This window comes from Pseudomonas sp. DTU_2021_1001937_2_SI_NGA_ILE_001, assembly GCF_032463525.1.
Classification (GTDB): Bacteria; Pseudomonadota; Gammaproteobacteria; order Pseudomonadales; family Pseudomonadaceae; genus Aquipseudomonas.
In genome coordinates, this window is the sequence record NZ_CP135971.1 from 4,989,577 (window position 1) to 5,101,224 (window position 111,648).

The window sequence follows — 111,648 nt, forward strand, 5'->3', positions numbered from 1 at the left end:
GGGCTTTTTCATGCCTGTTCGCCGCCTCGCCCTTATCTTCCGGCAAATGCGCGTGTATCGTATTCGCCCCTCGCATCTGCTCTCAGGTGCCTGCTGTCAGTCGTTTTCAAGGTGTTCGTGCATGCCCTTTACTCGTCGTCAAATCCTCGGTGGTATCGCCGGCCTGGCCGTGGTCGGCCTGGGCGCTGGCGGTGCCTCGCGTTACTGGCTGGCCCAGCGCGGGCCGGGGGAGGGGCATGACTTCGAGCTGATTGCCGCGCCGCTGGATGTCGAGCTGGTGCCTGGCCACAAGACGCCGGCTTGGGCCTTCGGTGGTTCGGCGCCGGGCACTGAACTGCGTGTGCGCCAGGGCGAGTGGCTGCGCCTGCGCTTCATCAACCACTTGCCAGTCGAAACCACCATTCACTGGCACGGCATTCGGGTGCCGCTGGAGATGGACGGCGTGCCCTATGTGTCGCAGTTGCCGGTCAAGCCGGGCGAGTATTTCGACTACAAGTTCCGCGTGCTGGATGCCGGCAGCTTCTGGTACCACCCGCACGTGAGCAGCAGCGAAGAGCTGGGCCGTGGGCTGGTCGGGCCGCTCATCGTCGAAGAGCGCGAGCCCACCGGCTTCGCCCATGAGCGCACCCTGAGCCTGAAGAACTGGCACATCGACGAGAACGGTGCATTCACCGAGTTCAGTGTGCTGCGCGAAGCAGCTCGCGAAGGCACTGCGGGGCGGCTTTCGACTATCAACGGTACGCCGCAGGCCGTCATCGACCTGCCGGCGGGCGAGATTACCCGCGTGCGCCTGCTCAACCTCGACAACACTGTCACCTATCGCATCAACCTGCCGGATGCCGACGCACGCATCTACGCCATCGACGGCAACCCGGTAGAGCCGCGCCCGCTGGGCAAGGAATACTGGCTGGGTCCGGGCATGCGCCTGTGCCTGGCGGTGAAGGCACCGCCGCAAGGTGAGGAACTGTCGTTGCGCAATGGCCCGGTACGTCTGGGCACGCTGCGTTCGGTGGCCAGCACTCAGGCGCCCGGTGACTGGCCACCGGCCTTGCCGGCCAACCCGCTGGCGGAGCCGGATCTGGACAACGCCGAGACCCTGACCTTCAACTTCGAGTGGGCCGGCGCGGTGTCCAGCGGCACCGACAACGGCAAGCCGCCGAGCCTGTGGCAGATCAACGGCCAGGCCTGGGACATCACCGACAAGACTTGCGCCGACCGGCCCATCGCGCGGCTCAAGCTGGGCAAGACCTACATCTTCGAGCTGAAGAACATGGCCCAGTACCAGCATCCGGTTCACCTGCACGGCATGAGCTTCAAGGTGCTGAAGTCCGACCGGCGCAAGATCATCCCGTACTTCACCGACACCTTCCTGCTGGGCCGCAACGAGCGCGCCTGGGTCGCGCTGGTGGCGGATAACCCCGGCACCTGGATGTTCCACTGCCACGTGATCGACCACATGGAAACCGGCCTGATGGCCGCCATCGAGGTGGCCTGATGCGTCAGCCGATGATCATCGACCGCAGTCGCGACCAGGATTTCATGCGCGAAGCCCTGGCGCTGGCGGCCCAGGGGGCGGCCTTGGGTGAGGTGCCGGTGGGCGCGGTGCTGGTCGTGGATGGCCAGGTGGTGGGGCGCGGCTACAACTGCCCGATCAGCGGCAATGACCCCAGCGCGCATGCCGAGATGGTCGCCATCCGCGACGCGGCGCAGGCCCTGAGCAACTACCGGCTGCCAGGCAGCACCCTGTATGTGACCCTGGAGCCGTGCAGCATGTGCGCCGGGCTGATCGTGCATTCACGCATCGGCCGGGTGGTGTACGGCGCCCTGGAGCCCAAGGCCGGTGTGGTACAGAGCCAGGGGCAATTTTTCACCCAGGGTTTTCTCAACCACCGGGTGCTGTACGAGGGCGGGGTGCTGGCCGAGGAGTGCGGCACGATTCTCAGCGAGTTCTTCCGCCTTCGCCGTGCGGCGAGCAAGGCACAGGAGCCCTGAGGTTCAGGGCTTGCGACCCAGGATGACCGCACGCATCGGCGCCGGCAGGCCTTCCACGGTACGGCTGTGGTCTTCGGGGTCGAGGAAGTGTTCCAGTGACTGGTAGCGCATCCATTCGGTGCTGCGCTGCTCCTGGATGCTGGTGGTGCTGACGTCCACGCAGCGTACGTCGCTGAAGCCGGCGCGACGCATCCACAGTTCCAGCGCGGCCACCGAGGGCAGGAACCACACGTTGCGCATTTGCGCGTAGCGGTCTTCCGGCACCAGCACCTGGCGTTCGTCGCCAGGCACCACCAGGGTTTCCAGCACCAGTTCACCGCCGCGCACCAGGCAGTCCTTGAGCGCCAGCAAGTGGTCGATGGGGGATTTGCGATGGTAGAGCACCCCCATGGAAAACACCGTGTCGAAGCCCTCTAGGCGCTCGGGCAGGTCTTCCAGGGCGAATGGCAGGTGCCAGGCCGGCAATTGCGGCAGGTAACGCTGCATGGCCTGGAACTGGCAGAAGAACAGCCAGTTCGGGTCGATGCCGATTACGCTCTCGGCGCCGGCACCGAGCATACGCCACTGGTAATAGCCGTTGCCGCAGCCGACATCCAGTACGCGTTTGCCTTGCAGGTCCAGGTGCGGGGCGACCCTCGACCATTTCCAGTCCGAGCGCCATTCGGTGTCGACGTGCACGCCGAACACATTGAACGGTCCCTTGCGCCACGGCGACAGGCCCATCAGGGCCTGATGCACCTGCGCGCGGGTGGCGTCGTCGCAGTCGGTATCCAGGGTGAAACTGTCCAGCAGGTCAACCCGTTCGGGTTGCAGCGCGGGCAGGGCCTCCAGGGCGCTGCGCCAGCGCGCCAGGTCACCGTGACCCTTGGCCAGCTTGGTATCCAGCTGGGCTTGCAGGCCTTTGGCCCATTCGGCCAGTGGCGAGCCCGCCAGGCGGCGGGCCAGTGGTGCGAGATCAATCATGGCAAGGCAATCAGAGAGGCGAAGTTGATGCACTGGAACCACGGCACGACCTTGGAGAAACCGGCCTCGCGCAGGCGCTGGCGGTGTTCTTCGAGGCTGTCGGGTTTCATCACGTTTTCGATGGCGCTGCGCTTCTGGGCGATTTCCAGGTCGCTGTAGCCGTTGGCGCGCTTGAAGTCCAGGTGCAGTTCGGTGAGCAGTTCGTGCTCTTCGGTGTCGGCGAAGCGCAGCTTTTCCGAGAGGATCAGCGCGCCGCCCGGCACCAGAGTCTGGCGGATGCGGCCGAGCAGTTCCAGGCGCCGTTCGGGAGCGATGAACTGCAAGGTGAAGTTCAAGGCCACCACCGAGGCCGGCTGCCAGGGCAGTTGCAGGATATCGCCCTCGACCACCTCGACCGGCAGCAGCTCCTGGAACATCGAGTCCTGGGCCTTGAGGTACTCGCGGCAACGCTCGACCATGGCGCTGGAGTTGTCCACGGCCACCACCCGGCAGCCGTCCTGGCGCACATGACGACGCAGCGCCTGGGTCACCGCACCGAGCGAGCAACCCAGGTCGTAGAGCAGGGTATCGGGCTTGGCAAAGTGCGCGGCCAGCACGCCGAGGTTTTCGACGATGGCCGGGTAGCCGGGCACCGAGCGTTTGATCATGTCCGGGAAGACCCGCACCACGTCTTCGTTGAAGGCGAAGTCGGGCACTTGGGCCAGGGGCTGGGCGAAGAGGCGATCGGGTTCCTGGGTCACGGCGGTTCCGGCACGAGGGAGGCAAAGGCGCGCATTTTAGCCAGTTTGCTGCGCCGCTGCATGGTCGCGTGCCGGTTAGCGGACGAGGTGGCGCGTTACTGCACGCGAATCTCGCACTCGAAGCGGTCCTGGGGCTCGGCCTGCGGCTCCCAGGGCTGCTGATAGGTCATGACCAGGCGCCCGCTGCCGGCACTGCTGGCCTTGTAGCGCCATACCGACTGGCCGCCGCTGCCGACCATATCCTTGCTCTGGTCGGCGTTGTACACCTCCGGGCCAAGGCTGCGCAGCACGCCGGGGGCCGCATCGCGCACCTGCCAGCGAAAACCGGTGGTGGGGTTGCTGGGCAGCGAGAGGATCAGCGTCTGGCCGCTGTTCAGGGTCAAGGGACAATCGCTCGGGTCGTCCAGCGAGACGATGGGGTCGGGCTTCTGGGCGCAGGCGGCGAGCAGGGCGAAGCTGAATGGCGCCAGCAGGCGGACTCGGGGCATGAGGAGATCCTTTCGGCAAGACAGGGCCGCAGGATACCGCAAACGCGGTAGATGATCCTGCGGCCGTGAGCTTGCGCCTAGAGGCTGCTTGGCGTGTGAAGGCGGCAGCCTATTCGCGACCAGGGTCGCTCCCACGACATGAACCGCCGAAGGCTTAGAACAACACCTTGGCCACGTCGGCGAAGCGCTTGGCGAAATGCACCGTCAGGCCTTCCTTGAGGTAGGCCGGCAGTTCCTCGAAGTTGCCACGGTTCGGCTCGGGCAGAATCAGTTCATTGATCTTCTGCCGGCGCGCCGCGATGACCTTCTCGCGCACCCCGCCGATGGGCAGCACGTGGCCGGTGAGGGTCAGCTCGCCGGTCATTGCAACGCCCTTCTTCGGCGGCTGGTTGCGGGCCAGGGACAGCAGGGCGCTGGCCATGGTGATGCCGGCGCTGGGGCCGTCCTTCGGTGTGGCCCCTTCAGGTACGTGCAGGTGCACGAAGGCTTCGTCGAAGAACTTGGCGTCCCCGCCAAACTTGTTCAGGTTGGAGCTGACGTAGCTGTAGGCGATTTCGGCGGACTCTTTCATCACATCACCCAGTTGTCCGGTGAGCTTGAAGCCGCGGTTGTGGGTGTGGATGCGCGTCGCCTCGATGGGCAGGGTCGCGCCGCCCATGCTGGTCCAGGCCAGGCCGGTGATCACGCCAGTACCGGACAACACCTGCTCGCTGCGGAACACCGGCATGCCGAGCAGGCCTTCCAGGTCCTTCGGGCCGATCTTGATGGTCAGGTTCGGTTCGTCGAGCAGCTTGACCACCGACTTGCGGATCAGTTTGCCGAGCAGCTTTTCCAGTTGGCGTACGCCAGATTCCCGAGCATAGCCCTCAATGACCGCACGCAGCGCCGCGTCGCTGATCGACAATTTGCTTTTGTCCACGCCAGCCTTGTCGAGCTGTTTGGGCCACAGGTGACGCTTGGCGATGGCCAGCTTTTCTTCGGTGATGTAGCCGGCCAGGCGAATCACTTCCATACGGTCGAGCAGCGGGCCGGGAATCGAATCCAGGGTGTTGGCGGTGCACACGAACAGCACCTTGGACAGGTCCAGGCGCAGGTCCAGGTAGTGGTCGAGGAATTCGACGTTCTGTTCCGGGTCGAGGGTTTCCAGCAGCGCCGAGGCCGGGTCGCCCTGGTAGCTCTGGCCCATCTTGTCGATCTCGTCGAGCATGATCACCGGGTTCATCACCTCGACATCCTTGAGCGCCTGCACCAGCTTGCCGGGCTGGGCGCCGATGTAGGTGCGGCGGTGACCCTTGATTTCGGCTTCATCGCGCATGCCGCCGACACTCAGGCGGTAGAACGGCCGCCCCAGGGATTCGGCGATGGAGCGGCCGATGCTGGTCTTGCCCACGCCTGGCGGGCCGACCAGCAAAACGATGGAGCCATTGATCTCGCCCTTGTAGGCGCCGATGGCGAGGAATTCGAGGATGCGCGCCTTGATGTCGTCCAGGCCGGCATGATGACGGTCCAAAACCTTGCGCGCGTGCTTGAGATCGAGCTTGTCGACCCCGGTGACGCCCCAGGGAATGGAGCTGGCCCAGTCCAGGTAGTTGCGCGTCACGGCGTATTCCGGCGAGCCGGTTTCCAGCACCTTGAGCTTGTTGATTTCCTCGTCGATCTTCTTGCGCGCCTGGGCCGGCAGGGTCTTGCCTTCCAGGCGCTGTTCGAACTGCTCGATGTCAGCGCTACGGTCGTCCTTGCTCAGGCCCAGCTCCTGCTGGATGACCTTGAGCTGTTCCTTGAGGAAGAACTGCCGCTGGTGCTCACCGATCTTGCGGTTCACCTCGGCGGAGATCTCTTTCTGCAGGCGCGCGACTTCCACTTCCTTGCGCAGCATGGGCAGGACTTTCTCCATGCGCTTGAGCACCGGCACGCAGTCCAGTACCTGCTGCAGCTCCACGCCGTTGGCCGAGGTCAGGGCGGCGGCGAAGTCGGTCAGCGGCGAAGGGTCGTTGGGGCTGAAGCGATTGAGATAGTTCTTCAGTTCCTCGGTGTAAAGCGGGTTGAGCGGCAGTAGTTCCTTGATGGCGTTGATCAGCGCCATGCCGTATGCCTTGACCTCGTCGGTCGGCTCGTTGGGCACCTGCGGGTATTCCACTTCCACCATGTAGGGCGGGCGGTGGTGCTTGAGCCAGGTCTTGATGCGCACCCGCGACAGACCTTGGGCCACGAACTGCAGGCGGCCATTTTCCCGGCTGGCGTGGTGGACTTTTACCAGCGTGCCATACTCGGGCAGGGCCTTGGTGTTGAAGTGGCGCGGGTCCTCCTGGGGCGTGTCCATGAAGAACAGCGCCAGGGAGTGATGATCCGACTTGCTGACCAATTCCAGGGTTTCCGCCCACGGCTCTTCGTTGACGATCACCGGCAGTACCTGGGCCGGGAAGAACGGGCGGTTGTGGATCGGGATGATGTACACCTTGTCAGGCAGGTTCTGGCCGGGCAGGACCAGCGAAGTACTGCCCGAACCGAGCGTCACTTCATGCTCGGGGGCTGGTGCGGACGAATCGTTTGGGTCGGTCTGCTGGTCGCTCATGGGGCACCTGCGAAATTGAACATGCCTGTTTAGATGGGGCGAGTGGTCTCAGGTTTCAATAGCAGCGGTCGATAGTGTGGCATGGGCGTAACACTGCGTCCGAGAGGGGGCCACAGAGCGCCACTCGTCGGTCGCTGGAGCGCAATATCAAAATGCCTTTATTGGTGCGTATCTCTGGTCTCCAAGGGCAGCTATGCTGCAAGCCAGATCGCGTGGCCAGGGTGGGCGTAACTTTTCGGCATTGCCGTCGTGAAAGGGTTCAGCCTATGACCAAAGTCTTCTCCACGCTGCTGCTTGCGGGACTCTGCGCGTTGTCGATGGCCACGGCCCAGGCGGCCGGTCTCAATGCCCAGGTCTTCGATCGGCAAGGCAAGCCGCTGGCCAATGCGGTCATCACCCTCAAGGGCGGTACAGGGCCGGCGCCGGTGCTCAAGGCCAGCATGGACCAGCGTGATCAGGAGTTCGTGCCCAGGGTCCTCGCCGTGCACACCGGCACCCAGGTCAGCTTCCCCAACAGTGATGACATTCGTCACCAGGTGTATTCGTTCTCACCCACCAAGCGCTTCGAACTGCGGCTCTACGAGAAAACCCCGTCGGAGCCGGTGCTGTTCGACAAGCCCGGCCTGGTGGTGCTTGGCTGCAACATCCACGACTGGATGCTCGGCTACATCTACGTCACCGACGACCCCTGGTACGGGGTGACCGATGAAAACGGCACGCTCAAGCTCGATGCCCTGCCGCCGGGCCGTTATACCGCCACGCTGTGGCATTTCAAGAGCGAAGACATGCAGCCGATACCGGGTGGTGACCTGGAGATCCCGGCTGCCGGCCTGAGCAAACGCTTCGATCTGGATGTCGAGGTCAAACCCGAAGATCTGCCTGCACGGCCTGCACCCGGCGCTTTCGGTGACGCATTTCATAAGGCTGCGCATTGATGAAACTTCGTCTGAGCTTCCAGGCGCGTATCGCCGGCGTGCTCATCGTGCTGTTGCTGGTAGTGGTCAGCGCGGTATACGCGTCGGTGAAGTTCGCCACCGGTGACGCCGTGCGCAGCCAGGCACAGACGCAACTGGAAGTCGGTAGCCGGGTCTTCGAACGGCTGATCGACCTGCGCGGCCGCCGCCTGCGCGACGCCGTGCAATTGCTGGCCGCCGACTTCGGCTTCCGCGATGCGGTGGCCAGTTCCGATGCCTCGACCATCCGTTCGGTACTGCTCAACCACGGCGGGCGCATCAACGCCAGCGACATGTTCCTGCTGGGCATGAACGGCATGGTGGTGGCCAGCACCGAGGACAAGGTCCCGGAGGGTTCGCGCTTCGTCTACGACCAGGCCCTGCGCACTGCCAAGCGCAACAATCAGTCGATGCTTATCGTGCCCGGCGGCGGAACCCCGCACTTGCTGGTCGAAAGTACCGTACTGGCGCCTCTGCCGCTGGGGCGGGTGGTGATGGGGTTCGCCATCGACAGCGACATCGCCCAGGAGCTGCGCTCGCTCAGTGGCCTGGAGGTGTCGTTCCTGACCATCGAGAACGGCCAGCCTGGCAAGCTCATCAGTACCCAGCCCGAGAGCATGCATCCCGAATTGGTGGCGTATATGCGCAGCGCAGCCGGCGGGCAGATGCACCTGACCGAGAATGACAACCAGAAATTCCTCAGCCAGACCCTGACCCTGGCCAGCAGTCCCGACAGCCAGGTCATCGCCTTGCTGCAAAGCCCGCTGGACAAGGCCCTGCAAGCCTTCGTGCCGCTCGACGAGAAGATCTTCTGGATTTCCCTGGCCGCCTTGGCCGCCTCCCTGATCGGCACGCTGGCTCTGGCTCGCAGCGTATCGCTGCCGGTGCGGGCGCTGGCCCTGGCCGCCAAGCGCATCGGTGACGGGGACTACCGCACGCCGGTGACCATGGCCCGGGAAGATGAACTGGGCATGCTCGCCGGTGCGATCAACACCATGCAACGCGGCATCGCCGTACGCGAGGATCAACTGGCCCACAATGCCCTGCACGACGCGGTCACCGGCCTGCCCAACCGCACGCTGGTGATGGAGCGCCTGGGCAGCGCGATCGCGACTCACCGCAAGATGGCGCTCATGCACCTGGGTATCGAGAACTTCCGCGCCGTTCACGACAGCCTCGGGGTCGAGGCCTTTGACCAACTGTTGCGTACCCTGGGCCAGCGTTTGCAGTCCAGCCTGCAGGCGGGTGACACTGCGGCCCGGCTGACCGCCCACGAGTTTCTGGTGCTGCTCGATCATGCCAGCACCGACGGCGCGGTGGCGCGTGCCGACCAGTTGCAGCAGATGCTCGGGGAGGTGCTGCGCATCGACGGGCACGACGTGACCCTGGACTGCGGCATCGGCATTGCCGTCTACCCCGAGCACGGTGACGCCGCCCAAGAGCTGCTCAATCGCGCGCTGATCGCCTGCAAGGATGCCGCGAAGATGCCTGGGCGTCTGCACATCTACGAAGATGGTCGAGACCTGGCGCATCAGCGGCAGATCGCGCTGATCCGCGACTTGCGCAGCGCCGCACGCAACGGTGAGCTGCATCTGCACTATCAGCCCAAGCTGGACATCCGCCTGGGCCAGGTACGCCAGGCCGAAGCCCTGCTGCGCTGGAATCACCCGCAGTTCGGCAATGTCTCGCCGGGCGAATTCATCGTTCTGGCCGAGCGCACCGGCAGTATCCAGTTGCTGACCAACTGGGTCATCGAAGAAGCGATTCGCCAGCTGGACGAGTGGCGTCAGCGCGGCCTGCTGATTCAGCTGTCGGTCAACGTCTCGGCCGATGACCTGCTGGGCGGCGATCTGGTCGGGCACGTGACCCAGATACTGTCGCAGCATCAGGTCGCCGCCGAGCAACTGATCTTCGAAATTACCGAAAGCGCCGTGATGAGCGAGCCCGAGCAGGCCCTGGTGGTGCTCAACCGCCTGCGTGAGTGCGGCATCAGCCTGTCGGTGGACGATTTCGGTACGGGCTATTCCTCACTCGCCCATCTGAAACGCCTGCCGGTGCAGGAGCTGAAGATCGACCAGTCCTTCGTGCGTAACCTCGACGAAACCAGCGAAGACGCGGTGATCGTGCGCTCCACCATCGAAATGAGCCACAACCTCGGGCTCAAGGTGGTCGCCGAAGGTGTCGAGTACCAGCACAGCCTCGACCTGCTCGAGCGCTGGCATTGCGATACGGCTCAAGGCTACCTGATCAGCCGCCCGCTTACGGCGGCGGCGTTCGAGGCATGGATCGCCAAGAGTCATGAACCCACCAGCCTGATGGTCCACTGATATGCACTACAAGAATGCGTTGTTACTGGGGTGCTTGCTGGGCGTCATGGCGCCCATTGCCGAAGCCGACGGACGCCTGGTGGCCACGGGCGGTGCCAACAGTATCGAGGGTGCGGCTGGTGGTGGTATCACGCCCTGGGCCGTTCTTACCGGCTATGGCGAGGAGGGGGAGTGGGGCGCCAGTGCCTTCGCCACCCATGTCGACCTGCCGGACTACGCCCTGGATGTGGCGGGCATGGCGGTGGCCTACGGTAACCGTGTGGAGTTCTCCTACGCGCACCAGCGTTTCGACCTTGGCACCCTGCAGCACAAACTGAGCCTGCCGGATGACAACTTCACCCAGGACATTTTCGGCGTGAAGGTGCGCCTGTTCGGCGACCTGATCTTCGACGACCTGCCGCAGGTTTCCCTGGGCGTGCAGTACAAGCACCAGAACGACTTCCTGATTCCCAGCCTGGTGGGCGCCAAGCGTGATGCCGATGTCGAGGGTTACCTGACCGCCAGCCGCCTGTTCATTGGCGGGGCCTTTGGCTACAACCTGCTGGTCAACGGTGGTGTGCGCTACAGCCGCGCCAACGAAACCGGCCTGCTGGGCTTCGGCGGCGACCGGCGTGACAGCCGCAGCCTGCTCAAGGAAGGTTCGCTGGCCGTGCTGTTCAACCCGCATTGGGCGGTGGGCGTGGAGTACCGCGAAAAGCCAGACAACCTGTCGTTCGCCGGGGAAAGCGACTGGGCTGACGTGTTCGTCGGCTGGTTCCCCAGCAAGCATTTCTCCGTCGTGCTGGCCTACGCGCGGTTGGGCGAGATCGCCACGCTGGATAACCAGAACGGCACCTATCTGTCCTTGCAGGGGAGTTTCTGATGAAGCCGGTCTTGACTCTGTTGCTGGCCTTGCTGCTGGCAGCCTGTGCGCAACAGCCACCCAAGGATGACAGCCTGTACCAGGCGCTGGGCCAGCGCGCCGGGATCCAGCGTATCGTCGAAGGCATGTTGCTCAACGTGGCCAAGGACGAGCGCATCGTCGAGCGGTTTCGCAAGATCGACATTGTACGTTTGCGTGACAAGCTGGTTGAGCAGTTCTGCGCCGAGGCTGGGGGGCCCTGCACCTATACCGGCGCCAGCATGGCCGAGTCGCACAAGGGCCAGAACCTGAGCCCGAGCGATTTCAACGCGCTGGTGGAAGACCTGATCGACGCGATGGACGCCGAGAACATTCCCGTCCCGGTGCAGAACCGCCTGATCGGTCGCCTGGCGCCGATGCGTGGCGAGGTGATTCGCAAGTGAATTGCCAAGCCCAGTGAACGCGGGCCGCCTCAACGGCCCACGAGATTCTGCCTGGCCCACTGCTCGGCGGTGGTGACCGCAATCGCTTGCCGCTCGTTGAAGGTCTCAGCCTTGGACCAGGCCACGCCTCGACCTTGGGCGAACACGGCGCGGTACTTCTTGATGTGGTGAGTGGGGTCTTTGCGCAGCTCATCGAGCAGGTACGGAACCGTCCACACGTTACGCTCGAAGGGGCGCCCCAGTACGCGTTCGAGAATGTCGGCCACCTGCCCGTACGACACCGTATCGCCAGACAGGTAGATGATCTGGTTACGAAAGTGCGGTTCGAAGAATACGATCTCGGCAGTCAGAGCCCCGATGTCATCCGGTGTGGTGAGCGTTACACGATTGTCGAGGCTGCCCAGCGCGTTCAGGGTGTGGTTATCGAAGTCGACCACCTCGAATACGGGCTCGAACATGAAGCTGGTGAACATGCCAGTCGAGATGATTACCCATTCGGTCTTGTCCTGGGCACGCAGCGCCTCGCGCACGTCGAGCTGGGCATCGAACAGATCCTGAGGGCTACCGCGCCCGATGACCTCGAAATCGACGCCGAACTGCCAGGGGAAGTAGCGTTTCACCCCCGACTTCAACGCGGCGGTAGCCAGCTTCATGGGGGTTTCCCGACCCGCGACCATGCCGGCGCAGCCAATCACAGTGTCGAAATGGGCGAACACCTCGGCCAACTGGTCGATCGAGTCATTCACCAGGTCGGCGGCAACCATCTGGATGCCCAGACCGCGCAGCTCATCGATCTCCGACTTCTTTCCCGGTTCCTGGGTATTGATGGTCGAGTCCCTGAGCAGCACGCTGATGGTCGAACCCGGCACACGCCTGGCCACCCGCGCAAGGTTGCGCAAAACCGGAAGGCCCAGTTCGCCCGCGCCCAGCACGAGGATCGATTGGGGAGCCGGTTGAGTCACTGCGGTCATGATTTCTCCTGGAATATCGTTGCCTGTAGGATGCGCGAATGCTGGCACGATCAGGCCGCACCGATAAGAAGGCACACGGGTGATACCAGGGGGAGCAATGACCGATCAGGAAACGCTCAGGCAGGCAGAGCTCATCTGCCAGACGCTGAGGGAAGATGATGACGGTGTCAGGCGCGAAGTCCTCACCCATGCCGGCAGCCGCTGGGCGTTGGGTATCCTGCATGCCTTGGGCGTGTACGGAACCATGCGTCATGCCGAGATCAAGCGGCAGATGGCGGGCGTGACGCAGCGCATGCTCACCAAGACCCTGCGTGACATGGAGCGTGACGGCCTGGTGTCACGCCAGGAGTTCGACGAGGTCCCGCCGCGTGTCGAGTACGCCTTGACCCCCTTGGGTCATGGGTTGCTGGTGCGCATGTCGCCGGTGTGGACCTGGGTGGTGGAAAACGTCGAGCAGATCCGCATGGCGAGGCGCCACTTCGACAGCCAGGAGGTGCGTAAACCGGCCTGGCAGACGCCCGTGCCGATGTCAGGGGATGACTAGGCGATCCGGAGCGAGCTGACGGGCAACAGCGCCTGTTCGATCAAGGCCTCATTGCGAATCAGGTCGCTCCGACGGGGCGGCAAGCTTGCCCGCCGCCCCGTTTTCGAGGGCGGCGGGGAATGGGGTGATTACTTCGGCAGCTTGAACGCCAGCACGTAATCACCCTGGCGGGTGCCCAGCGAGCCGTGGCCGCCGGCCATGACCAGCACGTACTGCTGACCATCCTTGCCGGTGTAGGTCATCGGCGTGGTCTGCGCGCCGGCGGGCAGGCGACCTTCCCAGAGCTGCTTGCCGTTGCGCAGGTCGTAGGCGCGCAGGTACTGGTCCAGGGTGCCGCTGAGGAAACCCAGGCCACTGGCGGTGGTGATGGTGCCACCCAGGCTGGGCACGCCCATGGTCAGCGGAATCGGTACCGGCGAGCTGTCACGCACGGTGCCGTTCTTGTGCTTCCACAGCACCTTGTGGGTGGTCAGGTCCACTGCTGCCACATAGCCCCAGGCCGGTGCCTGGCAAGGCAGGCCCATCGGCGACAGCAGCGCTTCGAGAATCACCCCGTAAGGCGCGCCCTTGTTCGGCTGTACGCCCTCGGTCTCGCTCTTGCGTCCCGGCCCGGCAGCCACCTCGGCGGCAGGCACCAGCTTGGAGCGGAAGGCCATGTAGCTGGGGTTGACGAAGGCGATCTGGCGCACCGGGTCGACCGAAATACCTCCCCAGTCGAAGACCCCGAAGTTGCCAGGGTAGACGATGCTGCCCTGCAGCGAAGGCGGGGTGAACGGGCCTTCATAGCGCAGCGACTTGAAGTCGATACGGCACAGCGCCTGGTCGAATGGCGTTACACCCCACATGTCGCGCTCGCGCAGATCCGGTGGCATGAAGTTCAGCTCCGATTTGGGCTGGGTCGGCGAGGTGCGATCGCCCTCGACTGCGCCTTGCGGCACCGGCACTTCGTGGATCGGCACGATGGGCTGGCCGGTCAACCGGTCCAGCACGTAGATGCTGCCCTGCTTGGTCGAGGCCAGCACCGCCGGCTTGAGGCCGTCGGCGGTCTTCAGGTCCATCAGCGTCGGCTGCCCACCGACGTCCATGTCCCACAGGTCGTGGTGAGTGAACTGGTAGTTCCAGCGCACCTTGCCGGTGGCGATGTCCAGGGCCACCAGGCCGGCGCTGTACTTCTCCGACGCTTCGGTGCGGTTGCCGCCCCACTGGTCAGGCATCTGGTTGCCCATGGGCAGGTAGACCAGCCCCAGCTTCTCGTCGACGCTGAACATCGACCACATGTTGGGCGAGTTGCGCGTATAGGTTTCACCCGGTGCGATCGGCTCGGTCTTCTCCGGGTTGCCGCTGTCCCAGTTCCACACCAGTTGGCCGGTGCGCACGTCGTAGGCGCGGATCACGCCAGAGGGCTCGTCGGTGGAGACGTTGTCGGTCACGTGACCGCCGATGATCACCAGGTCGCGGGTCACGGCCGGTGGCGACGTGGAGTAGTAGCCACCCGGTGCGAAGCTGCCAATGTTAGTGGTCAGGTCGACCGCACCCTGGTTGCCGAAGTCGCTGCATGGCTTGCCGGTGTCGGCATCCAAGGCGATCAGGCGGGTGTCGGCGGTGGGCAGGAAAATGCGCTTGCTGCAGGCGGCGGGCGATGCCACCGGCTGTGCACCCGACGCGGATTCGGTCGCATACGCCGCCTGATCATGGTAGGCCACGCCACGGCAGGTCATGTGGGCCCAGCCCTTGAAGTCCTTGGCGCTCTGGGTGCTGATTTTCGGATCGTAGCGCCAGATTTCCTTGCCGCTGTCCGGGTCCAGGGCGATGACCTGGCTGTGTGGCGTGCACACGTAGAGCATGCCGTTGACCTTCAGCGGCGTGTTCTCTGCGGTGGTTTCGCCGGGGTCGCCAGGGCCGGGGATGTCACCGGTGCGGAAGGTCCAGGCCGGTTCCAGCTTGTGCACGTTGTCCGGGGTGATCTGCGTCAGCGGCGAATAACGGTCACCGAAGGCGGTGCGACCGTAGGACTGCCAGTCACCGTCCGGCATGGCCGGGGCGCTGCTGGTCGTGCCGGCGGTTTCGCGGTCCAGCTGGCCCTCGATACGGCCCGGATGGGTGAACTGGCTGGCCAGCGCCACCAGGCCGGCGAGCAGCACGGCGAGGGTCAGGCCGCCGCTGTGCAGCGGCGCAGGCGTACCGGCAAGCAGCGGGCGACGTACCCAGGGCAGCAGCATGACCAGGCCCAGCACGAACCACAGTGCCAGGCGTGGCACCAGTTGCCACCAGTCCAGGCCGACTTCCCAGAGCGACCACAGGGTGCTGGCGAACAGGAACAGCGCATACATCCCCAGGGCGGCACGGTGCCCTTTGAACAGCAGCAGGGCGGTCAGCGCCAGGGCGATCCCCGACACCAGGTAATAGGGCGAACCGCCCAATTGCAGCAGTTTTAGCCCAAGGCCCAGCAGCACCAGGCCCATCAGCAGCAGTAGCGCTGCAAGCAGGGTCGGTAGCAGGGGGCGTCGGCGAACAGCACCTTCAGTGCCCATAGTGCGAATCTCCATGAAGGTTAGTGAATAGCGCCTTGTTCATCGTTATTAGAGCTCAGGCGTCTTCCCTTGCGGCTCCGGGGAACCGGGCTTTCACGCCACGGCCCAGGCAGGCGGGACAAGGGGCGGCAGGCCTTCGGGCGTCCGATGGATGCGGCCTGCACACAGAGCAGACGTCACAGGTAACAAAACGTTTCCTCGACATGGCGAAACAGGACCGATGACCGCCTTGTTGACCACCGGTCGCCGCTTGGAAGGCATCGGCGCCTACACTCGCGTGAAGCGTGGCCGGGGACAGGCTCTTCCCGCTGCGCGCCGGCTCGGCTAAGGTGCGCTCCTTTTCCGGCGCTCATTCAAGGTGCGAGATGACTACCCCCTCCAAAGACCCGCTGCATGGCGTGACCCTGCAACGCATCCTCGAAGTCCTGGTAGAGCACTACCAGTGGACCGGGCTGGCCGAGCGCATCGATATCCGCTGCTTCAAGAGCGATCCGAGCATCAAGTCGAGCCTGACCTTCCTGCGCAAGACACCTTGGGCACGGGAAAAGGTCGAAGCCCTGTATATCCGTTTGCAGCGGGGTGCCTCGCGTTGAGGGCGCTGCCCCAGACGCTGAGGACACGCAATGCACAATGAACAGCGGCCGCTCGGCCTGCTACGCAGACGTTGCCTGTTGCTGGCGGCGGTCATGGGTTGGTCTGGCCTGGCGATTCAGCAGTACCTGATCTTCATCTCCCGTTGGGACGACCAGGCCAGCCTGCTGGGCGGGCTGGTGAAGTTCTTCAGCTTCTTCACGGTATTGAGCAACACTCTGGTGGCGGTGGCGCTGACCTGTGCGCTCAGCGCACACGCGGCAGCGCCGGGCACCGTTTCTTCCGTAACCCGACGGTTTGTGGTGGCATCACGGCGAGCATTGCCCTGGTGAGCATTGCCTACAACCTGTTGTTGCGCCACCTCTGGCAGCCCGAAGGCTGGCAGTGGCTGGCCGACGAACTGCTGCATGACATCATGCCAGCGGTGTTCATCGTCTACTGGTGTGTCTGCGTGCCCAAGGCGTACCTGGGCGCTCGCCATGTGCTGGCGTGGATGCTCTATCCGCTGGTGTACTTCGGCTATGTGCTGATACGCGGCAGCCTGCTGGGCGACTACGTGTATCCCTTCATCGACATCGGCAGCATTGGCGTGGCCCAGGCCTTGGTCAACGCCAGCGGTGTGCTGGCCGGCTTCGTGGGCATCGCCTTGCTGTTGCTGGCAGCCGACCGCCTGCTGAAAAGGCCCTGACCCACAGGCGTACCTGCGCGATCAGGCGGCAGGCTCTTCTTCCTGGCGCCAGTAGCCGGCAGCCTTGACGAATTCGTCGTCCAGGCCTCGCTCGTCGAGCAGTACGCGGCGTGCCTGGCGCGACAGTGTCGCTTCGGTAGCCACCCACGCGTACAGCTTGCCCGCCGGAATCTCGACCTGGCGAATGGCGTCCAGCAGGTCCTGTTCGCCCCGCACCACCCAAGTGATCGCGACCTCGGCCTGGCTGGCCAGCGCCTGGCGTTCGTTCAGATTCGCCACTTCGACAAGCACCTTCGCGGTGCGGCCTGCCGGCAGCTCTTCCAGGCGCCTTGCGATGGCCGGCAGTGCCGTTTCGTCGCCGATCAGCAGGTAGCTGTCGAAGATGTCCGGTACCACCATGGAGCCGCGCGGGCCGGCAATGTACAGGACCTGGCCAGGGGCGGCCTGAGCGGCCCAGGTGGCGGCAGGACCATCGCCGTGCAGGACGAAGTCGATGTCCAGTTCCTGGCTCTGCGGGTCGTAGCGGCGCGGCGTGTAGTCGCGCATGGCCGGGCGTGGCCCTTCGTTGCTGCTGCCCAGTTGCAGCGTGTCCAACGCGGCCTGTTCCTCCGCGTTGCGCGGGAACAGCAGCTTGACGTGGTCGTCGGCGCCCAGACTGATGAACCCGGCCAGCTCCGGGCCGTGCAGGGTGATGCGGCGCATCAGCGGGGTGAGGTCGGTGACGCGCAGCACTTCGAGCTTGCGGCGCTTGATTTCATGCATGACGCGATGGATCGATTCGGCTGAGTTCATGGCGAATTCTCCGCAGAGGAAAGGGGACCGCCGGCAATCGCCTTGGCGGTTTCATTGAGCAGGTCGCGCACGCGGATGATCTCTTCAGGCGTCCAGCGCCCGTGGTGCATCTGCAGCGCATGGCGAACGTTGTGCACGGCCTCGTGAATTTCTGCAGGCCGGTCATGGCCACGCAGGGCACGCTTGCTGACTTCGATGCGCAGCCGCACGTTTTCCATGGCCACACGTTGCTCGGCCAGCCACGCGCGCCCGGTGTCGGTCAGCGTGTAGCAGCGCTTGCCGGCGTCGGTATCTCCGTGGATCAGCTGGCTTTCTTCGAGAAAGGTCAGGGTCGGGTAGATCACCCCGGGGCTGGGACTGTACTGGCCGTCGAAGAGGGTTTCGATCTGGCGGATCAGGTCATAGCCATGGCAGGGCTGGGCGGCGATCAGGTCGAGCAGCAGCAGTTTGAGGTCGCCCGGTGCGAACACCCGTGGGCCGCGGCCGCCCCGCTCGCGGCCACCGCGTTTGTCCGCAGCTGGCCAGGCAGGGGGAAACTCTTCAGCCATCTCGTGTGCTCCGTGTTACGTTTAGATATACCTTAAGATATATCTTTACGAATTCGCAAGCACTTTATCGAGACTCATTCGCATTTTTATTGGGGCCTCAGCGCAGGGCGGCGCTGAGTACGCCATCCTTTACCGGCGGCGCGCTCGGTTTGCCGCACATGGCCTGGCCGTGTTCTTCGAGGTACGGGGTGAGGAAGGGCGCCATGCCCTTGAGCACCTGCACCGGCAGGGCCGAGGTGAATCGGAAGCCTTCGGCGGCGCGGCCCGGCACATAGGCGGTGAGGGTGCCGAAGTGGTTGTCGCCCAGGTAGAACACGAAGGTGGCGGTGCGGTTGAGGGCCCGTGACTGCAACACATGACCGCCCGAGCCAAAGCTCTGGATGCGGTTATCACCGGTACCGGTCTTGCCGCCCATCACCACCGGCGTGCCATCGTGCAGCACGAAGCTGCCCTGGATACGCCTGGCGGTGCCGCCATCAACCACTTCCGAGAGCGCCTCGCGCATGGCCCGCGCCACTTCGGGTTCCATGACGCGCTTGCCCAGTTGCGGGTTGCTGACCAGTTGGGCTTCGTAGGGTGTGCCCTCGGCGAAGTGCAGGTTGTCGATACGCACGGTCGGCAGGCGAATGCCGTCGTTCTGGATGATGCCGATCAGCTCGGCCAGCGCGGCCGGGCGATCGCCGGAACTGCCCAGCGCCGTAGCCAGGGAGGGCACCAGGTGGTCGAAGGGATAGCCCAGGCGCTGCCAGCGCTGTTCGATGTCGAGGAATGCCTCGACTTCCATCATGGTTCGAATGCGGCTGTCGCGGGCGCTCTTGTGCCGGCTCTTGAATAGCCAGCTGTACACCTCCTGGCGTTCGTAGGTACTGTCCGCCACGGCATCGCCGAACTGCGCCTGCGGGTGCTTCAGCAGGTAGCCCACCAGCCACAGGTCCAGGGGATGGACACGCGCGATGTAGCCCTGGTCTGGCAGGTCGTAGGCGCCGGGGCCGTAGCTGCGATACATCTCGACCAGGCGCTTGTCGCTCACCTTGGCGCGTTCGCTGTCCGGCAGGTGGGCGCGGACGAAACTGTCGAAGGTGGCCTGGTCGGCGGCCGGCAGCAGGTAACGGTGCACCGCCGCCAGCCGCGAGGCCATGGGCCTTACCCCGTCGAGGAAGGTGTCCAGACGCTCCTGGCTGTTCTTATCCTTGTAGCGCTTCCAGAAGCGCAGCAGGAACACCCGGCCTTCACGGTCGGCGAACTGGCTCAGGTATTCCTGGCGGCGTGGGTCCTTGTCGTCCTTGAGCAGCTCGGCGCTGTTGCCCGGCGCCTGGTAGGTGCTGTAGCGCACCACGTCGCGCATCAGGCGCACGAATGGCAGGTTGATCGACTCGCGCAGCGATTCACGCAGGGTCGGCAGGCGGCCGTTGTCTTCGCGGCGGAAGTTGTTGAAGCGGTGCAGGCCGCCACCGGTGAAGAAGGCTTCGCCGGGGCTGGCCGAGTAGCGACGGTCCAGCGCCGCAGAGAGCATCTGCGACAGGTCGCGGTCTGGTGTGCGTACCAGGTAGTCCAGCGCCCAGCGGGTCAGCAGGTCGGGTTCCTCCACCGGCACCTTGCGCAGCTGCGCCACGCTCATGCCGGCGTAGCGCTGATGCAGCTCGGCGATGATTTCCAGGTAAGTGGTCAGTACGCGCAGCTTGGCGGTGGAGCCCAGTTCCAGCTTGCTGCCCTCGTTGATGTCGAACGGCTGGTCGGTGCTGTCGGTCTGGATCCTGACCCGAAAGCCATCCGCGCTGCGTTCGAACAGGGTGAAGCTGTAGCGCACCTCGCCGGTGCTCGCCGGGGTCAGCAGGCGGTCGCCGATCAGCCCCAGGCTGGCGGCGAATTTCGGGTTGGCCAGGTCGCGCAGGTACTGGGTGACCTTGTCCTGAAGCTCGCCATGCAGGGTGGTGCTGGCGGAAAGATCCAGGCGGTCGAGGTCGTACAGCGGCCGGTCGAGCATGTTCGACAGGCGTGTGCGCACCACGTTGATGCCCTTGTTGCCTTCCATGGGCTGCCAGGTCGGTTGCTGGTCCCAGTCGCGGTAAGTCACCTGGGCGGCCAGGGCGGCATCGGCCAGGCGGCGGTCGATGACACCGGCATCGGCCAGTACGCGAATATGGCTGTCGGTGAGTTCGGCCAGTTCAGCGCGTCCCTTGGCCAGATAGTACGAAGGGCGGCGTTGGGCGATCACCAGCGACAGCACTTCGCGCAGCGCCACGGCTTTGGAGGCCAGCGCCTTGGTGGTATCGGCCGGGTCGCGCAGGCGCTGGTTGGTGGTCTCGAAGTCGGCGCCGAACCATACCCTCAGGCCTTCGGCCAGGCCGTGTACCTCGCCATGACCGGGCACGGCGGAAAGCGGCACGCTGTTGAGGTAATCGCGCACCACGTGCTGGCGGGCATCGAGGGTCTGTTCGCCCTGCTGATAGGCACGCACGCTGGCCGAGAACATCTGCCGCAGCTTTTCGCCGCCATTCAAGGTCAGGCCGTCGGGGGAGTGGCGATACTTCTCCAGCTGCGTGGCCAGCGTGCTGCCGCCGGCCGACTGGCCGGGCAGGGCCAGCAGCTTGGCGACCTGCGACCAGGCTGCCTTGACGAAGCGCGGCCAGTCCACGGCCGGGTTGGCCAAAGGTTGCTGCGGATCGAGCAGGTTGCGGTTCTCGATGAACAGCAGGCTGTGCACCACCAGCGGTGGGATGTCGTTGAAGCTCTGGTACAGCTGTTGCGGATAATCGAAGCGGTACAAGGGCTGTGCACGGCAGTCGGTGATGGTCAGGCCGGCCTGGATCTTCTCCTCGTAAGGCACGAAGAAACCGTGCTCGGTGTAGCGCATCAGCTCGGGAGAGAAGCGTGCCTGTGCGCTGATGAGGTAGTCGCGCTTGAGCAGGCGCTCCAGGAATCGGTCCATTGCCGAATAACCCAGGCGCCTGTCGAAGGGACCGTCGCCGGGGTAGATTTTCTGGTCGGTGGGGCCTGGCTGCAGCGACCAGGTGAGCGTCGAAGCAAAGCGACTGATTTCTCGGGCCTGCAGACGCGAGCTGCGGGTTTCCTGCACGATGGCGACGCCCAGCGCCACGCCCCCCATGATCGCCAGTACCCAGAATACTCGCCAGCCGTAACGCTTGCGGCGCGGGGCAGGTTGCACGCGAGTCTCTTGTTCAGGTGCGGTGTCGGTCTCTTTCGGACCGGTATCGGAATGCCGTAATACGCCCATGATCGACTGGCCCCGGCCTTTTCAAACGCACTTGTCACAAGCTTAGACGCTGGTTCAGAGCGGTGGAGGAAATTGTCTTCAGCGCCACACCGCGCTCAGGTTGTAGGCCAGGCCGACCATCGCAATCAGCAGCAGGGCCGTGGCCGAGCCCAGCCTGACCAGGCGCCCGGCGCCGCGCCGGGTCAGTTGGACGGCAAGCAGGATCCAGGCGCTGAGCACCGCCAGGTCGAGGACCACCCAGATCAGCACCAGCAGCAACAGGCTGCTTTCCAGGCGGCTGGTGACCTGCAGGAATTGCGGAAAAAAGGCGAGGAAAAACACGATGTCCTTGGGGTTGGCGATGCCGGTCAGAAAGCCTTGCAGCCAGCCTCCCTGGCTATTGATCGAAGCAGGCTCGGCGTGGTCGCTACCCCTCGCCCCGCGCAGGGTTCCCAGCCCCAGCCAGGCCATGAACAGGCAGCCCAGCACGCTCAGCCCATTGAGCAGGCGCGCGTCCAGCGCGGCGCTGCTGACGATGATCCAGGCGGCGGCGCCGATCAGCACCAGTGAAGCGAGGTTGGTACCCAGCAAGGTGGTCATGGCGCGCCGGGTGCCGCTCTGGCTGGCGGTGTGGGTTACCAGAGCCACCACCGGGCCGGGCGTGGCGATCAGCAATAGCACAGTCAGTGTGTAGCTCAGGATCAAGGCAGTATTCACGGCGCGTCATTCATTCAACGGGAAGAGGTGAGGTGCGAATTTTCGAGGCCCGGCGCCGCGTTGTAAAACGCGTTGGCTTCTGACCTACTATGAGTTCAACTCATGATGGATGCCTTTATGACCGAACGGATTCCAGCGCTTTATGCCCTGCGCGCTTTCGAAATCGCCGCCCGCCACGGGTCGTTCAGCAAGGCGGCACAGGAACTGTCGGTGACCCAGAGTGCGGTGAGTCACCATGTGCGCAACCTGGAGTCGCTGTTCGATTGCGAGCTGTTCGAGCGTCACGGCCCGCGCCTGCGTCTGACCGAGCAGGGGCGCATGCTGGCCGAGCCTCTAAAGACCGGTTTCAAACTCATCGACGATGCCTGCACGCTGCTGCGCAGTGACCGTCAGCGCCTGCGCCTCAAGGCGCCCTCGACCCTGACCATGCGCTGGCTGCTCAGGGCCCTGGATCGCTTTCGGCAGGCCGGGCAGAGCTGCGAAGTGCAGCTGTCCAGCGTGTGGATGGATGTCGACACCGTGGACTTCTATACCGAGCCCTACGACTGCGCGATCCTCCTGAGTGATGGGCATTACCCGGCGGACGTCGAGCGCTGCCGGCTGTTCGAGGAATGGCTGGTGCCGGTGTGTCATCCCGATTACCTGCCAGACCCGGAGCCTGAGCTTGCCGTGCTCGGGCGCCTGGAGCTGCTGCACGCGACCCGCGACCGTCGTGACTGGCAGCGCTGGCTGGCCCGCGTGGGCAGCGGCAGGCACGTCGACCTGCGCCGCGGGCAACTGTTCGATACCCTCGACCAAGGCATCAGCGCCGCCGCCCAGGGGCTGGGTATTTCAGTGGTCGACCTGTTTCTGGCCGGTAGCGAGATCAGCAATGGGCAATTGCGCCTGCCGTTCAGGCAGGCCGTGGCCACAGGACAGGGCTATGACCTGGTGTGGCTCAAGTCCAGCCCGAAGGCCCGGCAGATGCGCGTACTGCGCGATTATCTGCTGGCGCAACTGCCGGCGTGTCCGGATGGGGTGCTGGAGTGGTTGCCGCTTCGAGCGTGACCGGCGCTCAGGCCTGAAGGTCGATTTGGGTGCCGCGCGGTTCCTGTGGGTCCTCCCGTGGTTCGGCATGGCGCATGACCTGCCAGGCCCAGGTGTCCATGAAGTTGCCAATCGTGTTGCGCGTGAAGATCTGCCCGTAGTCGATGATCCGGTGGTAGTTGCTCAGGTCTATCTGGTAACCGCCAGCGAATTTCTCGGTCAGGTGATCGACCAGTTCCAGCACCGTACGCGCGTGCTCGCGAACCGCCTGCTGCAGCGACTCCAGGGCGTTCAGTTTTTCGCTCAGGTAGCTCATTTCGGCGGGTGTCAGCACGCCGTCCGGGTCGGTGACCTGGATACGCTGATCAGGGCCAAGGGTGAAGCCAAAGTGCTTGTTGGCAAGCTCTGGGTTGAGAAAGGGCAACTGCTGGCGAAACTCGTAAGAAACTTCGTAAGCCCGATGCACGGCTTGGTTGGAGCGTTCGATGACCTTGTTCAGATAGGACGCCCGGCTCGTCTCATCGGCACTGCCAAACCACCGCTGGTCCTGCGCAACGACACTGGAGGCATCACGCCAAGGGGCCTCCTGGCGTTGGTAGAAGGTGTGCGAAGTCCGAGCGGGTTGTTGGTGTGCGCTCAAGGTCGGCGGCAGCACACGGGGAAAGGAGCTGCCCGGCCAGGCATCGATCAACGATAGCGCCGGTGGCTGTGGCGCCTCATCGAATGACGCTTCTGCCTGCGGCACTCGTTGAGGGCCGGGCTGAGGCGCTGGAATGATGGACTGTAAGGTGTTCGGGGCAGTGATCTGCATGGCGTTGTTCTCGTTGCTATTTGCCATGTTGACGGCAAATGCCCGGGGAACTTGGCCTGAACACTCTGTAGGCGTTTTCCTGGAAATGGCGGAGTGTGAACCGGTCGTGGTCGATGCGCGCTGGCGAGGTCGGCCCGGACTGGCCAGCGCACATGAATCAATCCGACACGGTGCGCAACTTCTCGGCCTTTTGCGCCACCTTGCCGCTGTCCAGGCGTTTATTGAATTCCAGCCCGTTGGCCAGCAGCACCATCAGGGCCAGGCCAATCAGCGCGGTGCAGACCTGCATCGGCCAGGTGTCGCCAGCCAGGGCGTTGGCGGCATCGGCCATGGGCGCCAGCAGCACGCCAAGGCAGAAGACTTCCAGAGAGTGGCGGCCCAACAGGCAGGTCTGCCGGGCCAGCCCGTTGTTCAGCCAGGCTGCCTCGCGTGGCAGCAGCCGGGCGACCACATAGACCAGCGCGAGGAAGTGCAACAGGCGCACGGGCGCCAGGTCGGTCTTGCTGATCGGGTAGAGGTGTTCCAGCTGCAGGCTGGCGACGACGGCGCTATGTACGGCCGGCCATTTCTCGCTGAAGGTCAGCACCCCTGCGATCACCAGGTAAACCGAGGCCAGGGCGAACAGTGGCTGCTGGCTCAGCGGGCGCGGGTCGGGCTGGCGCGGGCGCTGGTTGTACAGCGCCAGGGCGCCGCCCAGCACGAACACCAGTTGCCAGGCCACCGGGTTGAAGTACCACACGCCGCCGCCTTCGTAGGCGCGCAGGTTCCAGCCGTACAGCGGCACCATCATGTACAGCGCCACCGACAGCAGCACCGCCAGCTCGATGCGCCGCAACATCAGCGGCAGGTACAGCGGCAGCGCCAGCAACAGCAGAATGTACAGCGGTAGCGGGTCGGTGAGGTTGGGCTTGAAGCGCAGCAGCAACTCATCGGCCAGGGCCTGCTGCGGGTTGCCGACGAAGTGCTGCAGGCCCATCTGCTGGATCATGTCACGGGTGTCGACATGTTCGTTGGCGATGAACACCATGCCCATCAGCAGGGTCAGCAGGAAGATGTGCACCACATACAGCACCCAGGTACGGCGCAGGATGCGCAGACTCGACACCAGCCAGCCGTCGCGAGCGTGGATGCGCCCGTAGGCGAGGATCGAGGCGTAGCCGGCGAGGAACACGAAGATCTCGGCAGCATCGCTGAAGCCGAAGTTGCGCACGGTCAGTTGCGCCAGCGGGTTGTCCGGCACGTGATCCCAGAAAATGAAGATCAGCGCCAGGCCGCGAAAGAAGTCGATACGGTGATCGCGTCCGTTAGTCATAACGGTGGGCTCTTGCAAAAGTCGGTGATTAAGAAGACAGGCGAGCGAGGGCCTTGGTTGCCTACCGTCAGTCAGGGTTGTTGGGGGCACGGGAGGGTCGCCGGATTCTACGCAAAAAGCAAAAGCGCGCTATTGCAGAATGTCTCAGAAACAGGCGTACCAGAGCCTCGGCTCAGCGCTCCATCACCCAGGGCTTGATGTGACGGATGCGTTCGGCCATGGCGTAGACATCCTCACGGCCTTGCAGGCTGGTCCAGCGCAGGTGTTCGATCAGTGCCTGCTCCTTGGGGTTCAATGCAACGAAGCCCAGTTCGTCTGCCTTGCGCATGAACGGCTCGTCGGGGGCCGTCGGCCTGCTGGCGGCGATCACCTCCTGCAGCGCGCTTTGCAACATCGAGACATAACCCACCAGCATCGACGGGTTGCACAGCACATCGGTCTTGTTCACGTAGCTGTCCAGCAACCGCAAGGAGTCGCGGGCTTCGATCAGGCGGACATAGGCGTGCTGGGGGAGTTCATAGCGGGTACTGGTATCGGACATGGGGAATCCTGCAGGGGAGGAGTATCGTGTACCGCAGGCACTGGCACGGACACCCCTGAGGCGGGTCAGGATCAGCCGGGCGGCGGTCTCACTCGATGCCTCTCGCGCGCCGTTCCGTCGGTCGTGGAGCTGTTTGGCAAAGTGGGCCAAACCTTAGCGACAACCGGGTTTTCTATCAACACCGTTCGGTCTGGGCGCGCTTGATGGCACGCAGCGCTTTCAATGCTCCGGTGGTCTGCCAGCCTTCGGCGACCGACCGTCCGGCATCTTTTTCAAGGCTTTTGCCGACTGCGACGGTCGGACCTCTGGACTCCCCCCGGCATTGCTTTTATCTTCGCGGCCTGAAAAATCAGGAGTACCGCGCTTTGAAAACATCAGTCGCCATCATGTTCGGCGGGCAGTCCAGCGAGCATGAAGTGTCCTTGCAGTCGGCACGCAATGTCATCAAGGCCATCGACCGTACCCGCTACGACCTGACACTGATCGGCATCGACAAGCAGGGCCACTGGCTGCGCTTCGAAGAGAGCGATTACCTGGTCAATGCGCAGGACCCGGCAAAGATTGCGCTGAGCCAGGCGGGGCGCCAGCTGGCCTTGCTGCCAGGCAGCGATGCGGCGCAGTTCTTCGAAGTGGAGTCGGGCCAGCGCCTGCCGCGCATCGATGTGGTATTTCCCTTGATCCACGGTGCCTTTGGTGAAGACGGCGCCCTGCAGGGCCTGCTGCGCATGCTGGCGATTCCCTGCGTCGGTCCTGACGTGCTGGCCTCTGCGGCGTGCATGGACAAGGACGTGACCAAGCGCCTGCTGCGTGATGCTGGCATCAATGTGGCGCCATTCCTGGTGGTGGAGCGCGGTGAGTCTCTGGACTTCGCCACCGCCTCGGCGCAACTGGGCGTACCGATGTTCGTCAAGCCGGCCAGTCAGGGCTCTTCGGTGGGCGTCAGCAAGGTGGTCGACTCGGCGGGTTTCCAGGCGGCGCTGGCGCTGGCCTTCGAATACGACCACAAGGTGCTGGTCGAGCAGGGCATGGTCGGGCGCGAGGTGGAGTGCGCGGTGCTCGGCAATCGCCAGCCGGAAGTCAGCGTATGCGGCGAAGTGGTCGCCAATGACGAGTTCTACGCCTACGACACCAAGTACCTCAACGACGGCCAGGCGCGGACCGACATCCCTGCGCAGTTGCCTGAGCAACTGGCGGGCCAGGTGCGTGAGGTGGCCTTGCAGGCCTATCGCGTGCTCGGTTGCGCGGGCTTGTCGCGGGTCGACTTCTTCGTCACCGATGAAGGCGGCATCGCCATCAACGAGGTCAACACCATTCCCGGTTTCACGTCCATCAGCATGTACCCCAAGCTGTGGCAGGCCAGCGGCCTGACCTACGCCGGGCTGATCGACCGCCTGATCGACCTGGCCCAGGAGCGCGGTGAAGAAGCGCGCCTGCTGAAACGGGAGATCAGCCTGTGAAGATCATCGATATCGCCGCTGCGCTGCTGGTGGGTGAAGACGGCAAGACCCTGCTGGTGCGCAAGCGCGGCACTCGGGCCTTCATGCAGCCCGGCGGCAAGATCGAGCCGGGCGAGCCGGCGGTGCAGGCGTTGGTCCGCGAACTGGAAGAAGAACTGGCGTTGCGCGTCGACCCCGCGCAGGCAGCTTTCATCGGCGAATTCTCGGCCCCGGCGGCCAATGAGCCGGGGTTCAGCGTGCGTTGCCAGCTGTTTCGTGTCGAGTGTCGGGCGCCGGTAACGCCCGCCGCCGAGATCGAGGAAGCGCTCTGGGTCGATGCCCAGGCTTGTGCGGCCCTGGACCTGGCCCCGCTGACCCGCGACCTGATTCTCCCGGCTTACTGGCCAACGCTGCAGCCGGCCTGATCAGCGCACCGCGCTGACGCCGTCGAGGGTCGAGAACGAAGTGTCCTTGGCGGTCAGCAGGAAGTCGCGCATGTAGGGCGCATCGAGCATGTCGGTGCGCACTGCCGCATACAGGGTGGCGAACAGGCCCTTCTCGCCCAGCCGCTTGGCGCGCACATAGCCCCGCGAGCTGTATTCGTGCAGCGCCCAGTGCGGCAGACCGCACACACCACGGCCGCTGGCGACCAACTGCATCATCATCACTGTCAGTTCCGAGGTGCGCACTTGGGCCGGCTCGACGTCGGCGGGCTCCAGGAAGCGGGTGAAGATGTCCAGGCGGTCGCGTTCCACGGGGTAGGTGATCAGCGTTTCGTTGAGCAGGTCTTCCGGCACGATGTACGGCCGGTTGGCCAGCGCATGCTGGTTGGCCACCGCCAGCATGGCTTCATAGGTGAACAACGGCACGTAGGTGAGGCCAGCCAGTTCCAGCGGGTCGGAGGTTACCACCAGGTCGAGGTCGCCACGTGCCAGGGCGGGCAGGGGAGCGAAGGAGAACCCCGACGACAGGTCCAGTTCCACCTCTGGCCAGGCATCGCGGAACTGGTCGATGGTCGGCATCAGCCACTGGAAGCAGCTGTGGCATTCGATGGCCATGTGCAGCCGGCCGGCCGTGCCACCGGCCAGGCGCGCCAGGTCACGTTCGGCGCTGCGCAGTTGCGGCAATACCGAGTCGGCCAGTTGCAGCAGGCGCAGCCCCGCGCTGGTGAACCGCACCGGCTTGGTCTTGCGCACGAACAGCGCCATGCCCAGGCGCTCTTCCAGCTCCTTGAACTGGTGCGACAGCGCCGACTGGGTCAGGTGCAGGCGCTCGGCGGCCTCTACCAGGCTGTCAGCCTCGCGCAGCGCATGCAGGGTCTTGAGGTGGCGGATTTCCAGCACGGTGACGCTCCGTGAAATAAATTCGTATGAAAAGGTAAAGTTCGTGAGTTTCTCTCATGTTCCTGCGTCTGTCGAGTGCCTGCCGACCCGCCCTTGGGCAATCACGTGAATGCCATTCGTCCTGGGTCATCAAACTGTCACCTGAATGTGGCAGCGCGACCGGGAAAACATCATCAGACTGGCGGCCAACTGGGGATCTGTTTTTCGGTGTTTCTTCCAATGCGCGTGTTCTTTTTTCTGGCCGCCCTGCTTTGCGGCCTGCCCTCTTTTGCTGCCGCGAAATGCAATGTCGATGTGCCTGTGCAGACGGCCACACTCAAGGACGTGCGTATCGCCTACCAGAGCATCGGCGAGCCGAGCGACCCGGCGCTGCTGCTGGTCATGGGCCTGGGTGGGCAGTTGATCCACTGGCCTGACGAAGTGGTGGTGGCGCTTTGCGAACAAGGTTTTCGGGTGATCCGCTACGACAACCGCGATGTCGGCCTGTCCACCTGGGTAAGGCCGGTCTCCGAAGTGAACCTGGGCTTCGAGGTGCTGCGCTTCAAGCTGGGTCTGCCGGTGTCGGCGCCTTACTCGCTGAGCGACATGGCCGATGACGCGCTGGGGCTGATGGACCATCTGCAGGTGCGCCGTTTTCATGTGCTGGGTGCCAGCATGGGCGGCATGATCGCCCAGCACCTGGCCGACCAGGCCCCGCAGCGGGTCGAGAGCCTGACCCTGGTGATGAGCAGCTCCGGTGCCGAAGGGCTGCCGATGCCCAAGGCTGCCTTGCTGCAACTGCTGGCCCGGCGCAGCGCGCCGAATCGCGAGGCCGCGCTGGAGCAGCAGGCCGACCTGCTCGCTGCCTTGGGCAGCCCACAGGTGAAGGACGATCGCAGCAAGCTCCTGCAGCAGGCGGCCATCGCCTACGACCGCGCGTTCAATCCGGAAGGCGTCAAGCGTCAGATCGCCGCGATTCTCGCCGAGCCCAGCCGCGTGGCCTTGCTCGACCGCCTGCGCGTGCCGACCCTGGTGGTGCATGGCACCGCCGACCCCTTGTTGCCGGTGATGCATGGCGTGCACCTGGCCGCGCACATTCGTGGCAGCCAGCTGCGGTTGATCCCCGGTTTCGCGCACCGCTTCCAGGAGGCGTTCAAGGCGCCATTGCTGGCCGCCGTGCTGCCTTACCTGCGCGCTCAGCATGATGATGTACGCAACATGGCGCAGCTTTGACGGCGTACCGGGTGTATGGTGGTCGTCTCGTTCCTGCCACGCGGTGCTTTGCGATGAGCCAAACCCTGAAGATCGACTTCGTTTCCGACGTTTCCTGCCCCTGGTGCGTGATCGGCCTGCGCGCGCTTGAACAGGCCTTGGCAGAACTGGGCAGCGAGGTGCATGCACAGCTGCATTTCCAGCCCTTCGAACTCAACCCGCGCATGGCTGCCGAAGGGCAGGACATCAAGGAGCACATCGCCGAGAAATACGGCTCTACCCCGGCGCAGATCGAGGCCATTCACCAGACCATTCGCAGCCGCGGCGCCGAGCTGGGCTTCGATTTCGCCCAGGGCGAGCGGCGCATCTACAACACCTTCGATGCGCATCGCCTGCTGCACTGGGCCGAGCTGGAAGGCCGCCAGCATGCCTTGAAGAACCTGCTGTTCCAGGCTTACTTCAGCGATCTGAGAAACCCATCGGATATCGACACCCTAGCGGAACTGGCCGAGCGTGCCGGCCTGGATCGCCATCGTGCCGAGCAAATCCTGGCGTCTGACGAGTTCGCCGCTGAGGTGCGCGAGGCTGAACAGCTCTGGGTTGGCCGTGGGGTCAGTTCGGTGCCGACCATCGTGTTCAATGACCAGTACGGCATCAGCGGCGGGCAACCGGTAGAGGTGTTCGTCGACGCGATACGCCAGATTCTCGCCAAGAGCCCGGGCTGAGTGAGCCACCGGCAGTTGCCGGTTTTCTCATCGGAGGCAGCGGCTTCAACCGCGAACAGGCCGGCACACAGCACGCGAGCCACGGTGAGCGGGAGTCAGCCTCACGGCTGACGCCGCTAGCCGACCTGCCAGACCCTCAGCAGGGTCAAAGGCCGTATTTCTTGACCTTGTCGAACAGCGTGGTCTTGGCCATGCCCAGTTCCTGGCTGGCCTGGCTGAGGTTGCCGCCACTGTGCTGCAGGGCTTCGCTGAGCAGGTTCTTCTCGAACGCTTCCACCGCCTCGGAGAAGCTCAGGCGCGGGCTTTCCGCTCCACCCGCAGCGCTGTGCTTGAAGGCCGGCAGGCCCAGGGCATAACGCTCGGCGACGTTGCGCAGCTCGCGCACGTTGCCCGGCCAGTCATGGCCCATCAGGCTCGACAGGGTCTGGCGGTCGATCTCCCGCGGCTCGCGGTCGAAGCGCAGGGCCGAGAGCTGCAGGAAATGCTCGAACAGTTGCAGGATGTCTTCGCGGCGTTCGCGCAGCGGCGGCAGTTCCAGGGTCACCACGTTGAGGCGGTAGTACAGGTCGCTGCGAAACTGCCCGGCCTTGCTCGATTCGTTGAGGTCGAACTTGGTAGCGGCGATCACCCGGCAATCCACCTCGACGTTCTGGTTCGAACCCAGGCGCTCCAGGGTGCGTTCCTGCAGGACGCGCAGCAGCTTGATCTGCAGCGGAATCGGCATGCTTTCCACTTCATCGAGAAACAGCGTGCCCTTGTGCGCGTGTTCGATCTTGCCGATGCGCCGTTTGCCGGCACCGGTGAAGGCATTGGCTTCGTGGCCGAAGATTTCCGACTCGAACAGGCTTTCTGCCAGGCCACCGCAGTTCAGCGCCACGAACTGCTGCTCGCGGCGCCGGCTGAAGTCGTGCAGGCAGCGGGCGACCAGTTCCTTGCCGGTGCCGGTTTCGCCTTCGATCAGCACGTTGGCTGAGGTGTCGGCAACGTTGGCGATCAGCTCGCGCAGATTCTGCATGGCCGGCGAACGACCGATGATCTTGCCCTCCAGGCTGTCGCGCTCGGCCAATTGCCGACGCAGTGCCCAGACTTCCCGGGCCAGGCCGCGCTGTTCCAGGGCGCGGCGGGTGACATCGACCAGGCGTTCCGGGGAAAAGGGCTTCTCCATGAAGTCGTAGGCGCCATTGCGCATGGCGTTGACCGCCATGGAGATATCGCCGTGCCCGGTGATCAGCACCACCGGCAGGCTGGGGTCGATGGCTTTGAGACGGCCCAGCAGTTCCAGGCCGTCGATGCCCGGCAGGCGGATATCGCTGATGACGATGCCGGCGAACTGCTCACCGACCCGCGCCAGCGCTTCTTCGGCGCTGCCGACGCCTTCGCTGGCGATATCTTCCAGCGCCAGCGCCTGTTGGCAGCCGAGCAACACATGAGGGTCGTCCTCGACGATCAGTACTGTCAGGTCATGGTTGATGTTCATGGCAGCTCTCATGTGGGGGCTTCGGTGCGAGGTTCGGGGGCGGTGCCGGCGATCACCGGCAGGCTGAGGATGAACACCGTGCCGTTGTCCGGGTGCTCGGCGCTCAAGCTGCCGCCAGCGGCGGCGGCCAGGCTGGCCGACAGGGTCAGGCCCAGCCCCAGGCCCTGTTCGCCCGGCTTGGTGGTGAAGAAGGGTTCGAACAGATGCTTGCGCGCTTCGCTGTCGATGCCGTGGCCGTTGTCGCGCACGCACAGGCGGTAGCGCTCGTCGAGCACCTGGCCTTCCAGCCACAGTTCGGGCAGTGGCTGCGCCTGGGTCGCGTCCAGGGCGTTGCCGATCAGGTTGACGAGAATCTGCTCCAGGCGGGTCTGGTCGATGCCCAGGGTCGCGTCGACGAAGTTGCTGTGCAGGGCCAGGGAATGATTTTCCAGGCGCCCGGCCAGCAGTTGCAGGGCGGCCTCCACGGCCTTGCTCAACTGCGCCTGGCCCTTGTCTTCGCCACGCCGGGCAAAGGCGCGCAGGCTGGCGGTGATGCGCCCCATGCGGTCGACCAGGTCGTTGATGGTGCGCAGGTTGGTGCTGGCGGTGTCCAGCGCGCCGCGTTCCAGGAAACGCACGGTATTGCCCGACAGGGTGCGCAGGGCCGCCAGGGGCTGGTTGAGTTCGTGGGCGATGCTGGTGGACATCTGCCCGATGGCCGCCAGCTTGCCAGCCTGCACCAGTTCGTCCTGGGCCTTGCGCAGGGTTTCCTCGGCCTGACGGCGCTCGCGGATCTGCGCCTTGAGACGCTCGTTGCTGGCGCGCAGGTGGTCGGTACGCTCGGCGATCTTGCGCTCCAGCTCATCGTTGGCGGCCTGCAACGCCTCACGGGCGGCGAGGCGGGTGGCGATCACCTTGCGCCGCTCGTTCCAGGCGATCAGCAGGAAGGTCACCAGAGCGCAGGCCACCGCCACCAGCATGCCCTGGTTGGCCGCCTCGCGGCGCAGGTCTTCCAGCGGCGTGAGCAGGGTCAGGTGCCAGGGCGTGTCGGCCAGTTGGCGGTTCTGTGCCAGGTAGCTGACCTGGGTGTGTTCCTGGTCGACACTGGCATTGGCCGGGAAAGTCAGCTCCTCGACGCCTTCGGTCAGGGTGTGACGCTCCAGCGGCACCAGCTCGTTGAGCGGCCACCAGTAGTACTGCAGGCTGCGCGCCAGGCGCTCCTTGAGCCCCTCGTTGAGCGGGCGTACCGATTTGAGCCGGCGGGTCGGGTCGCTGGACAGGATGATGATGCCGTTCTCATCGCTGACGAAGGCCTCCAGGCGTGCCCGCTGCCAGCGTTCTTCGAGGGTTTCCAGGCGTACCTTGACCACTGCCACGCCGATGATGCGGCCCTTGTCTTCCAGACCGTGGGCCAGGTAATAGCCAGACTCGCCGGTGGTGGTGCCGATGCCGTAGAAGCGCCCTGGCTGGCCACGGATGGCGTCCTGGAAGTAGGCGCGGAACGACAGGTCTTCGCCCTGGTAGCTGTCGCTGTCGCGCCAGTTGCTGGTGGCCAGCACCCGGCCGGTGGTGTCCAGCACGTAGATGGCCCGGCTGCGGCTGCGGCGGTTCAGGCCTTCCAGGTAGCCGTTGACCTGGTTCTGCAGTTCAGGGGACGGCTCCCTGAGTAACTCGCTAACGCTGTCCTCCAGTTCGAGGATGCTCGGCAGGTAGGTGTACTTGCTGATTTCGCTTTCGACGGTGCGCGCATGCAGTTCCAGCTGGCGGGCACCGCTTTCGCTGAGGGTCTGGATGCCGTAGTGCTCACTGACCCGGTAGGCGGCATAGCCCAAAACGATGACCAGGATGAGGATCAGCGGCGGCAGGAACAGTTGACGGATCAGACGGGGCTTCACGATGAGTGATGGTGGTGCGGCGCGAGGAAGAGGGGAGTCGCATTTCATCACAGTCGTCCCGGAGCGGCCAGCGGCCCGTGGGGCGGGCCGTGGGTTCAGCGTTTTGCAGGTGCAGGCAGGTTGGCCCGGCAGCGCCGATCAGCGGTGCTGCCGGGCCACCTGTCAGTGTTGAAGGATCTTGGCCAGGAACTGCTGAGCGCGGTCGGAGCGGGCCGACACGTCACCGAAGAACTCTTCCTTGGCGCAGTCCTCGATGATCTGCCCCTTGTCCATGAAGATCACCCGGTTGGCGACCTTGCGGGCGAAGCCCATCTCGTGGGTCACGCACATCATGGTCATGCCTTCGTGGGCCAGCTGCACCATCACGTCGAGCACTTCGTTGACCATTTCCGGGTCCAGCGCCGAGGTCGGTTCGTCGAACAGCATGACGATCGGGTCCATGGCCAGCGCACGGGCGATCGCCACACGCTGCTGCTGGCCGCCGGAAAGCTGGCCTGGGTACTTGTGTGCATGCGCCGACAGGCCGACGCGATCGAGCAGTTTAAGGCCCTTCTCGGTGGCTTCTTCCTTGCTGCGGCCCAGTACCTTGATCTGGGCGATGGTCAGGTTCTCGACGATCGACAGATGCGGGAACAGCTCGAAGTGCTGGAACACCATGCCGACCCGCGAGCGCAGCTTGGGCAGGTTGGTCTTGGGGTCGGCGATGGAAGTGCCGTCGACGATGATGTCGCCTTTCTGGAACGGCTCCAGGGCATTGACGCACTTGATCAGCGTCGATTTGCCGGAACCGGACGGGCCGCATACCACCACCACTTCACCCTTGCTGACCTCGGTGCTGCAATCGGTCAGTACCTGGAAGTCCCCATACCACTTGTTGACATTCTTGATGGTGATCATACGGCGAACCTTTTCTGCAGGAGCTTGACCAGGCGCGAGGCGGCGAAGCTGATGATGAAGTACACGACACCGGCGAAGACCAGGAACTCGTTGGCACGGCCGATGATGTCGCCGCTGGCGCGGGCGGAGTTGAGGAAATCGACCAGGCCCACGGTGTAGACCAGCGAGGTGTCCTGGAACAGGATGATGCTCTGCTGCAGCAGCAGCGGGGTCATCTTGCGGAAGGCCTGGGGCAGGATGATCAGGCGCATCATCTGGCCGTAGGTCATGCCCAGCGCTTTGGCAGCGCCCATCTGGCCTTTGGAGATCGACTGCACGCCGGCACGCACGATCTCGCAGAAGTACGCCGCCTCGAACATCATGAAGGCCACGACGCAGGAGGTGAACGCGCCCACCGGGGTGTCTTCGCCGGTGATCCAGCGCAGCACGAAGGGCACCGCCAGGTAGAACCAGGTGATGACCAGCAGCAGCGGGATGGAGCGGAAGTAGTTGACGTAGGCGCCAGCGAGATTCGACAGCAGCTTGCTGGACGACAGGCGCATCAGCGCCAGCACGGTGCCCAGGGCGATACCGCCGATCACGCCCATGACCATCAGCTGAAGGGTCATGAGCATGCCGTTCCACAACGCGGGAAGGGCAGGGATGATTCCGGTGAAGTCCATCATTTACCCCCTACGGAAATCAGGCCGGGCACGGCGACTTTCTTCTCGATCAGGCGCATGAGCAGCATCAGGCTCATGTTCAAGGTGAAGTAGATCAGCGTCGCCAGGGTGAAGGCTTCGAACAGGTTGGCCGAGAATTCGGCGGTCTGTTTGGTCTGGGCCAGCAGCTCCATAAGGCCGATCAGCGAGGCCACCGAGGAGTTCTTGAACACGTTCAGGAATTCGGAGGTCAGCGGCGGAATGATGATGCGGTAGGCTTGTGGCAGCAGCACGTTCCAGTAGATTTGCGGCAGGCTGAAACCCATGGCCCGGGCTGCCGATTCCTGACCGCGCGGCAAGGCTTCGATACCGGTGCGTACCTGTTCGCAGACCCGCGCGGCGGTGAACAGGCCGAGGCAGATCACCACGCTGATGAACGCCGAAGTCGTCGGGTTGAGATCTTGCTTGTACCACTCCTGCAGGCCCTCGGGCAGCAGGTCCGGTACCAGGAAGTACCAGATGAACAGTTGCACCAGCAGCGGCACGTTGCGGAACAGTTCCACATAGGCCGTGGCGATGCCCGATACCAGGCGGTTCGGTACGGTGCGCATGATGCCGAGGATCGAACCCAGCACCAGTGCGATGATCCAGGCGGCGAGGGCAATGGCGATGGTCCAGCCCAGGCCGGAGACGTACCAGTCGATGTAGGTCTCGTCACCGACGCCAGTGGACTTGAAGAACACGCCCCAGTCCCAGTTGTAATTCATCAGGGTCTCCCCCTCTTGTTCTATATCGACCGAAATGCACGCATGCGCATCGCTCGAATCCGTTCAGGCTCGTGTGTACGTCAAAGCCACCATTGGCTCCGCCAGGGGCTTGCTGCTGCGTGTGTTTGGAGATCCCGGGCAGCACGGCCACCCGGGTAACAGCGGCCGATCAGCCCTTGGCTTTCTCAGGGGCTGGCTTGTCGTTAGGCTCGGCGATCAGCTTCTTCAGTTCGTCGCTCATCGGGAATTGCAGGTTCAGGCCCTTCGGCGGGATGGGTTGCTGGAACCACTTGTCGTAGATCTTGTTGATCTCGCCCGACTTGTACACCGCGACGATGGCGTCATCGACGGCCTTCTTGAAGGCCGGGTCGTCCTTGCGAACCATGCAGCCGTAGATCTCGTAGGACTGTGGCGTACCGGTCACCACCCAGTCGGTAGGCTTCTTGGCCTTGGCCATTTCGCCAGCGAGCAGGGCGTCGTCCATCATGAAGGCGACCGCACGACCCGACTCCAGCATCTGGAAGGATTCGCCGTGGTCCTTGGCCGAAATGATGTTCATGCCCATCTGCTTCTCGGCGTTCATGGCCTTGAGGATGCGCTCGGAGGTGGTACCGGCGGTGGTCACCACGTTCTTGCCTTTCAGGTCTTCGAAGTCCTTGTAGGCCGGTTGACCGTCCTTGACCTTGGTCAGCAGGCGGGTGCCGATTTCGAAGATGCCGACCGAGAAGTCGACCTGCTGGGCGCGCTCGGCGTTGTTGGTGGTCGAACCGCACTCCAGGTCGACCGTGCCGTTCTGTACCAGCGGGATACGGGTCTGCGAAGTCACCAGGTTGTAGCGAACGTTGAGGTTCGGAACGTCCAGCTGCTTCTTCAGCGCTTCGACGACGGCAATCTGCAGGTCGTGAGAGTAGCCCACTGGCTTGCCGGAAGCGTCTGCGATGTAGGAGAACGGAATGGACGCGTCGCGGTGACCGAGGGTGATGGTGCCTGAATCCTTGATCTTCTTCAGTGTGCCGGTCAGTTCGGCGGCGGAGACTGGAGTGCTGAGCAGAGCGGCAGCAGCAACGGCTGCGCCCAACAACTGGGGAACGATACGCATCGATGAATCCTCGACTTCATTTTTTATTCGGATGGCCGAGCTGTGGTCTGGCCACATCTCAACGAATGCTCCAACGGCGCTAGCTAGACACATGCCTTGATGTTGAAGCGGTCGACGATGAGTGTAGAGCATGACTCGTGCCAGACTGGGTTCATTGATTATCTTATTGATTTATAAGGTTTTATTTTTTTCTGTTCGGCTTTCTGGCGGCATTTCTCGTCCGGGAAACCGAATCGGTGGGGCAGCTGCGTTCGGAAATCCGAATGGTGGGGAGTGCTGGAAGGGAGGGGATGCAGGTGGAGTCGGCGCTAGCCGCAATACTGTTCGCTTAAGCGGGATGTGGCCCGGTGGGGGCGGCTTTAGCCGCGAAAGCGCCAGGAAGCTCACCGCATCTGTCGTGAACGGGCGGTCGCTTCGCGGCTGAAGCCGCTACTCGGTCTAATAGGCCAGTATTGCGTTCAAGCCCAATGACCTGATTGGCCGAGGAAGGGGCAGGCGTACTTGAGTGGCAGGACCGCGATGCGCTCGCGGCTGAAGCCGCTTTCACCGCTTCGGTGGAAGGATCTGGTTTTTGGCAGGCGAAAATTCTGCCCGACCGCAGGCCGGGCAGGATGCGTACGATTACGCTCAGGCCGCGACGGTTTCAGTTGTGCGGCTGTGTTCGGCCAACCAGGTCTGCAATGCGTTGCACTGCTCGGCGCTGAGGAACAGACCCAGCTTGGTGCGCCGCCAGGCAATGTCATCGGCCTCAACGGCCCACTCCTGATCGCGCAGGTAACGCACTTCACGGGCGTACAGTCCCGCGCCGAATTCCTCGCCCAGGTCGTCCAGGCTGGTGGCACCTTCCAGCAATTGCCAGCTACGGGTGCCATAGGTGCGTGCCCAGCGTTGCGCCAGGCTGGCAGGCAGCCATGGGTGGCGCTGGGTCAGTTCGCTGGCCTGCAATGGCTGTTCACCGCCTGGCAGCGGGGCACTGGCGGTCCAGGCCGGTTTCATCTGCGGGAACCAGCGCGCCAGTTGCGACATCGCCGACTCGGCCAGTTTGCGGTAGGTGGTGAGCTTGCCGCCAAACACGGAAAGGATTGGTGCCTGGCCACCGCTGTCGCTGAGTGACAGGGTGTAGTCCCGGGTGATGGCCGACGGGTTGTCGGACTCGTCGTTGCACAGCGGGCGCACACCGGAATAGGTATTGAGCACGTCGTCGCGGGTGAGCTGGCGCTTGAAGTGGTCGTTGGCGACCTGAAGGATGTAATCCATCTCCTGGTCGGTGATCTTCACCTTCGACGGATCGCCCTGGTACTCGCGGTCGGTGGTGCCGACGATGGTGAACTGATCCAGGTACGGGATGGTGAAAACGATACGTTTGTCTTCATTCTGCAGAATGAACGCGTGCTCGCCTTCATACAGGCGCGGCACGATCAGGTGGCTGCCCTGGATCAGGCGAATGCCATACGGCGAATCCAGCTTCAGATCTTCACGGATGACCCGTGCGACCCAAGGCCCCGCCGCGTTGACCAGGGCGCGGGCGCGAATCGAAAAGACTTCGCCATTGCGGCGCTGCAGGTCGACGTGCCAGACACCGTCACTGCGTCGTGCGCTGGTGCAGCGGGTACGGGTATGGATTTGCGCGCCATGCTCACGGGCCGACATGGCGTTGAGGACCACCAGGCGCGCGTCATCCACCCAGCAGTCGGAATATTCGAAACCGCGGGTGATGGCCGGTTTGAGCGGGCTGTCGGCACCGAAGTTGATCGTGCGCGAGGCCGGTAGCTTTTCGCGTTTGCCCAGGTTGTCATACAGAAACATGCCTGCGCGGATCATCCACGCCGGGCGCAGGTGCGGGCGATGCGGCAGTACGAAACGCATGGGCTTGACGATATGCGGCGCCTTGGCCAGCAGCACTTCGCGTTCGGCGAGTGCTTCGCGAACCAGTCGAAACTCGTAGTGTTCCAGATAGCGCAGGCCACCATGAATCAGCTTGCTGCTGGCCGAAGAGGTATGGCTGGCCAGGTCGTCCTGCTCACAGAGAAACACCGACAGGCCTCGGCCGGCGGCATCGGCAGCGATGCCTACACCGTTGATACCGCCGCCGATCACGGCGATGTCATAGATCTGGTCAGGCGATGGAGCATGCGCGGTCATGTCGGTCATCGGTGGCCTCCGGGAGCATAATCGAGCGCTAAGGACGAAATCGAACATCAATGTTCATTTCCGAAAATCATAACGCAACAAAAAGCCTGCATCTAGTCGGTGTTCATCAAAAACCTTAATCGGGTCGATAGAAAAGAAAAAAATCGAACATTTCTGACCGGTGCAGAGGCTGCACCGGGGGCGTGGATCAGGCGACTTCCAGGCGGATCTTGTGCTGCACCAGCAGCTGTTGCAGGGCTGGCATGGGCGGTGCGTCGGTGACCAGGTAGTCGATGAGGCTGATCGGGCCCAGCCGCACCATGGCGTTGCGCCCGAACTTGCTGGAGTCGGCGGCGAGGATCACCTGCCGGGCGTTGGCGATGATGGTCTGGGATACCCGCACTTCCTGGTAGTCGAAGTCCAGCAGGCTGCCGTCTTCATCGATACCGCTGATGCCCACCAGGGCAAAATCGACCTTGAACTGGCCAATGAAGTCGACGCTGGCCTGGCCGACCACGCCGCCGTCGCGGCGCACGTTGCCACCGGCGACCAGCACTTCGAAGTCGTCCTTGGCACTCAACGTGGCGGCCACGTGCAGGTTGTTGGTGATGATTTTCAGATTGCTGTGGTTGAGCAGGGCGCGGGCGACGCTTTCGGTGGTGGTGCCGATGTTGATGAACAGCGAGGCGTTGTCCGGGATCAACGCGGCAACGGCTTCGGCAATGCGTTGCTTTTCATCGCGCATCTGGTCGGCACGCATGGCGTAGGCGGTGTTTTCGATGCTCGAATCGTAGGCGGCGCCGCCATGGTAGCGACGCAGCAGGTTCATTTCCGCAAGCTGGTTGATATCACGGCGGATAGTCTGGGGCGTGACGACGAACAGGGTGGCCAGTTCCTCGATACTGACATAGCCGCGTTCGCGGACCAGCTCGAGGATCTGTTTCTGGCGGGGAGGCAGGTTCATGGTGGTCCTTCAGGCACCTTGTGCAAATGGCGCAATCATGACCCACCGATACCCTGCCTGTCATGTCGAGTGTCGCGAGTGCGCCCGTGCATGACGCACGCAATCGTTTGGTGTGGCGACCCTGTGGTTGGATAGATTCAGGGCGCGAGTCGCCTCGCGCCCTGAGTCTTGTCCGCTGACGATACTCAGCCCTGGTTATCGTGAGGCGCCCAGTCGCGGGTGCGCTCTACCGCCTTCTGCCAGCCGGAGTAGCGCTCTTCGCGTTCGGCTTCAGCCATGTCCGGTTCGAAGACCCGCTCGATGCCCGTGCGGTCGCGCAGTTCGTCCAGGCTGCTCCAGAAACCGGTGGCCAGGCCCGCCAGGAACGCCGCGCCCAACGCCGTGCTTTCACGCATGTGTGGCCGCTCGACCTGAGTGCCAAGAATGTCGGCCTGGAACTGCATGAGGAAGTTGTTGGCCACTGCGCCACCGTCTACGCGCAGGCCCTTGAGGCGCTCGCCAGCATCGCTCTGCATGGCATCGAGCACGTCGCGGGTCTGGAAGGCAATCGATTCCAGGGTGGCGCGGATGATGTGGTCCATCTTCACGCCGCGAGTCAGGCCGAACAGTGCGCCACGGGCATAGGGGTCCCAGTACGGGGCGCCCAGACCGGTAAAGGCGGGTACCAGATAGACGCCGTTGCTGTCCTTGACCTTGCTGGCGAAGTACTCGGTGTCCAACGCCTCGTTGACCACCTTCAGTTCGTCACGCAGCCATTGCACGGTGGAGCCGCCGTTGAACACGGCGCCTTCGAGGGCGTAGGCCACTTCGCCGCGCGGGCCGCAACCGATGGTGGTGAGCAAGCCGTGAGTGGATTTGACGGCGGTGCTGCCGGTGTTCATCAGCAGGAAGCAACCAGTGCCGTAGGTGTTCTTGGCCTGGCCGGGTTCCACGCACATCTGGCCGAACAGGGCCGCCTGCTGGTCACCGGCGATGCCGGCAATCGGAATGCCGCTGCGGGTGTGGCCGTAGACTTCCGACGACCCCTTGACGGTCGGCAGCATCTCGCGGGGGATATCCAGCACGTCGAGCATGCGGTCGTCCCAACGCAGGTTATGGATGTCGAACAGCATGGTGCGCGAGGCGTTGGTGTAGTCGGTGACATGCACCTGGCCGCCGGTAAGTTTCCAGATCAGCCAGCTGTCGATGGTGCCGAACAGCAACTCGCCACGGCGTGCCCGTTCACGGCTGCCTTCCACGTGGTCGAGGATCCACTTGAGCTTGGTGCCCGAGAAGTAGGGATCGATCACCAGGCCCGTGGTATCGCGCACGTAGTCTTCCAGGCCGTCACGCTTGAGCTGCTGGCAGATCTCGGTACTGCGGCGGCATTGCCAGACGATGGCGTTATAGATGGGGCGGCCGCTGTCCTTTTCCCAGACCAGGGTGGTTTCCCGCTGGTTGGTGATGCCGATGGCGGCGATCTGGCCCGGCTGCAGGTCGGCCTGGGCCATGGCCTTGGTCATGCAGGCGCTCTGTGTGGCGAAGATTTCCATGGGGTCGTGCTCCACCCAGCCACCCTGTGGGTAGTGCTGGGTGAATTCGCTTTGTGCGGTGCTCACCACGTTGGCGTTGCGGTCAAGAACGATAGCCCGGGAGCTGGTCGTACCTTGGTCGAGGGCAATGATGTAGTTCTTGTTCTTTGCGTCAGTCATGTCGATTGCCTTTTGTGGTTGAACGGAGTCAGGAAGAAGCCTGCGCCTTGGCGCCGACCTGTTCGCTGGCGGGCTGTGGTTCCTCGGCACCAGGCAGGTGGCGAGCGATCAGCAGGCGGTAGCAGCCCGCGCCGAGGCTGGCGCCGATGATCGGGGCGAAGATTGGAATCAGGAAGTAGGGGATGTCGCGTCCGCCGGTAAAGGCGATGTCACCCCAACCAGCCAGGAAGGTCATGATCTTCGGACCCAGGTCGCGGGCCGGGTTCATGGCGAAGCCGGTCAGCGGGCCCATGGCGCTACCGATGACGGCCACCAGCAGGCCGATCAGCAGGGGCGCCAGAGCACCCCGTGGCAGGCCGTTCTTGTCGTCGGCCAGGGCCATGATCACGGCCATCAGCACGGCGGTGATGACCACCTCGACGAGGAATGCCTGGCCGACGGAAATGGCCGGGTTGGGATAGGTCGAGAAGACCGATGCCAGCTCCAGGCTCTTCGCCGTGCCACGAACCATCTGGTGTGCCTGTTCGAAGTCGAAAAACAGGTTGACGTACAGCAGGTACACCAGGCCGGCGCCGCAGAACGCGCCGGCGATCTGCGAGGCGATGTAGAACGGCAGCTTTTTCTTTTCGAAACCGGCGAACAGGCTCAGGGCGATGCTCACCGCCGGATTGAGATGGGCGCCGGAGACACCGGCACTGAGGTAGATGGACATGCTGACCGCCATCCCCCAGATGATGGAGATTTCCCAGAGGCCGAAGCTGGCACCGGCGACCTTGAGCGCTGCCACGCAACCGGTACCGAAAAAGAGCATCAGGGCGGTGCCGAGGAACTCGGCGGTGCATTGGCCAGCCAGGCTGGGCTGTTTGATATGGATTGTCATGCAAACCTCGTTATTGTTGTTGCCCGGCTCGCGTCAGGCGTTTATCGGATCGGCTCGTGCAGCAGGACATCGGGATGAAGCGAAAACACTGACGGGTGTCGAATCGAATGTTCGACTATCTTCGCAAACGAAAATATAACCGTTGAATTGAACTGTCAAAGGTCGAATATGAACCGTAGACAAGCTTTCATGATTGCGCGTTGCGAAACGTCGGCAAACCGAGTGGTAAAGGGCTGGGAGGGAAGCGGGAAATTTTGACGAAAGCCCGCAGCCTATCGCGGTTTTGGCTTACAGTGAGCCCCGCCACGAACGTTCTGGAACGACCATGACCCCCGCACTGGATCTGCTGAAAAAAAATCGCGTCGAGCATCGAGTACACAGCTACGAGCATGACCCCAAGGCTGCTTCATATGGATTGGAAGCCGCCGAGAAACTGGGGCTGGAAACGGCCCGGGTGTTCAAGACCCTGCTGGCCTGTAGTGAGAGGGGCGAACTGCTGGTCGCGGTAGTGCCGGTCGCTGGCACCCTTGACCTCAAGGCCCTGGCCCTGGCGGCTGGAGTGAAGAAGGCCGAGATGGCTGATCCGGCGGCGGCGCAACGCGCGACGGGTTACCTGCTGGGAGGTATCAGCCCGCTGGGGCAGAAGAAGCGCCTGCGCACCTTCATTGACCAGAGCGCACAACCTTTCGACACCATTTTCGTCAGTGCCGGGCGGCGGGGGCTGGAGGTCGAGTTGGCGGCGGCGGCCCTGGCCGCGCAGACTGCGGCCAGCTTTGCTGCCATCGGTCGTGCCTGAGCAACCCTAGGTTTTGTACGAAAAGTGCCTGCGCTCGGCCATGCTGCGTTAAAAACAGGCTGGATCGCCAGCCCGGTCGGAATGCTCATTTACTCCAGTAAAGTCGCCCGCGACTCCGACCGTTCCTCGCCTGTTTTGACTCGCTGGCGCTCGCCCTTCGGGTCAGCCTACGGCTGTTACTCGCTTCGCTCGTTGCGCCTTGCCTGACCTTCGCTCGCCGGCTTTTCGTACAAAACCTAAAGCGCGGTGGCACGGGACGCCTGCACACTGCCCGAGGCCGGAAAGGCGACCAGATGCTCGGCAGCGACCTGAATGCCGACCTCATCGCCCGGCATGCAATCGACATGGCTGGGAAACAGGGCTTCAAGCTGACTGCCGGTGGCGAGCCGCAGGTTGTACAGGGTCGATGCGCCCTGGAAGGTGCGCCCGGTCACCTGGGCTTTCAAGGCACTGTGCGGGGCGTGGACGATGTCGTCCGGGCGCAGCAGTACGTCGACTGCACTGCCGCTGGGGCCTGGGTAGGCGCGATTGCCACGCAGCACGCCCAGTTCGGTCTGGATGGCATCGTGGTCGAGAAGCTGTCCACGAATGAAATATCCTTGGCCAATGAAGCTTGCCACGTAGGGCGTCAGAGGCTCGTGATAGAGGTTGTAGGGCGTGTCCCATTGCTCTAGGCGGCCTTCCTTGAAGACCCCGATATGATCGCTGACTGCGAAGGCTTCCTCCTGATCGTGGGTGACCAGAATCGCGCTGGTGCCGCGTGCCTTGAGAATTTCCCGGACCTCGGCACTGAGCCGTTTGCGCAGTTCCACGTCGAGGTTGGAGAAGGGCTCGTCGAGCAGCAGCAACTGCGGCTCCGGAGCCAGTGCCCGGGCGAGCGCCACGCGCTGTTGCTGGCCACCGGACAATTCATGCGGGTAGCGCTTGCCCAGGTTCTTCAGGTTGACCCGCTCCAGCAGTTCGTCGACCACCTCGCGCAAGCGCGGATGGCGGCGAATACCGAAGCCGATGTTGTCTGCCACGTTCAGGTGAGGGAACAGGGCATAGTCCTGAAAGACCATGCCGATACGGCGCTTTTCCGGTGCCAGGGTAAAGCCGGGACGTGAGATCACTGCACCTGCCAGGCTGATTTCGCCGGCCTGAACGGGCTCGAAACCGGCGATGGCGCGCAGGGTGGTGGTCTTGCCGCAGCCTGACGAACCCAGCAGGCAGCCGATGTCGCCGGCGTTGAGGTGCAGGTTCAGGTCCTGTACCACGCGGCTGTCCTGATAACCGCAGGCAAGCCCGCGCAGGTTGAGCAGCAGTGAATGGCTCATGGCGCGTAGGAAGGGGCGACCAGGAACTCCAGAAGCGCCTTTTGCGCGTGCAGGCGGTTTTCGGCCTGGTCCCAAGCGACGGCGCGCGGGTCGTCGAGCACGTCTTCGCTGATCTCCTCGCCGCGGTGTGCCGGCAGGCAGTGCATGAACAGCACCTCCGGCGCAGCCAGGTCGAGCAGTTGGCGGGTGACCTGGTAAGGCGCGAACAACGCCATGCGCCGTGCGGCTTCGTCTTCCTGGCCCATGGAGGTCCACACATCGGTGCTGACCAGGTGCGCGCCAGCGACAGCCTCGCGCGGGTCGCGGACGATCGTGACCCGCTCACCGGCCAGTGCCATGAAGTCCGGATTCGGCTCGTAGCCGGAAGGGCAGGCCACGCGCAGCTGGAAGTCGAACTGGATGGCCGCTTCTATATAACTGTTGCACATGTTGTTGCCGTCGCCGATCCACGCCACGGTCTTGCCCTTGATCGAGCCGCGATGCTCGAGGAAGGTCTGCATGTCAGCCAGCAACTGGCAGGGATGCAGATCGTCCGACAGCCCGTTGATAACCGGCACGCGGGAATTGGCCGCGAACTCGATCAGGTTGCTGTGCGCGTAAGTGCGGATCATCACCGCGTCGAGCATACGCGACATCACCTTGGCACTGTCGGAAATGGGTTCGCCACGACCCAGTTGGGTGTCGCGATGAGACAGGAAGATGGCCTGGCCGCCCATTTGGATCATGCCGGCTTCGAAGGAAAGACGGGTGCGTGTCGAGGATTTCTCGAAGATCATGCCCAGAACCCGATTCTTCAGGGGTTCGAAAAGCACGCCACGGTTTCGCAGGTCTTTGAGCTCTACGCCACGACGGATCAGGCCCAGCAGTTCGTCTGGGGTGTAATCCATCATCGAGAGAAAGTGCCTGGCGCTCATTATTGACTACCTTTTTTGCAACAGACCGCAGGTGCCCAAAACGGTTATTTATCCGGAAAACGGGCAATCTCTGCGGCGAAGGCCGCATTTAGCGACGAATAGGGGAAGGCGCGATGTTATAAAAAAATGTCGCAACAACACAACGGCGCCGTTGATTTATAAGAAGTTGGGAGTATTTTGGCTCGATCGGTGACCCTTCATGACCATGACAAGGCGTCGGCCAGGGGTGGAATCAGCTCCGTCGGTGTTCGTGAGGGAAGAGAGCATTTGTACACCGCCCCTCGCTCGCTTTGCAATATTGGTAATAAAGCAGTCCGGGTAATCCATGCCTTGCGAAGGGAGAATCGTGAGAATGGCGATATGGCATCATTGTGAATGCGACGCGCATCACGCAGTGGTAAAGTCGTTTGTATCTTTAGTGTCTACCCTGGGTTATAAAGCAGACAGATCCACAGGAGGGTTTTCGGATGAACGCAAAGGAACGTCAATTGACGGAGCTGCTCGGGCTGACAGCCCGGACCCTCACGCACCTGACTGCTTCGATAACATCCATGTCTTTCGAATTGCTGCGTAGCGAAGACGAGGTCACTCGGGCGGCAGGGCGTCGCATGATCGATCGCATGGCTACCATCAGTTCGGGTCTGGACGAACACTGGCGGTTGATTGGCGATCTGACCGGTGTGCATGTGGCTCAGGAGCAGATCGAGACCGTGAGCGAACTGCAGATGCAGCGCAAGGTCACGCCAATCACCAGCGGCTGAATCCCTTCCCGCAAGACGGTCACGTTCAAGACCGAGCGTTGGCCTCGGCTTTACGTTACAATGCGCCATCGTGCCGACAACCGGGTCGGAAAGTTCAGCCGAGGTGCTTGATGGATATCATCGAAACGATCAAAGAGCAGATTGCCAACAACACGATCCTGCTTTACATGAAAGGCGCACCCAACGCGCCACAATGCGGTTTTTCGGCCCGCGCTTCCCAGGCGCTGATGGCTTGCGGCGAAAAGTTCGCCTACGTCGACATCCTGCAAAACCCCGAGATTCGCGCCAACCTGCCCAAATACGCCAACTGGCCGACTTTCCCGCAACTGTGGGTGGACGGCGAGCTGGTCGGCGGCAGTGACATCATTCTGGAAATGTTCGAGAAGGGTGAACTGCAATCGCTGATCAAACAGGCGGCTGAAAAAGCCAAGGCCTGATTCGCGCTGCATGTAAAAGCCCCGCCTGGTGATCCAGGCGGGGCTTTTTTTCGATCCCTGCAATGAGGGGGCATCTGCAGGCAAGCGGTCTGCGCTAGGCTCGCCTGGCGCAGTCATGACTGCCTGCTCAGTCTTCGTCGCCCATCTGCGATTGCAGGTAGTTCTCGATGCCGATCTTGTCGATCAGGCCCAGCTGGGTTTCCAGCCAGTCGATGTGTTCTTCTTCGGACTCCAGGATGTCTTCGAGCAGCTCACGGCTGCCGAAATCGCCGACGGTCTCGAAGTGAGCGATGGCTGCCTTGAGGTCGGCAAGACCTTTTTGCTCGATCTTCAGGTCGCACTCGAGCATTTCCTTGGTGTGTTCGCCGATCAGGATCTTGCCGAGGTCCTGCAGGTTGGGGATGCCTTCCAGGAACAGGATGCGCTTGATGATCTTGTCCGCGTGTTTCATCTCGTCGATGGATTCACGGTACTCGTGTTTGCCGAGCTTGTTCAGGCCCCAGTCGTCGTACATACGCGCGTGCAGGAAGTACTGGTTGATAGCGACCAGCTCGTTCCCAAGGATCTTGTTGAGATGTTGAATGACTGTAATGTCGCCTTTCATGTCGAGTTCCTGCCGCAGGCTAATGTCTATAGGCCGCGAGTTTGATCCCGACTTAATCTAGTGTCAAACCTAAGTTATTGAATAATAAGTGAAATTAAATCTGAATAAGAATGTTTGAGTTCTGCATCTTGAGCCTAAGTAATTGAATTACAGGCATAAAAAAACCGGACATTGTCCGGTTTCGTGATTCAGGCGTGATTTACGCGGCAGAAAATTCTGCGGGGTAGGCCAGTGCGGCCTGAGTGGTCTGCAGCTCGGTCAGCGTTTCGCGCACCACTTCCTTGGCCAGGCAAGCGCACTTGCCGCATTGAGTGCCTACACCCAGGGTCTGGCGGATATCGCGGTAACTGCAGCAGCCTTCGAAGATCGCTTCGCGAATCTGACCGTCAGTGACACCTTGGCAAAGGCAAACATACATAAACTTGGGACCGTCTCTGTGTGATGCGTGTTGCCGAGGAGACTAATCGTAATGAGAATGCTTGTCAAAATTGTTTTTGATCGGCATGCGAGGATTCGATGAGCGGTTCAACCTCGCGACAGGATGGGCTTCAAAAGGCTGCGCCGCCACTCGGCGGCGCAGGCGCAGCGACACGGTCAGTCGTCGTAGTCGTGCCAGCCGCCCATCTCTTTCCAGCGGTTGACGATTCCGCAGAACAGCTCGGCGGTCTTCTCGGTGTCGTAGCGCGCCGAGTGTGCTTCGCGGCCATCAAAGTCGATGCCGGCCGCCTGGCACGCCTTGGCCAGCACGGTCTGACCATAGGCCAGACCAGCCAGGGTCGCGGTGTCGAAGCTGGAGAAGGGGTGGAAAGGGTTGCGCTTCATGTCCATGCGCGCCACGGCGGCGTTCAGGAAGCCCAGGTCGAAGCTGGCGTTGTGGCCGACCAGCACCGCACGTTTGCAGCCATTGGCTTTCAGGGCCTTGCGTACGCCACGGAAAATGTCGGTGAGTGCAGTTTCCTCGCTCACCGCCATGCGCAACGGATGGTCCAGCTTGATGCCGGTGAACTCCAGAGCCGCCGGCTCGATATTGGCGCCCTCGAAAGGCTCGACGCGGAAAAAATACGAGTGCTCCGGAAATACGAAGCCCTTTTCGTCCATGCCAATGGTCACGGCGGCGATTTCCAGCAATGCGTCGGTCGCGGCGTTGAACCCGCCGGTTTCGACATCGACCACCACTGGCAGATAGCCGCGAAAGCGCGCTGCCATGGGGTGGCGGGCGCCGCCGCCACCTTGCAGGTCCAGGTCTTCGTCGTACTGATCTTCACTCACGCCTGATTCTCCAGCAGGCGCCAGCGCAGTTTTTCACCAGCGCGCAGCGGAATGACAGTCTGTTCGCCGAAAGGCAGGCTGGCCGGAGCCGTCCACTCTTCGCGCACCAGGGTGATAGTGTCCTGGTTTGCCGGTAGGCCGTAGAACGCCGGACCATGCAGGCTGGCGAAACCTTCCAGTTTGTCCAGCGCATTGCGCTGTTCGAAGGCTTCGGCATACAGCTCGATCGCCGCATAGGCGGTATAGCAGCCGGCACAGCCGCAGGCGGCTTCCTTGGCGTGCTGGGCATGCGGTGCCGAATCTGTACCCAGGAAGAATTTGCCGCTGTCGCCGGTGGCGGCGTCGAGCAGTGCAACCTGATGCGTGTTGCGCTTGAGGATCGGCAGGCAATAGAAATGCGGACGAATACCACCCACCAGCATGTGATTGCGGTTATACAGCAAGTGGTGCGCGGTGATGGTCGCCGCGACGTTACTGCTGGCCTGGTTGACGAACTGCACCGCATCGCCTGTCGTGATGTGTTCGAACACCACCTTCAATTGCGGGAAACGCTCCACGACGCGGCTCAGTTGTTCATCGATGAACAGCTTCTCGCGATCGAAGACGTCAATCTCGCTACGGGTGACTTCACCATGTACCAGCAGCAGCATGCCCACTTCGGCCATGGCTTCCAGCGCCGGGAAAATCTTCTCCAGGCTGGTTACGCCGGAGTCGGAGTTGGTCGTCGCACCGGCAGGGTAGAGCTTGGCGGCGTGGACGAAACCGCTGGCCTTGGCAGCGCGGATATCCTCGGGGCTGGTGTGGTCAGTGAGGTAGAGCACCATCAGCGGCTCGAAACGGCTGCCTGCCGGGCGCGCGGCCAGGATGCGCTGGCGATAGGCATCGGCCTGCTGGGCGTTACGTACCGGAGGCACCAGGTTAGGCATGATGATGGCGCGGGCGAAGGTGCGGGCGACGTCGGCGACGGTGTGGGGCAGTACGGCTCCATCACGGAGATGGATGTGCCAGTCGTCGGGACGCAAAAGGGTCAGGCGGTCGGACATGGGGGATTCCAGGCGGTTCGAACTCGCCGGAATGCTACCGGAAAAGACCGTCTCAGGCACTCGCTATCAAGTTTTGTAGGAAGTTACCGATAGATTGGCTGTAGGTGGGTATTTTTTGTTTTGCGGTCATTTTTTTACGTGGAGCCTCCCGTGCGCCAGCGATATCTAGCCCTGATCAGCCTGTTCGCCAGCCTCCCAGCGATGGCCGTGAACTTCCAGACCCGTCTGGAAAAAGTCGAATGGAAAGTCGAGGGCGATCAGTTCGAGTGTCGTCTGAGCCAGCCGATCACCGATTTCGGTGCCGGTGAATTCGTGCGTCGTGCCGGCGAGCAGGCGACCTTCCGTCTGAAGGCCGCCTACAACGTGATGGGCAGTGGCTCGGCGACCCTGCTGGCGGCGGCCGCCCCCTGGCAGCCCGGACGTGGTGACCTGAATCTGGGGTCGGTACGGGTAAGCAATGGCGAGATTCCGTTCAACACCTCCCAGGCCCAGGCCGGACGCCTGATCAACGGCTTGCTCGAAGGGCGCAGCCCGGTGATTCGTCACTATGTGCGCGACGGTGGCGGCAACATGGAAGTCCGCCTGCTGCCGGCGCGCTTTCGCGAAGCCTTCGGCGAGTACCAGAGCTGCACGGCCAAGCTGCTGCCGATGAACTTCGATCAGATCAAACAAGCGGAAGTCGGGTTCCCAGGGGGCGGTATCGATCTGGACGCCCAGGCCAAGGCGCGCCTGGACAACATCCTGGCGTATATGAAAGCCGATCCGACGGTCAATCACGTCGAACTCGATGGCCATTCGGATAACAGTGGCAACCGCCTGACCAACCGCGACCTGTCCCGTCGTCGTGCGCTGGCGGTCATGGATTACCTCAAGGCCAATGGCGTGCCGGAAGAGCAGATCACTCTACGTTTTCATGGCGAGCGCTATCCACTGGTCCCCAACACCAACAACGCCAACCGGGCACGTAACCGGCGGGTGAACGTGCATCTGGAGCGCGTGGCGCCGACCGAGCGGCCGGCCCCTGCGACCCCCGCCGAGGCTGCGCCTGCCGCAGCACCCGTTTCGGCCCCCGCGCCTGCGCCGACTGCCAGCGGCGCGGCGGCGGCGGCCAAGACTTCCTGACCTCCCGGCGGTACACGGCTGTCGCCTGGAGGTCACAAGCTGTCGCGCTACTGTAAATCTCCGGCTTTGAGGGGTAGAATCAGCGGTTTTCCGTACAACCCCGTGGAGTGATGGCATGGCGGACGTAAACAAGGTCGTACTGGCGTATTCCGGTGGTCTGGATACCTCGGTGATCCTGAAGTGGCTGCAAGATACCTACAACTGCGAAGTGGTGACCTTCACCGCTGACCTGGGACAGGGCGAAGAGGTCGAACCGGCTCGCGCCAAGGCCCAGGCCATGGGTGTCAAAGAGATCTACATCGACGATCTGCGCGAAGAGTTCGTGCGCGACTTCGTCTACCCGATGTTCCGTGCCAATACCGTCTACGAAGGTGAGTACCTGCTGGGTACTTCGATCGCCCGTCCGCTGATCGCCAAGCGCCTGATCGAAATCGCCAACGAGACCGGTGCTGACGCCATTTCCCATGGCGCGACCGGCAAAGGTAACGACCAGGTGCGTTTCGAACTGGGTGCCTACGCACTCAAGCCTGGCGTCAAGGTCATTGCACCATGGCGTGAATGGGACCTGCTGTCGCGCGAGAAGCTGATGGACTACGCCGAGAAGCACGCGATCCCGATCGAGCGCCATGGCAAGAAGAAGTCGCCTTACTCCATGGATGCCAACCTGCTGCACATCTCTTATGAGGGCGGCGTGCTGGAAGACACCTGGACCGAGCACGAAGAAGACATGTGGCGCTGGACCAAGTCGCCAGAAGCCGCGCCGAACACGCCGACCTACATCGAACTGACCTACCGCGCCGGTGACATCGTGGCCATCGACGGCAAGGACATGACGCCTGCCCAGGTGCTGACCGAACTCAACCGCATCGGTGGCGAAAACGGCATCGGCCGTCTGGATATCGTCGAGAACCGTTACGTGGGCATGAAGTCCCGTGGCTGCTACGAGACCCCTGGCGGCACCATAATGCTCAAGGCTCACCGTGCCATCGAGTCCATCACCCTGGACCGCGAAGTCGCTCACCTGAAAGACGAGCTGATGCCCAAGTACGCCAGCCTGATCTACACCGGCTACTGGTGGAGCCCAGAGCGTCTGATGCTGCAACAGATGATCGACGCTTCCCAGGCCCACGTGAACGGCGTGGTACGCCTGAAACTGTACAAGGGCAACGTGATCGTGGTGGGGCGCAAGTCCGACGACTCGCTGTTCGATGCCAACATCGCGACCTTCGAGGAAGATGGCGGCGCCTACGACCAGGCCGATGCGGCTGGCTTCATCAAGCTCAACGCCCTGCGCATGCGTATCGCGGCGAACAAGAACCGCAAGTTCTTCTGATTGCCGCTGCCGATGCAGCCCCGAGCGGGGCTGCATTTGCGGGGGGCATCCAGCCGTCGCTATCTCTCCTGGCCGCCGCTTTTCGTCCCATTCATGCGTTTTCTTGAGGCCCTGGGTGTCTTGTGCCCTGTGGCGCCATAGCGTGCGCTGTCCTCTTGGGTGCAGAGCGGGTTGGCTTGTGCCACGTCCTTCAAGTCGCGCAAGGTCAGCTTGTACCGCTTGAGCAGCGCCAGCAATTTTTCTTCGAATTCAAGCAGCCTGGAAAGTTGCTCGTTATGGGCAAGTCGTTCGAGCTTTTCCTGCTGCCGTTTCAGGGCATGTTCCAAATCACGGAACTCTTTTAACTTCGACATGGTAGTTCCATTCAGTTGAGCGTTGGATGCGTGTGGTTGTACCGAGATGTAAGGGGGTCACCATGCTCTTCGAGCATTTTGAAACCGGACACAGGGCAACTTTAGACTTGCCTGCACGCGTTGCGTATCTATCAGGAATCAACAGAGCGGGCCGGTGAGTGTCTAACTGATTATCGACTATCAGGTTTTGCAAGTTCCTAATAGCTCGATAGTTTAAGTACCGTGTTTGCGTTTACTTTTCCCACATTAACCTGTGCCATTTCGGTTTTTCTCGGGGGCTTTTGCGGCGGCGCTGCCAGGGCGAGGGGCATACAGCACCCTGGGATTGAAATTGAGCGTGAGGAAGAACAGCGTCACCAGCGCTGACGGAAAACCGATCAGGAACCAGATGTAGACCTCTCGGCTGCCGGCATCCAGATGCGGCAGCACAGTGGCTGCCGAGGCCTCCGAGAGCGCGGCAAACAGGGCGATGACAGTGATGGGTTGGGTGATGCAAGTGAGGTTGGTCATGAGCCTTCTCGCAGAACGATCGTGTGGTGAGGCCGCCGCAGGGCGCCTTGGGCGCGTGTCTTCAGAAGCCTTCGGCTGCGACATGCCCGGCCGGAGTTTGTCAGAGGCATGCGCCGGCTCAGGCCTTGTCGCCCGGGGGCGGCGCTCTGAATTCGAAGCGGTAGGCTTTGCCCAGGTCGAGAACCTGACGAACGCTCAGGCCGAGGAACTGGGCGATTTCCGGCACGCTGTAGCCAAGGCTGGAATAGTGCATGGCATGCCCGGCGACGATATCGTCGATATCCCGGTCCGGAGGCATATTGGCCGGGCGTTTTACTCTTACAGGGCGACTGAAGTTGATCTTGATGCCATGTTGCTGGGCCAGCTGGCGGATGTCCCTGCGATTCATCCGCAGTGAGTACTGGAGGGACGAAACGCCCGCCCCCTTGGCAACCAGGGCCCTGAGCTGTTCCAGCTTGGCGAGTGTTTCGGCTTCGGTGGTCGCGGGATCGTCGACAGGGGTAGGCGGGGCATCGGTCGTTTCAGTGTCGGGAATAACGTCAATCACGCCGCCTTGGGCGACAAAGGCCTCGACTGCAGCGCTCAGGTCCAGCGGCGCTGGTGAGTGTGAGGGTGAAAGGGAGTGCTTGTTCTTCATGATCCATTCCTTTTTGAACATGGTTATACACATGGCCTTTTCAAGAAGAATCATCGGGACCTGAACTTCAGGTCGACATGTCGATAAATTGAATGGCCATGTTTATGTTGTTCGAGTCCTTTCGTTTCTACTGGCAGGCAGCATCCTTGTGAAACACTCGTGAACAAGAGCGATGTATGTGCCCTGTTACTGAAAGTGCTCATCTAATTTGTTGTTTGTGGATATCAAGTAATGAGTTGGTTGCCGAAAAAGTAACGATTGGAAATAGGAAAATCAAGAAAAAAATGGCCTGTTGCAGCGATCAAATTAAGCCTGTGGTAAGTGTCTTACGCGCTCTTTAAAGCCGTCTGTTAGTGTTGTAGTACATTTCCTGTTTCAATCCGTTGCTATGGAAAAATAGTTGGAGATGGTATTAGCTCGCCGCCATTGGCGGCGTGCGAATGCAATTCGTGAGGGGGGTAGTGGCGGAAAATATTCGAACAATATTTTGTAAGGTATTTCCTAATGTGTTGTGGTCTATCTCCTGAAATAGCTATGTGTACGAAAAAGCCATTCCATTGCGTGTAGTTTTTAAACCTGCTGCTGGCAGATGGCTCTTCGCATTGCCTTGATCTCGAACTTCCGCGCCGGGAAAGACAGCTCGCCAAGGGAGGCTGGCAATGTGCGCGGCCTGTATCGTTGAGTAGCTCCCAGCTATTACCGAACAGAACCGTTCGGCGGATTCAGGTAATGGCAAGTTGCCTGGTCTATCCGTGTCCACGCCTCGGGCGTGCGAGGATTTCAGCATGGTGCTACTTCTGGGGCGTTGCTGACCGCTCTGTCTCGCGGTTTTTCCGTCTACGGCATGCCTGTAGCAAAGGGGGGCGGGGCAAGTTGCCGGTCTGTCAGCCAGTTAAGTTGCTGCACTGGAATTTAGAGGGGGAAGCGTATGATAAGGATTGATAACCAGTGGCTTGCGGCAAGTTTTGTAGGAAAGTTCTGTTCTAAGAGTGGGAATGGTCTTTGGCTGTTAGTCTCCAGGGGGGGGCGCCATGCAAACCACTAAACGACTAGGCTATTGTGCTGGTTCCGAAAATTCGAAAAGCAAAATTGGACTGCCCCATGAATAAAGTGCTGATCGTGGATGATCATCCTGTCATTCGCCTTGCTGTACGGATGCTGATGGAACGCCATGGTTATGAGGTTATCGCCGAAACGGACAACGGTGTGGATGCCCTGCAACTGGCCCGCGAGCATCTGCCGGATATCGTGATCCTCGACATCGGTATCCCCAAGCTCGATGGCCTGGAAGTGATCGCGCGGCTCTCGGCCATGGCGCTGCCATTCAAGGTGCTGATCCTCACCTCCCAGGCGCCTGGGCACTTTTCCATGCGCTGCATGCAGGCTGGCGCGGCAGGCTACGTCTGCAAGCAGCAGGACCTCACCGAGCTGCTGAGCGCCATCAAGGCCGTGCTTTCCGGCTACAGCTACTTCCCCAACCAGGCCCTGCATACCGTGCGTTCCAGCATGGGCAATGCCAGCGAGGCCGACATGGTCGATCGCTTGTCGGGGCGTGAGATGATGGTGCTGCAGCAGTTGGCACGGGGCAAGACCAACAAGGAAATCGCTGACAGCATGTTCCTCAGCAACAAGACGGTGAGTACCTACAAGACACGTCTGTTGCTCAAGCTCAATGCCCACTCACTGGTGGATCTCATCGAACTGGCGCAGAGAAACGGACTGGTATAGCGCCGGGGGAGGGCGCCGGAGCTGTCTGTGCAAGCCTCTCTTCTGGAGAGGCTTGGCATGAACGGAGGAGGCTCTAGGTTTTGTACGAAAAGTCGGCGAGCGAAGGTCAGGCAAGGCAAAAACAGGCGAGGAAGCGGAGTTTACTGGAGTAAATGAGCATTCCGAGCCTGTTTTTAACGCAGCATGGCCGAGCGCAGGCACTTTTCGTACAAAACCTAGATGTCGAAGTCGTAGTCGGCTAATTCTTTTTGCAGGCGTCGCTCTTCAAGGAGATTGTCGATGGTGCGGCGCTTGCTCAGATTGGTCTTTGCCGGTTCCGCTGCTGGAGCTTCGGCATCGTCCGCTTCGCTCGCGAACTCATCTTCTACGTCTACATCCAGTTGCTCTTTGCCAGTGCTCATGCAAGGTGACTCCAGGCTTAGGCTGTGTTGGCGCTCCTTATAACGTCAAACCCAAAACGGGTAAAAAAGATTTTTTCAATCGTTCGGCACGAATTGACGCTATCGCTCAATCGTCGGAGGTCTTGTGCTTGTAATCGCACAGGTCTTCGATCCGGCAGCTGCCGCAGCGGGGCTTGCGCGCCACACAAACATAGCGCCCGTGCAGGATCAGCCAGTGGTGGGCGTCGAGCAGATAGTTCTTTGGCACGAACTTCAGCAACTGTTTCTCCACCTCTACGACATTCTTGCCGGGGGCGATGCCGGTCCTGTTGCTGACCCGGAAAATATGCGTGTCTACTGCCATGGCGATCTGCCGGAAGGCAGTGTTGAGCACTACGTTGGCGGTCTTGCGCCCCACGCCGGGCAAGGCCTCCAGCGCCTCGCGGGTCTGCGGGACTTCGCTGTTGTGCTGTTCGATCAGCAGGCGGCAGGTCTCGATGACGTTCTTGGCCTTGCTGTTGTACAGGCCGATGGTCTTGATGTACTCCGACAAACCTTCCACGCCGAGGGCGTAGATCGCTTCAGGCGTGTTGGCCACCGGGTAAAGGCGTGCCGTGGCCTTGTTGACGCTGACGTCGGTGGCCTGTGCGGACAGAATCACGGCGATCAGCAGTTCGAAGGGCGTGGTGTAGGCCAGCTCGGTCTTCGGGTCCGGGTTGTCCTCATGGAGCCTACGGAAGATTTCCTGGCGTTTGGCGGCGTTCATGGTCGGTATCCTGGTGGGCTTCTGTGAGCCCTCATGGCTGTTGAGCGGCCTGCACCGCCTGTTCTGCACTGTGCAACTGGGCGTTCAAGCGGGCGAGCTGTTCGGCGTCGGCGCCGGCGGCCTGGGCTTTGTTCAGGCTGGCCCTGGCCATGGCGAGCTGGATCTTGGCACGTTTGAGGTCGACCGGCGATGTCGCTACCGGTACCGCCACGGGCGTGGGGGAGAGCGCTTCGAGACGCGCCAGTGCCTGCTCGGCGGCTTCGACCTGATCCTTCAGCTCGATCAGGCGCATGGCCTGTTCACGGGTGGGCGGGTGGCCGAAAGCCCTGAGCGACTTGTTCAGGCGTGCCCGGCTCATGTTCAGCTCGCTGCGTGCCTGCTTCAGTGCCTGGTCTTCCTGGCTCGTCAACGGCGCAACCGTGACAGCTGGCTGGCTCATGCGGGGCGGCGGGCTCACGTTGCGTTCCAGGCGGCGTGCACGTTCGTGCTGCAGGCGCGCACTGCGCCGTTCGAAACGCTGCCTGGCGTGATCACGTTTGCGTGCCCGGACCTGTCGTTGCTCGGCGGTCAGCGGCCAGTCACCCACCAAGGGGATGGTCGCGGTGAGGGGCAGCAGGTCGATGCAATCCACCGGGCAGGGCGCCACGCACAGATCGCAACCGGTGCATTCCTCGCTCAGAACCGTGTGCATCTGCTTGGCCGCACCCACGATGGCGTCCACCGGGCAGGCCTGGATGCACTTGGTGCAACCGATGCACTCCGCTTCCCGGATGTAGGCCACCTGGGCGGGTGCAACGCCGCGTTGGGCCTCCAGAGGGAGGATTGTCGTGCCCAGCAGTTGGGCAAGCCCGGCGATGGTTTCCTGGCCGCCAGGTGGACATTTGTTGATCGCTTCGCCGGCTGCGATACCCTCGGCATAGGGACGGCAGCCGGCATGGCCGCACTTGCCGCACTGGGTCTGGGGCAGCAGGGCGTCGATGCGCTGAATGAGGTTCATGCTCTGGTTACCCATGAAAACCGTAACGCCACACAGGCGAAAGCCCGGTAACCACCGTACAGGGCGGTTACCGGGCCCCGGCTCGGTATTACTTGATGCGTTGGCCCGGCTTGGCGCCGCTGTCCGGGCTCAGCAGGTAGATTTCCTCGCCGCCAGGGCCGGCGGCCATCACCATGCCTTCCGATACGCCAAAGCGCATTTTGCGCGGCTTGAGGTTGGCGATCATCATGGTCAGTCGACCTTCGAGCTTGCTCGGGTCAGGATAGGCGCTCTTGATGCCGGAAAACACGTTGCGCTGCTGGTCGCCGATGTCCAGGGTCAGGCGCAGCAGTTTGTCGGCACCTTCCACGTGCTCGGCCTTGACGATCAGCGCCACGCGCAGGTCGACGGCGGCAAAGGCATCGAATTCGATCTCCGGCGACAGCGGGTCCTTGGCCAATTCGCCGTTGCCCTGCGGCGCTGCCGGCGCATTGGCTGCCGCCAGGTCTTCCTTCGAAGCAGTCACCATGGCTTCCACCTTGGCAGGGTCGATGCGGGTCATCAGCGCGTTGAAAGGGTTCAGCTTGTGGTTGGCCAGCAGGGTCTTGTGATCGTTCCAGGTCAGCGGTGCCACGTTGAGGAACTGTTCGGCGTCGGCCGCCAGCTTCGGCAGCACCGGCTTGAGGAAGATCACCAGCTGGCGGAACAGGTTGATGCCCAGTGCGCAGATGGCCTGGACTTCATCCTGCTTGCCTTCCTGCTTGGCCAGCGCCCAAGGTGCCTTGTCGGCGATGAAAGCGTTGGCACGGTCGGCCAGGGCCATGGTTTCACGCATGGCGCGGGCGAAGTCGCGAGCTTCGTAGGCTTCGGCAATCGACGGCGCGGCGGCCTGAAAGGCGTCGGTGAGTTCCGGCGCGATGTTGCTGTCGACCATCACCCCGTCGTTGCCCTTGTGGATGAAGCCGGCGCAGCGGCTGGCGATGTTCACCACCTTGCCGATCAGGTCGGAGTTGACCTTCTGCACGAAGTCTTCGAGGTTCAGGTCCAGGTCGTCCACGCCGCGGCCCAGCTTGGCGGCGTAGTAGTAACGCAGGTATTCCGGCGACAGGTGCTCCAGGTAGGTGCGCGCCTTGATGAAGGTGCCGCGAGACTTGGACATCTTCTGGCCGTTCACGGTCAGGTAACCGTGCACGTTGACGGCGGTCGGCTTGCGCAGACCGGCACCTTCGAGCATGGCAGGCCAGAACAGGGCGTGGAAATTGACGATGTCCTTGCCGATGAAGTGGTACAGCTCGGTGCTGGAGTCTTTCTGCCACCAGGCATCGAAGTCCAGTTCCGGGCGGCGTGCGCAGAGGTTCTTGAAGCTGGCGATATAGCCGATAGGCGCGTCCAGCCACACATAGAAGTACTTGCCCGGCTCGTCGGGGATCTCGAAACCGAAGTACGGCGCATCGCGGGAGATGTCCCACTGTTGCAGGCCGCTGTCCAGCCATTCGGCGATCTTGTTCGCCACGGCGTCCTGCAGGGTGCCACTGCGGGTCCACTGCTTGAGCATGGCCTCGAAGGCCGGCAGGTCGAAGAAGAAGTGCTTGGAGTCCTTGAGCACCGGCGTGGCGCCGGAGATCGCCGACTTGGGGTTCTTCAGTTCGGTCGGCGCGTAGGTGGCCCCGCATTTTTCGCAGTTGTCGCCGTACTGGTCTTCTGCCGCGCATTTCGGACAGGTGCCCTTGATGAAGCGGTCGGCCAGGAACATCTTCTTGTCTGGGTCGAAGTACTGGGTGACCGAACGCGTGGCGATGTGCCCGGCGTCGCGCAGGCGGGTGTAGATCAGGCTCGACAGCTCGCGGTTCTCTTCGCTGTGGGTCGAGTGGAAGTTGTCGAAGTCCACCAGGAAGTCGGCGAAGTCGGCACTGTGTTCGGCTTTGACGTTGTCGATCAACTGCTCGGGGGTGATGCCTTCCTTCTCTGCGCGCAGCATGATGGCCGAGCCATGGGCGTCGTCCGCGCACACGTAGATGCACTGGTTGCCGCGGTGCTTCTGGAACCGCACCCACATGTCGGTCTGGATGTACTCGAGCATGTGACCAAGGTGAATGGAACCATTGGCATAGGGCAGGGCGCTGGTAACGAGAATCTGGCGTGGCTCGGACATGGGGCTCGGCTACTTAGTTGAGTCAAACATGGACCGGCCACTATAAAGGCCCGCGCGTTTTTTTTCACCCTGGCAGCCCTTGACCACGCGAAAGCATGGCACCGCTCGTCATAACGGGTAGGATAGCCGCCTGTTTTACTCAAGTTTCTATTGGAGCCAGTCCATGAGCGCAGTGAGCCGCGCAGCGGTGGAGACGATTCTTCGCCAGTACACCGACCCTTACCTCAACCAGGACCCGGTCAGCGCCGGTTGCGTGCGCACCATCGACATCCAGGGCGGCCAGGTCGAGGTCCAGTTGCAGCTGGGCTATGCCGCCGCACTGTTCAGCAATGGCTGGGCGCAGCTGCTGCGCACCGGCATCGAAGGACTGGAAGGCGTGACGGCGGCGAAGGTCGTGGTCATCACCCAGGTCGAGCCGCACAAGGCCCAGGCGCAGGTGCCGGGCCTGGCTAACGTGAAGAACATCATCGCCGTGGCCTCCGGCAAGGGTGGCGTCGGCAAGTCGACCACCGCCGCCAACCTGGCCCTGGCCCTGGCCCGTGAGGGCGCACGGGTCGGTATTCTCGATGCGGATATCTATGGCCCCAGCCAGGGCATCATGTTCGGTATCCCGGAAGGCACGCGGCCGCAGGTCAAGGACCAGAAGTGGTTCGTGCCGATTCAGGCGCATGGCGTCGAGGTCATGTCCATGGCCTTCCTCACCGACGACAACACCCCGGTGGTGTGGCGCGGCCCCATGGTTTCCGGTGCTTTGCTGCAACTGGTGACCCAGACTGCCTGGAACGACCTGGATTACCTGGTCATCGACATGCCGCCGGGTACCGGCGACATTCAGTTGACCCTGGCGCAGAAGGTCCCGGTGGCGGGCGCTGTGATCGTTACCACGCCTCAGGACCTGGCATTGCTGGACGCCAGGAAGGGCGTGGAGATGTTCCGCAAGGTGAACATTCCGGTGCTGGGCGTGGTGGAGAACATGGCTGTGCACATCTGCTCGAACTGCGGGCATGCCGAGCACCTGTTCGGTGAGGGGGGCGGTGCCAGGCTGGCCAGCCATTACGACGTCGAGCTGCTGGCCTCTCTGCCGCTGTCGATGCTGATCCGCGAACAGGCCGACGGCGGCAAGCCCACCGCGATTGCCGAGCCCGAGAGCCAGATCGCCATGATCTACCAGGAGCTGGCCCGCCAGGTCGGGGCGCGCATCGTCCTGCAAGAAGCCGCCAGCCCGGCGATGCCGAGCATTTCGGTAAGCGACGACTGAGCGGGTGGGGGCGAGCATGCTCGCTCCCTATCACCGAGGTCATGCAGCACATCAAAAAGCGGGCATAAAAAAACCCCGCTTTTTCAAGCGGGGTTTTTCGAGCGAATCAGCGCAAGTTAGATAACTTGTACTTCTTCAGCCTGCATGCCTTTCTGGCCGCGGGTAGCGACGAAGGAAACCTGCTGGCCTTCTTTCAGGGTTTTGAAGCCATCAACCTGGATAGCTTTGAAGTGTACGAACAGGTCGTCACCGGATTGTGGGGTGATGAAGCCGAAGCCTTTTTCATCGTTGAACCACTTGACGGTACCGGTTTGGCGATTGGACATGATGCATCTCCTTGGACAAAGTGAACTGCGGCTCAGGAAATACCCTGGCCGAGACTGAGTGCAAAGAGCTGGAAATTCATGGTGATGGTGATCGGTTTCAACATCTTGTAGAGATTCTCAGTGACACAAGCAACACAGTGGCGCCACCTTAACCCTTTTTCCGGGCAGTGCCAATGGGCAGCCGAGGATTATTTGCATTCGCACGCAATGCCCGTCGGGCGTGGCTTGCGTGCCCTTTGATGGCGGCGCGTCGGACCGGTAAGATGCCCGCATATTTTTCACCACGCTATTTCAGGACACCGCCATGAGCATCAAATCGGACAAGTGGATTCGCCGCATGGCGCAAGAGCACGGCATGATCGAGCCTTTCGTCGAGCGCCAGATGCGCGGTGAAGGCCAGGACCGGCTGATCTCCTTCGGCGTATCGAGCTATGGCTACGACGTGCGCTGCGCAGACGAATTCAAGGTGTTCACCAACATCAACTCGGCGACCGTCGATCCGAAGAATTTCGACGAGAAGAGCTTCGTCGACATCAAGAGCGACGTGTGCATCATCCCGCCGAACTCCTTCGCCCTGGCACGCACCGTGGAGTACTTCCGTATCCCGCGCAACGTGCTGACCATCTGCCTGGGCAAGAGCACCTACGCGCGCTGCGGCATCATCGTCAACGTGACGCCGCTGGAGCCTGAATGGGAAGGCCACGTGACCCTGGAGTTCTCCAACACCACCACGCTGCCGGCGAAGATCTATGCCAACGAGGGCGTGGCGCAGATGCTGTTCCTGGAATCCGACGAAGAGTGCGAAGTGTCGTACAAGGACCGTGGCGGCAAGTACCAGGGCCAGCGCGGCGTGACCTTGCCACGTACCTGAGATCCGATTTCATCGCTTCTTCATGGAATTAATGCCCGTTTTGGCACTCTACTGAGCGAACTGTTCTTCCCCCCACGAGCGAGTGGGTGACCAGACGCTCAGGAGTGACTCATGAAGATCGATTCGAAGCCAGCTTCGCCCAACCCGGGTTCCCTCAACGAGATCGGCCTGTTGGCCTGGTCGTTGTTGGCGGACAACCAACTGAACATGGTAGGGGGCGGCATTCCCGGTCAACCAGCGCCTGACACCCCTCAGCCGCCGCAGCCCGCCGAGCCCGGCGAGCCGACGCTGCCGGACGAGCCACCACCTACCCCGGTGGCCTGACGCCTAGCCCAATTCCCATACGCCGCCATCGCCTGTTACAAACAGGCGATGGCGTTCTTGTGCCTGCACGGCGTAGCCACCGGTGAACTCGCCGAAGGCCGGCAGCAGGCTGACGCGCTCCCCCAGCACGAAGCACGGCAGGCGCAGACGCTGGCGCCCGCGGCCTTGCAGGTGAAAGACCGGGTGTACGTGCCCGGCCAGCACGTGATGGGTGGCATGGGCGTCGGGTTCGTGCTGCAACGCGAACGGTCCCATCAGCAGCGGCGCATCCACCACTTCGATGCCCAGGTAGCCGGGCGGGTCGCCGGCGCGGCTGTCATGGTTGCCGCGAATCAGGCACAGCCCAAGCGCCGCATGCCGCTCTCGCCAGGCGGCCAGGGCCTGCAACGTGGCAGGGGCGTGGGATTGTGGCGCATGCAGAAAGTCGCCGAGGAAGATCAACTGCTCACTCGGGTAGCGCTCCAGCAGCCGGTCGATACGTTGCAGGTTGGCCTGTGTGGTGCCATGCGGCACCGGCTGGCCCAGGCGGCGGTAGGCCGCTGCCTTGCCGAAATGCGCGTCGGCGATCAGCAGGCTGCGTCGCTGCGGGTGGTACAGCGCCTTGTCGGCCAGCAGCCAGAGGGTTTCGCCGGCCAACTGGACGGGCAGGTGTTCGTTCATGCGGTGGTTTCCGGGCCGGCGGCTTTTTCCAGGTCGCGGACCATGCGCGCGATGCGGTCGGCGAGTTTCTCGCTGCTCAGGCTCTCGCGCAGGCGTTCGACCATCAACGGAAAAGCCAGCGGCGTGGCGCGTTTGAGCGGGTGCAGGTCCAGAGGCTGGCGGGCCATCCTTTGCAGGGTGGTCTGCAGGCGCTGGTAGTCCAGTTCCAGGCTCAGCACCTCCTCATGGGCCTGCAGCAGCAGGCCGTTGTCGGCATCGTATTGCTTGAAGACCTCGAAGAACAGCCCGCTGGAGGCCTGCAGCTGGCGGGTGCTTTTCGCCGCGCCGGGGTAGCCGGAAAACACCAGCCCGCCGATGCGGGCGATCTCGCGAAAGCGCCGCTGCGCCAGCTCGCTGGCATTCAGGCTGGCGAGGATGTGCTCGGCCAGGTGCTCTTCGCTGAACAGCTCGCCGCTGTCGAGTAACGCGGCCCAGTCCACTTCGCTGGCGCTGAGCAGCTCCAGGCCATAGTCATTGACCGCCATGGAAAAGCTCAGCGGCTGGCGCTGGCCAAGGCGCCAGGCCAGCAGGCTGGCCAGCCCCAGGTGCACATGGCGACCGGCGAAGGGGTAGAGGAACAGGTGCCAGCCCTCGCGGGACTTCAGGGTTTCGGCCAGCAAGCGGTCGCTTTGCGGTAACGCTGACCATTGCCGCTGCACGTCCAGCAGCGGTCGTACCGCCTGCAGGGGTGGGCTGTCGAAATGGCCATGGGCAGCGGCATCGAACTGCGCCACCACGGCTTCGGCCAATTCGCTGGACAGCGGCATGCGCCCGCCATTCCAGCGCGGTACGGCGGCCTTGCGGCCCGTGGCACGTTTGACGTAGGCGGTCATGTCTTCGACCCGTACCAGCTCCAGCAGCCGCCCCCCGAACAGGAAGTTGTCGCCGGGGCGCAGGCGGGCGATGAAGCCTTCCTCGACGCTGCCCAGTGAACTGGCGCCTTTTTTCCAGTACTTCACCTGGATGCTGGCGTCGCTGACGATGGTGCCGATGCTCATGCGGTGCCGCCGCGCCAGGCGTGCGTCGGGTACGCGCCATATCCCGTGCTGGTCGGGTTCCACGCGGCGGTAGTCGGGGTAGGCGGTCAGTGAGTGACCGCCGTTGCGTACGAAGGCCAGTGCCCATTGCCAATGGGCTGGGTCGAGGTCGCGATAGGCCCACGCGCCCTTGACCTCTTCGTACAGTTCGTCGGGGCGAAAGCCGCCACCCAAGGCCATGCTCACCAGATGCTGCACCAGCACATCCAGGGGCTGATGCGGCGATAGGCGCGGTTCGATCATGCGCGCCGCCACGGCGGCTTCGGCAGCAGCAGCTTCCACCAGCTCCAGGCTGTGGGTCGGTACCAGGGTCACCCGCGAGCGGCGCCCCGGTGCATGGCCGGAACGCCCGGCGCGTTGCATCAGGCGCGCGATACCCTTGGCCGAGCCGATCTGCAGCACGCGTTCGACCGGCAGGAAATCCACGCCCAGATCCAGGCTCGAGGTACACACCACAGCCTTGAGCTGGCCGTCTTTCAGCGCGCGCTCCACCCAGTCGCGCACCTCGCGGGCCAGCGAGCCATGGTGCAGGGCGATCAACCCGGCCCAGTCCGGGCGCGCCTGCAGCAGCGCCTGGTACCACAGCTCCGATTGCGAGCGGGTATTGGTGAACAGTAGGCAACTGCTGCTGGCTTCGACCTCGGCGACCACTTGCTTGAGCATCGACAGGCCCATGTGCCCGGCCCAGGGAAAGCGTTCGATGGCCGGCGGCAGCAGGGTGTCGACCAGCAGGTCCTTGACCACCTTGCCCTGCACGCTGACTCCGGTATCGCCCAGCAGCACCTGGCGGGCGTGTTCCTGGTTGCCCAGGGTCGCGGAAATACCCCACACGATCAGCCTGGGGTTCCAGCGGCGCAGCCGCGCCAGCGCCAGTTGCAACTGCACGCCGCGTTTGTTGCCAAGCAACTCGTGCCATTCGTCGACCACGACCATCTGCAGGTTACCCAGGGCGGCCTGGGCATCGGCGCGGGCCAGCAGCAGGGTCAGGCTTTCCGGGGTGGTTACCAGCGCGCTGGGCAGGCGCCTTCCCTGGCGAGCCCGTTCGCTGCTGGAGATGTCACCGGTGCGCAGGCCCACCGACCAGGGAATGTCCAGGGCCTGCAACGGCGCCAGCAGCGAGCGCTGGGTATCGGCGGCCAGCGCGCGCATCGGGGTGATCCACGCTACCGTCAACGGCGCATTCTTGTCCTTGCCCTTGGCGGGGACGGCGGGGCGTGCGGCGAAGCGTTGTAGCGCCGCCAGCCACACGGCGTAGGTCTTGCCCGAGCCGGTGCTGGCATGCAGCAGGCCGGATTCGCCGCGTTCGACCGCAGCCCAGACCTGCTTCTGGAAGGGGAATGGGCTCCAGCCCAAGGACTCGAACCAGGCTCTTGCGATGTCGGGCGATTTGCTCATGGGCCGCGGTCTGTTCCTTCAAGGGCTCAGACAACAGACCGCGGTGGTGGCCCATTGGTGCAATGGGCTGCCCGCGGTTTCACGCCTTGCGAATGAACGCTACTTGAGGTTGCCGCTGAGGAACTGCTGCAGGCGTTCGCTCTGCGGGTTGTTGAGCACCTGGTCGGGATGGCCGGATTCTTCGATCTGGCCCTTGTGCAGGAACACCACCTGGGTGGCGACCTTGCGCGCAAAGCCCATTTCATGGGTGACCAGGATCATCGTGCGACCTTCCTCGGCCAGGCTCTGGATGACCTTGAGCACTTCGCCGACCAGCTCCGGGTCCAGCGCCGAGGTCGGTTCGTCGAACAGCATGATGTCCGGCTCCATGGCCAGCGCGCGGGCGATTGCCACGCGTTGCTGCTGGCCGCCGGAAAGGAAGGCCGGGTACTGCTCGGCGACCCGCTCTGGCAGGCCGACCTTCTCCAGGTACTTGCGCGCCCGCGCCTCGGCTTCGGCCTTGGGCACGCCCAGCACGCGGCGCGGCGCCATGGTGATGTTCTCCAGCACGGTCATGTGCGCCCACAGGTTGAAATGCTGGAACACCATGGCCAGGCGGGTACGCAGGCGTTGCAGCTCCTCGGGGTCGGCGACGCGCATGCCGTCCTTGTCCTGAACCATGCGCACCGGCTGGCCGTCGAGGCTCATGGCGCCGTCGTTGGGCTGTTCGAGGAAGTTGATGCAGCGCAGGAAGGTGCTCTTGCCCGAGCCGCTGGCGCCGATCAGGCAGATCACATCGCCACTCTGGGCCTTGAGCGAGACGCCCTTGAGCACTTCGTTGTCGCCGTAGCTCTTGTGCAGGCCGTCGATGGTCAGTTTGTACATGTCGGTTCTCATGGCGAAAGAAGGTAGCCGCTGCGCCAGGCCTGGGTGCCGGCGACGTGGGCGATGACCATGCCGGCCGTCGCCATGCGCCGCAGCGAGCGGGCGTAGAGCAGGCCGGCCTGCGGTGCGTGGACCTGGGTCACGGCATCGCTGATGGGGTCGATGATATCGGCGATCAGTTGCCCGGCCTCGACGTACTCGCCGGGCAGCGCGCAGAACACCAGCAACCCGCCGACCGGCGTGGCCACCGGTTCCACCGCCGCCAGCGGTGTGGCCGGGTAGAGCAGTTCGGGCTGGGCGACGGGCTCGCCGTCGACCAGGCCGCGCTCGATCAGGTAGTGGATGATCGCCTGGGCATCACGGCTGGCCACGGCGTGGCTGACGTCGCCCTGGCCGCGCAGCTCCAGGGTCACCGAGAAGCTGCCCATCGGCACACGCTCGCCGAAGCGCTCGCGCAGTTGCCACCAGACCAGGGTGAAGCATTCGTCGAACGACTGTCCGCCCGAATCGGTGGCCAGCATGCTGGCCTGGGCGCCGATGTAGCGCGCCAGCGGCTCGACTTGCGGCCAGGCCTCGGGCGTGGTGTACAGGTGTTCCACCGACTCGAAGTCACAGTGCAGGTCGAGCACCATCTCGGCGTCGCAGGCCAGGCGCTGCAGCACCAGGCGCTGGGACTGCAGCTGGGTCATGGCGACCTGGCGCTCCAGGGCCCGACGCAGGCTGCTGCGGATCAGCGCAGCGTTGTGCGCCGGGTCGTCGCTCAGTTGGTCGTGCAGCTCATCACCCACCTGGCGAGCCAGGTCGACGAAGTGGCGGTTGAAGTTCTGCCCGCTTTCCAGCTCGTAGCGGCCCAGGGGCGTGTCCATCAGCACCTGTTCAAGGCCGATGGGGTTGGCCACGGGTACCACGACTATTTCGGCCTTGAGTTTGCCGGCCCGCTCCAGTTCGTCGAAGCGCTGCTTGAGGTACCAGGCCACCAGCATGCCTGGCAGTTCGTCGGCGTGCAGCGAGGCCTGGATGTAGACCTTGCGGGCCAGGTCCTGCGGCCCGTAGTGGAAGCTGTGGATCTGCCTGGCGGTGCCGGGGACCGGCGACACCAGGGCATGGGTCTGTTGGCGCATGGGGCTGTCCTAGTGAGCGGGGCCGAGAAAGGCCAGCCAGCGGCGTTCGGCCAGGCGAAACAGCCCGACCAGTATGAAGGTGACGCTCAGGTACAGCAGCGCGGCGATGCCGAACGACTGGAAGGTCATGAAGGTTGCCGAGTTGGCGTCGCGCGCCACCTTGAGAATGTCCGGCACGGTGGCGGTGAAGGCCACGGTGGTGGAGTGCAGCATCAGGATCACTTCGTTGCTGTAGTACGGCAGCGAGCGGCGCAGCACCGACGGCATGATCACGTGGGCATACAGCTTCCAGCCCGACAGCCCGTAGGCCTTGGCCGCTTCGACTTCTCCGTGGGCCATGCTGCGGATCGCACCGGCGAAGATCTCGGTGGTGTAGGCACAGGTGTTGAGGGTGAAGGCCAGGATGGTGCAGTTCATCGCATCGCGGAAAAACGCATCGAGCAACGGTTGCTCGCGCACGGCGGCGATGCTGTAGATGCCGGTGTAGCAGATCAGCAGCTGGATATACAGCGGCGTGCCACGGAACACATAGGTGTAGAACTGCACCGGCCAGCGCAGCCAGCGGCGCTCCGAGACCCGTGCGATGGACAGCGGGATCGACAGGCAGAAGCCCATGGCGATGGAGGCGCTGAGCAGCCACATGGTCATGGCCAGGCCGGTGATGTGCACGCCGTCGCTGTACAGGAACGGCTGCCAGTATTCCTTGAGCAGTTCGATCATCGCTTGGCCTCCCGCGTACCCACGGCATAGCGTCGCTCAGCCCAGCGCAGGGCGACGTTGGAGGCGCTGGTGATCATCAGGTAGATGAAGGCCGCCAGGACCAGGAAATAGAACAGCTGGTAGGTGCTCTTGCCAGCGTCCTGGGACGCCTTGACCAGGTCGGCCAGGCCGATGATCGACACCAGCGCGGTGGCCTTGAGCAGCACCTGCCAGTTGTTGCCGATGCCCGGCAGAGCGAAGCGCATCATTTGCGGAAACACCACGTAGCGGAACCGCTGGCCACGCTTGAGACCGTAGGCGATGGCGGCCTCGACCTGCCCGCGCGGCACCGAGAGGATCGCGCCACGGAAGGTCTCAGTGAAATAGGCGCCATAGATGAAGCCCAGGGTGATGACCCCGGCGCTGAACGGGTCGATCTCGATGTATTCCCATTCCATAGCGTCGGTGAGCAGGGTCAGCCCGGTCTGCAGGCTGTAGAAGATCAGCAGCATCAGCACCAGGTCGGGCACGCCGCGAATCAGGGTGGTGTAGACCTGTGCCGGAACACGCAGCAGCGGCGAGCCGGACAGCTTGGCACTGGCGCCGATCAGGCCGAGCAGGATGCTCAGAGCCAGCGAGAAGACGGACAGTTTGACGGTCATCCATGTGCCTTCGAGCAGCAGCGGGCCGAAGCCCCTGAGGCTGAAAGCCGAAAGTCCCAGATGGTTTAGCAGTGTGTCGAGCATGAATGAAGCCTTCAGCAACGAAGGGCACTTCCAGGAAGAGGCTGGGGCAAGGCAGACGTGGCAGCAAACTGTGCAAAAGCCCGTTTCAATCCAGCCATGACCTTGTGGGTCTCTCTTGGAAGAACCCGAAAACGCCCAGGAAAACGGCGGGGGATGATCGCCGAAATCGCTGGGCGCCGGGGGCTTTTTTTATTTGCCGCTGTACAGGTTCAGGTCACCGAAGTGTTTTTTCTGGATGGCGGCGTAGGTGCCGTCATCGTGTAACGCTTTGATACCTTTATTGAGAAGAGCCTTCAGCTCAGTGTTACCTTTGGCGATACCGATGGCGGTCTTGGACGGCAGCAGTTCGCTGTTGACCGGCTCGCTGACCACGTAGTCAGCGCCCTGAGGCGACTTGAGGAAGCCCAGTTCGGCCTGCAGCATGTCCTGGATCGACGCGTCGAGGCGGCCCGACACCAGGTCGGCGTACACCTGGTCCTGGTTGGCGTAGGCTTTGGTGGTCACGCCGGCCTTGTCCAGCACGGCCTTGGCATAGGCTTCCTGGATGGTGCCCTGCTCGTAGCCCACGGTCTTGCCTTTCAGGCTGGCGAGATCGGTAGACAGGCCGGAGCCCTTCTTGAATACCAGCGAGGTTGGGCCGGAGAACAGCTCATCGGAGAAGTCGATGACCTTCTCACGGGCCGGGGTCACGGTCATCGACGAGATCACGCCATCGAACTTACGGGCTTTCAGGCCTGGAATCATGCCGTCGAAATCGCTTTCTACCCACTTGCAGGTGACCTTCAGTTCCTTGCAGATCGCGTTGCCCAGGTCGATGTCGAAGCCTTGCAGGCTGCCGTCGGCGGCCTTGGATTCGAATGGAGCGTAGGACGGATCGACGCCAAAGCGCAGTTCCTTGTATTCCTTGGCCATCGCGCTACCGGCAGCGACGCACAGAGCCAGTGCGGACAGGGTCAACCATGCTTTCTTCATTGTTCGGTCCTATAAGCGAAAGAAGTGCGGCAGCCCCCGAGGGACTGCTACCGGCGGATGCCAGACGGCCATGAGAAAGCAATTTCTGAACCATTGGGACGAACATGCGTTTGAAATGTAAGCGGTTGTCGCATTTTCAACTCTCTCGCTCGGATGCGTATCGACCCTTGGAGGCTGAATCGAACGGGCAGGTAGCGGATCGATGCCCTGCAATGAGGCGGCTGAATTTCAGGGTGACTCGATTTGGTGCGTCAGGCCAGCAGGTCTTGAAGGGTGGCCAGGCTGTCGGCTTCTTCGACCGGCTTGTCATGGCGCCAGCGCAGCATTCTGGGAAAGCGCACGGCGATGCCGCTCTTGTGGCGTTTTGACAAGGCGATGCCTTCGAAGCCCAGCTCGAACACCAGGGTCGGGGTGACGCTGCGCACCGGGCCGAACTTTTCCACCGTGGTCTTGCGGATGATTGCATCGACCTTGCGCATTTCTTCGTCGGTCAGCCCCGAATAGGCCTTGGCGAACGGCACCAGCGTGCGCTCGCGGGCCTCGGGCGGGCCGTCCCAGACGGCGAAGGTGTAGTCGCTGTACAGGCTGGCACGGCGGCCATGGCCACGCTGGGCGTAGATCAGCACGGCATCGACGCTGAACGGGTCGAGTTTCCACTTCCACCACACGCCCATGTCCTTGGTGCGTCCGACGCCATAAAGCGCCTCGCGGGCCTTGAGCATCATGCCCTCGACGCCCAGGCGCCGAGCGTCTTCGCGCAGCCGGGCGAGGTCATGCCAGTTCTGGCCGTGCAATACCGGGGAAGCCAGCAAGACCGCGCTGCGGCTGTCGGCGATCAACCGGTCCAGCTGGGCGCGGCGCGCGTGCTGCGGGTGGCTGCGCCAGTCGTGACCCTGCCACTCCAGCAGGTCGTAGCCCAGCAGTACGACCGGGGCGTCGGCGAGGATCTTCTTGCCCAGGGTCTTGCGCCCGATGCGTTGTTGCAGCAGGGCGAAGGGTTGCACCCAAGGCTCGGCCTCGGGCAGCGGATCGAGGCTGAACGCCGACTGTTCGGCAGGGGGCGCTGCGGGCGCCTTCCACACCACGATCTCACCGTCGATCACGGTGCCATCCGGTAACACCTGGGCCAGGCTGTGCAGCTCCGGAAAGCGCTCGGTGACCAGCTCTTCGCCGCGTGACCAGATCCATAGCCTGCCGTCGCGCTTGACCACCTGCGCGCGGATGCCATCCCACTTCCACTCCACCAGCCAGTCCTGCACCGACCCCAGCAGGGTGTCGAACTGCTCCACCGGCTGCTGCAGCGCATGGGCGAGAAAGAACGGGTAGGGCTGACCACCGCGCTGGGCATGTTCATCGGTCGACTCCGGCGCGATCAGGCGGTGGAAGGATGCTGCACCAGGGCGGTGCGAAAGGTCCGTGTAGCCGACCAGCCGTTGTGCAACCCGCTTGCTGTCCAGCCCGGCGAGGTACGCCAGGGCGCGGGTGACCAGCAGCTTGGAGACGCCGACCCGGAAGCTGCCGGTAATCAGCTTGATGCACACCATCAGGCTGCTGCGATCCAGCTGCGCCCACAGCGCTGGCAGGCGCTGCGCCAGTTCCTCTGCTGGCAGGCCGCGCAACGGCAGCAGGCGTTGTTCCAGCCAGATCGCCAGGCCGGCGTCGTCACCCTGTTCGGCATGGGGCAACAACAGCGACAGCGTCTCGGCCAGATCGCCTACCGCCTGGTAGCTTTCCTCGAACAGCCAGGTTGGCAGGCCGCTCAGCTCGGTGGCCTGTTCGCGCAGCACACGGGTCGGCACCAGTTGCCGGGGCCGCCCTCCGGCGAGAAAGTACACGGCCCAGGCGGCGTCTTCGGCAGGGGCCTGGGCAAAATAGTCGTGCAGCGCGGCGAGTTTGGCGTTGCTGGAGGTGGTGGCGTCCAGGCGCGCATAGAGTTCGGCGAAGGCCTTCATGCCGTGCTCTCCTCGGCTTGTGCGGGGGCGTCGTCTTCCTCGCCGTACTCGGTGTCGAAGCCCTGGGCATCCAGGCCCTGCTCACGCAGGTAGCGCACCAGGATCGGCACCGAGCCGTGGGTGACCATCACTCGTTCGGCACCGGTCTGTTCGATGGCCCACAGCAGGCCCGGCCAGTCGGCGTGGTCGGAGAGTACGAAGCCACGGTCCACTCCGCGTCGGCGACGGGGGCCGCGCAGCATCATCCAGCCACTGGCGAAGGCGTCGCTGTAGTCGCCGAAACGCTTCATCCAGGTACTGCCGCCAGCCGAGGGCGGGGCAATGATCAGTGCCTGACGCAAGGCCGGGTCGGTTTTCTTGAAATCACCGGCGTACTGGGTGGGCGGAATATGATTGCCGCCGGCGCGGTAGACGCGATTGAGCGGTTCGACCGAGCCGTGGGCGAGGATCGGGCCGATGCTCGAATCGATGCCGTGCAGGATGCGCTGGGCCTTGCCGAAGGCATAGGCGAACAGCACGCTGGCCTTGCCCTGGGCCGCGTTGGCGCGCCACCAGTCGTTGATTCCGGCAAAGATCTGCGCCTGGGGCGCCCAGCGATAGATCGGCAGGCCGAAGGTCGATTCGGTGATGAAGGTATGGCAGCGCACCGGTTCGAAGGCCGCACAGGTGCCGTCGGGTTCGACCTTGTAGTCACCGGAAGCCACCCACACTTCGCCACGGTACTCCAGGCGCACCTGCGCCGAGCCCAGCACATGCCCGGCCGGATGCAGGCTGAGGGTCACGCCGTGGTGGTTGAGCGCTTCGCCGTATTGCAGCGTCTGCAGATTGATGTCCTGGCCCAGGCGCCAGCGCAATATGCCCTCGCCACTCGCGGCCGCCAGGTAATGGCTGCTGCCGGTACGGGCATGGTCGCCGTGGCCGTGGGTGATCACTGCGCGTTGCACCGGGCGCCAGGGGTCGATGTAGAAATCACCGGGTGGGCAATACAGGCCTTCGGGGCGCGCGACGACGAGATCCATGGGGTAACTATCCTGCAGGGCTTGCCTGTTATGAACCGGCCGGCCACGTACAAGTTCGATGCAGGTACGGCCTGTGCCGTGCGGTTTGGCCGCTTTCGGCCTGCTGCAGGGGCTTTGGCCGCGAAACGCTTCGCGGCTGAAGCCGCTCCTGTCGTCCAGCGGTTGGTGGCATCCCGACAGAAAAAACACCGGGCGTGGTAAAGAAACTCGGACTCGGCGCGGGAAACCGTTACGCTATGCGGCTGTATCTTTGTATTTCTTCGAGGTAGTACCCGTGTTTTCCGAATTGCCCCTGCACGAACGCCTGCTCAAAGCCGTGGAAGAGCTGAAGTTTGCCGAGCCCACGCCTGTGCAGGCTGCGGCCATCCCCCTGGCATTGCAAGGGCACGACCTGCGTGTGACGGCGCAGACTGGCAGCGGCAAGACCGCTGCATTCGTATTGCCGATTCTCAACCGCCTGATCGGCCCGGCCCAGCGCCGCGTCGACATTCGCGCGCTGATCCTGCTTCCGACCCGCGAGCTGGCCCAGCAGACCCTCAAGGAAGTCGAGCGCTTCGCGCAGTTCACCTTCCTCAAGGCCGGGCTGATCACCGGCGGCGAAGACTTCAAGGTCCAGGCTGCCATGCTGCGCAAGGTGCCGGACATCCTCATCGGCACCCCCGGGCGCATGCTCGAACACCTCAATGCCGGTCACCTGGAACTGGACAAGGTCGAAGTGCTGGTCTTCGACGAGGCCGACCGCATGCTCGACATGGGCTTTGCCGAAGACGTCGAGCGCCTCACCGATGAATGCCCGAACCGCCAGCAGACCCTGCTGTTCTCGGCCACCACCGGTGGCAATGCGCTGCGCGAGATGACCCAGAAGGTCCTGCGCGAGCCCAAGCACCTGCTGCTCAACCAGGTCAGCGAATTGGCCGAGGGCATTCGCCAGCAGGTCATCACCGCCGACCACGACCAGCACAAGGAAGCGCTCATTCATTGGCTGGTGACTAACGAGACCTTCCAGAAGGCGATCATTTTCACCAATACCAAGGCTTGGGCCGACCGTCTCTACGGGCGCCTGGTGGCGCAGGACATCAAGGCCTTCGTATTGCACGGCGACAAGGACCAGAAGGACCGCAAGGCTGCCATCGACCGCTTCAAGCAGGGCGGCTCCAAGGTGCTGGTGGCCACCGACGTCGCGGCCCGTGGCCTGGACATCGAGGGCCTGGACCTGGTGATCAACTTCGACATGCCGCGCAGCGGCGACGACTATGTTCACCGCGTGGGCCGTACCGGCCGTGCGGGCGGTGAAGGCCTGGCCATTTCGCTGATCACCCATAACGACTGGAACCTGATGTCGAGCATCGAGCGCTACCTGAAGCAGAGCTTCGAGCGCCGCGTCATCAAGGAGCTGAAGGGCACCTACAGCGGGCCGAAGAAGGTCAAGGCATCCGGCAAGGCAGCTGGCACCAAGAAGAAAAAGACCGAGGCCAAAGGCGACAAGAAAAAAGCCCCGGCCAAGCGCAAGCCGGCCAGCAAGCCAAAATCCGAACTGGTCAGCCAGGACGGCCTGGCGCCGCTGAAAAAGCGCAAGGCGCCTGCTGCGGAGTAAGCCTCGCTGCACCGCCCGGCGCATTTGCTGAACGCCGGGCCAGCCCCTCGGTCACAACCGATGAAGCCGCCCGTGGCCGGATGTCACGGGCTTTTCATCCATGTTGGACGGAGGTGCAGCACCATGGCTTACGATTGGGACCTTATCGAACGTCTGCTTCATGAAGTGCAGAACGGCGCAGGGCAATCCTTCGCGCCGCGTCAGTATGCCGAAGACCATGCCCAGGCCATGGCCGCGCAGGGCGAATCCGAAGGCGATGTTGACCACCTGAAGAAACAGGCGTCGGACCTTGAGGCCTTGCTGGTGGAACGTGGCTATATCGAGCCACGGCCGCGTGAAGAAGGCGGCACCGGCACCAATTTCATCCTCACCCCCCGCGGCTCCAGCCTGCTGGCGATGATCGACAGCAGCATCCCCGGAAATACCCACCCACGTCAGGTGCTGGACGAACAGGCCGATGGCCTGGATCCGGCGACCTTCGACAGCATCGCCGCCAAACCCCAGGTGGCCGGGCCGGTCTGGTAGACCGATCGCTTCGCCGCAAACGCCTCATTTGAGTTGAGGGAGCGAGCTTGCTCGCGAAGGGCCTGCACACCGCGCAGAGCCTTTTCGCGAACAAGCTCGCTCGCTATAACCGGCCTGCGAAGGAACACGCGTTTCAACGGATGACGCGACTCAATTGGCGGCGGTCTTCAGGCAATTCAGGTCGGCGAAGTCACTGCGCATGTCGGCAATACGCTTGAGCAGGCGCTGGCGTTGCGCCGGGGTGCTCATGGCGTAGATGTCCACGAACAGGCTGATCGCCGCCTGCTCGGTACGCGCATAGGCTTCCCGGTAATCCGCTGTCCAGAAGGTCTGGCGGTCCTGCAGCAGTGCACTGATACGCGGTGCGAAGTCTGGCTGGTCGCGATGGCGCACCGCGTCGAGGAAGCGGCTTTGCCAGTTGGCGCGGTTCGCCAGCCAGGCCTGGTTCTGCTCACCCAGCGAAGCCGACCACTGTTGCACGCGGGCTTTCTGCGCAGCACTGAGCGATCCCAGCCAGGGCGACAGGCGTTTCTGCATCCGCTCGGCGCGTTCGGCGATCTGCTCGTCCAGGGGCTGGTCCAGGTATTCCTTCTGCCGCTTGCGCTGATCCCGTTCGAAGGCTTCCTGCATCTCCTGCACCTGGCGGTCGTCGAGGCGCCCGAGCAACTCCACCGCCGAAGGGGTGACCTGCCGGGCAATGCGAGCAATGGCCTGTTCCGCCTCGCGGGTGCGGGCCTGCAGTCCGGCAGCGGTGACCTGGTCGTCGCGCACCATCTGCTCCAGGCCGTCGAGCCAGGTCAGGTAACCCGGCAGCTCGGTGCTGCAATGCCATTGCAAATGCTGTTTGAGGCGTTCGTCGAGCCAGCTTTTCTGCTCGCCCTTGACCTTGAGGTAGTCGCTCAGCGACCAGGGGATGATCACGTCCAGGTTGCGGTACGCCAGGCTCATCTGGGTACAACCGCTCAACAGACCGACAACCATCAACAACGAAATGAAGACTTTCGGCAGGTAACCCATAAGCACTCCTTGCGCAGGCAAAGCAGTAGAGGCTACTCGGACGGAGCAGTTCAATGCAGTCGTACAGCGCAGGTGTGAGTGTAGGGCTTGTGCTTGTAGGGCGTCAGAAGAGCGCTCGCACTGCCTTGATGGTCAGGGTCTGTTCGCAGCGGGGATTATGCCCGCTGTACAGGTTGCAGCTGTCGCCCGACAGGCTGGAATCGCTGTAGATGAGGTTCATGTCGATGCCCAGCCAGGGCCTGGAGAGTTTCAGCGACCAGTCGTTGAAACCGCCGATCATGCTGCCGTCGTCGGCGCTCTGCAGGGTATCGAAACGGTGCGTGGCGTATTGCATGCGCACGTTCATGCCCAGTTGCTCGATGCTGCCCAGGTCGACGAACAGGGTGCTGTTGGTGGTGCCGGTATCGTTGCTGAAGGCCGCACCCAGGCGGCTGTCGAGGATGCGCAACCCGGCATACAGTTCGTTGCTGGCGACCTGCGCGGTGTCCGGATAGCTGTAGCGGATCACGCCGACTTCATAGCCGAGGGTCTGGTCGAACGGCTTCTTGAAGCCCAGGTAGGAGTCCAGCTCGGCGGTGGTGTCCGGAGCCAGGCCGAGGTTGGGCGACCACTGGCCGAAATACACACCGCTCTCGTGGGTCAGGTCGAGGCCACCGTGAAAGGAGCCTGCACCATTGGAGGGCGTTACCAACCCCTGGGCCATGCTGCGCGTCGGCGTGGTGCCGAGCTTCAGGGCAAAGTCGCCCAGGCTTCGCTCCATGACTTGAGCGCAAACCGATTGGCTGATCAGGGCGGCACCGAGCAACGGCACCAGAAAACGGAACATGGGCATGGCGCACTCCAGGTAGTGGGCGAGGAGTGTGGGAATCAGGGTTTGGGGTGCTAAACAGCTGCTTGAGGTCACGCAAGGCGCGTGCCAGAGCCTTCGCAAGGATACCGATGAAAATCCGCAACGTATGACCGTTCGTCGATCCGCAGGCAAATGGCCGACCGGCACCGGCCTGTGGCGACGCAGTGGGCCTGCACCGGTTAGAATGCGCGCCACGCAATTCAGAGTGATCGGCACATGGCTTTAATCGGGCGCTTCAACAGCTTGCAGATCGTCAAGCACACCAGTTTCGGGTTGTACCTGGACGGTGGTGCGGACGGTGAGATTCTTTTGCCCAACCGCTATATCCCCAAAGACGTTCCCACCGAAGTGGATGACTGGCTGAACGTGTTCATCTACCTCGACAGCGACGACAAGCTGATCGCTACCACCCTCAAGCCGAAGATCCAGGTTGGCGGTTTCGCCAGTCTCAAGGCGGTGCAGGTCAACAATATCGGCGTGTTCCTCGACTGGGGCCTGCCCAAGGACCTGCTGCTACCGTTCTCGGAAGAAAAGCGCCAGATGCAGGCCGGTGACTACTGCGTGGTGCATGCTTATCTGGACAAGCACACCCGGCGCATCACCGCGACCTCGCGGCTGGACCGTTATCTGGACAAGACCCCGGCGCGCTACAGTGCGGGGCAGGCCGTCGACCTGCTGGTGGTCGAGCGCACCGACATGGGCTTCAAGGCGATCATCGAGAACAGCCACTGGGGCCTGATCCACAAGAACGAAGTGTTCAAGTTCCTGCGCCCCGGCATGCGCGAGAAGGGCTACATCAAGGAAGTTCGCGCTGACGGCAAGATCAGCCTCAGCCTGCAACCGGTGGGCGCTGAAGCGGCCGAAGGTCTGGCCGGGCAGATTCTCGCCCGTCTGCGTGACAACGGTGGCGTACTGGCGGTGAGTGACAAGAGCGAGCCGCAGGTCATCAGCGACCTGTTCGGGGTCAGCAAGGGCAATTTCAAGAAGGCCATCGGCGGCCTGTACAAGCAGGGCGCAATCGTCATCCATGCCGATCGCATCGAACTGGCCTCAGGCCAGTAAGGCATCGATCGCTTCGGTCAGGCGTTGCAGGGGCTGGGTGCCACTGAGCACTCGTGCCTCACAGAGCGGCTGGTCGACCCGGCGCAACAGCATCACCGGTACGGCGCGCAAGCCCAGGTCGTTGGCCATCGCCTCATCGCGCATCACCTCCGGCCGCTGATCGCCTTCGCGCAGGCTTTGCTCCAGTGCGCCGCGCGGCAGGCCCACCGCTTCGGCGGTGGCGACCAGCACGGCGCTCTGGCCGATGTCCTGACCCTCTTCGAAGAACGCGCGGAACAAGGCGCGGTGCAGCTCGCTGAAATGGCCGTGGCCATGGGCAAAGTGCGCCGCTTCCTGGGCCAGGCGGCTGCGCGGCTGGATGGTCGGCATGCGCATTGGCAAACGGCGCCGGTCGGCCATGGGCAGCACCGCGCGGCTCCAAGTCATGCGCAGGTAATCGGCGTTCGGGTCGGGCAGGCTCAGTGGCTCGGGGCGCAGTTCGAAAGCGTGCCAGTGCCAGTCGATGGACGCGCCGTAGCGGTTCTGCAGTTCTTCGAGCAGGGGCAGTTGCAGATAGCAGAAAGGGCAGACGTAGTCGCTCCATACGTCTGCCCTGAGGGTCGGTTCCATACCGGTGTTCATTCCCGAGACTCCATGACAGTTACAGCAGTGACTGTCCGGTCTCGGTAAAAGGTCCGCTGATTGCCAGTCGTGGGGCCTGAACGGTTGTCGAGGGGGCTGTGAGGAGCGTGGGCTTGGCGCTGCCGGCCACGCTCGCAGCCTGCATCAGGCCTGGAGAAACACCGCAAAGCCCAGCTGGCTGCCCTTGGGGCGCAGGTCCTGGAGTAACGAGTCGCGGTCGGCGGATAGCTCCAGGCTGATGCTCGCCTTGCGCTTGCCGGCGTTGCGCACTTCCATCTCGCTGATGTGCGCGCGCAGGAAGTTGGTCGGCACCTTGAGGTGCTGCAGTTGCTCCGGCTCAGCGGTGTACAGCAGCAGGTTCAGCCACTCGGTGCTTTTGAGCTGGCTCACCGGCAGGTCGAACCACCAGATATTGCGCTTGCGGTCCAGGATCGCGAAGTGGCTGTTGTCGGCGGTCAATGCCGTGCCGCCGAGTTGCTGGTTACGGCGGTCGATGGCCTGCTTCTTGTCGAGTTTCATGAATGGGTCCGTGCACGTGCTGGGCTGCGCATTGTCGCACAAACCCCGTTCAGGACGCGGCGACGAACGGAAAAACCACTGGGGAAAATAATTGAAACTCCTGCGCGAGGCCCTCGGTCCATCGAAATGTCGGGGTTATCACGACATCCTTCAGCAACGGGGCCCAGAGGCCCGGGAGAGTCTTCATGAGCAGTACCAGCGATAAAGTCAAAGGCATGGTCAATGAAGCGGTAGGGAACGTCAAACAGGGCGTCGGCAAGGCGACCGATAACGATAAGCTGCGCGCCGAAGGCAAGGGTCAGGAAATCAAGGGGCGCGGCGAGCAGGCCCGTGGCAAGGCCAAGGATGCAATCAAGAAAGGCGTCGACAAGGCCTGATTGCCTTGCCTCTGGCCGCCCGCTGCGGCTGACGCGCATTCGCTATCCAGCCGGCTGTGGTGCTTGCCGCCCACAGCCGGCTTTTTCTTGCCTGACGCCGGTCGAACCCCCGTCGGGGTTGCCGGTCTATTGCACAGCATCGGTTGAATACTGTCAGACTGATACGACGCCTGTTTGCACAGCGATGTGCCGTGTTTCTCCCTGAAAGGGTATGGCCGCAAAAGGAGACGCCATGTTTTTTCCCCACTTGCGTGGTCTGCCACCGGGCAAGGTGCTGGTGCGCACTGTCACCGAGTTCGTCAACGACGAGATGTCAACCTATGCCTCGGCGCTGGCGTATCAGGCACTGTTTTCGCTGTTTCCCTTCCTGCTGTTTCTCATCGCCCTGATCGGCTTCCTGCATCTGCCGGATTTCTTCACCTGGCTGCGCCTGCAGTCGGAGCTGGTGCTGCCGCCCCAGGCGCTGGAGCAGGTCAATCCGGTCATCGACCAGTTGCAGCAGTCCAAGGGCGGCTTGCTCTCGGTGGGTATCGTCATCGCTCTGTGGACTGCTTCGGCGGGCGTACGGCTGATGATGAGCGCCATGAACGCGGCCTATGACGTGGTCGAAGGGCGGCCGATCTGGAAGCGCCTGCCGCTGTCGATTCTCTACACCGTGGGCATCGCCGTGATGCTGCTGGCCGCTGCAGGGCTGATGGTCACCGGTCCGCAGGTGATGAACTGGTTCGCCGCGCATCTGGGCATCGAGGACTTCATCGTCACCCTGTGGACCCTGCTGCGCTGGCCGCTGATCATCATCCTGATGATGGTCGTGGTGGCGGTGGTCTATTACGTGATGCCCGACGTCAAGCAGGAGTTTCGTTTCATCACTCCCGGCTCGGTGCTGGCGGTGGTGGTGTGGATCATCGCCTCGCTGGGCTTCAGCTTTTACCTGAAGACCTTCGCCGACTACAACGCCATGTACGGCAGCATCGGGGCGATCATCGTGTTGCTGCTGTATTTCTACATCTCGGCGGCGGTGCTGCTGCTGGGGGCGGAAATGAATGCAGTGATCGAGCACATGTCGCAAGAAGGCAAGGACAGCGGCGAAAAAGTACCTGGCGATGGCGGCGTGGAGGCGTGCGGCGACGACGAGCCTGGCGTAGGGGGGGCGCACGCCGCGCCGCGTACCTGATGGATTGTGCCGTCAGCTGTGGCAGCATGTCGGCTCATACCATTGCGAAAAAGGGACTGCGATGATCCGCGAGATTCTCAAGATGGGCGACCCGCGCCTGCTGCGCATCGCCCAGCCGGTGCCGGAAAGCCTGTTCGGCAGCCATGAGCTGCAAGCCCTGATCGACGACATGTTCGACACCATGCACAGCGTCGGTGGGGTCGGTCTGGCTGCACCGCAGATCGGCGTCGACCTGCAACTGGTGATTTTCGGCTTCGAGCGCAGCGTGCGCTATCCGCAGGCCGAAGCGGTGCCGCGCACCATTCTGCTCAACCCGGTGATCACGCCGCTGGAGCCGACCCTGGAAGCCGGCTGGGAAGGTTGCCTGTCGGTGCCGGGCCTGCGTGGCCAGGTGCAGCGTTACCGACACATCCGCTACGAGGGCTTCGACCCTTCCGGCGAGGCGATCCAGCGGACTGCCGAAGGCTTCCACGCGCGGGTGGTGCAGCATGAGTGCGACCACCTGATCGGCCGCCTGTACCCCTCGCGAATCACCGATTTCAGCCAGTTCGGCTTTACCGAAGTGTTGTTTCCCGAGCTTGATCCACAGGCGGATGACTGACCCGCAGCATGGCCAGCAGCGCCTTGTGTTGCTGGTAGCGCGCCAGGCGTTCGCGGAGCCTGGCCGGTAGCTCGGGCGCCAGCGTGAAGCCCCGCCGTGCGTAGAACGCCGTCAGCGAAGGATGGCAGAACAGCCACAGGGGGCCGGGTTGTTCAGCCTGGGCACCATCGATCAGGCACCCGGCCACGCCTTGGCCTTGCCAGGCGGGGGCCACGAACAGGCCGGTCAGCCAGTGGCCGTGGTCGACCGGGGTCAGGCACAGCGCGCCAATGATCTGCGCCTGGCGCGCCACCCAGGCCTGGCCGCCGGCCGGCAGGCGCATCGGCGAACGGTGGCTGCGGTAGAACTTGTCCAGCAGCGGTCGTGACGCGTCGGGCAGGCGTTCGATGGAAATTTCGGGCATGGGCGCGTGGGCAAAAGCAGGCATGATAGCGGCAGGCTCGCTGATCATCACCCCGGAATCTGCTCATGCCCGCATCTGCCGACTTCACCCCCTTGCCCACCGAACGCCTCTTGCTGCGTGGCTTCGAGGCCGATGACCTGGCCGAACTGGCCGCGCTGCTCGCCGATCCCCAGGTCATGCGCTACTCGGTGCGTGGCGTGATGAGCACAGCGGCCAGCGCCGAATTTCTTGACCACTGTCGCAACACCCTGCAAAGCCAGGGCTGGGGGCCGCTGGCGGTGATCGAGCGCCGCAGCGGCTGCCTGGCCGGGTTCTGTGGAGTGAGTAGCGAATGCTTCGAGGGCGTGGATGAAGTCATGCTGGGTTATCGCTTCGCTCCGGGGTTCTGGGGGCGTGGCCTGGCCAGCGAGGCGGTTGCTGCCGTGCTCGAACGGCTGTTCGTCGGGTCGGGGCCGGAGTCGGTGCTGGCCGTGGTGCAGCCGGAGAACCTGGCGTCGCTGCGGGTGCTGCACAAGAACGGTTTCACTGGGTTCGTGAATGCGCGCTATCACGGCCTCGGCGTGCGGGTCTATCGCCTGCGTCGGGCCGACTGGCCGGGCAGGCGTTGCTGATAACGGCATATCGGGACTGGATACGACCTTTTACATGTCACTTCCGGACTTTTGCTGCTAGGTTCAGAGATCGGCCAGGGCCTATCGGCCTTGATTGTTCCGAGCCTCTCCAGGCTCATCACGGCGGTGGGAGCCTTTTCGCGGCCGAAGCCGCTTCTGAAGACCCACAGCGACCCACGCAGACCCAAACCACAGGGAGGGGCGATGAAAGACAGCAAAGCCATGCCCCTGTCGGGCCTGCTTGCCGGCCTGGCGATCTCGCTGGGGCTGGCTACCAGCGGTGTGCGTGCCGATGAAACCGACGACACGGCGCTGGCCTTCGTTCAGCAGCGCCACCTGGGCGAGGGCCTGGGCTGGCTCAGCTATCAGCTGGCTTCACGTACTGCGGTGTTCGCCAGCCTGGTCGACACCCTGGGCAAGCCCCGCGCGCAAGCCCTGGTGCAAAGCGAGTTGCAGCGCCTGCAGCCGTTGTATCAAGGGCAATGGGAGCAGAACCTGGCCAGCGCCTATGCGCACTCGTTTTCCGCCGAGGAGCTGCGCCAGCTCAACGAAGGGCAGGGCGACGCGACGCTCAGAAGCCGCCTGAAAGCGCGCAACAACGAAGTCAGCCAGGAAATGAAGGCGCGCTCGTCCGACCTGCTCAGCGAGTTCGTCAACCGCGCCCTGCAAAACGCGCAGAACAGCCTGACGCCCTGAGTTATTCAGACCCGCACCGCCACCCCGAACAACGCCACGCTGCTCAACTGCCCGTTCTGCTCGGTGAGGCACAGCGGCGCGGTGCCGCCCGGCATGCGTACCTGAACCTCGCCTGCGCTGACCAGACCCGCCGCCCAGGCCGCGCAGGCGACTGCGCTGGCGCTGGTGCCGGATGATGCCGTAGGTCCTTCGCCGCGCTCGAACACCCTGGCCTCCAGCACGCCCGGAGCCAGCTTGCAGGCCCACTGCAGGTTGATACCGGCCGGGCAGGGATCGCCGCGGCCCTGTGCACCCGCGGCAAAGGCGATGCGGGTCAGCGCGGTGCCCAGCGCAGTTTCATGCAGGGCGGCGAATTCCGGCAGCTGGCTGGCGTCCGCCAGCAAGGTCACGCAATGCGGATTGCCGACGCGCACGAACAGGCTGTGGACCCAGGCTGCGTTGACTGCCGCCAGCGGCGCTACACGCTGCACCGGCCTGTCGTTGAACTGGCCTGGCGCGATGGATTCGGCGCGAGCGGCCACGGCGTCAGGACCGAAGCACGGGGCGCCCAGGCCCAGCCAGAAGCCCTGCACACCGTCGTGTGTACCTGGCCGGATGTCGGTCTGCACGGGTGAGGGTATGCCGCTGTGATGAACTTGCACACTGAACGCCTGGCTATCGACCAGGCCGCTGTCGGTCAGGGCCTGGGCAAAGATGGTCAGGCCGTTGCCGCTGCGTTCGGCCAGGGTGCCGTCGGTGTTGACGATCAGCAGTTCGAAGGGCGCCTGCGTCTGGAACGGCCCCACCAGCAGGCCATCGCTACGGTGCGCCTTGGCCCCTTCCGGGCGCGTGCCGGTGGGCCAGTCACAGATCGCGGCGATGGCCTGGGGTGTCCAATGCCGAGCGTCGCGCGCTGCGGTATCGGGGCGTTCGGGAACGGGCACGCCCAGGGCGCGCAGGGCCTGGGGGGTGACCACTGCGTAGCGGTTGCCACGGGCATCGTAGATTCGGGTCATGGTGGGGGTACTGAATGGTGGGCTTGACGCATTCTGCACGCTTGCGCAGGTGAAGGGTGGTAATCTCAACGCAATATCACGGTCGGACGCGTGGTCCGCGAGAAGCCGCCCTGTCAAGGAATCCAGGCATGCAGCTGCAACAGCGCAATAACGTGACGGTAATGGGCCACGGCCCGATCACCCTGATCTTCGGCCACGGCTTTGGCTGCGACCAGCGCATGTGGCGCTTCGTGGCGCCCGGTTTCGCTGACCGCTACCGCGTCGTGCTGTACGACCTGGTCGGCAGCGGAGGTTCCGACCTGCATGCCTACTACCGGCACAAGTATGAAAGGCTTGAAGGCTACGCGGCGGACCTGCTGGAAATCATCGAGCAGTTCGCCGAGGGGCCGGTGGTGCTGATCGGCCATTCGGTGAGCGCGATGATCGGTGTACTGGCCGACCGCATGCGCCCCGGCGTGGTGGCCGCCCATGTGATGGTCGGGCCTTCGCCACGCTATCTCGACGACGAAGGCTATGTGGGTGGTTTCACCCGCGCTGACATCGATTCGCTGCTCGATACCCTGGAAAGCAACTACCTGGGCTGGTCCAGCACCATGGCTCCGTCGATCATGGGCGCCCCCGACCGGCCCGAGCTGGGAGAGGAACTGACCAGCAGCTTCTGCCGTACCGACCCGGCCATCGCCCGGCATTTCGCCGGCGTGACCTTCCTCTCCGACAACCGCAAGGAAGTACAGGGCCTGACTACGCCGAGCCTCATCCTGCAGTGCAGCGATGACCTCATCGCGCCGGTCGAGGTCGGTGACTACCTGCACGCAGCCATGCCCGGCAGCGTATTGTGCCTGGTCGAGAACATCGGCCATTGTCCGCACATGAGCGCACCGGACGCCTGTGCCGAGGCCATTGAGCGTTTCCTCGACGCCGGCCCGGGTCGCCCTCATGCCGCCTGATGAATTGCCAGACGCCGAAACCTGGCTGGACGAAGCACCCTGCGGGATGCTGCTGACCACCAGCAACGGTCGCATCGAGCGGGTCAACCAGACCTTCTGCAACTGGCTGGGGCGCGAGCGCGAGACCTTGCTGGGCCAGCGCTTCCAGAACCTGCTGAGCATGGGTGGCAAGATCTTCTGCCAGACCCACTGGTATCCGCTGCTGCAGATGCGTGGCTCGGTGTCGGAGATCAAACTGGAGCTTATCCATGCCGATGGCCGGCACCTGCCGATGATGCTCAATGCACTGCGTCGCGAAGGGGCCGCTTGCTCCTACCATCAGCTGGCGCTGTTCATGGCCGAAGAGCGCAACCTCTACGAACGCGAACTGCTGGCAGCGCGCAAGCTGGCCGAAGAACTGCTGCAGCAGCAGTTGGCCGCGCAAAAGGAACTCAACTCGGCGCAGAACCGCCTGCGTCTGGCGCATGCCGAGTCGCAGATTCGCGCGACCTTCGCCGAGCAGATGATCGGTATCGTCAGCCACGACCTGCGTAACCCACTGACGGCTATCAAAATGGCCTCGGGCCTGCTCGATCGGCTGGTGGAAGATGAACGGCACAAGCGTGTGGCAGGGCACATTACCCATGCGGTAGACCGAGCCAGCCGATTGATCGCCGACCTGCTGGACTTCACCCAAGCCCGAGTGGGCCAGGGGCTTTCGGTCAATCAGCAAGCCATCGACCTGCACGCGGTAATCGGGCGTTGTGTCGAAGAGCTGCGCCTGGCGTTCCCAGAGCGGCGCCTGGTGCACCTTCGTGAGGGTGAAGGACGATGCAACGCGGATGCCGACCGCCTGTTCCAGGTGGTCAGTAACTTGGTGGGCAATGCCATCAGCTATGGCAACCCTGACAGTGACGTCACCGTGACCTCGGGGTTCGGCAGCAAAGGCAGCCGTGTGTCGGTGCACAACCATGGCGAGCCGATTCCGGTCGAACGCCAGGATGAACTGTTCGAACCCCTGGTGCGTGGCACCGCCAATGAACACAGCCGTAGCGTCGGCCTGGGGCTGTTCATCGTGCGCGAGATCGCGCGTGCCCACTTTGGCGAGATCAGTGTGCAATCGAATGCCGAACAGGGGACGACCTTCACCGTGCGCCTGCCCAAGGTGTTCTGAAGCGCCTCTGCCTGCTGACCAGTCTTGTTACAAAAGCCTGACTACAGGTCTCTTGCCAGTGTGGGGGGGCTGGCCGAACCTGTTCGGGCATTTGTTTTCAAACGCCTGAGCCCTTCACATTCCGCAGGCAGGACAACCATGAAGCCTTTTGTGCGATACCTCGCCCTGGCGTTGCTGCTGGCCGGCCCCTCATGGAGCGTGGCGCAGCCCTTAAGCGGCAGTGGCGCCGACGCCGGCAACCCCTACAACAGCCCGATCAAGCGCGCCAGCCCTAATAGCCGTCAGGGCACGCAGTCGATCACGCCCTCGGCCCCTGGTGTCAACACCGCGCCCACTGTACGTCCGCCGACCTTGGAAAATGGCGGAATCCGCAATGGCTACCCGACCCGTCAGCAGGCGCCGGTGCCACCCCCTGATACGCCGCGCTTCAACCCGCCGGATCGTGGCACGCCTACCCGATGATCTTACGAATGGATAAGGAATCGCCCATGTTGAGAAAGACCCTGATCGCCACCTGCTGCGCCTCTCTGCTGGCCGGCTTGCCATTTACCGTGTCGGCGGCCGAGACGGCGCGTTACAAGAGTGAACTGGGTTCGGTGACGGTCACCCCCCTGGCCGAGGGCCTGGACCACCCCTGGGCCTTGGCCTTCCTGCCGGAAAAGCAGGGCATCCTGGTCACCGAACGCTCCGGCGACCTGTTGCTGCTGAGCCCTGACGGTAAGCAGCGCAAGGCGCTCTCCGGGGTGCCGCAGGTATGGGCCAAGGGCCAGGGCGGCCTGCTCGACGTCGCCCTTTCACCAGACTTCGCCAATGACCGCATGGTCTACCTGGCGTACGCCGAGGGGGATGGCAAGACCGCCGCCGAGGGCGATCATGCCGGTACGGCGGTGGGACGCGGGCGGTTGTCCAAGGACCTTACGCAGTTGGAAGACTTCAACGTGATCTTCCGCCAGCAGCCCAAGCTTTCGGTAGGCAACCACTTCGGTGCACGCCTGGTGTTTGATCGCCAGGGCTACCTGTTCGTCACCCTGGGCGAAAACAACGACCGGCCCACCGCTCAGGATCTGGACAAGCTGCAGGGCAAGGTGGTGCGCATCTTCCCCGACGGCCAGGTGCCCACTGACAACCCCTTCGTCGACCGCAAGGGCGTAGCGCCGGAAATCTGGAGCTTCGGCCACCGCAACCCGCAGGGCGCCGCGCTCAACCCCTGGAGCGGCACCTTGTGGCTGGATGAACACGGACCCAAGGGCGGTGATGAAATCAACATCGTCGAGCGGGCGCAGAACTTCGGCTGGCCACTGGCAACCCATGGCATCAACTACTCCGGGCTGAAGATTCCCGAAGCGCAGGGTAAGGAAGTCGAAGGTACGGTGAAGCCCTTCCATGTCTGGGAAGTGTCGCCTGGCGTCAGCGGCATGGCGTTCTACAGCGACGGGCGCTTCAAGGCCTGGGATCACAACCTGTTCATCGGCGCGCTGGCCACCGAAGAGCTGATTCGACTGCAGTTCGAGGGCGACCGTATCGTGCACGAAGAGCGCCTGCTCAAGGAACGCAAGGAGCGCATTCGTGATGTGCGCCAGGGGCCTGACGGTTATCTGTATCTGCTGACCGATGACGACAAGGGCAAGTTGCTCAAAGTTGGCCTGGAATAACGCTGCACTCATTCAGACGCCGCTTGAGCGGCCAGCGTGCGACACATGAAAAAGGCCAGGGCCGCCACGCTTGACGCGCTGGCGGCCCTGGCCTTTTTCAGCAGAAGTTCGAATCAACGATCTTCTTTATCGAGCAGTACTTCACCGGTCTTGGCATCGACGTGGTAATCCCATTCGGTACCCTGGGCATTACGCAGTTCGATCTCGTACACATAGCGGCCATTCTTCTGGTCCAGCTCGGTGTCGTGAATGGTGAAGCCCTGATGTTTATTCAGCGCTTGCTGATTGAATTGCTTCAGGTCACCGATGGTGCCGGCTTTCTGCAGGTCGGCGATCTGGTCTGGGCGCACGTCGGCCTGGGCCATACCGGCAGCGGTGGTCAGGGCAACAGCGGCGAACAGGGCAGGCATGAATTTTTTCATGGTCAATTTCCTTCTGTGTGGAATCTGCAGTGATAGAGGCTTTAACGACTGAGGGGTTCAGTTGTTTTGTTGGGGCCAGATTAACCACGCCGACTTAATTCATCCTTAAAACGGAAGTTTTCCGGGATGGCCGGTTTTTATTGAAAAAATGCCGCGCCGTGGTTGTAAAAGTTCCGCCGTGACCGTAAAAGATGGCCCCTTTCGCGCAACCCAGGAGTTTTCCGCCGATGATGATGCCGCACCGACTGGCCCGGCCGCTGATGCCGCTGGGGCTGGCCGTCTCCTGCGCGTTGCAGGCCGCCGAGCCGCTCAGCCTTGACGCCGTGCAGATCCAGGACACGCTCGGCCCGGCCGACAGCGATGGCTACCGCGCTACCCAGGCGAAGGTGGCCGGGCCCGGTGCAGCGCCATTGCTCGACACCCCGGCTTCAGTGTCGGTATTCACCCAGGCGCTGTTGCAGGATCGTCAGGCCAGGCTGCTCAGCGAGGTGTTGCGCAACGATGCTTCGGTGGGCGAGGCCTATGCTCCGGTGGGCTATTACGAGAACTTCACGGTGCGCGGCTTCTCGCTGAATGCCGGCAACAGCTACCGCATAAACGGGCACAGCATCGCCGGTGAGCAGAACGTGGCGCTGGAGAACAAACAGCAGGTCGAGCTGCTCAAGGGGGTGTCCGGGCTGCAGGGCGGCATCGCCGAGCCGGGCGGGGTGGTCAATTACCAGACCAAGCGCGCCGAAGACGTGCGCTCGGTGACGGTGGCAACCAACGAGCACGGCGAGCGCTATATCGCCACTGACCTGGGCGGCTGGTTCGGCGCCGAGCGGCAGTTCGGGCTGCGTGCCAACCTGGCCCATGAAGACATCCGCTCTTATGTGGCGCACGCCGACGGCCAGCGTGATTTCGCCTCCCTGGCGCTGGACTGGAACATCAGCGAGCGCGCTACCTTGCAACTGGACGCCGAGTACCAGACCCGCGAGCAACGCTCGGTTCCCGGCTACCAGTTGCTCGGCGGCACCGCGCTGCCGCACGACGCGTCGCCGCGCAAGCGCCTGGGGCACCAGAGCGGGTCCAACCCGGTGGGCATCGACTCGCTGAACTTCGGCGGGCGCTTCGAGTACCGCTTCAGCGACGCCTGGACCGGCAGCCTCAGCGCTTCGCGCAGCCGCGTGGTGATCGACGACTACAGCTCCTTCGCCTGGGGCTGCTACGGGGCGGCCAGTTGCGCCGGTGAAGCGGTGCCCAACCACTTCAGCGCCGAGGGCGACTACGACATCTATGACTATCGCAGCCCTGACGACACCCGTCGCAACGACGAGGTCGAAGCGGCGCTGAGCGGGCGTTTCAGCACCGGCAGCCTGGAACATGAACTGACCTTCGGCAGCAGCGCCCTGCGCCGTACCGTCGATACCCGCGGCACCTTCAACGAGTTCGTCGGCAGCGGCAACATCTATCAGACTCCGGACACCTTCGCCCTGGCCGACAAGGCCCTGCCACACACCGAGCGGCGCCTTGACAGCCGCCAATACGGCCTGTTCGTCAATGACCGCATTCGCTTCGACGAGCACTGGCAGGTGGTCGCCGGGGCTCGCCAGGTGTACCTCGACGAGCAGGCCTGGCGCGAGGACGGCAGCGACCTGCGCCACACCCGCCGCTCGCTGGTACTGCCCCAGGCGGCGCTGATCTACAAACCGCAGGACAACCTGTCGTTGTACACCAGCTACAGCAAAGGGTTGGCGTTAGGCGGCACGGCAGCGTGGTTCACCAACAATGCCGGCGAGATCCTCGCGCCGAGCGTATCGCGGCAGCTGGAGGCGGGCATCAAGTACGACCTGTCGCGCATGAGCCTGACGGCCGCGCTGTTCCAGATCCGCAAGGCTTACCAGTACGCGCGGCCGGAGGGCGACGGCACCTTCACCTATGTCGAACAGGGTGAGCAGAAGAACGTCGGCCTGGAGCTGGGCGCCAACGGCCACCTCACCGAGCGCCTGCAGATCGCCGCCAGCGTCGCCGCCATTCGCGCGCGGGTGCAGGACAGTGGCACCGCAACCTACGAAGGCCACCAGGCCCTCAATGTGCCGCGCTACCGTGGCAGCCTGCAGGCCGACTACAGCCTGCCGCTGCCCGGCCTGGCGCTGCTCGGTGGCGTGCAGTACAGCGCCGCCAAGTACGCCGACCGTCAAGGGCAGGTCGAAGCCGGTGGCTATGCGCTGTTCAACGCCGGCGCCCGCTACAGCACGCGGCTGAGCGGCTACGACACCGTATGGCGGTTGTCGGTGGACAACCTGTTCGACAAGCGTTACTGGCGCGATGTCGGGGAATACCTGGGTGACGACTACCTGTTCCCCGGCGCCCCACGCACCGCCCAGTTGTCGGCTACGGTGAATTTCTAGGCTTTGGAGGCCATACCCTTCGCTCAAGCGGCATGTGTCACCCGGTGGGAGCGGCTTTAGCCCGTGGGAGCGAGCTTGCTCGCGAAGGCGGCGTCACGTTCACAGCAAATTCAGCGACTTTGCCCGCTTTTCGCGAGCAAGCTCGCTCCAACAAAGACCGAAGAGCGTCTAACTGACCGGTATTGGCTTCAGCCGGGATGCTTTTCCAGGCGGCGGCACCCGCCGGGCGTGCTATCGCGGGCAGGGGTGTTATCCTGCGCGCGCCTTCAAACTGTCACATCGGGGTGCCCATGACGGCCAACCAACGACCACGCCCGCAGCCTTTCTCCCGCTCCGACTACCGGACCCTGGGGCTAGCTGCGCTGGGCGGGGCCCTGGAAATCTACGATTTCATCATCTTCGTGTTTTTCGCCCTGACCCTCAGCCAGCTGTTCTTTCCACCGGAAATGCCCGAGTGGCTGCGCCTGCTGCAAAGCTTTGGGATCTTCGTCACCGGCTACCTGGCCCGGCCGCTGGGCGGCATCTTCATGGCCCACTTCGCCGACCGCCTGGGGCGCAAACGGGTGTTCAGCCTGAGCATTCTGCTGATGGCCCTGCCGTGCCTGCTGATCGGCCTGATGCCCACCTATGCTCAGATCGGCTTCTGGGCGCCGCTGCTGCTGCTTGGCCTGCGCGTCTTGCAGGGCGCTGCGGTGGGCGGCGAGGTGCCCAGTGCCTGGGTGTTCGTCGCCGAACATGCCCCGGCCGGGCATCGCGGCTATGCCCTGGGTGTGCTGCAGGCTGGCCTGACCTTCGGCTACCTGCTCGGCGCCCTGACCGCCACCTGGCTGGCCCGGGTGTTCAGTCCCGCCGAGATTCTCGACTACGCCTGGCGCATTCCCTTCCTGCTGGGCGGGGTGTTCGGTGTGGTGGGCGTATGGCTGCGCCGCTGGCTCAGCGAGACCCCGGTGTTCATGGCCCTGCATGCCCAGCGCGAAGACATGAAGCGCCTGCCGCTGGGCCAGGTGCTGCGTGACCATCGTCAGTCGCTGCTGCCGGCGGCACTGTTGACCTGTGTGCTGACCTCCGCCGTGGTGGTGCTGGTGGTCATCACGCCTACGGTGATGCAGCAGCGCTTCGGGTTCGCTGCCGGGGAAACCTTCGCCCTTAGTGCCTGGGGCATCGTCTGCCTGAACATCGGCTGCGTCCTGGCCGGCCTGCTGGTCGACCGCATGGGCGCTTGGCGCGGCGTCTTGCTTTACAGCCTGCTGCTGCCCGTGGGCATCGGTGTGCTTTACGCCAGCCTGATCGGCCAGTGGCTGGCCCCAGGCCTGGCCTACGCCATTGCTGGCCTGGCCTGTGGCATCGTCGGTGTGGTGCCGTCGGTGATGGTCGGGCTGTTCCCGGCGCGCATCCGCGTCTCGGGCATTTCCTTCACCTACAACATCGCCTATGCCCTCTGGGCCAGCATCACACCGCTGTTGCTGGTGGGCCTGATGCCCTGGAGCCCCTGGATCTGCGTGGCCTACAGCCTGGTCATGGGCGCTGTGGGCCTGGCCACTGCGGCCGTGTATGGCGCCCGCCAGAACCTCGCCGAGAGCCCCTGCCTGGGCAAATGACCTGCCAGGGGACAGCCGGCAGATGACCGGCTGTCCCCGTTTCGCTACTGCCGTCTACGCTTGAAGGACATGACTTGTGCCGCACGTCGGCACGGGTCTGCGGGTGATTGATGAGTACTTCTCGGCGCCTTTTGACATGGCCAGCGGCAAGGCGCTGTTCGACCTGCAATCCTGAGCTGGCTGGGCCAGAGGAGAGAAGACATGAGCGTCAGACCCATCCCCGAGGACTTTCATACCGTCACCGTGTACCTGGGCGTGCACGACGGCAATGCTGCCATCGATTTCTACGAGCGCGTGTTCGGTGCGCGCCTGGAGTTCCGCCTCGACCGCCCGGACGGCCGCGTCGGGCATGCAGAGCTGTACATCGGCGATACCCGGATCATGCTCAGCGAACCCTGCGAAGAGGGCGCCCTGAGCAGCCCGCCGCTGGCCCTGCACCCCGACAGCCCGTGCAAGTCATCGGTGGGCCTGCACCTTTACGTGCAGGATGTCGACGCCACCTTCGAGTTGGCCATGGATGAAGAAGGGGTGTCGCAGGTCAACGCGGTCAAGGACCACTTCTATGGCGACCGCTCCGGTGCCTTGCGCGATCCGTTCGGCCACCTGTGGTTCATCTCCACCCACAAGCAGGATGTCAGCCCCGAGGAAATCAAGGAGCGGGCGCGCAAACTGTTCGGAGGGCATGAATGAAAGCCGCTGGATCCAAATGTAACAGTGGATTGTAATTGAGCGGGCGCAAGTTTATCTTGCGCTCGTTGCACTTTTCTCGCTCGAACTGCCATTACTCTATCGCCTTTATGCACTAAGCGTGCGTCGTTAGTTTGGCTGTGTAAGACATTTAAATAAGTATTGCTAGAGATGTCTCAAGTAATTGTAGGAATCATCCTTAATTGGCGGGGTGATAACTGCACGTCGATAATTGTGCGAAATATCCCTGCCTGGCTGCGCGATAAAAATGGATGGATCGGGACTGTCGAAAAACGGCCGGCTCGTCAGGGACTACAAATCAGGAAGTGTCTGACACGCTCGCGGCATGCGTGCGTCATTTAACAGAGGAACCATCATGTACGTCACGAGCAGGGAGCGAGAAGTCCTCGGGCTGCTGCTGCAGGGGCTCACCAACAAGCAGATCGCCGAACAGCTGAGCATCAGCGGCTATACCGTGCGAGACCATGTTTCCGCCTTGTTGCGCAAGGGGCAGGTCAAGACCCGCAGCCAGTTGATCGCCTGCCATCTTTGTCGACTTGTTTCACCCCCCATGCACTGACCCCCTACATCTGTCGGATTGTATCCCGGCCCAAGCCTTACATAATTAACTGGCCCGGAGCGCACGTCTGCGCCGGCGCTCTGTACTTATAAAAACGTTCACCACGCCTGGAAGATTCCAGGCGTGAAAGATCGATATTGCCGACACTTTTTCGATGCCAGGGATACTCACCACCATGAAGTTTCATATCACCACAGACCGCGAACTCCGTGAACTGCACGAACGCCGAGGCGCTGCACAGGAGGCGGTGGACAGGCCGCTGGAGAGCTTCAGCGAGGCGCAATGCCAAGCGCATTACCAGGCACTGGCGCAGCAGCAGCAAGCCTTGCCCCGCGCCCGGCTGGAAGCCCAGCATGCGAGGCTGATCGGACCTCGCGGGCAGTTCGCCCTGCTGGTGCAGGAACTCGAAACCCTTGGCCGCCAGGCGCCGACCCTCGATGACCTGGCCGAATTGGGCAGCCGTGAGCTGCGCACCCGGGCCGACAAGGCATTGAGTTTCGTCTTCGGCCATCAGCGCCTGCGCCCGCCGGCACCCAACCCCTATCGCGGCCTGAGCCGTGAAAGGCTGTGCTGCATGGTCTATGACGAGCAGGCCGGCTTCACCCTCATCGAGCGGTATGCGGCATTGGTTACCCTGCGCCAGCACGACACCCATTACTTTTCCCGGCTTATCGACACCACACGCAAGACCGTAGAGCGGCGCCTGGTGTTTCGCGGGCTGCTGGAGCATTTCGATGCCTTGCTGCCGATTGAACGCTGCATCTACCCGGCCAGCTACCGTGAGGCACAGCTGCGTCATCTGCAGCAGGAAGAACAGATCTACGGGCCGCTGGAACTCGGTCAGCCGATGGCCGTGCTGGTGGCACGGCACAGCATCAGTACCCTCCTGAAGAAAGCCGGTGCGATTCAGGCCCCCACCGGCAATGCCTGAGTGGTCTGCACATCGGCAACGGCGCTGACCACCCGGTTACGCCCGGTGCTCTTGGCCTGGTAAAGCGCCTTGTCGGCGGTATGCAGCCACATGCCGGCATCTGTCATTCGCGGCTCGCGCACGGCGACGCCGATGCTCAGGCTGATTTTCAGGTCCGGGAGCAGCGCATCGGAGCGCTGTTCGATCTGCGAGCGCAAGCGCTCGAGGATATTCACCGCCTGTTCCAGGCGAGTGTCGGGGAGGATCAGGCAGAATTCGTCGCCGCCGTAGCGACCGGCGAAATCCGTGTGGCGCGTCGTACTCTGCAGGGCCTGGCTCATGGCCTTGAGCACCGAGTCGCCGACAATGTGGCCGTGGCGGTCGTTGATGGCCTTGAAGTGGTCGATGTCGATCAGGGCGACACAGCTGTCGCGATGCCGATGCTGACTGCGCTCGAACTCCAGCTCCAGCAGGTCCTTCCAGGAACCGTGGTTGAACAGCCCGGTGAGGCTGTCGGTGCGGCAGATCTGGCTGAGCAGATGCTTGTGTTCACTGAGGTTGAGCGCCACCCGAAAGCTGATCCAGCCGATGAAGATCGGGTAGATGACCAGCAACGGCAGAAAGGTATAGACCTCGCTCATCGTGCTGCTCAGGCGCAGGGGCGGGCTGAGCAGTGCATAGCACAGCAGGGCACCGGCTGCGTTGGCCACCAGGCCACGCACCAGCAGGCGTACCCCGTTGGCGGCGATGTTCTGCATGGCGATCATGGCCGTGATGCTCACCGTGGCCACCGGGCTGAAACCGAGCATGGCCAGCCATACGCCGCCCATGAAGGCGTCCAGCAGAATGTTGTGCAGCTCGGCCCGGTAGGGGTGGCCGCTGCGCCGCGAGCGCTGAAAAGCCAGATGCGGCCAGATCCACGCATGCAGGAACAGCAGGACCCATACCCACTGCGCTACACCCATCGAGAGCATGCAGGCGCCCACGGAGACGGAGCCGACCGCCAGCCCGATGCAGCGGGGCAGGTAGATGCGTTTGGCGAAGGACAAGCCTCTGCCGGTATTTTCCGCGTTGAGGGTTTTCATGACGGCGGTTCACTGTTCGCGTGTTGCCCGACCAACGACAAGGCGCCTGAGCGACTGACGACTGCAGTGTGCGCCTATCGCAAGGTAGAGGGGAAGGGCAAAGTGCCATTATCCAGCATCTCCAGGATCACGGCTGCCTCGTCGGATAAATGGCGTAATGTCCAAAGCGTTGTGCCGTGCCTTGGCGCGACCGCTGGCAAGCGGCTTTGAGGCTATCGGCCGATCACGCGGGCCAGCAGCTTGGCGTGGCCGGCCGGGTCTCGGGCGCTGGAGATCAGGTTCAGCACCGCCGAACGATTGCCCGAGGCCGCCACCAGCGTCGTGGTCAGCACCTTCGCACCGCCCAGGGTGGCCTCGGCGTCGAACTGGCGAATACCCAGGCCATTCTTTTTCAGCACGCGTCGTTCGCCGGTCTTCTGGAACTGCTGATAACTGTTGCCCTGTTGGCTCAGTGCCGCAGCGCTCAATTCGTCGAGCACCTGGGTATCGTTGTCGGCGGCTTCGACACCGGTAGGGTTGGGGGTTTGGGTGACGATCAGTACGCGCTGTTCGGCCTGCAGGCTGTACATCGCGCCGCTGACACCTTCGGCCTTCGCCTTGGCGTCGATCTCCGGCATTTCGCCTTTCACATACCCAGTGGGCAGGCTGAACTTCAGCTTGCCACTCAACAGCGAGACGGTCGGGCCACCCTTGGCCGGCGCGTGCCGCTTCTCGGCTTGGGCCAGGCCCGGCAGCAGCAGGGTGGCGCTGAGGGCCAGGGCAATCAGAACTGAGCGACGTGGAGTGGGCATGGCAAAACCTGCGACGGGGAAATCCCGTACTGTGCCTCAATTGCCTGCACGGGTCACCGCGCAGGCCGAGAACGACGAAAAAACACAGAACTGGCGCACATTTCGACTAAAGGAGGGAGCTTGGCCATCAAATAGCTACTTATGCTGCCATCGAACCTGCCGAGAAACTTATGACTCAGTCTGTTGTCGCCCACCGTGGTGTGATGCAGCCGAGCTGCCAGCACCCTTGGCAGCTGAGCGGCGAATCGCGGGGGTTCGCAGGACGACGACTTGCTCACTCATTGTTCTTCGCTACGCTTGATTTTTAGGTGCAGCAGGTGGCCAGGCGCCCTTATGCAGCAGATTCCAGGCGAGCAGGAATATCCTCAGTCATCAGGAGAGGTTGCAGTCGATGCGTTTGAACATGCCGGTCACTCAGAACGAAAGGACTTTTCCTGCCAACGAACGGCTGATTTCCACCACGGACATGAACAGCCACATCACCTACTGCAACGACGCCTTCGTCAGCATCAGTGGCTTCACCCGTGAAGAATTGGTCGGCCAGCCGCACAACCTGGTGCGCCACCCCGACATGCCGCCCTCGGTGTTCGCCCACATGTGGGAAACCATCAAGCAGGGCAAACCGTGGATGGGCGTCGTCAAGAACCGCGCCAAGAATGGCGACTTCTACTGGGTCAGCGCCTACGTCACGGCGGTGTACGAAAATGGTCGCATGGTCGGCTACGAGTCGGTGCGTTCGTTGCCGACCCGCGACCAGGTGCGCCGCGCCGAAGCCCTGTACGCGCGACTGCGCGCCGGTAAGCCGGCGGTTTCACTGCTGGGTAGCACGCTGTTCCACCTGTCGCGGCAATTGCCCATCGTGGTCGCCACGGCGGTGCTGGCGGTGGGCAACTTCCTGATGAGCGACTTCCTTTTCACCTTCCTGCTGCTCGCCGTATTGCTGATTCTGGCGGCCTATCAGGAAGTGCGTCACCGTCGCAGCCTGCAAAAGACCCTCGACGAGCATCCCAAGGCCTTCACCAGCCCGCTGGTGGCCCTGACCTACAGCGACAACCGTGGCCCGCAGGCGCGCCTGGACCTGGCCATGATCAGCGAAGAAGCCCGCCTGCAGACCGCCCTGACACGCCTGGTGGACACCGGCGAAGGGGTCAAGCAGCGCGCCGGCCAGTCTGCGCAGCTCTCGGTGCAGCAGGCGCGCTCGCTGGACCAGCAGCGCAACGAAACCGAACAGTCGGCCACCGCCATCAACCAGATGGCCGCGACCATCCAGGAAGTGACCCACAACGTACAAAGCACCGCCCACGCGGCGACCGAGGCCGATGAGCTGGCGCAGAAGGGCCGTAACCTGGCCGACGAAAGCCTGCTCGCGATCCGCCACATGGCCAATTCGGTGAACGAAATCGGCCACGCGGTCGGCGAACTGGCGGGCTCGACACAGTCCATCGGCAGTGTGGTCGACGTCATCACCTCCATCGCCCAGCAGACCAACCTGCTGGCCCTCAACGCCGCCATCGAAGCCGCCCGCGCCGGCGAACAGGGTCGCGGTTTTGCGGTAGTGGCCGATGAAGTACGCTCGCTGGCCTCGCGCACCCAGTCGTCCACCGAAGAAATCCAGAAGATCATCACCTCCCTGCGCGACGGCGCCGACCGCGCCGTGGCCACCGCCGCGCGTGGCGAGCAGATCTCCCAGGAAAGCGTGGCCAGCGTCGAAGCCGTGCAACAGGCGCTGGACGGCATCAGCAAGGCGGTGACGCGCATCACTGGCATGAGCCAGCAGATGGCCTCCGCTTCGGAAGAGCAGAGCCACGTGGCCGAGAACATCAACCAGCAGATCACCCGCATCGCGCAACTCTGCGACCAGAGCGCCGCCCAGGCCCAGCAAGGCTCGAACATCAGTCGCGAACTGGAAGAAATGGCGCAGTACCTGCACAGCCTGGCCGAGCGGTTCAGCCGTTGACGAAAAGGGCGGCAAGGCTTGAGGGCCTTGCCGCCTCGAGGGCCTTCACGGGAGACTGGTAGGCGCCTCAGCCGCAAGCAATCCACCACGGCTGGCCGCCAGGCACCTCACATGCGGGGGTCGAAATGGTTGAGGATCGACCAGGATTTGCTGCGGATTACGACGATAGTCAAATGGATATGCAACAAGACCATCAGCAGCGCCAGCCATCCAACATAGAGGAATGTGGACTTCTCGCCGCTAATAAGGAAGAAAAATAGATGTAAGGCACAGGCGAGGATGTTGTAAAAGATGGTAAGCCAGTATTTGATGGGGCCGTATTTTCTTTCGACACAGTTACACTTGGCTAGCCATCCAAATAGATAGAGGCCCGCGCATGGTCTTATATAAAGTAGTAGAGGCTCAATGTAATCCTCCATGCAGGCCTCCTGCTGAGGTCGGTATGGCCTTTGCCTGTCCTGAAAAGACGGTGTTGGTTGAAGGTCGCTTGATCATTGCTGCTTCTATCGCTTGAACCTAAAGATTTTCCACCAGGGGCGGCGGCCGGGGTGGTAGGTAATCGGCTCCGGCGGAGATGGGTTGGTAAAGGCGTGGGCCAGTACCATGACAAGTGAAATCCAGCCAAAGAGATCCCTATCCAACTCTCCAAGAAACGGTAGCGTGCCTTTCATTGCGAAGCGAAGGTGGATGGTTAATAAAATAAAGTTATAAATTCGTGTGACATTTGATTTTAGTTCGCTGTATCGAGGTCCTGAAAGGTAGATTTTTGATAGTAGGGAAGGCAGATAAAATAATACGGATACAGCTGTGAATGCTAAAAAAATAAAAATATTATTCATTCCGACTCTTCCATTCGTTGTACATGCTTTCGATGGTTATGGTGTCTGCGGATCTTTCTACGGCCAGAATATCCTTCGTGCTGTTTCTCCAGGCTCTTACTTTGTCTGTCTCTAAGTATCGATACAGACGCCAGGCACTCCGGGAGGGGACTTTTCGCAGACCTCCATACACAGACAACGTCAGATCGACAGCGCCGTAAGCCATGTTTCCGTGAAATTTTTCACCGCCGGCCATGATGGCAGCCTGCTGATAAAGCTTTCTGACCGGTCCTTGAGTCTCTGTGGTGTCGTTGATCAGGTTGTTGCCGTTCTCATATATGTTGTTGGCTCCATGCGCTATCAAAGGTGCTCCTGCAAAAGCACACAAGGTGCCGACCGATGCATAACAGATGCCTGCGCCGCTCGTCACCTGCAGGACTCCGCCAGCCAGTCCCAAGCTCTTTCTAGCCAGGCTTATAGGCTGATTCAGCAGACTGGCTTTTTCCTGCTCAAGATGGTTGATCGCCTCTTTGAAGCCCAGTCGACCGCTTTCAACTTCCGTGACAATTCCCTGCGCGTAATAAGCCACCTCCCGATTGAACTGCAGCCGCAACATCCCATCGCTGATATGCCGCGCGGCCACTGTGCAGGCCTGGCCCTTGAGATGCGCCGCCGCCTGTTGGACCTGCTCCAGGTCCTGGCCGCCCGCCTCGGGCAACAGCTGGAAACTTCTCACCGCTCCATATCCCAAGAGGCATAGCCGGTGGTCCCGGCGCTGTGGTGGGTCCAGATGATGTCGCGGTAGCTGAGCGCCAGGTGCTCCTGGGCTTCACCGTCGTTCTGCACGACCACGTGCGGCATGTCCTGGGTCAGCTCACGTACCTGCCCGCCGCGCAGCTCGACGGTGTAGAACTTCTCCTGCGTGCCTTGCGCAGAGGTGCGGTAGAACTCGATCAGGCATTCGACGCGCTCCTGATTGGCCAGTGCCTGGCTCAGCAGCGGCGAGGATTTGTCGACGGGCTTGGTGATGAACACCGGACGGTGGGTGGCGTGCCGCGCGTCATCGAGGTTGGCCATGTTATGGGTGAAGGCCAGGATCAGGATCTTGTCGGCATGCATCGGCTGGCATTTGTTGCCCAGCGATTGAGGTGTCGAACACCCGGCGGAAATCAGCCCTTGCTGCTCGCCAGTGATGGTCATGTAGCCGCAGTTGGCCATGTTGAAACGCGCCTCCGTGCAGAAAAGAGGCGCAGTGTATTTTTGAAAATGGAGACGATATGTAGGACGCCTCTGAACCTTCAGTCGCTGAGCTTACGCGTTACTGTGGGAATCTTGATTTTCTGTAGGAGCGAGCTTGCTCGCGAATAGTCCACATCGCCATCCACCAATCCGCCCGCTCTCGAGACTCAACCGGCTACCGCCCAATGCAAGCCCGCCACCAGGACTCTCCGGCTTTCAATGCCTCGGCTTGAGGGGGCGTCAACACCTGCGGTACATCGCGCAGGCGAATCCATGGCTCGCTCTGCCAATGCAGCAGGCTCAGCGACAACCCCGGCCACTGCAACACGCTCAGTGCCGGCGCCGGGTCATCCACCGCCAACCGCGCATCCCGCAGCGCAGCCACCACCTCATGGGTGATCCACTGCCGCAGGCTGCGCTGTTCCGGGTGATGGTGATGCACCAGCAACACATACACCCCCGACTCGCTGATCATCAGCTCTTCTTCACCCAGTTCTGCGCAACGATACGAGAAAGCCTTAACTCGGCAGCTCGGAGTTCTTCAGCGTATTCCAATGTGAGGTAAGCGCTTTTTGGCTCGGCCGATCTACGGTCTTCATAGGCAGTAACGCGGGCTTGCCGTTCAACAGCCAATACTCACTGTCTGTAAGCTCGCCCGCTAAGCCTACCTTCAGCGTCTCAGGATCTATCCATAACAGGCCTAGATCGAAGAGCGTATGGATGTCCGCACGAAGCAGCAAACCATTGCTGACCACGTTAGTTTCAGCGCCAAGGTAAGGGACGATATGCGCGGCTTCTAATAAAGCCTCTACGCTGCATCCGGTGACCGCACAGCGCTTTGAATAAGCAGCCAGTAGTTTCCTGCGAAAGGTGCTTTGGCCCTTGCGACGCACGATGTTTGCCAGTGTGCGGGCGCGGGCATCTTTTATGTTGCTTGGGTCGAACTCACCTTGCGCTTGCAAGTGAGTCTCGATATTGCCCAGCGTGGTCGCCAACAGATTTTGGCGACGCAGCACGAATTGGGTAGGTGCTGCGCCTTCATGGCTCTGATATTGGAACGGCCCTTCATAGACGAAACCGGCACCAGGGTATTCGTACTTTGCTTTGCGGTAGAACAGCAGCAGTTCCAGACCTTCAGCCAAATGCTCTTTGATGAGCTTGTCGGTCCTGCCCTTGGATTGACCATCCATGTGGAGCGTGTCGCCGTCCAGTAGATCCTGATATTGGGTACGGTCTGCCGTCTTGTGCTCGGTGACGAACAGCCAAACCGAATGCAGTCCGGCGGGCTTGAAAATGCCGGTATTGATGGTGGCGTCAGTGATGGAGAAAAGGCTCTTAAGATCCGCGCGGGTGTAGACCTTGCCGACCTCTAGATAGGCGGACGCGTACTGAGATCCTGGTTTGTCTTGTAGGTCATTGGCATTCACTGCGTAGGCCTTTTCCTTCCAATGGCTAGGAAAAGAATGTTGCAGTAGTTGCTGGTGTTATGCCACTAGCGTTTTGAGAATGTTCCACCCTTTAGCGAGTGCAAGCAGGTCCGTCGGGGATTGCACGATCCACTACGCAATCGCGCTGGGCCCGATCGCCCCATTCAACCCCGTCTTCAACCTATCCCGAAAACTCTGAATCAACGGCTCCTTGGCTCTACCTCTGCGCAACGCTAGCGAAAACGGTGCCTGGTAGCCGAACACCGCTGGCAGCAGCACCTTGAGCCGCTGTTGCTCCACCCAGGTCTGTGCGTAGTGCTCGGGCAGGTAGCCGATATAAGCGCCGGACAGCACCAGGATCAGTTGCGCCTCCATGGATTCCACTGTCGCTGCGCTGTGTTTGAAGCCGTGGCGGGCCAGTTCGGCCTGGCTCCAGTAGCCGCGGCCGACCATGCGTTGCTGGGTGATGATTTCCGCCGGGATGCGTTTCTGGGTGAAGAGTTCGTGGCGGTCGCTGCAGTACAGCCAGTGCTGTTCGCGGTACAGGGCCTGGTACATCAGGCCGTTCATGCGCAGGTAGAAGGCACCGATGGCGAGGTCCAGGCGGTTTTCCAGCAGGTCCAGTTGCAGTTGCGCGGGGCTGAGCACCGAGAGGTGCAGGTGCACGGCGGGGTGTTCCTTGCTGTAGGCGCCGATCACTTCGGCCAGGGGCAGGGCCGGGTCGCTGACCGTGGAGTCGAGCACGCCGAGGTTGAGGGTGCCGCGCAGTTCGCCCTTGAGAGCTGCGCTGTAGCGTTCGAAACCTTCCAGTTCGGCGAGCAGGCGCAGGGTTTCCTGGTGGAAGAGTTCGCCCTTGCTGGTCAGGCTGAAACCGCCGCGGCCCCGGTGGCACAGCACGATGCCGAGCTGGGCTTCCAGTTGGCTCATGTAGGTGCTGATCGCCGAGGTGGAGAGGTTGAGTTCCTGCTGAGCCGCCGCGAAGCCCTGGTGGCGCACCACGCTGGCGAAGATGCGCAGCAGTTTGAGGTCGGGCAGGGCAGAGGACATCGGGGGCTCCGGCGGGTGATCGTGAGGGCAGTGTAATGAACGCAGGGGCGATAGTTTAGAAAATCCTGAACTAAGTATTTGCTGGCAGCGATTCTTCCGCCTGCCACCGCTACCCAGAATGGCCTCACTTCAATGACCACCACCGTGAGGCCACCCGTGGACAAGACCTTCCACCAGCCCTTGGGCGGCAATGAGATGCCCCGTTTCGGTGGCATTGCCACCATGCTGCGCCTGCCCCATGTGCAGACTGCCGAGGAGCTGAGCAAGCTGGACGCGGCCTTCATCGGCGTGCCCCTGGACATCGGCACTTCGCTGCGCTCCGGCACGCGCTTCGGGCCACGGGAGATCCGTGCCGAGTCGGTGATGATCCGCCCGTACAACATGGCTACCGGCGCGGCGCCCTTCGATTCCCTCAACGTCGCGGACATCGGCGACGTGGCGATCAACACCTTCAACCTGCTGGATGCGGTGCGCATCATCGAGCAGGAGTACGACCGCATTCTCGGCCACGACATCGTGCCCCTGACCCTGGGCGGCGATCACACCCTGACCCTGCCGATTCTGCGTGCCATCCATAAGAAGCACGGTCCGGTCGGGCTGGTGCACATCGATGCGCATGCCGACGTCAACGACCACATGTTCGGCGAGAAGATCGCCCACGGCACCACCTTCCGCCGTGCCCAGGAAGAGGGCCTGCTGGACAGCCAGCGGGTGGTGCAGATCGGCCTGCGTGCCCAGGGCTACACCGCCGAGGATTTCAACTGGAGCCGCAAGCAGGGCTTCCGTGTGGTGCAGGCCGAAGAGTGCTGGCACCAATCGCTGGCACCGCTGATGGCCGAGGTGCGCGACAAGGTCGGTGGCGGGCCGGTGTACCTGTCGTTCGATATCGATGGCATCGACCCGGCTTGGGCGCCGGGCACCGGCACCCCGGAAGTGGGTGGCCTGACCACCATCCAGGCGCTGGAGATCATTCGTGGCTGCCAGGGCCTGGACCTGATCGGTTGCGACCTGGTGGAAGTGTCGCCGCCTTACGACACCACCGGCAATACCTCGCTGCTGGGGGCCAACCTGCTGTACGAAATGCTTTGCGTGTTGCCAGGCGTGGTGCGTCGCTAGGCTGCTGCCGCTGGGTGGCATGGCTTGCGCATCATGAAGGCGAGCGGGGTTGTTCGCCGCGCAAGCCGCTGCGACAGGGGCCTGCGATTTCGCGAGCAAGCTTGCTCCAACACGGTCAGCCGTGGCCAGGCGGTACAGCGTTGGCCTCGCAGGCCGCACATTAGAACAACGAGCTGCAAACCCTCCGCCCGGGGTCAACGGGCGGCGATAAAGGGTCAGCGTGCCTGCGCTGGCCTCACAACAACCGTGACAGGCGCTGGAGCAGCATATGAGCCAATCGACCCGCATCGAGACCTTTGGTGTCGAGCAGATTCCCGACCATCAACGCCATGCGTCGCCCATCGACCTGTTCCGCCTGATCTTCGGCGGTGCCAATACCTTCTCCACGGCGGTGCTGGGCAGTTTCCCAGTGCTGTTCGGGCTGTCGTTCCAGGCCGGGGCCTGGGCCATCGTGCTGGGTGTGGCCATCGGTGCGCTGATTCTCGCGCCCATGGGGCTGTTCGGTGCCCTCAACGGCACCAACAACGCGGTGTCGTCTGGCGCGCATTTCGGCGTGCACGGGCGCATCATCGGCTCCTTCCTGTCGCTGCTCACGGCGGTGGCGTTCTTCTCCCTGTCGGTGTGGAGTTCCGGCGATGCGCTGGTCGGCGGTGCCCAGCGCCTGGTGGGCCTGCCGGAAACCGATCTGAGCCTGGGCCTGGCCTACGGGCTGTTCGCGGTGCTGGTGCTGGTGGTGTGCATCTACGGTTTCCGCTTCATGCTGTGGGTCAACAAGATCGCGGTGTGGGCTTCCAGCCTGCTGTTCCTGCTGGGCATCTTCGCCTTCGCCGGGCCCTTCGATGCTGGCTATGCCGGCAGCGTCAGCCTCGGCCAGGCCGGCTTCTGGGCGGCGTTCATCGGCGCGGCGCTGCTGGCGATGAGCAACCCGGTGTCGTTCGGCGCTTTCCTCGGTGACTGGTCGCGCTACATCCCCCGTGAAACCCCCAAGCGGCGCATCATGCTGGCGGTGCTCGGCGCCCAGGCGGCAACGCTGATTCCCTTTCTGTTCGGCCTGTGCACCGCGACCCTGGTGGCCAGCCAGGCGCCGCAGTACATCGAAGCCAATAACTACGTGGGCGGTCTGCTGGCCATTTCGCCGGGCTGGTTCTTCCTGCCGGTGTGCCTGATCGCGGTGATTGGCGGCATGTCTACCGGCACCACGGCGCTGTACGGCACCGGGCTGGACATGTCGAGCCTGTTCCCGCGCCTGCTCAGCCGCGCCCAGGCCACGTTGCTGATCGGCCTGCTGGCCATCGGTTTCATTTTCGTCGGGCGCTTCGCCTTCAACCTGGTGCAGAGCGTCTCGACCTTCGCGGTGCTCATCGTCACCTGCACCAGCCCGTGGATGGTGGTGATGATCCTCGGCCTGATCAGCCGCCGCGGCTTCTACCACGCTGACGATTTGCAGGTGTTCAGCCGTGGCCAACGTGGCGGGCACTACTGGTTTCTGTATGGCTGGAACTGGCGCGGCCTGGGCGCGTGGATTCCCAGCGCGTTGATCGGCCTGTGCTTCGTCAACCTGCCGGGGCAGTTCGTCGGTCCGTTGGGTGAGCTGGCCGGTGGCATCGACGTCAGCCTGCCGATCACCCTGGGCTTGGCCGCATTGCTGTACCTGACCCTGCTGCGCACCTTTCCGGAGCCGGCCGGCGTCTACGGCCCGCGCGGTGCGCACCCGATGCTGGGTCGCCATGCGCTGAGCAATGTCGCGCCGACCGCCCCCCTTCACTCCTGACCCGCGCGTTGCCCCGCCGGGTGGTGGGGCACGCTTGACGAGGCAAACCCATGCAACTGGAAATCTTCCGCACCCTCTGGGGTTATCGCGGCCCCTGGCAGCAGGCGCTGGACGAAGCCCGCGCGGCCGGCTTCGACGGCCTGGAGGCGCGCATCCCCGAGGCGGCTGCCGAACGCGCGGCGTTCGCGGCTTTTCTGCGTGACCAGCAGGTGCCGTATATCGCCATCCTGTTCACCTCGACACCGGTGCTGCCCGACCAGGCCGCGACCCCTGCCGAGCACCTGGCCGACTTCGCCCGCAAGCTGGAGCTGGCCGCCGAGCTGCAGCCGCGCTTCGTCAACGTGCTGGCCGGCAACGACCGCTGGCCGCTGGCAAGGCAGGTGGATTTCTTCGGCGAGGCCTTGCATATCGCCGCACGTAGTGGTCTGACCTGCAGCTTCGAGACCCACCGCGCGCGCTCGCTGTTCAACCCCTGGCTGACCCTGGAGCTGATCGAACAGTTGCCCGAGCTGCGCTTCACCACCGACATCAGCCACTGGGTGGTGACCTGCGAGCGCCTGCTCGACGACCCGGCCGATGACCTCAGCGCCTTCGTCGAGCGCGTGCATCACATCCAGGCGCGGGTCGGCTACGACCAGGGGCCGCAGGTGCCGCACCCCGCCGCGCCGGAGTATGCCGCCGCGCTGGCCTTCCACCAGCGCCACTGGGAGGCGGTGTGGCGCAGCCAGCAGGCACGGGGCTATGCGCGTACCACCCTGACCCCGGAGTTCGGCCCCGACGGCTACCTGCATCACCTGCCGTTCACCGATGTGCCGGTCGCCGACCTCTGGGGCCTCAACGCCTGGATGGGACGCACCGAGCGCGAGCATTTCCAGACCTTCTTCAACCCACCGCGAGCCTGATGCCATGAGTGAACGTTCCGCCTTCACCCACATTCCCGTGGTCGACATCCACGGCCTGTTCAGCGAGCGCCTGGAAGAGCGCCAGGCCGTGGCCCAGGCCCTGGGCGACGCCGCGCGCCATGTGGGCTTTCTGTACATCACCGGGCACGGCATCGCGCCACAGCTGATCGACGACCTGCACCGTGCGGCCGAGGACTATTTCGCCCAGCCGCTGGAGGCGAAGATGCGCCATTACATCGGCGCTTCGCAGACCCACAAGGGCTTCGTACCCGAAGGCGAGGAGGTGTACGGCACCGGCAAGCCGGACCACAAGGAAGCCTTCGATGTCGGCTTCGAGGTGCCTGCCGACCATCCGTTGGTGCAGGCCGGCACACCGCTGCTCGGGCCGAACGACTGGCCTGCGCTGCCAGGCTTCAAGCCGGCGGTGCAGGCCTACTACCAGGCAGTGTTCGCCCTGGGCCACCAGCTGTTCCGCGGCTTTGCCCTGGCCCTGGGCCTGGATGAACACTACTTCGACGACATGGCGCAGTTTCCGCCCTCCAAGCTGCGCCTGATCCATTACCCCTACGATGGCGAGGCCCAGGACGCACCGGGCATCGGTGCGCACACCGACTACGAGTGCTTCACCATTCTCAAGGCCGACCAGCCGGGCCTGGAGGTGATGAACGAGAACGGCGAATGGATCGATGCGCCGCCGTTGGCGGACGCCTTCGTGGTGAACATTGGCGACATGCTCGAAGTGATGACCAGCGGGGCGTTCGTCGCCACCGCGCACCGGGTGCGCAAGGTCCGGCAGGAGCGCTATTCGTTCCCGCTGTTCTACGCCTGCGACTACCACACCCTGATCCAGCCGCTGCCGCAGTTCGCCGCTGGCGCGCAGCACTACGAAAGCATCGCCATCGGCGAGCACATGTGGGCCCAGGCCCTGCAAACCTATCAATACCTTCGCCAGCGCGTGGCCAGCGGGCAGCTCAGCCTGCCGGAACGCGCCAGAAAGCCTTCAAGCTTCGGGCACCTGAAAAATCAGCGTGTGACTTCGTGACCTGCCTTCTCTCCCGACCTGGAATCCCGACCATGAAAAAACGCACCGTTTCGCGCCTTGCCCTCTCGCTGCTGAGCCTGGCGCTGCTCGGCTCTGCCCACGCCGCCCCGACCGCCACCGCTGGCACGCTGAAGGTAGGCATGGAAATCTCCTACCCGCCCTTCGAATCCTACGACGGCGACAAGGTGGTGGGTTTCGACCCCGAAGTGTCCGCCGCGCTGGCGCAGCGCATGGGTGACCTCAAGGTCGAATTCGTCGACACGCGCTTCCCCAACCTGATCCTGGGCCTGAACGCCAACCGCTTCGACAGCATCATCTCCGGCATGTACATCACCGAAGAGCGCACCAAGCAGGCCGAGGCCATTCCCTACGCCCAGGTCGGCGCCTCGATCATGGTGCGTGGCGACAGCACCGCCAAGCCGCAGCAGCCTGAAGACCTGTGCGGCATGAAGGTCGGCCTGCAGCAGGGCACCAACTGGATCAACCAGCTGAAGAAAGTCTCGGCCGAAACCTGCGTGAAGAGCGGCAAGGGCGAGATCGCCATCAGTGAATTTCCCACCACCGCTGAAGCCTCGCAGGCGCTGATGTCCGGCAACATTCAGGCGCATCTGGAGATTTCCGCGGCTTCGCAGATGATCGTCGACAAGGCCCGCGGGCGCATTGTCATCACTTCGCCCAAGGCCTTGTACCCGCAGACCTTGGGCATCTATGTGAAGAAGGGCAACCCCGAACTGCTGGAGCAACTGCGCAGCGCGGTGCAGGCCTGGAAGCAGAGCGATGACTACCAGCAGCTGCTGAAGAAATACAACATCGAACCGGCCTGACGCCGTAGCCGTTCTCTACCCGTAGGAACGGCTTGAGCCGTGAAAAGGCGGGCAGGATCACAGCATTGGTTGTGTCCTTGTCGCAGTCTCCGCGGCTCAAGCCGCTCCTGACGGGCCGCCAGGGCGGTCCGGATTTCTTATTTGCAACGAGGTCGCCATGGCATTCGATTGGGCCTATTTCTTTTCACTGTTCTCCGTTTCCGCCTTCTGGAAAGCCTGCCTGACCGTCGTGCAGCTCAGCGCCCTGTCGTGGTCCATCGGTCTGGTGCTGGGCTTCGTGCTGGCCAGTGCCAAGCTCTCGGCACACGCCTGGCTGCGCGTTCCGGCGGGCCTGTACATCTGGCTGTTCCGCAGCATTCCACTGCTGGTGCTGCTGATCTTCGTCTACAACCTGCCGCAGCTGTTTCCCGCCACCGGCGGCGTGCTGTCGCAACCCTTTTATGCCGGGTTGATCGCCCTGGTGCTGACCGAGACCGCGTACATGGCCGAGATCCATCGTGGCGGCCTGCTGTCGGTGCTCAAGGGCCAGCGCGAAGCGGCCAAGGCCCTGGGTATCCGTGGCCTGGGCGCGCAGCGCCTGGTGATCATCCCGCAGGCGATCCGCATCGCGCTGCCGACCCTGACCAACGAGTACGTGACCATCGTCAAGCTCACCTCGCTGGTGTCGGTGATTTCCCTCAGTGAACTGTTGCTGGTGGGCCAGCGCCTGTATGCGCAGAACTTCCTGGTCATGGAAACCCTCGCCGCCGTGGCGGTGTACTACGTGCTGATCGTCACCCTGTTCGGTTGGCTGCTGCAGTGGGCCGAGCGGCATCTGGACCTGTCACGCAAGACCGCGCGTACCCTGGATGCGACGCAGACCGACGCCTTGCGCCTGCCGCCAGGTCCGACCGGCAAGCGCGACCCGGCGCCGGCTGGGCAGGCCGATGCCTTGCTGCTGCGCGGCATTCACAAACGCTATGGCAACCATGAAGTGCTCAAAGGCATCGACCTCAAGGTGCGCCCCGGCGAGGTGCTGTCGATCATCGGCCCGTCCGGCTCTGGCAAGACCTCGCTGATTCGCACCATCAACAGCCTGGAGAGCATCGACCAAGGCGAGATTCTGCTGTTCGGCGAAGGCTTCATCCAGGCCGGCAAGCGCGGCGATACCCAGGCGTTGCGCCAGGGCCTGGGGCGCATCGGCATGGTGTTCCAGAACTTCAACCTGTTCCCGCACCGCACCATCCTCGACAACGTCATTCTTGCGCCGCGCTACCACGGCCTTGCCAACACCACTGAACTGCGCCGCAAGGGCCATGCCTTGCTCGACCGCGTCGGCCTGCTGGCCCACGCCGACAAGTATCCGCATCAGTTGTCCGGCGGCCAGCAGCAACGCGTAGCCATCGCCCGCGCCCTGGCTATGGAGCCGGACATCATGCTGTTCGACGAGCCCACTTCGGCGCTGGACCCGGAGCTGGTCGGCGACGTGCTCAATGTCATCCGCGACCTGGCCCAGGAGGGTATGACCATGCTGATCGTCACCCACGAGATGGACTTCGCCCTGTCGATTTCCGACCGCATCGTGTTCATGGAAAACGGCCACGTGGTCACCGATGCCTCGCCGGCCGAGATCCGCCAGCAAGGCGATGGCCGGGTGCGGCGCTTCATCGGCCTGGAAGAGGAGGCGCTGGCATGAGCACCTGTGGCGAATTCCTCGTGCGGCAACTGCAGGCCTGGGGCGTGGACACCGTGTTCGGCATCCCCGGCGTGCACACCGTAGAGCTGTACCGGGGCCTGCCCGGCAGCGGCATCCGCCACATCACCCCGCGTCATGAACAGGGGGCCGGGTTCATGGCCGACGGTTACGCGCGGGTCAGCGGCAAGCCGGGGGTGTGCTTCATCATCACCGGACCGGGCATGACCAACATCCTCACCGCCATGGGCCAGGCCTATGCCGATTCCATTCCCATGCTGGTGATCAGCAGCGTCAACGAGCGTGAGCGCCTCGGGCTGGGCAACGGCTACCTACACGAACTGCCCGACCAGCGCGCCATGGTTGCCGGGGTCAGTGCCTTCAGCCATACGCTGATGAGTGTCGACGAGCTGCCCGCCGTGCTGGCCCGCGCTTTTGCGGTGTTCGACAGCCAGCGCCCGCGCCCGGTACACATCGAGCTACCGCTGGACCTCATCTGCGCGGCGGCGGGGCACTTGCCGCTGCAACCACGCCCGCCGGCTGCGCGCCCGGCAGCCGATGCGACGCTGATCGCCGAGGCGGCGCGGCGTCTGAACCAGGCGCGCCAGCCGTTGCTGTTGCTGGGCGGCGGTTGTGTCGGGGCGCCGGAGGAAGTTCGGGCGCTGGCCGCAAGGCTGGATGCGCCGACGGCGCTGACCATCAACGCCAAGGGCCTGTTGCCGGCGGACCACCCGCTGTTGCTCGGCAGCAACCAGTCGCTGCCGGCGGTGCGGCAACTGGCGTTGCAGGCCGATGTGGTGCTGGCGATCGGCACCGAGCTGGGCGAGACCGACTATGACGTGGTGTTCGACGGCAACTTCCGCCTGGGCGGCGAGTTGATCCGTATCGACATCGACGCCGAACAACTGACACGCAATCACTCGCCGAGCCTGGCCATCCTGGCTGACGCACGCCAGGCCATGCAGGCCCTGCTGGCCGCCTTGCCCGCGCCGCTGGAGCGTCAGGGCGCGCAGCGTGCCGCCGCGGTTCGCCAGCAACTGCAGGCAGACTTCGCCGGGTGGGCGCATTACCGCCAGCTGTTCGAGAGCATCCTGGCGGTGCTGCCCGAGGCACGTTTCGTGGGCGACTCGACACAGACGGTGTACAGCGGCAACCACCTGGTGGAACTGCACGGCCCGCGCCGCTGGTTCAATTCCTCCACCGGCTACGGCACCCTGGGCTACGGCCTGCCAGCGGCCATCGGGGCACGCCTGGCCGAGCCTGAGCGGCCGGTGATCAGCCTGATGGGCGATGGCGGCCTGCAGTTCAGCCTGGCCGAACTGGCCAGCGCAGTGGAGGCCCAGGTGGGCATCATCGTGCTGCTGTGGAACAACCACGGCTATGGTGAGATCAAGCGCTACATGCAGCGCCGCGACATCACGCCCATCGGCGTCGATATCTACACCCCGGACTTCATCAGCATCGCCCGCGGCT

General features: G+C 63.1%; 107 protein-coding genes and 5 pseudogenes (1 of these 112 only partly in view). 49 read left to right on the forward strand and 63 right to left on the reverse strand.

Annotated features, from left to right (window positions below):
* Positions 1-121: 121 nt before the first annotated feature.
* A complete protein-coding gene (locus RRX38_RS21830) occupies positions 122-1,495 on the forward strand; it encodes a multicopper oxidase family protein (protein ID WP_315960633.1) in 1,374 nt (457 codons plus the stop codon).
* On the forward strand, positions 1,495-1,992 hold the full coding sequence (gene tadA, locus RRX38_RS21835) for a tRNA adenosine(34) deaminase TadA (RefSeq protein WP_295471050.1): 498 nt from the start codon (positions 1,495-1,497) through the stop codon (positions 1,990-1,992). Before RRX38_RS21830 ends, tadA begins: the two co-directional genes overlap by 1 nt.
* 3 nt (positions 1,993-1,995) lie before the next feature.
* Here the strand turns inward: tadA and cmoB are convergent, their stop codons facing one another.
* The 4 genes from cmoB to lon all read right to left on the reverse strand — a co-directional run bounded on the left by cmoB (position 1,996) and on the right by lon (position 6,755).
* Complete coding sequence (gene cmoB / locus RRX38_RS21840; protein WP_295471049.1) at positions 1,996-2,955, reverse strand: tRNA 5-methoxyuridine(34)/uridine 5-oxyacetic acid(34) synthase CmoB; 960 nt, start codon at positions 2,953-2,955, stop codon at positions 1,996-1,998.
* The gene (gene cmoA / locus RRX38_RS21845; RefSeq protein WP_295471048.1) at positions 2,952-3,695 is read right to left on the reverse strand and encodes a carboxy-S-adenosyl-L-methionine synthase CmoA; all 744 of its coding nucleotides are present in this window, start codon (positions 3,693-3,695) and stop codon (positions 2,952-2,954) included. Before cmoA ends, cmoB begins: the two co-directional genes overlap by 4 nt.
* Positions 3,696-3,790: 95 nt before the next feature.
* Positions 3,791-4,183: a protease inhibitor I42 family protein gene (locus tag RRX38_RS21850; protein ID WP_315960634.1), complete on the reverse strand. Its 393-nt coding sequence runs from the start codon at positions 4,181-4,183 to the stop codon at positions 3,791-3,793.
* A gap of 154 nt (positions 4,184-4,337) precedes the next feature.
* Positions 4,338-6,755 (reverse strand): endopeptidase La, encoded by a 2,418-nt coding sequence (lon, locus tag RRX38_RS21855; protein ID WP_315960635.1) that lies wholly within the window; start codon positions 6,753-6,755, stop codon positions 4,338-4,340.
* Between the two features lie 266 nt (positions 6,756-7,021).
* Here lon and RRX38_RS21860 point away from each other — a divergent pair, with 266 nt between their 5' ends.
* From RRX38_RS21860 to RRX38_RS21875, 4 genes are read left to right on the forward strand one after another with little or no spacing between them, the layout of a single operon-like run.
* On the forward strand, positions 7,022-7,690 hold the full coding sequence (locus tag RRX38_RS21860) for a methylamine utilization protein (RefSeq protein WP_315960636.1): 669 nt from the start codon (positions 7,022-7,024) through the stop codon (positions 7,688-7,690).
* Positions 7,690-10,035, forward strand: a complete 2,346-nt coding sequence (locus RRX38_RS21865) for an EAL domain-containing protein (protein WP_315960637.1) — start codon at positions 7,690-7,692, stop codon at positions 10,033-10,035. Before RRX38_RS21860 ends, RRX38_RS21865 begins: the two co-directional genes overlap by 1 nt.
* 1 nt (position 10,036) lies before the next feature.
* Positions 10,037-10,897: a DUF3034 family protein gene (locus RRX38_RS21870; protein WP_315960638.1), complete on the forward strand. Its 861-nt coding sequence runs from the start codon at positions 10,037-10,039 to the stop codon at positions 10,895-10,897.
* Positions 10,897-11,319, forward strand: coding sequence for a group 1 truncated hemoglobin (locus RRX38_RS21875; RefSeq protein WP_315960639.1), 423 nt, complete (start codon positions 10,897-10,899; stop codon positions 11,317-11,319). Before RRX38_RS21870 ends, RRX38_RS21875 begins: the two co-directional genes overlap by 1 nt.
* Positions 11,320-11,348: 29 nt before the next feature.
* Here the strand turns inward: RRX38_RS21875 and RRX38_RS21880 are convergent, their stop codons facing one another.
* Complete coding sequence (locus tag RRX38_RS21880) at positions 11,349-12,290, reverse strand: aromatic alcohol reductase (protein ID WP_315960640.1); 942 nt, start codon at positions 12,288-12,290, stop codon at positions 11,349-11,351.
* A 97-nt stretch (positions 12,291-12,387) separates the two neighbouring features.
* Between RRX38_RS21880 and RRX38_RS21885 the strand changes: the two genes are divergently transcribed.
* The gene (locus tag RRX38_RS21885; RefSeq protein ID WP_315960641.1) at positions 12,388-12,834 is read left to right on the forward strand and encodes a helix-turn-helix domain-containing protein; all 447 of its coding nucleotides are present in this window, start codon (positions 12,388-12,390) and stop codon (positions 12,832-12,834) included.
* A gap of 128 nt (positions 12,835-12,962) precedes the next feature.
* Here RRX38_RS21885 and RRX38_RS21890 read toward each other — a convergent pair whose 3' ends face one another.
* The gene (locus tag RRX38_RS21890) at positions 12,963-15,365 is read right to left on the reverse strand and encodes a glucose/quinate/shikimate family membrane-bound PQQ-dependent dehydrogenase (protein ID WP_315960642.1); all 2,403 of its coding nucleotides are present in this window, start codon (positions 15,363-15,365) and stop codon (positions 12,963-12,965) included.
* A 365-nt stretch (positions 15,366-15,730) separates the two neighbouring features.
* Between RRX38_RS21890 and RRX38_RS21895 the strand changes: the two genes are divergently transcribed.
* Entirely contained in the window at positions 15,731-15,958 is a 228-nt protein-coding gene (locus tag RRX38_RS21895; RefSeq protein ID WP_315960643.1) for a VF530 family protein, read from the forward strand.
* Positions 15,959-15,988: 30 nt separating this feature from the next.
* Positions 15,989-16,644, forward strand: a pseudogene (locus tag RRX38_RS21900) (Pr6Pr family membrane protein).
* A gap of 21 nt (positions 16,645-16,665) precedes the next feature.
* Here the strand turns inward: RRX38_RS21900 and RRX38_RS21905 are convergent.
* From RRX38_RS21905 to RRX38_RS21920, 4 genes are all read right to left on the reverse strand, one after another.
* The gene (locus RRX38_RS21905; RefSeq protein ID WP_315960644.1) at positions 16,666-17,436 is read right to left on the reverse strand and encodes a siderophore-interacting protein; all 771 of its coding nucleotides are present in this window, start codon (positions 17,434-17,436) and stop codon (positions 16,666-16,668) included.
* Entirely contained in the window at positions 17,433-17,984 is a 552-nt protein-coding gene (locus RRX38_RS21910; RefSeq protein WP_315960645.1) for a PadR family transcriptional regulator, read from the reverse strand. Before RRX38_RS21910 ends, RRX38_RS21905 begins: the two co-directional genes overlap by 4 nt.
* Positions 17,985-18,081: 97 nt before the next feature.
* The gene (locus RRX38_RS21915) at positions 18,082-21,219 is read right to left on the reverse strand and encodes a transglycosylase domain-containing protein (RefSeq protein WP_315960646.1); all 3,138 of its coding nucleotides are present in this window, start codon (positions 21,217-21,219) and stop codon (positions 18,082-18,084) included.
* Positions 21,220-21,297: 78 nt separating this feature from the next.
* On the reverse strand, positions 21,298-21,915 hold the full coding sequence (locus tag RRX38_RS21920; protein ID WP_315960647.1) for a LysE family translocator: 618 nt from the start codon (positions 21,913-21,915) through the stop codon (positions 21,298-21,300).
* Positions 21,916-22,032: 117 nt separating this feature from the next.
* Here RRX38_RS21920 and RRX38_RS21925 point away from each other — a divergent pair, with 117 nt between their 5' ends.
* Positions 22,033-22,962 (forward strand): LysR substrate-binding domain-containing protein, encoded by a 930-nt coding sequence (locus tag RRX38_RS21925; RefSeq protein ID WP_315960648.1) that lies wholly within the window; start codon positions 22,033-22,035, stop codon positions 22,960-22,962.
* A 7-nt stretch (positions 22,963-22,969) separates the two neighbouring features.
* On the opposite strand, the gene RRX38_RS21930 is transcribed toward RRX38_RS21925, so the two are convergent.
* The 3 genes from RRX38_RS21930 to RRX38_RS21940 all read right to left on the reverse strand — a co-directional run bounded on the left by RRX38_RS21930 (position 22,970) and on the right by RRX38_RS21940 (position 25,605).
* On the reverse strand, positions 22,970-23,752 hold the full coding sequence (locus RRX38_RS21930) for a hypothetical protein (RefSeq protein WP_315960650.1): 783 nt from the start codon (positions 23,750-23,752) through the stop codon (positions 22,970-22,972).
* A 157-nt stretch (positions 23,753-23,909) separates the two neighbouring features.
* Positions 23,910-25,064, reverse strand: a complete 1,155-nt coding sequence (locus RRX38_RS21935) for an OpgC domain-containing protein (RefSeq protein ID WP_295471008.1) — start codon at positions 25,062-25,064, stop codon at positions 23,910-23,912.
* A 172-nt stretch (positions 25,065-25,236) separates the two neighbouring features.
* Complete coding sequence (locus RRX38_RS21940; protein ID WP_295471006.1) at positions 25,237-25,605, reverse strand: hypothetical protein; 369 nt, start codon at positions 25,603-25,605, stop codon at positions 25,237-25,239.
* 365 nt (positions 25,606-25,970) lie between these two features.
* On the opposite strand from RRX38_RS21940, the gene ddlA reads away from it, so the two are divergent.
* Both ddlA and RRX38_RS21950 read left to right on the forward strand, forming a co-directional pair.
* Entirely contained in the window at positions 25,971-27,062 is a 1,092-nt protein-coding gene (ddlA, locus tag RRX38_RS21945) for a D-alanine--D-alanine ligase (protein ID WP_315960651.1), read from the forward strand.
* Entirely contained in the window at positions 27,059-27,466 is a 408-nt protein-coding gene (locus RRX38_RS21950; protein ID WP_315960652.1) for an NUDIX domain-containing protein, read from the forward strand. The genes ddlA and RRX38_RS21950 overlap by 4 nt, the downstream gene beginning before the upstream one ends.
* On the opposite strand, the gene metR is transcribed toward RRX38_RS21950, so the two are convergent.
* Entirely contained in the window at positions 27,467-28,384 is a 918-nt protein-coding gene (metR, locus tag RRX38_RS21955; RefSeq protein ID WP_295471001.1) for a transcriptional regulator MetR, read from the reverse strand.
* A gap of 219 nt (positions 28,385-28,603) precedes the next feature.
* Between metR and RRX38_RS21960 the strand changes: the two genes are divergently transcribed.
* Complete coding sequence (locus RRX38_RS21960; protein WP_315960653.1) at positions 28,604-29,596, forward strand: alpha/beta fold hydrolase; 993 nt, start codon at positions 28,604-28,606, stop codon at positions 29,594-29,596.
* A 53-nt stretch (positions 29,597-29,649) separates the two neighbouring features.
* A complete protein-coding gene (locus tag RRX38_RS21965) occupies positions 29,650-30,300 on the forward strand; it encodes a DsbA family oxidoreductase (RefSeq protein WP_315960654.1) in 651 nt (216 codons plus the stop codon).
* 145 nt (positions 30,301-30,445) lie between these two features.
* Here the strand turns inward: RRX38_RS21965 and RRX38_RS21970 are convergent, their stop codons facing one another.
* From RRX38_RS21970 to RRX38_RS22015, 10 genes are all read right to left on the reverse strand, one after another.
* The gene (locus tag RRX38_RS21970) at positions 30,446-31,777 is read right to left on the reverse strand and encodes a sigma-54 dependent transcriptional regulator (protein ID WP_315960655.1); all 1,332 of its coding nucleotides are present in this window, start codon (positions 31,775-31,777) and stop codon (positions 30,446-30,448) included.
* Between the two features lie 8 nt (positions 31,778-31,785).
* Positions 31,786-33,699: an ATP-binding protein gene (locus RRX38_RS21975; RefSeq protein WP_315960656.1), complete on the reverse strand. Its 1,914-nt coding sequence runs from the start codon at positions 33,697-33,699 to the stop codon at positions 31,786-31,788.
* 114 nt (positions 33,700-33,813) lie between these two features.
* The gene (locus RRX38_RS21980; protein WP_295470991.1) at positions 33,814-34,548 is read right to left on the reverse strand and encodes an amino acid ABC transporter ATP-binding protein; all 735 of its coding nucleotides are present in this window, start codon (positions 34,546-34,548) and stop codon (positions 33,814-33,816) included.
* Complete coding sequence (locus RRX38_RS21985) at positions 34,545-35,213, reverse strand: amino acid ABC transporter permease (protein WP_295470989.1); 669 nt, start codon at positions 35,211-35,213, stop codon at positions 34,545-34,547. The genes RRX38_RS21980 and RRX38_RS21985 overlap by 4 nt, the downstream gene beginning before the upstream one ends.
* Positions 35,210-35,956 (reverse strand): amino acid ABC transporter permease, encoded by a 747-nt coding sequence (locus tag RRX38_RS21990; RefSeq protein ID WP_295470988.1) that lies wholly within the window; start codon positions 35,954-35,956, stop codon positions 35,210-35,212. Before RRX38_RS21990 ends, RRX38_RS21985 begins: the two co-directional genes overlap by 4 nt.
* Before the next feature lie 169 nt (positions 35,957-36,125).
* Positions 36,126-37,055 carry a glutamate/aspartate ABC transporter substrate-binding protein gene (locus RRX38_RS21995; protein WP_315960657.1) on the reverse strand — a complete coding sequence of 310 codons (930 nt, stop codon included), beginning with the start codon at positions 37,053-37,055 and terminating at the stop codon, positions 36,126-36,128.
* A 627-nt stretch (positions 37,056-37,682) separates the two neighbouring features.
* Positions 37,683-39,206 carry a glycerol-3-phosphate dehydrogenase gene (glpD, locus tag RRX38_RS22000; RefSeq protein WP_315960658.1) on the reverse strand — a complete coding sequence of 508 codons (1,524 nt, stop codon included), beginning with the start codon at positions 39,204-39,206 and terminating at the stop codon, positions 37,683-37,685.
* A gap of 187 nt (positions 39,207-39,393) precedes the next feature.
* Positions 39,394-40,149 carry a DeoR/GlpR family transcriptional regulator gene (locus RRX38_RS22005; RefSeq protein ID WP_295470983.1) on the reverse strand — a complete coding sequence of 252 codons (756 nt, stop codon included), beginning with the start codon at positions 40,147-40,149 and terminating at the stop codon, positions 39,394-39,396.
* Between the two features lie 185 nt (positions 40,150-40,334).
* The gene (gene glpK / locus RRX38_RS22010) at positions 40,335-41,840 is read right to left on the reverse strand and encodes a glycerol kinase GlpK (RefSeq protein WP_315960660.1); all 1,506 of its coding nucleotides are present in this window, start codon (positions 41,838-41,840) and stop codon (positions 40,335-40,337) included.
* Positions 41,841-41,868: 28 nt separating this feature from the next.
* Positions 41,869-42,720, reverse strand: a complete 852-nt coding sequence (locus RRX38_RS22015; protein ID WP_295470979.1) for an MIP/aquaporin family protein — start codon at positions 42,718-42,720, stop codon at positions 41,869-41,871.
* A gap of 325 nt (positions 42,721-43,045) precedes the next feature.
* On the opposite strand from RRX38_RS22015, the gene ybaK reads away from it, so the two are divergent.
* A complete protein-coding gene (ybaK, locus tag RRX38_RS22020; protein WP_315960661.1) occupies positions 43,046-43,516 on the forward strand; it encodes a Cys-tRNA(Pro) deacylase in 471 nt (156 codons plus the stop codon).
* 236 nt (positions 43,517-43,752) lie between these two features.
* On the opposite strand, the gene RRX38_RS22025 is transcribed toward ybaK, so the two are convergent.
* A complete protein-coding gene (locus RRX38_RS22025; RefSeq protein ID WP_315960662.1) occupies positions 43,753-44,832 on the reverse strand; it encodes an ABC transporter ATP-binding protein in 1,080 nt (359 codons plus the stop codon).
* Positions 44,829-45,746, reverse strand: coding sequence for an ornithine carbamoyltransferase (gene argF / locus RRX38_RS22030; RefSeq protein ID WP_315960663.1), 918 nt, complete (start codon positions 45,744-45,746; stop codon positions 44,829-44,831). The genes RRX38_RS22025 and argF overlap by 4 nt, the downstream gene beginning before the upstream one ends.
* Positions 45,747-46,213: 467 nt before the next feature.
* On the opposite strand from argF, the gene RRX38_RS22035 reads away from it, so the two are divergent.
* Both RRX38_RS22035 and grxD read left to right on the forward strand, forming a co-directional pair.
* The gene (locus tag RRX38_RS22035; RefSeq protein ID WP_315960664.1) at positions 46,214-46,507 is read left to right on the forward strand and encodes a hypothetical protein; all 294 of its coding nucleotides are present in this window, start codon (positions 46,214-46,216) and stop codon (positions 46,505-46,507) included.
* Positions 46,508-46,617: 110 nt separating this feature from the next.
* Positions 46,618-46,944: a Grx4 family monothiol glutaredoxin gene (grxD, locus tag RRX38_RS22040; RefSeq protein ID WP_295471567.1), complete on the forward strand. Its 327-nt coding sequence runs from the start codon at positions 46,618-46,620 to the stop codon at positions 46,942-46,944.
* 127 nt (positions 46,945-47,071) lie between these two features.
* Here grxD and bfr read toward each other — a convergent pair whose 3' ends face one another.
* The 4 genes from bfr to pyrC all read right to left on the reverse strand — a co-directional run bounded on the left by bfr (position 47,072) and on the right by pyrC (position 49,860).
* The gene (bfr, locus tag RRX38_RS22045) at positions 47,072-47,548 is read right to left on the reverse strand and encodes a bacterioferritin (RefSeq protein ID WP_295470971.1); all 477 of its coding nucleotides are present in this window, start codon (positions 47,546-47,548) and stop codon (positions 47,072-47,074) included.
* Between the two features lie 199 nt (positions 47,549-47,747).
* A complete protein-coding gene (locus RRX38_RS22050) occupies positions 47,748-47,966 on the reverse strand; it encodes a bacterioferritin-associated ferredoxin (RefSeq protein WP_295470970.1) in 219 nt (72 codons plus the stop codon).
* Between the two features lie 176 nt (positions 47,967-48,142).
* Positions 48,143-48,754: a ribonuclease T gene (rnt, locus tag RRX38_RS22055; RefSeq protein ID WP_410524927.1), complete on the reverse strand. Its 612-nt coding sequence runs from the start codon at positions 48,752-48,754 to the stop codon at positions 48,143-48,145.
* Positions 48,755-48,813: 59 nt separating this feature from the next.
* Complete coding sequence (pyrC, locus tag RRX38_RS22060; RefSeq protein WP_315960665.1) at positions 48,814-49,860, reverse strand: dihydroorotase; 1,047 nt, start codon at positions 49,858-49,860, stop codon at positions 48,814-48,816.
* 150 nt (positions 49,861-50,010) lie between these two features.
* Between pyrC and RRX38_RS22065 the strand changes: the two genes are divergently transcribed.
* Together RRX38_RS22065 and RRX38_RS22070 are read left to right on the forward strand one after the other, a co-directional pair.
* Positions 50,011-50,982, forward strand: a complete 972-nt coding sequence (locus RRX38_RS22065; RefSeq protein WP_315960666.1) for a flagellar protein MotY — start codon at positions 50,011-50,013, stop codon at positions 50,980-50,982.
* Positions 50,983-51,097: 115 nt separating this feature from the next.
* Positions 51,098-52,315, forward strand: coding sequence for an argininosuccinate synthase (locus RRX38_RS22070; protein WP_315960667.1), 1,218 nt, complete (start codon positions 51,098-51,100; stop codon positions 52,313-52,315).
* 59 nt (positions 52,316-52,374) lie between these two features.
* On the opposite strand, the gene RRX38_RS22075 is transcribed toward RRX38_RS22070, so the two are convergent.
* The 3 genes and pseudogenes from RRX38_RS22075 to RRX38_RS22085 all read right to left on the reverse strand — a co-directional run bounded on the left by RRX38_RS22075 (position 52,375) and on the right by RRX38_RS22085 (position 53,815).
* Positions 52,375-52,668: a hypothetical protein gene (locus RRX38_RS22075; protein ID WP_315960668.1), complete on the reverse strand. Its 294-nt coding sequence runs from the start codon at positions 52,666-52,668 to the stop codon at positions 52,375-52,377.
* Positions 52,669-52,971: 303 nt separating this feature from the next.
* Positions 52,972-53,178, reverse strand: a pseudogene (locus RRX38_RS22080) (hypothetical protein); the annotation flags it as partial.
* A 118-nt stretch (positions 53,179-53,296) separates the two neighbouring features.
* The gene (locus tag RRX38_RS22085; RefSeq protein ID WP_315960670.1) at positions 53,297-53,815 is read right to left on the reverse strand and encodes a hypothetical protein; all 519 of its coding nucleotides are present in this window, start codon (positions 53,813-53,815) and stop codon (positions 53,297-53,299) included.
* 1,101 nt (positions 53,816-54,916) lie between these two features.
* On the opposite strand from RRX38_RS22085, the gene RRX38_RS22090 reads away from it, so the two are divergent.
* Complete coding sequence (locus tag RRX38_RS22090; RefSeq protein ID WP_295470960.1) at positions 54,917-55,543, forward strand: response regulator transcription factor; 627 nt, start codon at positions 54,917-54,919, stop codon at positions 55,541-55,543.
* A 215-nt stretch (positions 55,544-55,758) separates the two neighbouring features.
* Here the strand turns inward: RRX38_RS22090 and RRX38_RS22095 are convergent, their stop codons facing one another.
* The 4 genes from RRX38_RS22095 to metG form a co-directional block, all read right to left on the reverse strand.
* Complete coding sequence (locus RRX38_RS22095; protein ID WP_295470959.1) at positions 55,759-55,944, reverse strand: PA3496 family putative envelope integrity protein; 186 nt, start codon at positions 55,942-55,944, stop codon at positions 55,759-55,761.
* Between the two features lie 106 nt (positions 55,945-56,050).
* Positions 56,051-56,689 (reverse strand): endonuclease III, encoded by a 639-nt coding sequence (gene nth, locus RRX38_RS22100; protein WP_295470957.1) that lies wholly within the window; start codon positions 56,687-56,689, stop codon positions 56,051-56,053.
* 31 nt (positions 56,690-56,720) lie between these two features.
* The gene (rsxB, locus tag RRX38_RS22105) at positions 56,721-57,722 is read right to left on the reverse strand and encodes an electron transport complex subunit RsxB (RefSeq protein ID WP_315962722.1); all 1,002 of its coding nucleotides are present in this window, start codon (positions 57,720-57,722) and stop codon (positions 56,721-56,723) included.
* Between the two features lie 52 nt (positions 57,723-57,774).
* A complete protein-coding gene (gene metG / locus RRX38_RS22110) occupies positions 57,775-59,817 on the reverse strand; it encodes a methionine--tRNA ligase (protein WP_315960671.1) in 2,043 nt (680 codons plus the stop codon).
* Positions 59,818-59,980: 163 nt separating this feature from the next.
* On the opposite strand from metG, the gene apbC reads away from it, so the two are divergent.
* Positions 59,981-61,075 (forward strand): iron-sulfur cluster carrier protein ApbC, encoded by a 1,095-nt coding sequence (gene apbC, locus RRX38_RS22115; protein WP_315960672.1) that lies wholly within the window; start codon positions 59,981-59,983, stop codon positions 61,073-61,075.
* A gap of 116 nt (positions 61,076-61,191) precedes the next feature.
* On the opposite strand, the gene RRX38_RS22120 is transcribed toward apbC, so the two are convergent.
* A complete protein-coding gene (locus tag RRX38_RS22120; RefSeq protein ID WP_295470953.1) occupies positions 61,192-61,401 on the reverse strand; it encodes a cold-shock protein in 210 nt (69 codons plus the stop codon).
* 304 nt (positions 61,402-61,705) lie between these two features.
* Here RRX38_RS22120 and dcd point away from each other — a divergent pair, with 304 nt between their 5' ends.
* Together dcd and RRX38_RS22130 are read left to right on the forward strand one after the other, a co-directional pair.
* Positions 61,706-62,272 (forward strand): dCTP deaminase, encoded by a 567-nt coding sequence (gene dcd, locus RRX38_RS22125; protein WP_011059604.1) that lies wholly within the window; start codon positions 61,706-61,708, stop codon positions 62,270-62,272.
* Positions 62,273-62,383: 111 nt separating this feature from the next.
* Positions 62,384-62,596: a hypothetical protein gene (locus RRX38_RS22130; RefSeq protein WP_295470948.1), complete on the forward strand. Its 213-nt coding sequence runs from the start codon at positions 62,384-62,386 to the stop codon at positions 62,594-62,596.
* Positions 62,597-62,599: 3 nt separating this feature from the next.
* Here the strand turns inward: RRX38_RS22130 and pdeM are convergent, their stop codons facing one another.
* The 9 genes from pdeM to RRX38_RS22175 form a co-directional block, all read right to left on the reverse strand.
* Complete coding sequence (pdeM, locus tag RRX38_RS22135) at positions 62,600-63,256, reverse strand: ligase-associated DNA damage response endonuclease PdeM (protein ID WP_315960673.1); 657 nt, start codon at positions 63,254-63,256, stop codon at positions 62,600-62,602.
* Positions 63,253-65,727, reverse strand: coding sequence for a ligase-associated DNA damage response DEXH box helicase (locus RRX38_RS22140; protein WP_315960674.1), 2,475 nt, complete (start codon positions 65,725-65,727; stop codon positions 63,253-63,255). Before RRX38_RS22140 ends, pdeM begins: the two co-directional genes overlap by 4 nt.
* Positions 65,728-65,826: 99 nt before the next feature.
* Entirely contained in the window at positions 65,827-66,591 is a 765-nt protein-coding gene (locus RRX38_RS22145; protein WP_295470944.1) for an ABC transporter ATP-binding protein, read from the reverse strand.
* An 8-nt stretch (positions 66,592-66,599) separates the two neighbouring features.
* Positions 66,600-67,712: a M14 family metallopeptidase gene (locus tag RRX38_RS22150; RefSeq protein ID WP_315960676.1), complete on the reverse strand. Its 1,113-nt coding sequence runs from the start codon at positions 67,710-67,712 to the stop codon at positions 66,600-66,602.
* Between the two features lie 9 nt (positions 67,713-67,721).
* Entirely contained in the window at positions 67,722-68,432 is a 711-nt protein-coding gene (locus RRX38_RS22155; protein WP_315960677.1) for an ABC transporter permease, read from the reverse strand.
* Entirely contained in the window at positions 68,429-69,157 is a 729-nt protein-coding gene (locus RRX38_RS22160) for an ABC transporter permease (protein ID WP_295470940.1), read from the reverse strand. The genes RRX38_RS22155 and RRX38_RS22160 overlap by 4 nt, the downstream gene beginning before the upstream one ends.
* A 189-nt stretch (positions 69,158-69,346) precedes the next feature.
* Positions 69,347-70,129: a transporter substrate-binding domain-containing protein gene (locus tag RRX38_RS22165; protein ID WP_295470938.1), complete on the reverse strand. Its 783-nt coding sequence runs from the start codon at positions 70,127-70,129 to the stop codon at positions 69,347-69,349.
* A gap of 251 nt (positions 70,130-70,380) precedes the next feature.
* On the reverse strand, positions 70,381-72,081 hold the full coding sequence (locus RRX38_RS22170) for an ATP-dependent DNA ligase (protein ID WP_315960678.1): 1,701 nt from the start codon (positions 72,079-72,081) through the stop codon (positions 70,381-70,383).
* On the reverse strand, positions 72,078-73,100 hold the full coding sequence (locus RRX38_RS22175; RefSeq protein ID WP_315960679.1) for a ligase-associated DNA damage response exonuclease: 1,023 nt from the start codon (positions 73,098-73,100) through the stop codon (positions 72,078-72,080). Before RRX38_RS22175 ends, RRX38_RS22170 begins: the two co-directional genes overlap by 4 nt.
* Positions 73,101-73,374: 274 nt before the next feature.
* On the opposite strand from RRX38_RS22175, the gene RRX38_RS22180 reads away from it, so the two are divergent.
* Together RRX38_RS22180 and RRX38_RS22185 are read left to right on the forward strand one after the other, a co-directional pair.
* A complete protein-coding gene (locus RRX38_RS22180) occupies positions 73,375-74,694 on the forward strand; it encodes a DEAD/DEAH box helicase (protein WP_315960680.1) in 1,320 nt (439 codons plus the stop codon).
* A gap of 123 nt (positions 74,695-74,817) precedes the next feature.
* Positions 74,818-75,219 (forward strand): transcriptional regulator, encoded by a 402-nt coding sequence (locus RRX38_RS22185; RefSeq protein ID WP_315960681.1) that lies wholly within the window; start codon positions 74,818-74,820, stop codon positions 75,217-75,219.
* A 150-nt stretch (positions 75,220-75,369) separates the two neighbouring features.
* Here the strand turns inward: RRX38_RS22185 and RRX38_RS22190 are convergent, their stop codons facing one another.
* Together RRX38_RS22190 and RRX38_RS22195 are read right to left on the reverse strand one after the other, a co-directional pair.
* Positions 75,370-76,236 carry a DUF6279 family lipoprotein gene (locus tag RRX38_RS22190; RefSeq protein ID WP_315960682.1) on the reverse strand — a complete coding sequence of 289 codons (867 nt, stop codon included), beginning with the start codon at positions 76,234-76,236 and terminating at the stop codon, positions 75,370-75,372.
* A gap of 103 nt (positions 76,237-76,339) precedes the next feature.
* On the reverse strand, positions 76,340-77,062 hold the full coding sequence (locus tag RRX38_RS22195) for a TorF family putative porin (protein WP_315962723.1): 723 nt from the start codon (positions 77,060-77,062) through the stop codon (positions 76,340-76,342).
* A gap of 240 nt (positions 77,063-77,302) precedes the next feature.
* Between RRX38_RS22195 and RRX38_RS22200 the strand changes: the two genes are divergently transcribed.
* A complete protein-coding gene (locus tag RRX38_RS22200) occupies positions 77,303-78,148 on the forward strand; it encodes a S1 RNA-binding domain-containing protein (protein ID WP_295470928.1) in 846 nt (281 codons plus the stop codon).
* On the opposite strand, the gene RRX38_RS22205 is transcribed toward RRX38_RS22200, so the two are convergent.
* Positions 78,137-78,769: a DsbA family protein gene (locus tag RRX38_RS22205; RefSeq protein ID WP_315960683.1), complete on the reverse strand. Its 633-nt coding sequence runs from the start codon at positions 78,767-78,769 to the stop codon at positions 78,137-78,139. The genes RRX38_RS22200 and RRX38_RS22205 overlap by 12 nt on opposite strands.
* 144 nt (positions 78,770-78,913) lie before the next feature.
* Complete coding sequence (locus RRX38_RS22210) at positions 78,914-79,288, reverse strand: hypothetical protein (protein ID WP_295470925.1); 375 nt, start codon at positions 79,286-79,288, stop codon at positions 78,914-78,916.
* Between the two features lie 185 nt (positions 79,289-79,473).
* On the opposite strand from RRX38_RS22210, the gene RRX38_RS22215 reads away from it, so the two are divergent.
* From RRX38_RS22215 to def, 3 genes are all read left to right on the forward strand, one after another.
* Positions 79,474-79,665 (forward strand): CsbD family protein, encoded by a 192-nt coding sequence (locus RRX38_RS22215; protein ID WP_315960684.1) that lies wholly within the window; start codon positions 79,474-79,476, stop codon positions 79,663-79,665.
* A 232-nt stretch (positions 79,666-79,897) separates the two neighbouring features.
* Complete coding sequence (locus RRX38_RS22220; protein ID WP_295470920.1) at positions 79,898-80,839, forward strand: YihY/virulence factor BrkB family protein; 942 nt, start codon at positions 79,898-79,900, stop codon at positions 80,837-80,839.
* A gap of 61 nt (positions 80,840-80,900) precedes the next feature.
* Positions 80,901-81,440 (forward strand): peptide deformylase, encoded by a 540-nt coding sequence (gene def, locus RRX38_RS22225; RefSeq protein ID WP_315960685.1) that lies wholly within the window; start codon positions 80,901-80,903, stop codon positions 81,438-81,440.
* On the opposite strand, the gene RRX38_RS22230 is transcribed toward def, so the two are convergent.
* Positions 81,394-81,843 (reverse strand): GNAT family N-acetyltransferase, encoded by a 450-nt coding sequence (locus RRX38_RS22230; protein ID WP_315962724.1) that lies wholly within the window; start codon positions 81,841-81,843, stop codon positions 81,394-81,396. The genes def and RRX38_RS22230 overlap by 47 nt on opposite strands.
* 65 nt (positions 81,844-81,908) lie before the next feature.
* Between RRX38_RS22230 and RRX38_RS22235 the strand changes: the two genes are divergently transcribed.
* The gene (locus RRX38_RS22235) at positions 81,909-82,454 is read left to right on the forward strand and encodes a GNAT family N-acetyltransferase (RefSeq protein WP_295470917.1); all 546 of its coding nucleotides are present in this window, start codon (positions 81,909-81,911) and stop codon (positions 82,452-82,454) included.
* Between the two features lie 222 nt (positions 82,455-82,676).
* Complete coding sequence (locus RRX38_RS22240; protein WP_315962725.1) at positions 82,677-83,150, forward strand: hypothetical protein; 474 nt, start codon at positions 82,677-82,679, stop codon at positions 83,148-83,150.
* A 5-nt stretch (positions 83,151-83,155) separates the two neighbouring features.
* Here RRX38_RS22240 and RRX38_RS22245 read toward each other — a convergent pair whose 3' ends face one another.
* Positions 83,156-84,145, reverse strand: a complete 990-nt coding sequence (locus RRX38_RS22245; protein WP_315960686.1) for a diaminopimelate epimerase — start codon at positions 84,143-84,145, stop codon at positions 83,156-83,158.
* 128 nt (positions 84,146-84,273) lie between these two features.
* Between RRX38_RS22245 and RRX38_RS22250 the strand changes: the two genes are divergently transcribed.
* From RRX38_RS22250 to RRX38_RS22265, 4 genes are all read left to right on the forward strand, one after another.
* Positions 84,274-85,092: an alpha/beta hydrolase gene (locus RRX38_RS22250; protein ID WP_315960687.1), complete on the forward strand. Its 819-nt coding sequence runs from the start codon at positions 84,274-84,276 to the stop codon at positions 85,090-85,092.
* A complete protein-coding gene (locus tag RRX38_RS22255) occupies positions 85,082-86,245 on the forward strand; it encodes a PAS domain-containing sensor histidine kinase (protein ID WP_315960688.1) in 1,164 nt (387 codons plus the stop codon). The genes RRX38_RS22250 and RRX38_RS22255 overlap by 11 nt, the downstream gene beginning before the upstream one ends.
* Before the next feature lie 138 nt (positions 86,246-86,383).
* Complete coding sequence (locus RRX38_RS22260) at positions 86,384-86,707, forward strand: hypothetical protein (protein ID WP_315960689.1); 324 nt, start codon at positions 86,384-86,386, stop codon at positions 86,705-86,707.
* A 26-nt stretch (positions 86,708-86,733) separates the two neighbouring features.
* The gene (locus tag RRX38_RS22265; protein ID WP_295470909.1) at positions 86,734-87,897 is read left to right on the forward strand and encodes a PQQ-dependent sugar dehydrogenase; all 1,164 of its coding nucleotides are present in this window, start codon (positions 86,734-86,736) and stop codon (positions 87,895-87,897) included.
* Positions 87,898-88,010: 113 nt separating this feature from the next.
* Here the strand turns inward: RRX38_RS22265 and RRX38_RS22270 are convergent, their stop codons facing one another.
* Positions 88,011-88,319 (reverse strand): PepSY domain-containing protein, encoded by a 309-nt coding sequence (locus tag RRX38_RS22270; RefSeq protein ID WP_295470907.1) that lies wholly within the window; start codon positions 88,317-88,319, stop codon positions 88,011-88,013.
* A gap of 233 nt (positions 88,320-88,552) precedes the next feature.
* On the opposite strand from RRX38_RS22270, the gene RRX38_RS22275 reads away from it, so the two are divergent.
* From RRX38_RS22275 to RRX38_RS22295, 5 genes and pseudogenes are all read left to right on the forward strand, one after another.
* Complete coding sequence (locus RRX38_RS22275; protein WP_315962726.1) at positions 88,553-90,709, forward strand: TonB-dependent siderophore receptor; 2,157 nt, start codon at positions 88,553-88,555, stop codon at positions 90,707-90,709.
* A 290-nt stretch (positions 90,710-90,999) separates the two neighbouring features.
* Positions 91,000-92,307, forward strand: a complete 1,308-nt coding sequence (locus RRX38_RS22280; protein WP_315960690.1) for an MFS transporter — start codon at positions 91,000-91,002, stop codon at positions 92,305-92,307.
* A gap of 201 nt (positions 92,308-92,508) precedes the next feature.
* A complete protein-coding gene (locus RRX38_RS22285; protein WP_315960691.1) occupies positions 92,509-92,997 on the forward strand; it encodes a VOC family protein in 489 nt (162 codons plus the stop codon).
* 373 nt (positions 92,998-93,370) lie between these two features.
* Positions 93,371-93,623, forward strand: a pseudogene (locus RRX38_RS22290) (helix-turn-helix domain-containing protein).
* Between the two features lie 126 nt (positions 93,624-93,749).
* Positions 93,750-94,505: a hypothetical protein gene (locus RRX38_RS22295; protein ID WP_315960693.1), complete on the forward strand. Its 756-nt coding sequence runs from the start codon at positions 93,750-93,752 to the stop codon at positions 94,503-94,505.
* Here RRX38_RS22295 and RRX38_RS22300 read toward each other — a convergent pair.
* Together RRX38_RS22300 and RRX38_RS22305 are read right to left on the reverse strand one after the other, a co-directional pair.
* The gene (locus tag RRX38_RS22300) at positions 94,481-95,569 is read right to left on the reverse strand and encodes a diguanylate cyclase (protein ID WP_315960694.1); all 1,089 of its coding nucleotides are present in this window, start codon (positions 95,567-95,569) and stop codon (positions 94,481-94,483) included. The two genes, RRX38_RS22295 and RRX38_RS22300, sit on opposite strands and share 25 nt — an antisense overlap.
* A gap of 212 nt (positions 95,570-95,781) precedes the next feature.
* A complete protein-coding gene (locus RRX38_RS22305; RefSeq protein WP_315960695.1) occupies positions 95,782-96,360 on the reverse strand; it encodes a polyribonucleotide nucleotidyltransferase in 579 nt (192 codons plus the stop codon).
* A gap of 466 nt (positions 96,361-96,826) precedes the next feature.
* Here RRX38_RS22305 and RRX38_RS25160 point away from each other — a divergent pair.
* A pseudogene (locus tag RRX38_RS25160) lies at positions 96,827-97,033 on the forward strand (PAS domain-containing protein); the annotation flags it as partial.
* Between the two features lie 225 nt (positions 97,034-97,258).
* Positions 97,259-98,317 carry a methyl-accepting chemotaxis protein gene (locus RRX38_RS22310; protein WP_410524928.1) on the forward strand — a complete coding sequence of 353 codons (1,059 nt, stop codon included), beginning with the start codon at positions 97,259-97,261 and terminating at the stop codon, positions 98,315-98,317.
* 107 nt (positions 98,318-98,424) lie between these two features.
* Here RRX38_RS22310 and RRX38_RS22315 read toward each other — a convergent pair whose 3' ends face one another.
* The 7 genes and pseudogenes from RRX38_RS22315 to RRX38_RS22345 all read right to left on the reverse strand — a co-directional run bounded on the left by RRX38_RS22315 (position 98,425) and on the right by RRX38_RS22345 (position 102,848).
* Positions 98,425-98,736: a hypothetical protein gene (locus tag RRX38_RS22315; RefSeq protein WP_315960697.1), complete on the reverse strand. Its 312-nt coding sequence runs from the start codon at positions 98,734-98,736 to the stop codon at positions 98,425-98,427.
* Between the two features lie 84 nt (positions 98,737-98,820).
* Positions 98,821-99,156 carry a hypothetical protein gene (locus tag RRX38_RS22320; RefSeq protein WP_315960698.1) on the reverse strand — a complete coding sequence of 112 codons (336 nt, stop codon included), beginning with the start codon at positions 99,154-99,156 and terminating at the stop codon, positions 98,821-98,823.
* The gene (locus RRX38_RS22325; RefSeq protein WP_315960699.1) at positions 99,149-99,871 is read right to left on the reverse strand and encodes a DUF4225 domain-containing protein; all 723 of its coding nucleotides are present in this window, start codon (positions 99,869-99,871) and stop codon (positions 99,149-99,151) included. Before RRX38_RS22325 ends, RRX38_RS22320 begins: the two co-directional genes overlap by 8 nt.
* A complete protein-coding gene (locus RRX38_RS22330; protein WP_315960700.1) occupies positions 99,868-100,353 on the reverse strand; it encodes an Hcp family type VI secretion system effector in 486 nt (161 codons plus the stop codon). The genes RRX38_RS22325 and RRX38_RS22330 overlap by 4 nt, the downstream gene beginning before the upstream one ends.
* 196 nt (positions 100,354-100,549) lie before the next feature.
* Positions 100,550-100,861, reverse strand: a pseudogene (locus tag RRX38_RS22335) (phage antirepressor protein); the annotation flags it as partial.
* Between the two features lie 31 nt (positions 100,862-100,892).
* Positions 100,893-101,801 carry an HNH endonuclease gene (locus RRX38_RS22340; RefSeq protein ID WP_315960701.1) on the reverse strand — a complete coding sequence of 303 codons (909 nt, stop codon included), beginning with the start codon at positions 101,799-101,801 and terminating at the stop codon, positions 100,893-100,895.
* A 132-nt stretch (positions 101,802-101,933) separates the two neighbouring features.
* Entirely contained in the window at positions 101,934-102,848 is a 915-nt protein-coding gene (locus tag RRX38_RS22345) for a LysR family transcriptional regulator (RefSeq protein ID WP_315960702.1), read from the reverse strand.
* A gap of 156 nt (positions 102,849-103,004) precedes the next feature.
* Here RRX38_RS22345 and speB point away from each other — a divergent pair, with 156 nt between their 5' ends.
* The 7 genes from speB to RRX38_RS22380 form a co-directional block, all read left to right on the forward strand.
* Entirely contained in the window at positions 103,005-103,964 is a 960-nt protein-coding gene (gene speB / locus RRX38_RS22350) for an agmatinase (protein WP_315962727.1), read from the forward strand.
* 268 nt (positions 103,965-104,232) lie between these two features.
* Positions 104,233-105,735 (forward strand): purine-cytosine permease family protein, encoded by a 1,503-nt coding sequence (locus RRX38_RS22355; RefSeq protein ID WP_410524844.1) that lies wholly within the window; start codon positions 104,233-104,235, stop codon positions 105,733-105,735.
* A gap of 50 nt (positions 105,736-105,785) precedes the next feature.
* Positions 105,786-106,637: a sugar phosphate isomerase/epimerase family protein gene (locus tag RRX38_RS22360; protein WP_315960703.1), complete on the forward strand. Its 852-nt coding sequence runs from the start codon at positions 105,786-105,788 to the stop codon at positions 106,635-106,637.
* A 4-nt stretch (positions 106,638-106,641) separates the two neighbouring features.
* Positions 106,642-107,679 carry an isopenicillin N synthase family dioxygenase gene (locus RRX38_RS22365; protein ID WP_315960704.1) on the forward strand — a complete coding sequence of 346 codons (1,038 nt, stop codon included), beginning with the start codon at positions 106,642-106,644 and terminating at the stop codon, positions 107,677-107,679.
* Positions 107,680-107,711: 32 nt separating this feature from the next.
* Positions 107,712-108,503 (forward strand): ABC transporter substrate-binding protein, encoded by a 792-nt coding sequence (locus RRX38_RS22370; protein WP_315960706.1) that lies wholly within the window; start codon positions 107,712-107,714, stop codon positions 108,501-108,503.
* A gap of 157 nt (positions 108,504-108,660) precedes the next feature.
* On the forward strand, positions 108,661-110,178 hold the full coding sequence (locus RRX38_RS22375) for an amino acid ABC transporter permease/ATP-binding protein (RefSeq protein WP_315960707.1): 1,518 nt from the start codon (positions 108,661-108,663) through the stop codon (positions 110,176-110,178).
* On the forward strand, positions 110,175-111,648 hold the 5' portion of the coding sequence (locus RRX38_RS22380) for a 5-guanidino-2-oxopentanoate decarboxylase (RefSeq protein ID WP_315960708.1). 119 nt of this gene lie beyond the right edge of the window; only the first 1,474 of its 1,593 coding nucleotides appear in the window; the start codon lies at positions 110,175-110,177; its stop codon lies off the right edge, out of view. The genes RRX38_RS22375 and RRX38_RS22380 overlap by 4 nt, the downstream gene beginning before the upstream one ends.

Excerpts from the sequence above, each read along its gene's own strand:
- RRX38_RS22155 (WP_315960677.1), bottom strand. The coding sequence starts at position 68,432 with ATGATCGAACTGCTCAAGGAATACTGGCAGCCGTTCCTGTACAGCGAC.
- RRX38_RS22280 (WP_315960690.1), top strand. The coding sequence starts at position 91,000 with ATGACGGCCAACCAACGACCACGCCCGCAGCCTTTCTCCCGCTCCGAC.
- metG (WP_315960671.1), bottom strand. The coding sequence starts at position 59,817 with ATGTCCGAGCCACGCCAGATTCTCGTTACCAGCGCCCTGCCCTATGCC.
- RRX38_RS22360 (WP_315960703.1), top strand. The coding sequence starts at position 105,786 with ATGCAACTGGAAATCTTCCGCACCCTCTGGGGTTATCGCGGCCCCTGG.
- RRX38_RS21995 (WP_315960657.1), bottom strand. The coding sequence starts at position 37,055 with ATGCGTATCGTTCCCCAGTTGTTGGGCGCAGCCGTTGCTGCTGCCGCT.
- rnt (WP_410524927.1), bottom strand. The coding sequence starts at position 48,754 with ATGGCAGCGCGCTTTCGCGGCTATCTGCCAGTGGTGGTCGATGTCGAA.
- RRX38_RS22165 (WP_295470938.1), bottom strand. The coding sequence starts at position 70,129 with ATGAAGAAAGCATGGTTGACCCTGTCCGCACTGGCTCTGTGCGTCGCT.
- RRX38_RS22130 (WP_295470948.1), top strand. The coding sequence starts at position 62,384 with ATGAAGATCGATTCGAAGCCAGCTTCGCCCAACCCGGGTTCCCTCAAC.
- RRX38_RS22255 (WP_315960688.1), top strand. The coding sequence starts at position 85,082 with ATGCCGCCTGATGAATTGCCAGACGCCGAAACCTGGCTGGACGAAGCA.
- RRX38_RS21965 (WP_315960654.1), top strand. The coding sequence starts at position 29,650 with ATGAGCCAAACCCTGAAGATCGACTTCGTTTCCGACGTTTCCTGCCCC.
- ybaK (WP_315960661.1), top strand. The coding sequence starts at position 43,046 with ATGACCCCCGCACTGGATCTGCTGAAAAAAAATCGCGTCGAGCATCGA.
- RRX38_RS21940 (WP_295471006.1), bottom strand. The coding sequence starts at position 25,605 with ATGTCCGATACCAGTACCCGCTATGAACTCCCCCAGCACGCCTATGTC.
- RRX38_RS22190 (WP_315960682.1), bottom strand. The coding sequence starts at position 76,236 with ATGGGTTACCTGCCGAAAGTCTTCATTTCGTTGTTGATGGTTGTCGGT.
- RRX38_RS22275 (WP_315962726.1), top strand. The coding sequence starts at position 88,553 with ATGCCGCACCGACTGGCCCGGCCGCTGATGCCGCTGGGGCTGGCCGTC.
- argF (WP_315960663.1), bottom strand. The coding sequence starts at position 45,746 with ATGAGCGCCAGGCACTTTCTCTCGATGATGGATTACACCCCAGACGAA.
- RRX38_RS22185 (WP_315960681.1), top strand. The coding sequence starts at position 74,818 with ATGGCTTACGATTGGGACCTTATCGAACGTCTGCTTCATGAAGTGCAG.
- pdeM (WP_315960673.1), bottom strand. The coding sequence starts at position 63,256 with ATGAACGAACACCTGCCCGTCCAGTTGGCCGGCGAAACCCTCTGGCTG.
- RRX38_RS21985 (WP_295470989.1), bottom strand. The coding sequence starts at position 35,213 with ATGATGGACTTCACCGGAATCATCCCTGCCCTTCCCGCGTTGTGGAAC.
- RRX38_RS22355 (WP_410524844.1), top strand. The coding sequence starts at position 104,233 with ATGAGCCAATCGACCCGCATCGAGACCTTTGGTGTCGAGCAGATTCCC.
- RRX38_RS22235 (WP_295470917.1), top strand. The coding sequence starts at position 81,909 with ATGCCCGCATCTGCCGACTTCACCCCCTTGCCCACCGAACGCCTCTTG.
- RRX38_RS22220 (WP_295470920.1), top strand. The coding sequence starts at position 79,898 with ATGTTTTTTCCCCACTTGCGTGGTCTGCCACCGGGCAAGGTGCTGGTG.
- RRX38_RS21880 (WP_315960640.1), bottom strand. The coding sequence starts at position 12,290 with ATGACCGCAGTGACTCAACCGGCTCCCCAATCGATCCTCGTGCTGGGC.
- RRX38_RS22315 (WP_315960697.1), bottom strand. The coding sequence starts at position 98,736 with ATGGAGGATTACATTGAGCCTCTACTACTTTATATAAGACCATGCGCG.
- RRX38_RS22265 (WP_295470909.1), top strand. The coding sequence starts at position 86,734 with ATGTTGAGAAAGACCCTGATCGCCACCTGCTGCGCCTCTCTGCTGGCC.
- RRX38_RS22145 (WP_295470944.1), bottom strand. The coding sequence starts at position 66,591 with ATGTACAAACTGACCATCGACGGCCTGCACAAGAGCTACGGCGACAAC.
- RRX38_RS22160 (WP_295470940.1), bottom strand. The coding sequence starts at position 69,157 with ATGCTCGACACACTGCTAAACCATCTGGGACTTTCGGCTTTCAGCCTC.
- RRX38_RS22140 (WP_315960674.1), bottom strand. The coding sequence starts at position 65,727 with ATGAGCAAATCGCCCGACATCGCAAGAGCCTGGTTCGAGTCCTTGGGC.
- RRX38_RS22205 (WP_315960683.1), bottom strand. The coding sequence starts at position 78,769 with ATGAACACCGGTATGGAACCGACCCTCAGGGCAGACGTATGGAGCGAC.
- RRX38_RS22175 (WP_315960679.1), bottom strand. The coding sequence starts at position 73,100 with ATGGATCTCGTCGTCGCGCGCCCCGAAGGCCTGTATTGCCCACCCGGT.
- RRX38_RS21925 (WP_315960648.1), top strand. The coding sequence starts at position 22,033 with ATGACCGAACGGATTCCAGCGCTTTATGCCCTGCGCGCTTTCGAAATC.
- RRX38_RS21930 (WP_315960650.1), bottom strand. The coding sequence starts at position 23,752 with ATGCAGATCACTGCCCCGAACACCTTACAGTCCATCATTCCAGCGCCT.
- RRX38_RS22310 (WP_410524928.1), top strand. The coding sequence starts at position 97,259 with ATGAGCGACTTCCTTTTCACCTTCCTGCTGCTCGCCGTATTGCTGATT.
- apbC (WP_315960672.1), top strand. The coding sequence starts at position 59,981 with ATGAGCGCAGTGAGCCGCGCAGCGGTGGAGACGATTCTTCGCCAGTAC.
- RRX38_RS22250 (WP_315960687.1), top strand. The coding sequence starts at position 84,274 with ATGCAGCTGCAACAGCGCAATAACGTGACGGTAATGGGCCACGGCCCG.
- RRX38_RS22170 (WP_315960678.1), bottom strand. The coding sequence starts at position 72,081 with ATGAAGGCCTTCGCCGAACTCTATGCGCGCCTGGACGCCACCACCTCC.
- RRX38_RS22230 (WP_315962724.1), bottom strand. The coding sequence starts at position 81,843 with ATGCCCGAAATTTCCATCGAACGCCTGCCCGACGCGTCACGACCGCTG.
- RRX38_RS22090 (WP_295470960.1), top strand. The coding sequence starts at position 54,917 with ATGAATAAAGTGCTGATCGTGGATGATCATCCTGTCATTCGCCTTGCT.
- RRX38_RS22200 (WP_295470928.1), top strand. The coding sequence starts at position 77,303 with ATGGCTTTAATCGGGCGCTTCAACAGCTTGCAGATCGTCAAGCACACC.
- dcd (WP_011059604.1), top strand. The coding sequence starts at position 61,706 with ATGAGCATCAAATCGGACAAGTGGATTCGCCGCATGGCGCAAGAGCAC.
- RRX38_RS22015 (WP_295470979.1), bottom strand. The coding sequence starts at position 42,720 with ATGACAATCCATATCAAACAGCCCAGCCTGGCTGGCCAATGCACCGCC.
- nth (WP_295470957.1), bottom strand. The coding sequence starts at position 56,689 with ATGAACGCCGCCAAACGCCAGGAAATCTTCCGTAGGCTCCATGAGGAC.
- RRX38_RS22330 (WP_315960700.1), bottom strand. The coding sequence starts at position 100,353 with ATGGCCAACTGCGGCTACATGACCATCACTGGCGAGCAGCAAGGGCTG.
- tadA (WP_295471050.1), top strand. The coding sequence starts at position 1,495 with ATGCGTCAGCCGATGATCATCGACCGCAGTCGCGACCAGGATTTCATG.
- RRX38_RS22345 (WP_315960702.1), bottom strand. The coding sequence starts at position 102,848 with ATGTCCTCTGCCCTGCCCGACCTCAAACTGCTGCGCATCTTCGCCAGC.
- RRX38_RS22365 (WP_315960704.1), top strand. The coding sequence starts at position 106,642 with ATGAGTGAACGTTCCGCCTTCACCCACATTCCCGTGGTCGACATCCAC.
- RRX38_RS21850 (WP_315960634.1), bottom strand. The coding sequence starts at position 4,183 with ATGCCCCGAGTCCGCCTGCTGGCGCCATTCAGCTTCGCCCTGCTCGCC.
- RRX38_RS22270 (WP_295470907.1), bottom strand. The coding sequence starts at position 88,319 with ATGAAAAAATTCATGCCTGCCCTGTTCGCCGCTGTTGCCCTGACCACC.
- RRX38_RS22375 (WP_315960707.1), top strand. The coding sequence starts at position 108,661 with ATGGCATTCGATTGGGCCTATTTCTTTTCACTGTTCTCCGTTTCCGCC.
- RRX38_RS22070 (WP_315960667.1), top strand. The coding sequence starts at position 51,098 with ATGGCGGACGTAAACAAGGTCGTACTGGCGTATTCCGGTGGTCTGGAT.
- RRX38_RS21910 (WP_315960645.1), bottom strand. The coding sequence starts at position 17,984 with ATGGCTGAAGAGTTTCCCCCTGCCTGGCCAGCTGCGGACAAACGCGGT.
- RRX38_RS21860 (WP_315960636.1), top strand. The coding sequence starts at position 7,022 with ATGACCAAAGTCTTCTCCACGCTGCTGCTTGCGGGACTCTGCGCGTTG.
- RRX38_RS22050 (WP_295470970.1), bottom strand. The coding sequence starts at position 47,966 with ATGTATGTTTGCCTTTGCCAAGGTGTCACTGACGGTCAGATTCGCGAA.
- RRX38_RS22195 (WP_315962723.1), bottom strand. The coding sequence starts at position 77,062 with ATGTTCCGTTTTCTGGTGCCGTTGCTCGGTGCCGCCCTGATCAGCCAA.
- lon (WP_315960635.1), bottom strand. The coding sequence starts at position 6,755 with ATGAGCGACCAGCAGACCGACCCAAACGATTCGTCCGCACCAGCCCCC.
- RRX38_RS21870 (WP_315960638.1), top strand. The coding sequence starts at position 10,037 with ATGCACTACAAGAATGCGTTGTTACTGGGGTGCTTGCTGGGCGTCATG.
- RRX38_RS22300 (WP_315960694.1), bottom strand. The coding sequence starts at position 95,569 with ATGAAAACCCTCAACGCGGAAAATACCGGCAGAGGCTTGTCCTTCGCC.
- RRX38_RS21865 (WP_315960637.1), top strand. The coding sequence starts at position 7,690 with ATGAAACTTCGTCTGAGCTTCCAGGCGCGTATCGCCGGCGTGCTCATC.
- RRX38_RS22240 (WP_315962725.1), top strand. The coding sequence starts at position 82,677 with ATGCCCCTGTCGGGCCTGCTTGCCGGCCTGGCGATCTCGCTGGGGCTG.
- bfr (WP_295470971.1), bottom strand. The coding sequence starts at position 47,548 with ATGAAAGGCGACATTACAGTCATTCAACATCTCAACAAGATCCTTGGG.
- RRX38_RS21935 (WP_295471008.1), bottom strand. The coding sequence starts at position 25,064 with ATGACTAACGGACGCGATCACCGTATCGACTTCTTTCGCGGCCTGGCG.
- grxD (WP_295471567.1), top strand. The coding sequence starts at position 46,618 with ATGGATATCATCGAAACGATCAAAGAGCAGATTGCCAACAACACGATC.
- RRX38_RS22320 (WP_315960698.1), bottom strand. The coding sequence starts at position 99,156 with ATGAATAATATTTTTATTTTTTTAGCATTCACAGCTGTATCCGTATTA.
- RRX38_RS21890 (WP_315960642.1), bottom strand. The coding sequence starts at position 15,365 with ATGGGCACTGAAGGTGCTGTTCGCCGACGCCCCCTGCTACCGACCCTG.
- RRX38_RS22095 (WP_295470959.1), bottom strand. The coding sequence starts at position 55,944 with ATGAGCACTGGCAAAGAGCAACTGGATGTAGACGTAGAAGATGAGTTC.
- RRX38_RS21980 (WP_295470991.1), bottom strand. The coding sequence starts at position 34,548 with ATGATCACCATCAAGAATGTCAACAAGTGGTATGGGGACTTCCAGGTA.
- RRX38_RS22075 (WP_315960668.1), bottom strand. The coding sequence starts at position 52,668 with ATGTCGAAGTTAAAAGAGTTCCGTGATTTGGAACATGCCCTGAAACGG.
- RRX38_RS21885 (WP_315960641.1), top strand. The coding sequence starts at position 12,388 with ATGACCGATCAGGAAACGCTCAGGCAGGCAGAGCTCATCTGCCAGACG.
- RRX38_RS21975 (WP_315960656.1), bottom strand. The coding sequence starts at position 33,699 with ATGAAATGCGACTCCCCTCTTCCTCGCGCCGCACCACCATCACTCATC.
- RRX38_RS22005 (WP_295470983.1), bottom strand. The coding sequence starts at position 40,149 with ATGAACCTGCCTCCCCGCCAGAAACAGATCCTCGAGCTGGTCCGCGAA.
- pyrC (WP_315960665.1), bottom strand. The coding sequence starts at position 49,860 with ATGTCCGACCGCCTGACCCTTTTGCGTCCCGACGACTGGCACATCCAT.
- RRX38_RS22215 (WP_315960684.1), top strand. The coding sequence starts at position 79,474 with ATGAGCAGTACCAGCGATAAAGTCAAAGGCATGGTCAATGAAGCGGTA.
- RRX38_RS21895 (WP_315960643.1), top strand. The coding sequence starts at position 15,731 with ATGACTACCCCCTCCAAAGACCCGCTGCATGGCGTGACCCTGCAACGC.
- RRX38_RS22025 (WP_315960662.1), bottom strand. The coding sequence starts at position 44,832 with ATGAGCCATTCACTGCTGCTCAACCTGCGCGGGCTTGCCTGCGGTTAT.
- glpD (WP_315960658.1), bottom strand. The coding sequence starts at position 39,206 with ATGACCGACATGACCGCGCATGCTCCATCGCCTGACCAGATCTATGAC.
- RRX38_RS22120 (WP_295470953.1), bottom strand. The coding sequence starts at position 61,401 with ATGTCCAATCGCCAAACCGGTACCGTCAAGTGGTTCAACGATGAAAAA.
- RRX38_RS22285 (WP_315960691.1), top strand. The coding sequence starts at position 92,509 with ATGAGCGTCAGACCCATCCCCGAGGACTTTCATACCGTCACCGTGTAC.
- RRX38_RS22150 (WP_315960676.1), bottom strand. The coding sequence starts at position 67,712 with ATGCGCCAACAGACCCATGCCCTGGTGTCGCCGGTCCCCGGCACCGCC.
- RRX38_RS21960 (WP_315960653.1), top strand. The coding sequence starts at position 28,604 with ATGCGCGTGTTCTTTTTTCTGGCCGCCCTGCTTTGCGGCCTGCCCTCT.
- RRX38_RS21915 (WP_315960646.1), bottom strand. The coding sequence starts at position 21,219 with ATGGGCGTATTACGGCATTCCGATACCGGTCCGAAAGAGACCGACACC.
- RRX38_RS22305 (WP_315960695.1), bottom strand. The coding sequence starts at position 96,360 with ATGCCCACTCCACGTCGCTCAGTTCTGATTGCCCTGGCCCTCAGCGCC.
- RRX38_RS22370 (WP_315960706.1), top strand. The coding sequence starts at position 107,712 with ATGAAAAAACGCACCGTTTCGCGCCTTGCCCTCTCGCTGCTGAGCCTG.
- RRX38_RS22260 (WP_315960689.1), top strand. The coding sequence starts at position 86,384 with ATGAAGCCTTTTGTGCGATACCTCGCCCTGGCGTTGCTGCTGGCCGGC.
- RRX38_RS21830 (WP_315960633.1), top strand. The coding sequence starts at position 122 with ATGCCCTTTACTCGTCGTCAAATCCTCGGTGGTATCGCCGGCCTGGCC.
- RRX38_RS22035 (WP_315960664.1), top strand. The coding sequence starts at position 46,214 with ATGAACGCAAAGGAACGTCAATTGACGGAGCTGCTCGGGCTGACAGCC.
- def (WP_315960685.1), top strand. The coding sequence starts at position 80,901 with ATGATCCGCGAGATTCTCAAGATGGGCGACCCGCGCCTGCTGCGCATC.
- RRX38_RS22295 (WP_315960693.1), top strand. The coding sequence starts at position 93,750 with ATGAAGTTTCATATCACCACAGACCGCGAACTCCGTGAACTGCACGAA.
- RRX38_RS21875 (WP_315960639.1), top strand. The coding sequence starts at position 10,897 with ATGAAGCCGGTCTTGACTCTGTTGCTGGCCTTGCTGCTGGCAGCCTGT.
- RRX38_RS21905 (WP_315960644.1), bottom strand. The coding sequence starts at position 17,436 with ATGAACTCAGCCGAATCGATCCATCGCGTCATGCATGAAATCAAGCGC.
- RRX38_RS21970 (WP_315960655.1), bottom strand. The coding sequence starts at position 31,777 with ATGAACATCAACCATGACCTGACAGTACTGATCGTCGAGGACGACCCT.
- RRX38_RS22210 (WP_295470925.1), bottom strand. The coding sequence starts at position 79,288 with ATGAAACTCGACAAGAAGCAGGCCATCGACCGCCGTAACCAGCAACTC.
- RRX38_RS21990 (WP_295470988.1), bottom strand. The coding sequence starts at position 35,956 with ATGAATTACAACTGGGACTGGGGCGTGTTCTTCAAGTCCACTGGCGTC.
- glpK (WP_315960660.1), bottom strand. The coding sequence starts at position 41,840 with ATGACTGACGCAAAGAACAAGAACTACATCATTGCCCTCGACCAAGGT.
- RRX38_RS22085 (WP_315960670.1), bottom strand. The coding sequence starts at position 53,815 with ATGAAGAACAAGCACTCCCTTTCACCCTCACACTCACCAGCGCCGCTG.
- cmoB (WP_295471049.1), bottom strand. The coding sequence starts at position 2,955 with ATGATTGATCTCGCACCACTGGCCCGCCGCCTGGCGGGCTCGCCACTG.
- RRX38_RS22245 (WP_315960686.1), bottom strand. The coding sequence starts at position 84,145 with ATGACCCGAATCTACGATGCCCGTGGCAACCGCTACGCAGTGGTCACC.